The organism is Mycobacterium sp. smrl_JER01, assembly GCF_048513595.2.
Taxonomy (GTDB): domain Bacteria; phylum Actinomycetota; class Actinomycetes; order Mycobacteriales; family Mycobacteriaceae; genus Mycobacterium.
This window is the reverse complement of the sequence record NZ_JBLXXK020000001.1, coordinates 5,254,889-5,369,458: the sequence shown is the minus strand read 5'-3', so window position 1 is coordinate 5,369,458 and position 114,570 is coordinate 5,254,889. Positions and strand designations below refer to the sequence as shown.

Genomic DNA, 114,570 nt, shown 5'->3' with positions numbered 1-114,570 from the left:
TGCACCCGGGTGAAATCCAGCTGCAGTGCTGCCGCCAACGTGCGCACCAGCAGTGTTTTCGCGACGCCCGGGACGCCTTCGAGGAGCACGTGCCCGCGGCACAGCAGGGCGACGACGAGTCCGCTGACGACGGCGTCCTGACCGACGACGACTTTGGCGATCTCGGCGCGCAGCGCCATCAACGCGTTACGAGCGCCCTCGTGCGGGTTGGGCTGTGTCACGACTGTGCGACCTGCCTTTCGATGTCGTCAAGTGCGCGTGCCAGGTTCACCAGATCGTCGTCGGTGGCCGGGCTCGGCCCGTACAGAGTATGGGCGACGCTCTGGGAGTCGAGGCCGGACCGGGCGGCGACGGCCTGGATGACGGATTGCGGCGGAGCGCTCGCGGTGAGGCCGATCCTGGGCAACAGGCGTTGCCGGGCCGAGATGCGCAGCGAGTCCGCGGCGACATCCCGGCTGCGGCGGGATCGGTACAGCCGCCCCCGTCCCTCGACCGTTTCGGAGGCCCGCACCACCACCGGAAGCCGTTCGGCCACGAGCGGTCCGACCCGGCGGCCCTTCCACAACGCCAGCAGCGCCACCGCCAACACCAGCTGCAGCACCATCCAGTTGACCTGTGCCGGAATCAGATCGGTGAACGATGCGGCGCCGTCGGAGTCGCCACCCTCGCTGCGCTGCGGGGCGTACCAGATGACCCGGGGATGGGAGCCGGTGAGGTTCATCGCAAGCGCGGCGTTGCCCTCGGAGGCCAGCTGGGAGTTCATCACGAACCGCTCACTGCCCACCACGGTGATCGTGCGTCCGTCGGCGCTGTAGCGGGCCAGCACGCCGTCATAGCAACGGGTCACCGGCGTCGATCCGGTGGCCTCGTAAGTCTCGGCGGGACCGAACTGGACGGTGCCGGCGCGCTCGGCTTCCCGCATGTCGCAGTCCGGCGCGAGGCCGCCGAACTCGGTGGTCATGCCGCGCCGGAGTTCGGGGGCGAGTGCCTCGCGGGTCTTGCCGAGCGGGGCGATCAGCAGCCGATCGCCGGGAAGGGTGGACAGCCGGTCCAGCAGGTCGTCGTCGAACAGGTGGTAGGTCTGCGCGGCCACCAGCAGGGTGTCCTCGCGTGCGGCGATCTCCACGTCGCGGATCGAGGCGGCCTCCACGACGGTGATACCAGATTCCCGCAGCAACGTCACCAGCGCGTGCACGCCGTCGGACGACGTGGAGGTCGGGTCCAGATGGCCGCCGGGACGCGGCGCGGTCAACCAGGTGGTCAGCGCTGCGACCGCGACCACCGCGGCGAGCCCGAGCAGCACCCAGCGCAACCCGCGCCACCTCTGGGTGAGGGTCTCCCCGACAGCGGTGCTCACCGAACCTCGGCCCACGGCTGCTGGGCCGACTCCGCACGTGTGGCGGTCGTCTGCGATGACGTCTGGCTGCCGAGCCGGTCGTCGAGTGAGGCGATCATCCGGTATTGCGGTTCGGTCGCGGGTCGCTCCCCGTAGGTGACGTCGTTGAAGATCTCAGCGGCAGTGCGCAGCTCGGCGGCAAGCCCGGGCAGCGCGCGGCCCGCGGCGCCGGCGAGTTCGGTCGCGGTGCGTCCCGGCACCGGGTCGAGGACACCGTTCTCCTCCAGTTGCCGGGCGACCGCGCGCAGTCGGTGCCGCACCGCCGGGGCCCAATCGCCCGATGCGGCATACCTTTCGGCGGTGGCACGGTGCTCGGCGGCACTGAGCAGGTGGGCACCGAACAAGGTCGGCGCCGCGCGGCGGTCGGTGTGCATCGCCCGCCGGGCGACCCGGATCGCGACCACCACCGCGACGACGAGCAATACCAGCAGCACGGCCACGGTGTACCAGCCGCCGGGAAACCTCGACGCCGACGCCGTCAGTCGGTACAGCAGCTCCTCGATCCAGTCCAGCAGCATGTCCATCGCCGACGGTTTGGGATAGATGGCTTTGCCGAGTTCGCTGCGGGCCGCTTCCTGGGCCGCCTCGCGGTCGATGTCTATCGTCGACACGTCACCGGGCGCCGGTCAGCCAGAGATCGTCGGTGGAATCGGCCGGCGCGTGCGGCCCGGCCGCCGCGCCGGTCTGCAGCACAAGGTCGAATGCCTCCGCACGGATTCGGCGGTCGGTGTACTGCAGCACCACCACGCCGGCGCTGAACGGACCCGTGATGATCTGCCCGACCGCGCCGCCGACCGAGAACAGCACCATCGCGATCATCGCGGCGGTGGTGGACGCCGACGCGGTCAGCGCCACCTGTCCGCCGATGCTGAACGGTATCGACACCGCGCCTGCGACGAACTGCGCCACGATCGCTGCCAGCAACCAGATCCCGAAGACCCGCCAGAAGTCGCTCTTGATCAGCCCGAACGACCGTTTGACCGAGGTCAGGATGTCGCGCCGTTCCAAGACGATGACCGCCGGGACGAAGGTCAGCATCACCAACAGCCAGATCGCCGCCAGGACGGACGCGACCACCAGTGGGGCGGCGATCAGAAACGCGGCGGGCCCGTCGACCACCGCCACCACCAACACCACCATCAGCAGCACCAGCCCGAACCACACGATGATGCCGAGCGTCTTGAGCACCGTGAAGCCGATCAGCGCCCACAGTCGGGGGCGCAATCGGCGCCATGCCTCTCCGATGGTGATTCCCGCGCCGAACACCGACCGGCCGATCACCACGGTGAGCAGTCCGCTGAGCAGGGTCGTCGACAGCGCCGTGGTGATGCCTGCGGCCAGGCTCGATGCCATCCAGCTGACCAGCACCTCGGTGGACGCCTGATCGCTGTCCAGCGATTCGGCGAACCGGCCGGTGAACGCGAACGGCCACAGCGACAGGACCAGGGCGATGAGCTGAGCGGCGACCACCACGATCGTCGTGAGACCCAGCGTGGCTTTGGGATTGGCGCGGATATAGGCCACCGCGCCGTTGAACATGTCGGACAGGCTCAGCGGGCGCAACGGGACGACACCGGGTTTGAGTGCCGGTGGAGGTCCGTACGGCGGGTAGCCCGGCGCACCGTATTTGGGAGTTCCGTATCCGGCCGGCCTGTAACTGGGAGTGCCGTATCCGGGGGGCCCGGAGCCGACTGACCCGTAACCGGGGCCTCCGTAGCCGTAACCCCCTGACCTGTGGCCGTGGGCTCCGTAATCGGGAGCCGGAGCACCGTAGCCGGGAGGGCTATAGCCGGGCGCACCGTAGCCGGCTGGCGGCCAGGTCGGCGGTGCCCCGTATCCGGCCATCGGCCCGCCCGCATACCCGGGACCGGGGTATCCGGGGTCCGGTGGCCCGGCAGGGCCGGGGCCGCCGGCTTGGTGGGTCATGATCACCATCCTGTCGATCACCGACAGAATTGACAACGTCGGCAGCCGCGGGACGGGTGGGTCGCATCGTTTTGCCCGGGCCGGCACGGGTACCCCTGCCGACATGACCCGTTTCGGCTACACCCTGATGACCGAGCAGAGCGGCCCCAAAGACCTTGTCAGCTACGCAGTATCAGCTGAACAGGTGGGTTTCGATTTCGAAGTGTCCAGCGACCACTACTTTCCGTGGCTGTCCGCCCAGGGCCACGCGCCGTACGCGTGGTCGGTCCTCGGCGCGGTGGCCCACGCCACCGAACGCGTCGAATTGATGACCTACGTCACGTGTCCGACCATGCGCTACCACCCGGCCATCGTCGCCCAGAAGGCCGCCACCCTGCAGTTGCTTGCCGACGGCCGCTTCACACTCGGCCTCGGCAGCGGGGAGAACCTCAACGAACATGTGGTCGGCAAAGGCTGGCCGACGGTCGCCCGCCGCCAGGACATGCTCCGCGAAGCCATTCAGATCATCCGCGAACTGCAGACCGGCGAGATGGTCGACTGGAAGGGTGAATACTTCGAGGTCGACTCCGCGCGGCTCTGGGACATTCCGGACGTGCCTGTCCCGATCGCGGCGGCGGTGTCGGGGGATCGGTCGGTGGAGAACTTCGCGCCGCTGGCCGACCATCTGATCGCCGTGGAACCCAATAAGGACCTGGTCGACGCCTGGCATCAGGCCCGGCGCGCCACCGGCCTGCCCGGTGACGTGCGGGTGATCGGCCAGATCCCGATCTCGTGGGACACCGACCGCGATGCCGCGATCGACCGCGCCCATGACCAGTTCCGCTGGTTCGCCGGGGGCTGGGCGGTCAACTCCGACCTGCCCACCACGGCGGGCTTCGACGGTGCCACGCAGTTCGTTCGCAAGGAGGACGTCGCCGAATCCATCCCGTGCGGTCCGGACCTGGATGCGATCGTCAACGCGGTGCGTGAATACTGGGAAGCGGGCTTCACCGACATCGCGATGGTGCAGGTCGGCGGCGAAAGCCAGGAAGCCTTCCTCAAGGAAGCAGCAGCGCCGCTGCTGGACAAGCTCCGTTCCGCATCGCAGTGAGAGGCTTGGGATGACCCGAGGTACAGGGATCTACGACGACGAAGAAGGTTCGGCCGCGTCGAAGTCCGTGGGCACCGTCAAGGACGCGGACCGCGACACCCCGGACGTCGACAAGGACGCCGACGAACCTACCGCTTAGCGTGTTGTTTCCAGTCGGTGCCAACTCCACCAGAACAGCAACGCGGCGAAGATCGACCCCGCCGCGGCCAGCCACTGCGCGCTGAGGAACAGCTGCCATTCGGCCGCTGAATCGATGTTCTGCTGGAGCGCTGCGAGCAGTGCGGTGGCGCCGAGCGCCGCGCTGACCGCCCCAACCACAGCGACGGCCGCGACGAACACCGTGCGCAGTGTGTAACGAGCGGCACTCGCAGTGGCCACCGCCCTAACCCGTCCGGTGCGGGCCCGTCCGTTTCGGGCGAGGAAATACGAAGCCGCACAGGCCACCCCGAGTGCGACCGCGTCCGCGGCGAGAGTATCCGACAGCCGGTGCCATCTGGCGATGACGGTGTAGGCGCCGATGCCGACCGCCCAGGTCAACGCGGCGAACATCGTCACGCCGCGGAACCGGTACGGCATCACGATCAACAGGGCGAACAGCACCGACATCGCTGCCGTGGTATGACCGCTGGGCAAGGTGTTGGACAAATACACCTCGCTGCCCGACACATCGGGCCGTTGCAGCACAAGATGTTTCAAGATTTGGGTGATGGCCTGGCTGCCGAGGATCACCGCCATCGCGGCGACGGCGAGCTCGACTTGGCGACGGAGCAGCCCGATGGCGCCGACCAGCACCGTCGCCGCGGCCAGCGACGTCACCGTGATGGTGTCGAGCAGCCTGCGAGCTGCGATGAATGCCCGCGGGTCCACCTGCCCGGCGCCGTGCAGGGCGGCGTTCTCGGCCACCTGGCCGGTGGCCGTGCGCACCGCGAGCCAGTAGACCGCGACGACGAACAGCGAGGCACAGATCAGCATCACCGTCCACCGGCGACGCGCACGCGCGAGCCGACGAGGTGTTTCGTCCAGGTGGTGAAGATCGGTCTGCACGGGTGCACGATCCTCTCATGCCCGTCAGCCCAGCGCGCGGCGGCGTCGCAGCCGCGCCTCCTCGTGCTGGGTGATGTTGGAGTTGTCCAGCACGATCGTCAGCATCACCGCGAAAAACCGTGCCGGGCTGAGCTCCTCGGGTACCAGATCGGTGCGCAGGGTCACCTCCGGCAGGGCGGCGAGCTGCGCGTCGACATCGGCCGTCGACTCCTTGTCGACCTCCTCGATGTCGACGTCGAACAGGTCCAGGACCGCCTCCTGTGGTTCCGGGGACCCGACCTCCGGGGGTGCGTCACCCTCCCACTCGGGCACCACCAACGCGCAGGCGTCGTAGGCGTCAGCCTCGCGCCCCAACTTGATCAACAGGTCGACGATCCAGTCGAACTGGCGCCGTTCCTCGGTGTAGGCGGTCGATCGCAACGAATACATGAAACCCAGCGCGGCCAACGGATGCCGCAGCGCAAGATTCTTGGCGTCGCCGTAGGACTCCTCGACACGGTTGGCGGCGTTCTTGCCGAACGACGAATCCATCCGTTTCGTCGAGATCAGCAACTCCGGACCCGTCTGCCAGGACGACATGATGACGTCGACCTGCTTGAAGTAGTTCTTCCCGGCGATATTCGCCGATGCGGCACCCACGCCGCCGGTGGCAGCCCCTTTGCTCAGCCGCGCCAGCAGGTCCTCACGTCCGGCGGCCTTGGGGACCGACCGCACGAAGGCCAGCACGTCGCGGTCGACCACCCTGGGCGCCTCGGCGCGCGGCCACACTGCGTCCGGGTCCAGACCCGCACGGCGCAATTCGTAGGCGACCCACACATCGAGCGCCAACGCAGGTACCCCCGAACGGCTTTCGGCGCCCAGCAAGATCGGCACCGCAAGCAGCTTGCGCAACGTGGCGTAGTCCGGCGCGAAGGTTCCGTCGGCCTTCCACGGGTTGACCGCTGTGAACGTCGACTGCTCGACGAGGGCGTCGAACAACGGCCACGCCAACGTCTTGGCGCTGGGTTTACCTGCCACCGTTGGCTTTCCCGCGGGTGACCCGGCGTGCGGTCAGGTCGGCATGATCGCGCCGGATCGCACGCAGCGCACGGTCGGACAGCGTCGCGGTGTCACGCAGCAGCGCTTCGTCGACCAGCGCAACCGCGTCCAGCAGTCGTCCCGCGCGCAGCAGTGCCGCCACCGCGGGCCGGACACGGCGGAGTTGATCGGCGTTGCTGCGCACCAGCTCCGGTGACGGCACCGGCAGGACATCGGCCTCCCGCGGTTCGATCTTGAGCATCCCCCCACCGTAGGCGCGGCCCACGGTCTCGGCGCCGAGCAGGGTCACCGAGTTCAACGACGCCAACGGCAACAGGTTCATCCCGTCGTGGCGCAGCTCGTCACGCAGATACACACCGTGCACCGAGTTGAGGTGGTGCGCGCGGGTGCGGTTACTGGTCAGGCGCGGGGTGTCGGCGTTCATATAGGTCAAGAACAGGTCGGCGGGCCGTAGATAAGGCACCCGCCACCAGGGTTTGCGGACCCGGCATTTATAGGCCAGGTGCACATCGAGGTCCTCCCCGGAGGCGATGTAGTGCCGCGCCGCGGGTGTGGGCTGCTCGGCCGGGCGGAACAGATAGGTCGACTGACCGGCCTCACCGAGGGCGTCCAATGCCGCTCGGGTCAGCGCCAGACCACGGAGGTGGCGGGAACCGGGCGGGGACAGCGGGATCACCTCGGACGGCGACAGCCCGAGCGCTTCGACCTTCGCCGGTGAGAGTGTGAAGAAACGGTTGCTGCCGGTCACCATCCCCAGCGTGGTGTCACCCCAGGTCTCGAGGAACGTGAACGCGTCGGTGCGCACCACCGACTCGAACGCCGACAACCCGGCCGCCGACATCAGCCCGGCCGACCACTTCGCGCCGTTGCCCGGCGGGCTCCAGCGCCGCGACCCCGGCAGCCGGGCGAGTCCGTCGGCATCGCGGACCTGCGACAGCTGCATGTGCTGGGCGCCCGTGCCACCCTCGGGTTGGTAGCCGTCGGCCAGCAGAAGCACGACCTCCTCCAGTACCCCCGGGAACACGCGCTCGTCGAACAACACCAGGCCGACCGCACTGAAGTGGTCCATCAGGTACTGGCGAACCCCCGCGGCGTAGTTGACGCTGAGCAACTCGGCGGGCAGGACGAGCCCGAGCCGCCCGCCGGGCCGCAGGTGCAGGGCCGAGTGCACGGTGAACGCCGCCCACGACGACGCCAGATTGGACAGTGTGACACCCGCGCGCAGGGCCGCCTGCCGGGCGCGGGCGCGCGACTCGCCGGTGAAATCTTGGTAGCGGACGTACGGGGGATTGCCGACGACCACGTCATAATTGCCGAACTCGTTGTGGGAGAAGAAGTCCCGCGTGTGGATCACGGCGTCGATGCCGTGTTTCCGCAGCCGGCGTTGGGACTGTCGGGCGGATTCGGCATGGATTTCGACGCCAACCAACGGCCCGGTGTGGCCCTCCCTGCGGCCGATCTCGTGCAGGAACACCGCCTCACCGCAGGACGGCTCGAGCACCGCGTGCTCAGGATGCCGCACCGCCCAGTCGGCCAGAAATCGGGCCACCGGCGGCGGCGTGAAGAACGCCCCGCGCGCCTTGCGGCGCGTGGCATCGTCTCCTTGGCCGCCTGCGAGCATGCGCATATCGTGCCGTAGCGCACCGACAGGACCACGCTGACCCGCCGACATCGCAGCTCGGCCGATGGTGACCCATGGCCCCGACGAGCCCCGGCGACCAGCGGATCGTCGGGACCTTCGGCCATGGTGGACGACACCCACCTGCGAATAACATGCGCATATCGGCATGAACAGTCCGCGACTGCGGGGCGTGCCGACCGGGACGAGGAGGTCAGCGATGGGACGCGATGTGGGGGACCGGTACCAGTGCGAGGAATGCGGCGCCACGCTGGTCTACGAGAAGGCCTGTCCGTGCCCGCCGGAACGGGAGCATGCGGAACTCTGTTGCGAGAAGCCGATGGTCCCCATCATCGCCGCGACGTGAGGTCGCGGTTCCGAACCAGCCCGCGAGCTCACCGGGGCGGGTCGCCGCGCCAACTGAAACTGTTGACGTACTTGCCCATATCCAGTGCCAGCTGCAGGTTGGCGGCCGAGGGCTTGCCGGACCCGAAATCCGGTCCGAAAGCGCGGTAGGGCCCGACTGCACCGGCGATCAGAGCCAGGTCGTTCTTCACGGCGACCATCACGATGACGCGCATCCGGCTGGAAGTGGCCATCGCACCTTGCGGCCACAGATCGGCGGCCAAGCCATAGCCGTGCTGGTAGCCGACCATGGTGTTGGGGATCTCGTAGGCCGTCGTGATGTCCGGGAAGGTCTCGTTCACCAGGTCCTCGGCCACCTCCCTGGGGCTGCGCCCGGCGGCGGGGCGACTGAACAACTGCATGGTGCCGCCGTCACCGGCCTGCAGCACCGCGGTGACCCCGTTGTCGTTCTTGCTGACCTGGTACGCAGCCCCTTCCACGGGGTAGGACACCGAGAATGCGCCGTCGGCTGAGGTGAATCGGGGGTTGATCTCCACCGCGCGGGTCATCGGCGGGCTGCCGCAGTCGGGTGGGCAGACATAGCGCGGCGCGGGCTTCGATATGACGCCGGAAATCCCGACGAGGCTGCCGGCGAGCACCACCAGAGCAAGGCCGACGACTGTGGCCACCTGCCGATAGGACGCGTTCTCGGGTTTGGTGACTTGGAACAGGCCCGACTGCAGCGAGTAACCGGGGATCAGGCCGACGGTGATGCCGCCGGTCGCGATGCTTGCCGCACTGCGGTCTGGCCGCTCGTCGCGGCGAATCTGCCGAGACCGCCGTGACGACGCCTGCATCGAGGCGCCGCATCGGCCGCAGAACGGCGCGTCGGGCACCACATGATTGCACTTGATGCACAGGATCGGATCCTCGATCTGCGGCTCGTCGTGCGCCTCATGCAGCAGGGCCAGATGCAGGCCGACCCGCAGTGCGAACAACGCGAGCCCGGTCAGTGTCAGATGTAGAGCCAACTGCAGCCATTGCGGGAAGCGGGCGACGTCGATCACACCCAGCCCGGCGTATACGGCGACCACCACCACCGCGATGACGACCAGAACACCCCGGACGAACACGCGGTGCGTGCCGGCCTTCGCCGGTGGCCTGGTGAACCACAGCGCGGTGCCGACCAGACCGCCTACCGCCGCCGCGGTCAGTGGCATCGCCACCCCGCGAATGCCTGCCTCGACCAGCAGCCCGTCCAGCGGCCGGGCCCGGTTGACCAATCCGGTGGTGAATTGAGGCGCCAGCCGCGTCAGGGTCGCTGCGGCGGTGAACGTCAAGGCACCCAGCGCCCCGATGGCGTAGCCGTCCAAGGACTCCCGCCTACCTCGCCACGACCACCGAGCCGCCAGCGCGGGCACCAACATCAGCAGCATGCTGCCCACCGGGACGCCGATCCCGTCGCGCAGAATCCTGCCACCGGCGATACCCGCGCCCAGCGGGACCCCGTACGCACGGGCCAGAGCCGCGCCGGTCAGCAACACCCAGCCGACGCCGAGCACGACCCCCAGCACGGTCGTCATCACCAGCGTCGCGCGCGGAATGTCGCGTGCCACATCGGATTCGTGCAGATACAGAGCGAACAGCAACGGTAGACCCAGCGAGGCGACCGCGATGAACGCTGCGGGCATTCGCAGCAAGGTCACCGCGACCAGAGCGGCGGCCAGCAGCCCCAGACCCATGAGGAACACCGCCCGCGATCGCGACGACAGATGCGGGAACAGGGAACTCGCCAGTGCCGGCGAGAGCAGACGCTGATCGGACGCCGCGCAGAACGCGCTGGCGCGCAGCCAGTGTGGGCCGTCGCCGGGTGCGTGATCGGCCAGCGGAACACCACACAGGCCGCAGTATTCGCCTGCGGGAACATCGATTTGGCACACCTGGCACTCCACCATGCCGGGAGCGCTCATCGGTACTGTCTCCTCTTCGCGCGGCGCATCAGGCCTGCACCTTCTGGGCGATCTCGATGTTGCGAACCAGATTGTCGATGTCGGGGGTGCCCAATCCGGTCACCAGGTCATAGCCGGGCCCGGCGTTGTCGACAGCGTTGCCGCCCAGGGTGACGTCACGGAAAGCGGGCAGCGGCGCCCCCTCGGCGATGCGGTAGAGCAGCGGGTTGATCTCGCCGATCAGGGTTCCGTTGCGCTCCAACAGATACTGGTTCATCAGCGCGGTCAGTCCGGCCCAGATCGGTGCCGACTGCGAGGTACCCCCACCGACGACGAACTGCCCGTTGATCACGATCTTCACCCCGGTGAACGGGTCGGCGACCGCGGCGATATCGGGTGTCATGCGCTTACCTGTTCTGCGGTCGGGCGCGACGTCGTCCGCCACGGCGCGCTGCCACGGCGGCAGGTCGAACAGCGTCGAAACGCCGCCACCGGTGCCCTGGGACAGCGGCACATCGAACCAGGTCTGTTCGGACACCCAGCGCCCGTCGGCGTCGGTGGACAGTGTCGTGCCGCCGACGCTGGTCATCTCGGGCAGGGATGCGACCGAGTCGAGGCCGATGTCGTCTGCGCTGGGCGGCGACGACCAGTCCTGCCCGCCCCGGCACTCCATGCCGGCCAGGTCACCGCTGGCGTTGAACGCGGTGGTGCCGTTGGACTGGGCGGTGCGCAGTGCCGATCGGACCGGAGCCAGGTCGGCTGCGGTGATGAGTTTGTCGCAGCCCCAACCGATCGAGAAGCTCCACACCGCGCCGGGGAACCGGCGGTCGGTCTCCTCCAGCATCTCGCCGATCTTGCGGTATCCGCCGCCACCCTCGACGGTCGGGCGAGCGTTCACCACCACCTTGCGGGCGTCAGGTGCAATGGCATGCGCCACTTGAAGATCCATCGACAGCTCACTGCGCGGCTCGCCGGGCGACCCGCCGACAACCTCCGGAATGAGCGGCGGCAGGCCGAACGTGGTGGTGAACAGATCGAGGTCAGACTGGTGGAAACCGTCGAAGGCGAAGATCACGATGGTGATTCCCTTGCCGGTGACGCCGCTGCGGGCCAGCTCGTCGGCGTTGTAACTGTTGAGCAAGGCGTCGGGCGCCAATCCGAGGTCGGGAACCTGCACCGGCACCGGGTCTGGCTGCGACATGTGATGTGGCGTGTAGCTGAGGATCCGACCCACCTCGGACACTTCGGCGCGCAGCGACTCGGGTACCTCGGGCTGGTGCGGAGAGGCGTAGAACAGTTGGCCCTGCCGGCCTCGATAGTCGCGCACCGAGACGTCGAACGCCTCGGCGACCGCCTCGGGAGCCCCTTCGACGATGGCCCAGTCGTCGCCGGGACGCCACCGAACCGACAACGATTGGGCTCTGGCCCAGTCGATCAGCGCGTCCGGCCGAGATGGGTCGGCGAGGCTGGCGGTGAGCTCGATGCTCGGCTCCTGCGCCGGCCCAAGGTCGGTCGACGCATCCAACAGAGATGCGAAGGGTCCTTCGATGAGCTTGTCATCGGCGGCGCCGCGCTCGCTGACCGACAAGCCGATTCCCGCCAGCACCACACCGGCGATGAACAATGCGGTCAGCGAGCGAAGGGTCGCCGTTGTCATGGGTCGGGCACGAGCTCAGGCGTGCCCGGACCGAGTCCGGGCACGCCTGGGTCACTGACCGTAGTCGTCGCGGCCCGGGTTGACCGTCTGCTGCGGCGCCGTGACCGGAGGAGTGAAGACCCCTGGGCCGCCGGGATCTGGGGCCTTCTCGGTCGGGCTCAGCGGCGGCTCGGTGGTGGTGGTGGTGGTCGTCGTCGGGGTGGTCTCTTCGGGCTCGTCGCCGCCACTGCCGCAGGCTGCGGTGAAGCCGATCATCGCCATGATGGCGCCACCGCCGATCACTAGCGACACGCGACGACCCAGCCGAGTTGATGACATTTGCGCTCCTTTTAGGTGAGTCCTGAAATTGTGACATCTCGGCCGAGCTTCGGCGACCCTAATACGCTCGCGGCGAACGACCAGGTCAGCTCAACGACCGACGGATCGCACCTGCGGCCGGTACCTCACCAGAGCCAACCCACTGAGCAGCGACACCACCGCGGTGAGCAGGAGGAGCTGGCCCACCGCGAGAACAGTCATCGCCATACCCGCCGCAGCCGGCGCCGCGACCGAGCTGACCGCTCCCACGACCAGACACCACGTGAATGCTGCGCCTGCATGGTCGGGAACCAGCTCGGCGGTCCAGATCGCGAGCACGGCCGACCCGACCATGTAACCCACGCCGAAGATGCACGCTGAGACGGCCGTCGTGGCCAGGGAGCCGCTGAACAAGCCGAGAAGCCCCGACGCCGCAGCCACCAGCACCAGACACAGCGCCGCGACGTTGCGGCTTCCCCATCGCTGTGCCGCGGACCCCGTCGCCACACCTGCCACGCCGGTAACCCCGATGGCCACGTACAGCGCCGGGACGGCTGCCGCCGGCAGATCTTCGCCGCTGAGCACGTCTGCCGCATAGGTGAAATAGAGGACCACGGCGGCGAAATACACCACCGAGTATGCAGCTGGAATCCGCAGTGCTCGTGCGATCGGGCGGACACCACGCCCTCCGCCGAGGCGGGGGACAGGACCGGTCGAAGGCACCAGGCGGAGATTCACGACGGCCGCGACCACGGCGGCGAGGGCTATGCCACCCCAGACCAGCCGCCACGAACCGAGCGCGGCGAGAACTCCCAGGCCGCCGAGCGCGACGAGTCCACCGCTGGTCCCGGTCGTGATGATGGCCAGCGCTCGCGGTCGCTGCGGACCGGGGACCGCCCGGGTCACGATGTCGGAGTAGGGAGCCCAGACCCAACCGGCCGCGCCGCCGGCGAGGACGGCTCCGACCGCCAGCAGCCACGGAGAATGCGCGACCGTCACGATCAGGGCTCCCGCCGCACCGCAGGCACCGCCCACCGTCGTCGGAGCGCGCGGCCCACTGCGGGAGGCGAGCGGGCCCGCGAGTAGCAAGCCGGCGAGGTACCCGGCGAACGTCGCGCTGGCGACGAGGCCGAGAACAAGATCCGACAGCCCCAATTCCTGCCGGATGTCGGGCAGGGTCAAACCATACGCGTACCGTGCCATGCCGAACGCGACCCCGACCACGGCCGCTCCGGCGACGCCGACCCGGACGCTCGCCGCGAGCGCCATGACAAACTCCCTCTTCTTTTCGCGTGCACCGGGGCCGCATCGTCGGCGTCGGTGTCGCCGTCTGGCCAGCGTGGCTTCCTCATCCGAGGTTACGTCCCGATCCACAGGGCGTGAGCGCGATCTGGTGGGCCAGCGCGTCCACAGCGCCGCCGCCGGACGAACACCGCGGGACTGTTCAGATCTCCAGGTAGACCTCGTATGCGGCGACAGCGCTGCCGCCGGCGGACACGGATCAGTCGGGCAGAGCACCTGAGGAACGACTGACACGCGGAGCATGTAAGGGTACCCTAACTCGGTATGACGATGACGAAAGCCGATGAGCTGCTGCGCATCCTGCGCGGAATGGTCGGCAACTTCCCATATCCCCACCAGGCCGCTTTCTTCCTCGACAATCCGGTACGCCGGATGCTCGAGAACCCGGGTGATGCCGTCGAGGCGATCGGGCTGCGCGGTGGCGAGCGCGTTCTCGAGCTGGGGCCGGGCCCCGGTTTCTTCAGTGTCGAGATCGCGCGACGGCTTACGACCGGGCACCTCGACCTGTTCGACCTGCAACCGGAAATGCTGGCGAAGGCCCGGCGCAAACTCACCCGCGCGGGCCACCACCGAATCGGTCTGCACACCGGCGATGCCGGATCCAGCCTGCCGTTCGGCGACGACACCTTCGATGTGGCGTTTCTGGCCGAGGTGATCGGCGAAGTTCCCGACAAAGCGGCGTGTGTGCGCTCGCTCAAGCGGGTCCTCAAGCCGGGCGGATTGTTGGTCTTCCACGAGGAATTCCCCGACCCCGACCGGCTCAGTGTCGACGAATTGCGACAGCTGGCCGAGCCCGCCGGATTCGTTTACGTCGACGCCGTGGGCAACCGATGGCGGGACACCGTGCGGTTCAGGGCGTGATTGTCGGTCTGAATAAGGAGAGTCACTCCGCAGTAAGAGTGCAAGTGCACCGAGGCAGGCAAGCCGCCGACGTCGATGTGATCGGGCGACGGATCGTTGACGGGAGATGAGCCTCGCGACGTCGTCATCGAGCGCGGGTCCCCAACGCCTATGCGCGAAAGGAGTCGCTGGCCAGGGCAGCGAAGCGCCGGGTAGCTGCCTCCCGCCTCACCTGGGGTCGGGACCCGAGTGCGCGCCCGGCCAGCAGCACCAGGACGAGGTCGTCAATGTGAAGTCTCTGCGACAGCGCACCGGCAGCCTGCGCGCGGCGTGCCAACGAAGTGAGTGCCTGCAGCGCGGCGTGGCGCGGCGTGGCGTGGCGTGGCGCGGCGTTGAGCTGCATAACCGGCGGGGCTCGGGATTGGCCGATATGAATGCGTCGATGAAAGCCCTGATTGCGACCAGTGAGCACGCTGATGTTCTCGATGATCGAACAGACCCGCGCACTGGTTCGCGGTCGGCGCAGCCGTCTCGACGATCTTTCCGCACGTCGGTAGAGCATGGCGGTCCGGCCCCAGCGCAGCGAGCGACTTCCACATGGTGACGTCGAGCCCGCGTTTGGCGAACGACTCACGCGCCACACAAGCACTCGTTCGCGGTTGTCTTGCGCGTCGGTTCACGGGGGCGGTGGCGGCTACAGCGAGATCGCAGTGGCGCGGTTTGCTGACATCGCAGCCATCCCGGGGCGACCTGTCATTCACAGACGCGGTCGCAGTGGGCGGTGCCGGCCCTGACGCCCACTTCGCCTTGGCCCACGCGTATCTCACGTCCGCTGATCCCGTGCCGGCAAGCTTCGATGTGATCATCGACATCGTGGGTGGCGCCAAAGCGCCGGAGTTCATCGACCGGCTCGCCCCGAACGGTCGGATGGTCATCGCCGGGATGGTGGCCGGTTCGGTGCCGGCAGACGTCGGATCGCGGCTCCTGTCGCGGTTCCAGCTGTCACGCTCGGTGGCGGCCTTCAGTGTCGATACCGCACCGGTCAGCGCGTCAGGACAGAGCAGTATGCCGCGCATTCGTCACCGCCCGCAGCGCCGTTGATTCGAGCGATCAGAACCGATTTCACGGGCGACGCACCCCTCGTTCGGGCCGGTTCGTCGCTTCGCGCTTGTCGACGACGATCTGACCGTCGAGGATCGTCACGGCGAGCTCTCGGAGGTTGACGATGTCGCGGGTGGGATCGGCGGTCAGCACGATCAGGTCGGCGCGTTTACCGGGGGCGACGGTGCCGAGATCCGGGCGGACGCACTGCCGGGCCGCGGCACTGGTGGCGGCGGTGAGAGACTGAGCCGGCGAGAGCCCGGCTGCGACCATCAGCTCCGCCTCCTGCAGTGTGTTGGCACCGAAAAGGCCACGACCACTGAAGGAATCGCTACCCAAGACGATGGTTACGCCGGCATCGGCAACCTTTCTGACGTTGTCCCGAGTATCCGGATGGAGCGCGTCGTTGAGCCATAGCGTCGGCGTGTAGGTGATGTCGCGTTCAAGCATGAGGTCGATCAGAGTGTGATCGGTGAGGGGCTCGACGGTGACACCGTGCTCGAGGCCGTCTGCGCCAGCCTCGACGGCCTCGCGTGCGGCAACCTGTTGGGTGGTGTGAACCGTCACCCTAAGGCCGCGCTCGTGCCCCGTTTCGATGCCGGCCCGAAGGATCTCCGACGGCAATCGCACAAGGTCGACGGAGGTCGGGAACGCCGGGTTATGCCAGATGTATTTCGGCGAGCCGGTGCATGCGCACGCACCTTCGGACAGCAATTTGATCGCATCGACCTTTCGGTCGGCCAAGTGGTGCACCAGGTCACGCATCTGCGCCGCGTTGCCCACTTCCGCGGTGAACCGCGCTCGGGCCCAAGGGTTATCGGCAAAGACGGTTGCGGCGGGGTGTCCATTGCGGCCAGTGATACCGCAGCCGGTCGCTACCAGCCGCGGACCTCGTAACGAACGCGCGGCAATCTGGGCGCGGGTATTCAGTATCCCTTCGGTCGGATCACCCACCGACTTGATCGTGGTAACCCCGTGCTGGAGGAAGAGCGCGAGCTTGAGGGGAATATCGGTCTCTTCAAAATTGCGCATCGACTCCTCGTCAGACACCGCGCCGACGTCGTAGAAGTGCAGATGCGTGTCGATCAGACCGGGGAGGATCCAGCCTTCGGCGGTGTGGACCTCCGTTCTGCCGCGCAGTGGTTGTGCTGACACAGCAGCAATCTGTCCACCATTGATTGCGATGTCGTACAGTCCCGGGAGCGATCGGTGCCCGTCGAAAACATGCGCGCGGCTGACTACGAGGTCGTGCAGTACGGAGTCGTGGGGGTCGGTCTTCGCCGTGGCCACAGGCGTCATCGGTGCTCCTTAGCGTAGTGCGCCGTACCGACGCACGACTATCAGGTTACTTTTAGTAACCAGATAATCAAGCCTTTGGCCTACATCTACCATGAGGCATGACCGAATCTCGGCCGCCGCTGCAGGCGTGCACGTACACCGAGGAGGTCTTCGGCATACTCGGCAAACGCTGGACGGGATTGCTCGTCGACTTACTTCTCCAACGTGCGGCGCGGTTCAACGAGTTGCACGCTGCGCTGCCTACGTTGTCCAAGCGCGTCTTGAGTGAGCGACTCTCCGAACTGCAGAGCATCGGCCTGGTCGAGCGTGACGTCGACCCCGGCCCCCCGATCACCGCAACCTATCGGCTCTCCGAACGCGGACAGGCACTCGGCCCCGCGATGGACGCGCTACGCGTATGGGGCGGAGCGCCGGTCGACAATCAGGGCCGCCCCGCGCCTCCCGAACATCGTCATTGATCTTGTGCCTCACAGCAAGAAGGGCCCCGGCCAGTTTGCCGGTCAGGGCTCTCTAGCTGCGATCACCCGAGTCGGGGTGGCGGGATTCGAACCCACGACCTCTTCGTCCCGAAACCACGTCACCGGGGGTTCGAGTGAGAAGGATGCGTTGGGTGCAGGGAATCCGAGGCGCTCAGATGCGGTGGAACCACTCAGATGCGGTGGAACCAATGGATGAGCGCCGTCCTGGTAGCCGAAGGCCAGACTGTCAACCTGGCTCGGATCTTCAGCACGCCGTACGACGGGACTCCCCCACTTTGGTTGACTGCCGTCCCGTGCGGATGCGTCCTTGCTGGAAGGATCAATCTCGTGCCGAAACCGTTTCCGGCCGAGTTGCGAGCTGACGTCACCGCCGTCGCCCGCAATGGCGGGCCCCGCTGCGTCAGATCGCGCAGGACTTCGGCATCTCGGAGGCCTGCCTGCATCGCTGCTCAAGATCGCCGACCGCAAGGACGGTGCTGGCAAGCCAGCGCCTGATCAAGCGGAGCTACCATCAACGCCGCCGGCAACACGCACTCGGGCGACGCACCCCCGACAGTGTTCGAACTGTCCGTACACCAGTCGCAACCGCGGCCTGAAATTCACACCCCGCGAGCCAACTGAACTCGGGCAGTCCCGTGGATGCTTTAGCCTCGATCCACTGATGAATTGGCTGGTCAGTGAGTGTCGGAACGAGGAAAGTGCCCCTTGAGCTGGGATGATTGGTGTTCTCTAGGCATCAATCAGACCGGTTCAGAAAGGCACTTCCAGTGCAAGTGTCCCATAGGTTCGCCGTGTCCTCGGCAGTGTTCGACGATGCCCATCTCGTGTCGTGCGCTGGGCTTGTGCCGGTGATGACCTTGGCGGAGCAGTGCGGACTGACGGCGCTGCTGGAACGCAAGGTTCGGTTCACCTGCGAGCGGATCAAATCTGGTGCGGCCAATCCGTCACCCAAGCTGAGCACGCTGATCGCCGGGATGTGCGCCGGTGCAGACAGCATCGATGACCTCGACATCGTGCGCTGCGGCGGGATGAAAACGCTCTTCGACAGTGTGTATGCGCCATCCACGATCGGAACTTTGCTGCGGGAGTTCACCTTCGGTCACGCTCGCCAACTCGATGGTGTGCTGGGAGAACACCTGGGCGCACTCTGCGAGCGAGTGCCACTGCTGCCCGGTGCTCACGAACGGGCATACATCGACATCGACTCGCTGCTGCGCCCGGTCTATGGTCACGCCAAACAGGGCGCTTCCTACGGACACACCAAGATCGCCGGGAAACAGATCTTGCGCAAAGGTCTCTCACCGTTGGTGACCACCCTGAGCACCGACCACGGCGCTCCGGTGATCACCGGAGCCCGACTGCGGGCCGGAAAGACCAACTCTGGCAAGGGCGCAGCGAGCATGATCGCTGCGGCCGTGGCGACCGCCCGCGGGGCCGGAGTCAGTGGCCAGATCCTGGTCCGCGGCGACTCCGCCTACGGCACCAGCACCGTGGCCGCGGCCGCCCGCCGCGCCGGAGCCCGGTTCTCGCTGGTGCTGAACAAAACAACAACCGTGGCTGCGGCGATCGAGTCGATCCCCGAGAACGCCTGGACCCCCGTGTCCTACCCGGGTGCGGTCCGCGACCCCGACACCGGTGTCTGGATCTCCGATGCCGAAGTCGCCGAAATCGGCTACACCGCCTTCAGTTCCACCGAAACCCCGATCACCGCCCGCCTGATCGTGCGCCGCGTCAAAGACGCCCGCTACCCCGACGCGTTGTTCCCGGTGTGGCGGTATCACCCGTTCTTCACCGACTCCGACGAACCCATCGATGCCGCTGATATCACTCACCGCCGCCACGCGATCATCGAGACCGTGTTCTCAGATCTGATCGACGGACCCCTGGCCCACATGCCCTCAGGACACTTCGCCGCGAACTCAGCATGGATCCTGTGCGCGGCTATCGCCCACAACCTGCTGCGCGCCGCCGGCGTACTCGCCGGAGGAACCCACGCGGTGGCCCGCGGGGCCACCTTGCGCCGCACAATCGTCAACGTCGCGGCCCGGCTGGCCCGGCCCCAACGCCGACCGATCTTGCACCTACCAACACATTGGCCGTGGACAGACCAGTGGCTGGCACTGTGGCGCAACACCATCGGCTACAGCCCACCAGCAGCCACCCCCGCCTGACCACCGCCGAGAGGCCCGACCAGAAAACCACAGGAAAAGCTGGACAGACCAGCGACTACCTCGTGCTCACACCCCTGCAGACCGAAAAACAGCCACAACAGACACATCAACCACTTCAGTCCACGGATCGAGGTTTAGTCTCACCACCAGCGAATACACTTCACCCTGGCCATTGACATATCGGGATAGCCCGACGCGCTGCCAGATCACACCCCTATCCGACACCGCCGACACCGAACGTGCCGCGTGCACCCATAGCTCACTCTCGTGAATTGGCGCTCTGTGACGCGGAATTGTGGCCGTCAAGACGACCGCGGCTACCCGACTTCGACATCAGAGGGCTGCCCGTAGACGGCGACCACCACGGTTCTGTCAATCCGATTCTCGGACCACACACCTATCTCCGTGTTCGCACAGTTGCGCATCGTGGTGAGGTAGCCAGGATTTGCGTACCACTGGTTGATGAGCTCTACTCCGCTGATTGCGAGCGCGGGGTTGATCGCGACGGTCTGCTCAACGGTGCCATGGTAACCGGCGGCGGTAGCGCGGTCTTGTGGCGAAGACCCGTCTGATCCCGCGTCTCCGTCGAGCCAGCGGTGGTTCAGCACATCGGCGGTATGCCACTGTGCTGCCAGTTGCAGCTGAGGGTTCACCTTTATCGCGGTGGGACAGCTTTCGCGATATTGAACGATGGTGACCATCTGAACGACAGCTTTGTTGAGCCTGCTGTTGTCGGCGTGGCTGCGCGGTGAGCCTGCCAATGCACCCACCAGTGCAAGCGCGACGAGCAGCGCCACTGGCCCGCTCGATCTGGTGAGGATCGATTGTGGGATGCTGGACGGCCGCATGGACTTTGACCTCTCGTGGTGATCAGAGGGGAGCGAAATCTGAGATGAGCCAGCTCCCGTCGACGTTGTCCAGGGTGACCTTGACACTGGACGCGGTCTCTGTGGGCGCGTCCTCTGCGACTGTCGTCGTTTGATTGACGAAGATCAGAACGACGGCGTGGTGAGCGGTCGCCGATATCGGAGCCGCTGCCGAAACGGTGGCGGTCGAGACGATGCGTTGCTGTATTGCCCCCGGTATGACGACATCGTCGGTCAGCGTGGTGAATGCGTCGCGAAAGCCGCCGGTGAGATTCTCGCGTGCCGCTACCAAATCGGTGCCGACCGAGTCAGGTCCATAAGTGAGCAGCGCGACCGTCCCTTCGCTGGCTGCGCGCACCGAATCGTTGGCTGCCGTGACTTCAGCCTGGGTGGAAATCACCTGCCATTTAAGGAATGCAGCGGCGATTGCCAGTACAAGAATTACGAGTGGCAGGACACCGAAAGTCAGCACATCGGTCAGAGAGCGTCGGGGTGGCCCCGCCTCGAAGTCTGCGATGGCTTCTACGCCGTCGCCAGTCGGCGGTGCCGCGTCTACGGGCTCGAAGCCGTCCCCTTCGGATAGACGAGCCTCCCGGCTAAGGAACGTACTGAACATTGGACACCTTCTCCGTCGAGCCTACGCGCTGAACGCTGATCCGCATCCGCCACAGCCTCGCCGGCGCCTCGATCCCCGCGAGCCACGTCTTCACCGATATCGCGACCAAGACATCAGCGTGGTCACCGTCGGCGGCTTCCAATCCCGCTTCGATCACCGTCCCTTCTGTCCTGGACTGGGCACGCTTGACAGCTTCGACGAAGTCTGCTGAGCGCCGGTCGAAGTCCTCGTGGAAGAGGCCGATCGACGATTGGAGGATTTTCGTCACCTCGGCGTCGGCATTGTCCGGGTTGATCGTCGTCAGCCTTACCGCACTGTCACGTCCGGCCGCCAGAAATTGAACCCGCTGGTTCTCCTCGCGTGTCGCGTCATAGGTCTGTATACCCAACCAGCCGACCAACACGGACAACGCCAGGAGGGCGGCCACCCCAAACGTCACTGCCACCCGCGCGATGTGTCGGGGAGAGCAGGCTCCCGGCGCACTGGCGGTTCCGCCCACTTCGACAACGGTTTTGGTATTGGGGGCGGTTTGCCCCTCGGCTTGTCCCGAGTGCATCGCGGCCGCGTCCATCGGCACTTCGGTGCTGGCCGCGGTGATGTTGCGGTCGTCTGTGTCCGCAGGGACTTCGGTCACGCTCTCCGCGGCCATACCGATCCCTTCTGGTCCATCATCTTCACGATCCGACGCGAGAGAGGCCGGCCTCTGCACCGGCGACCTCATCCGGGGATACATGTGAATTCTCTATCTGAGGCTTTGCTACATCTACTCGACGACCCTTCGTGAGGTGATGTGTCTCGTCAAGGTAGGTGTCTTCAAATGATGGAACCAGCGCGTCGGGTGGTACGGGTAGGCAACACAAATGCGTGCTAGCGGCTTGTGCTCACCATATGAAATGACGGCGATTGTTGCTTATCTCCGGCGGTGTTGGACTCTGCCCTAATGGTCACCGTAGTCCGTCACGGCAACAAACCACCGTTGCTCGAACTTGAGAGGAGCGGTTGGCAGTAATCATGGAAGCACTTGCCAAACAGATGCGTGCCGTCGGTGGGTTCTTTGCCACTGCGGTCGACACGGCGGTCGTCGCACCGCAACCGCCGTTCGCGTGGCGCGAGCTGATCTTCCAGATGTGGTTCGTCGCAAGAGTATCCATTGCGCCGACGATCATGCTGGCACTGCCGTTCACTGTGCTGTCGGTGTTTATCTTCAATATCCTGCTTGTGGAGTTCGGTGCTGCGGACTATTCCGGGGCGGGTGCTGCGTTCGGTGCCGTCACGCAGATCGGTCCCATGGTCACCGTCCTTGTGGTCGCCGGCGCCGCAGCTACCGCGATGTGCGCCGACCTGGGGGCGCGCACCATCCGGGAAGAACTCGACGCGATGCGGGTGATGGGAATCAACCCATTGCAGGCCCTGGTGGTACCCAGAGTCCTCGCTACGGTGGTCGTCGCCCTGTTGTTGAATTCAGTCGTCGCAGTGGTAGGCGTCGTCGGTGGCTTCTTCTTCTCGGTGTTCGTTCAGAATGTGACGCCTGGGGCCTTCGTCGCAAGTATGACGCTGTTTACGGGACTCCCCGAGATCATCATCTCGCTGGCCAAAGCGGCCCTGTTCGGTCTCGTGGCTGCGCTAATCGGTTGCTACAAAGGTATTTCCGTCGGTGGGGGGCCGGCCGGGGTGGGAACCGCGGTGAACGAGACAGTGGTGCTCTCATTCATGGCGCTGTTCGTCATCAACGTCATTGTGACGGCGGTCGGCGTGAAGGCGACGATGTGACCGGCAATGCTCCGAGCCCCCTGATGCCCCGGGTGCATCGCGCCGTCAAAGACTTCACTACGGGCTGGAACCGCATCGGGGTCCAAACCCAGTTCTATGGAACGGCGATCAAGTCGATCGGTGACGCCGTCCTGCATTATCGCGGTGAGATAGCCCGCCAGATAGCCCAGATGAGCCTAGGCGCCGGAGCGCTGGCTGTGGTCGGGGGCACCATCGTGATCGTCGGCTTCCTGACCCTGTCCACCGGTGCGCTCATCGCGGTCCAGGGTTACAACACGCTGGCAGGGGTGGGTGTGGAGGCGCTCACCGGTTTCACATCCGCATATCTCAACGTCCGAATCATCGGACCGCTGACCACGGGTATCGGCCTGGCGGCGACCATCGGGGCGGGCGCCACCGCACAACTGGGCGCCATGCGTATCGCCGAGGAGATCGACGCACTCGAGGTCATGGGAGTCCGTTCCATCGCATACCTGGCATCGACCAGACTGCTCGCAGGAATGATCGTCGTCATCCCGCTCTACTGCGTCGCCGTGCTGATGTCGTTCATCGCCGCCCGTGTCGGCACCACGTTCATCTACGGTCAATCGACAGGTGTATACGACCACTACTTCAAGACATTTCTGAACCCGATGGACCTCGTTTGGTCTTTCGTCCAGGCGCTTGCCATGGCTGTTGCGGTAATGGTCATCCACACCTATTACGGATTCACCGCAGCGGGCGGACCCGCAGGGGTGGGAGAAGCCGTAGGACGGGCAGTCCGCGCCTCGTTGATCGTCGTCGTGTTCGTCACCCTCGTCATCTCGTTGTCCGTCTACGGGCAGTCGGGCAACTTCAATCTTTCCGGATAAGTGACCGTGAATCCCAATGAATCACGCGTCCATCCCGCTTGGTGGACAGCCATCCTGATCCTCGTCCTCTTCATGGTCGCGGTGATGACCACCGCGTCGTTCAACGGCTGGTTCCGCTCACAGGTCCCCGTGACCCTGACCTCTGACCGCGCGGGGCTGGTCATGGATCCCGGCGGGAAGGTCAAGATGCGCGGACTGCTGGTGGGCCGCGTCGGAAAGGTCAGCCTCGATCAAGGTAAAGCGGTCCTGCATCTGGAAATCGACCCCAAGTACCTCCACTACATACCGGCGAACGTCGTCGCCGAGATCGACGCAGCGACAGCATTCGGTGCCAAGTACGTAGAACTCATCTACCCCGACGACCCATCCGTCGAGCGGCTCCGTGCCGGTCAGTCACTGCAGTCACGCAACGTCACCACTGAGGTCAACACGGTGTTCCAGAGCCTGGTCGCTCTCCTCGACAAGGTTGATCCGGCGAAGCTCAATTCGATTGTCTCTGCGATCGCCCAGGGCCTGCGCGGCCAGGGGACCGCCATCGGCGAGGCCACGACGGCGACCAACGAAGTACTGCTGGCACTCAACCCGCGTGCCGACACCATCCGAGCCGATTTCCGATCCCTGAAAGAATTCAGCGACGCGTATGGGCTCGCTGCCCAGGACATCCTCCAGACCCTTGATTCGCTCAGCACGACCGCGACGACGATCAGCGACCAGGAATCCTCACTGGACGCGTTGCTGGTCAACGTGATCGGCCTGGGAGACAGTGGCATCAGCCTCGTTGCGGCAAGCAAAGACGACTTCGTTCACACAGTCAACACGCTGGAACCGACGACAGCGGTGGTCAACAAGTACGACCCGATGCTGACCTGCCTGCTGGTTGGTGCAAAGTGGTTCATCGACAACGGTGGTGCCGAGTCCATGGGCGGCAACGGCTATTCGATCGAACTCGACGCCGCGCTGGCGTGGGGGCAGGACCCCTATCGCTACCCAGACCACGTACCGATCGTCGGCGCCAAGGGAGGGCCCGGCGGAAGACCCGGATGCGGATCACTGCCGGATGTCACCCAACAGTTTCCGGTGCGACAGCTCATCACGAACACTGGTTGGGGCACCGGCAACGACATCCGCACCAACCCTGGGGTGGGATTCCCGGGGTGGGCAAACTACTTCCCGGTGACGCGGGCCGTTCCCGAGCCACCGAGCATCCGTAACTTCAACGGCCCGGCGCCCGGTCCGATCCCGTACCCAGGTGCGCCGCCGTACGGAGCCCCGTTGTATGCACCGGACGGCACACCCTTGTATCCGGGACTCCCGCCCGCCCCGCCGCCCGGGGCTGCGCGCGAACCCGGGCCGACGCTGGGCTCTGAGCCTTTCGTACCCCCGATTCAGGCCCAGATGCAGCCGACACCGCTCCCGCATGCGCCGCCGGCGCCCCCCCAGCCATGACGTGCTCACCGCCAAGTAGACCCATCACAAGGAGGGCCTGATGAGGACCAGCCTCAGCGCAGTGGTCTGGCGACTCATGATATTCGCGACAGTCTGTCTACTCGGATTGTTCGTACTGGTGGCGGTTTTCGCCCAGCTGCGGTTCGGTCCCAAACACGAGTATGTCGCGGAGTTCACCAACATCGGGGGACTCAAGAAGGGCGACATCGTGCGAATCGCAGGCGTGGAAGTGGGCAAGGTAGCCGACATCGGCATCAGGTCCGATGCCTCGGTGGCAGTCGATTTCAACGTGGACAATACTGTGCAGCTCACGGAGACGAGTCGGGCGGTAATCCGATTCGACAATCTCTACGGCGATCGCTACCTGACACTGGAAGCTGGCGACGGCGGCGGTAAGCAACTACCACCGGGGTCGACCATTCCCGCATCGCACACCGCCCCGGCGCTGGATCTCGACACGTTGATCGGCGGCTTCCGCCCGCTCTTTCGTGCGCTTGATCCCGACCAGGTCAATGCGTTGTCTTCACAGCTGATACAAGCGTTCCAGGGGCAGGGTGACGCGATCGGATCGGTGCTGACGCAGTCGGCAGCACTGACCAACACGCTGGCCGATCGCGATGAGCTGATCGGGCAGCTGATCACCAACCTCAGCACGGTGCTCGGCACGCTCAGCGACAGCAACGAGGAGTTCGGGCGAGCCATCACCGATATCGCATCGACCACTGAGGTATTAGCAGAAAGACGAATGGATATCAGTAACTCCATCGCTTATGCGGACGACGCCGCGGCTAACATAGCCGACCTGTTGGCCCGCTCGCGTCCGGCGCTGCAGAAGGTCACGACCGAAACCGACCGCGTGGGAACGATCGTGCTCAACGAGCATGATTACTTCGACGACCTGCTCAATACGTTGCCAGACGCCTACAAGATGCTCGGCCGCCAGGGGCTGTACGGAGACTGGTTCGCGTTCTACATCTGCGAGGCGATCATCAAGGTCAACGGCAAGGGTGGCCAACCGGTTTACATCAAGGCTGCGGGCCAGACTTCGGGTAGGTGCACGCCGAAATGAAACCCATGAGCGAACGAAACCCCATCGCAGTCGGTGCGGTCGGTTGTTCTCTGGTCGCGGCAGCGCTGTTGGGTGCCCTCAACTACGACAAGCTGCCGCTCTTCGATAGAAGCCGCGATTATGCAGCGTATTTCGAGGATGCAGCCGGGCTACGGCCGGATTCGCCGGTCGAGGTATCCGGATTACGGGTCGGACAGGTTTCGAGAATCACGCTCGACGGCAACCAGGTGTTGGTGAACTTCCGTCTCGACGACGGCATTCAGGTCGGGGACCGCAGTGAAGCTGCGATCAAGACCAAAACCCTCCTCGGTGCGAAGTTCATCGAGATCACGCCGCGAGGCGAGGGCCATCAATCAGCTCCGATACCGATCGAGCGCACGACTTCCCCCTACCAGCTTGCCGACACGTTGGGTGACCTGTCGTTGACCATCAACGACCTCAACACAGAAGAACTCTCACAATCACTGTCCGCCCTGGCTGAGACCTTCTCGAATACGCCGCCGGATCTGAAGCTGGCGGTGCACGGCGTTTCACGTTTCGCGGACACACTCGCGCGGCGAGATGAGCAGCTACGTTCGCTGCTGGTCAATGTCAATGAGGTCTCGGGTGTGCTGTCTGAGCGCAGCGAGGAGATTGTCAGGATCATCAACAACGCCAACGCCTTCCTGACGCAGTTACGCACCGAGAGCCGGGCGCTCGATCAAATATCGGGCAACATATCTGCGATCAGCCAGCAGTTGCGTGGCTTCATCGATGACAACAGACAGACATTCAAACCCGCCTTGGACAAACTCAACGGTGTATTGACGATTCTCGACAACCGCAAGGCGAAGATCCAAGAGGCGGTGGTACGCCTCAATGCCTACTCGATGTCGCTCGGTGAGTCGGTTTCGTCCGGTCCGTTCTTCAAGGGCTACGTCGTGAACCTACCGCCAGGACAGTACATCCAGCCGTTTGTCGACGCTGCTTTCTCCGATCTGGGGATTGACCCGAATGTGCTCATGCCATCGCAGATCAACGATCCGCCAACCGGTCAGCCCGCAACGCCGGGGCTGCCGACACCTTATCCTCGGACCGGGCAGGGGGGCGAACCGCGAATGACGCTGCCCGACGCCATCACCGGAAAACCGGGAGACCCGCGCTATCCCTATCGAGAGCCGCTGCCCGCCCCTCCCCCAGGGGGACCGCCCCCTGGTCCGCCCGCAGGAGTGCAGGCGCCGCCCAAACACGACCCGGTGTCCGTTCCGGCACCGGGCGAGTCGCCCGCTGCGCCGCACCTGACGGGACGACAGTGATGACCAAACGCAGGTTGACGACCGGTCTCGCAGTGACATTCGTGTTGATCCTTGTCGCCGGCGGGGTCTTGCTCTTCAAAACCTTTGAAAGGGCGAATCGCATCTATGTCACTGCTTTCTTCGAGAACAGCACTGGCCTGTATCCCGGCGACGATATCCGCATCATGGGTGTGCGGGTCGGCGGAGTCGAAACTATCGAGGCCCAGCCTCAACAGGTCAAGATCACCTTCTGGGTGGACGACAAATACAAGGTGCCGGCCGACGCCAAAGCGGTGATTCTGTCTCCGTCGCTCGTATCGGCGCGTGCGATCCAGCTCGCACCCGCCTACACGGAAGGACCGCAGATGGAGAACGACGCAGTGATCCCCCAGACCCGCACGGCGGTTCCCGTTGAATGGGACGACCTGCGCGAACAACTCACCAAACTCGTCGAGGCGTTACAACCTGTCGAACCCGGTGAGGTGAGCACACTGGGTGCGTTCGTCAATACAGCGGCGGACAATCTCCGCGGCGAAGGCGCCAATATCCATAGCACCTTGGTCAAGCTGTCGCAGGCTTTCTCGGTGCTGGGTGACCATAGCGGTGACATGTTCGGTGCGATCAGGAACATCTCGCTGGTGGTGTCGGCGTTACAGGACAGTACTGACGTGATGCGAAATCTCAACCGAAACTTGGCCGCTACGACGGCGTTGCTCACAGACCAGCCTAATGAAGTGCGTCAGGCGCTAGTCGAAATGAATTCTGTCGCCGGCGAAGTGACCGGTTTCGTCGCTGAGAACCGGGAGCCGGTAGGTATCACCGCGGATAAGCTCGCCTCTATCAGCGGAGCACTTCAGGAGAGTCTTGGCGACCTGGAGCAGACGCTGCATCTCGCGCCGACCCAGTTGTCGAACTTCGTCAACATCTATCCGCCGGCTATCGGCGGATTTGCCGGTGCATTCAGCCTCAACAACTTCGCCAATCCGATCCAATTCCTCTGTGGAGCAATCGAAGCTGCGTCCCGTCTCGGCTCCGAGCAGGCGGCGAAACTATGTGTCCAGTACCTCGCGCCGATTGTGAAGAATCGGCAGTACAACTTTCCCCCGCTGGGCGTGAATCCCGTCGTCGGCGCCTATGCCCGGCCTAACGAGATCACCTACAGCGAGGACTGGATGCGGCCAGATTACGTCCCGCCCGGTCAGCCGTCCGCGGATAACGTTCCGATGCCTACGGAAACGCCGTCACAGACCCCGCCAACGCCCGACGGTGGACCTGCGCTGGCGGCCGAGGCCCCGGAAGTCGGGTCCACAGAACTCCAGGACATGATGGTGCCGGCTGGAGCCGGTTCATGACGATCTCCCGAACCGGCGCGGGCGTTGCAGTGCTGATCGCCACGGTGGTCTCCGCATCCGGTTGCGACTGGAGAGGCGCCAACTCCCTTCCGTTGCCAGGTACCAGGGGCGGACAGTCCGATTCATACACGATCCAGGCGCAACTGCCTGATATCGGTAACATTCAGCGAAATTCGAGGGTCCAGGTTGGTGATGTCAACGTGGGCACGGTCACCAAGATCGAGCGTGAAGGCTGGCATGCCCTGTTGACCATGACGATTGACGGTGATGTGAACCTGCCGGAGAACGTTACTGCCACCATCGGGCAGACCAGCCTGCTCGGCACACTTCACGTCGAGCTGGAAGACCCGAAGATGAGCCCGCCCAAGGGCAGGCTGCGCGACGGATCTTTGATCCCGCTGTCGTCCGGCCGTTCATATCCGACCACCGAACAGACGCTCGCGAGCGTCTCGCTGCTTCTCAATGGAGGGGGGATCGGTCAAATCCAAGACATCACAAAGTCGCTGAGTACGGCCTTCGCGGGACGCGAGGACGATATTCGAAGCCTGATACAGCAGCTGGATCAGTTCATCGGCAAAGTCAACGAGCAGACCGAGGATATTATCGGCGCCACCGAGAGCGTGAACAATCTGATGGGCCAGATCGCAGATCAGAAGCCGGTCGTCGACCAGGCATTGGACACCATCCCCCAGGCGCTGACGGTGCTTTCCGAGCAGCGCCACAATCTCGCCGAAGCGTTGGACAGGGTCGGGAAGCTGAGCGCACTTGCGACCGATTCAGTGGCACAGACCAAGGAGAATCTGATCAAGGAGTTCGAAGATCTCGCACCGGTTCTAGAGTCGCTGGCCAATGCCGGACCGGCCATGGTCCGGTCATTGAGCTTCCTGTCGACATTCCCCTTCGTGAAGGAGAACATCGGCAAATTCTTCCGTGGAGACTTCGTGAACCTCACCGGCATCTTTGATTTGACGCTCAGTCGGATCGACGCGGGCTTCTTCACCGGGACACGGTGGGAAGGCCACCTGACCGAATTGGAGATGCAATGGGGCCGTACGTTCGGCCAGATGCCCAGCCCCTATACCGCGGGCAACCCACTCATGGTGCCCTACAAGGTGGATCAGGGCCGCTGAGATGAGATTGTCGAGACAAGTGAGGCTCCAACTACTGGTTTTCACAGTGGTCTCGGTGATAGCGGGCACGGTGATGGCGGTCGGCTACATGGGATTGCCGAGCTTGCTGTTCGGCATCGGACGCTACTCGGTGGCAATGGAGCTTCCGGCCACGGGGGGGCTCTACAAATCGGGCAATGTGTCCTACCGCGGTCAGGAGGTAGGTCGGGTCGTCGATGTACGCATGACGGACACGGGTATCGAGGCGAAGCTATCACTGGACTCCAAGGTGGGCATCCCGGCCGATCTCGATGCCCATGTACACAGTCGTTCGGCCATCGGGGAGCAATATGTCGATCTGGTCCCGCGACCCGACGCCGGTGCGGCACTTCTGAAGGACGGTGACGTCATACCGCGGGATCGGACATCCGTACCTCCGGATATCGCAACGATTCTCGATGACACCAATCGCGGATTGAATGCTATACCGCGAGACAACCTCGAAACCGTGCTCGACGAGGGATCCGCCGCAGTCGGCGGACTGGGTTCCGACCTTGCCCGCCTGGTGACAGGCTCCACCACGTTGGCGATCGACGCCAGAGCTAGTCTAGATCCACTGACCAAGCTCATTGATCAGTCAGCGCCGATACTCGATACACAAGGCGAGACGGCGAACTCGATCGCCTCTTGGGCGGCGAACATGGCGAATCTCACTGAGCAGATCAAACAAGGCGACGCGGATGTCCGCGGCCTTCTCACTGACGCCCCAGATGCGGCAGCAGAAGCCCGACAGCTCTTCGACCGGTTGCAGCCCTCGCTGCCGATCATGCTGGCCAATCTGACAGGCGTGGCGGATGTCGCGCTGACCTACCACGCTGGAATCGAACAGGTTCTCGTCCTGTTGCCACAGGCCATCGCGATCCTGGACAGCTCACTGGTGCCCGACCTCGGCCTCAAGACGGCCTACAAGGGCCCCTTCGTGACATTCGACCTCAACCTCAACATCCCGCCGCCATGCATGACCGGGTATCTGCCCCCGAGTCAGCAACGTTCTCCAGCTTATGAAGACTACCCCGATCGCCCCCCCGGCGACCTGTACTGCCGAGTGCCCCAAGACTCACCGTTCAATGTCCGCGGAGCACGAAATCTGCCTTGCGCTACCAAGCCGGGCAAGCGCGCGCCCACCGCGGAGATGTGTAAGAGCGATGAGGTCTATGTGCCGCTCAACGATGGCTACAACTGGAAGGGCGACCCCAACGCGACGCTGTCGGGGCAGGACGTCCCTCAGGTGCGTCCGGGGTCATCGCCGCCGCCATCCTCGGCTGAACCAGCTCCCGCGCAGCCGGCCGCAACAACGGTGCCGAACGCCGAACTGATGAAGCCACCAATAGCATTCGCCGAGTACGACCCGGCGACAGGCAGTTACGTCGGCCCGGACGGTCAGCTATACACACAGTCGAACCTGGCCGATGACGGCAGGGGTCAGACGTGGCAGTCCATGCTCGTGCCCCCGGGGGCCGGCTGAGGAATACCGATCTGCCGCAAAAGTTGCGCAAGGTTGCTGCCGAGGCGGGCAGCGAAGGAGGAGACGCGAGCGTGAACAGTGAGTCAACGTCCAACCAGGCTAAACGGACCGCGGATGTCTTGGACTCCTTCATGGCATATCAGGAGGTTGGTGAGGGAGATCCGATCGTCTTTCTGCATGGCAATCCGATGAGCTCCTTCTTGTGGCGCAACATCATCCCGCATGTCCAAGACCTAGGGCGCTGTATTGCGCCCGATCTGATCGGCATGGGCGATTCCGGCCGTCTGGCGTCAGGCGACTATCGCTACGCGACTCACCGAGCATATCTGGAGTCGTTCTGTGAGGAGCTGGACATTCGTGAGCGTGTGGTGCTCGTTGGCCACGACTGGGGTGGAGCTCTCGGGTTTGACTGGGCGCAAAGCCATTCCGATTCGGTACGCGGCGTAGCCTATGGAGAAACTCTTGTGCACCCAACAGTCGGCGACGAGCCGGCAGAGCGCAGCGAACTCGTGAAGTTCTGCCGATCAGACGAGGGAGAGGAAGCCATCCTCTTCGGAGATTTCCTGCTAGACATTTTCCTCCGGCAAAGCACACTCCACCCGGTCGCCGCCGATGTGGAGCAGGAATACCGAAGGCCATGGCTGGAAGTTGGGGAGGGCCGTCGTCCTATGCTGACCTGGGTGCAGCAAGTGCCCACCTTCGGAGTTCCTGATGACGTCTATGGAGTTATCGATCGCTATGCCGCATGGATGGCATCCACATCCGTGCCCAAGCTGCTCATCGTCTCGACGGAGGGTCAGCTTGCCGGCAGTCATCTGGAATTTTGTAGAACCTGGCCCAATCAGTCAGAGATTACCGTCGAGGCAAAGCACTTCTTCCAGGAAGATTCTGCCCTGATGGTTGGCTCCGCGTTGCGGCGTTGGATACAGGGATTGGATTGATCCGATGCCTTCGCTGTGTGTGTGAGCCTGAAACAATCTGCAGGAAACAAGTTTTCAGATAGCGACTCCGACACGCGCTCAGCTTGACACGCCCGATAGCGACTCGTGATCCTGAACGCATCAAGGTGCCGGACAGCACTGCGCAGCCGGGCGGGGGTCAGTGGGCTTCCATTTCCCCTGAAATGAAAGGCGATTTCATGCCGAACGACGTCTTCGTGTACGACGCGCTACGCACCCCGCGCGGTAAGAACCGCGGTGGCGCGTTGCACGGTGTCAAGCCGGTCAGTCTCGTCACGGGACTGCTGCACGCACTGACGCGACGTAATCCTGCTCTTGATCCCAGCCGTATAGACGACATCGTACTGGGTTGTGTCACACCGCTGGGTGATCAAGGCGCAGATATTGCGAGGATCGCGGCCATCGCCGCCGGTTATCCCAACACGGTGGCCGGTGTGCAACTCAACCGATTCTGTGCATCGGGTCTGGAGGCGGTGAACGTCGCTGCCCAGAAGGTCGCCTCCGGGTGGGAATCGTTGGTGCTCGCTGGCGGCGTCGAGAGCATGTCCAGGGTCCCGATGGGAAGCGATGGGGGTGCCTGGGCAAATGACCCCGCGACCAACCTGAGCACCGGATTCGTTCCGCAGGGCGTCGGTGCCGACCTCATTGCCACCCTGGAGGGCTTCAGTCGGCACGATGTCGACGCCTACGCAGTTGAATCTCAGGCCAGGGCTGCAAAGGCTTGGGCGAACGGGTCCTTCGTACGGTCAGTGGTGCCGGTGCTCGACCGCAACGGTCTGACCATCCTGGATCGCGACGAACACCCGCGCCCCGGCACCACGGTGGAGATGTTGGGTAAGCTCAACCCGGCATTCGCCACACTGGGCAGCCAGGCAGGTTTTGATGCCGTGGCGCTGCAGAAATACCACTGGATCGAGAAGATCGACCACGTCCACACCGGGGGGAACAGCTCCGGAATCGTCGATGGTGCCGCGCTTGTCCTGGTGGGCAACGAGCGGATCGGTAGCGACCTGGGACTGCAGCCCCGTGCGCGTATCGTGGCCACGGCCGTCAGTGGTTCCGATCCCACAATCATGCTCACCGGTCCTACGCCGGCGACACAGAAGGCACTTCACCTTGCCGGCCTGGGTATGTCGGATATCGATCTGGTGGAGATCAATGAAGCGTTCGCCTCGGTGGTGCTGCGTTTCATGAAGGACCTCGGTGTGCCGCACGAAATCGTCAATGTCAATGGTGGCGCGATCGCGCTCGGGCATCCCCTGGGCGCGACGGGTGCGATGCTCGTCTCGACGCTGGTCGATGAACTAGAACGCCGCGACCAGCGGCGTGGACTCATCACACTCTGCGTTGGCGGCGGTATGGGAATTGCCACGATTGTTGAACGGGTCTGAAAGGAAAGACCATGACCAGCAACACTATTCAATGGACCGAGGACTCCGGAATCGTCATCTTGACGTTCGACGATCCCGCACAGGCCGTCAACACCATGAATCTCGCATACGTCACATCCTTCGGTGAGGCGCTCGGCCGACTGGCGGCGATGGGCGACACGCTGTCCGGAGTGGTCATTAGTTCTGGGAAGAAGACATTTTTTGCCGGTGGTGACCTTGGCGACCTGCTAGCGGCGACTCCGGCTGACAGCGCCGAGCTAAACGCCCTCACCACGACCATCAAGGGCCAGCTGCGCTCGCTCGAAACTCTCGGTGTACCGGTGGTCGCCGCCATCAACGGTACCGCTCTCGGTGGGGGGCTGGAGCTGGCGTTGGCCTGTCATCATCGGATTGCACTGGACAGTCCCGGGATCCGGATCGGGTTGCCCGAGGTCACACTCGGACTGCTGCCCGGTGCCGGCGGCATCGTGCGTACGGTCCGGATGCTCGGGCTCGACACCGCGCTGACCGAGGTGCTCCTGCCGGGTACCACTTACCGCCCGACAGACGCCCTCGCGCTCGGACTCGTCGACGAACTCGCCTCCACTGCCGAAGAACTGCACGTGAAGGCGCGTACCTGGATTGCCGCCAACCCGCAGGCACACCAAACCTGGGACGATGCCGATGCCATTCCCGGCGGCTGTGCGGATGACCCGGCCGTCCGCGCCGCCCTGCCCGCGCGGGCTGCCGTCCTGCGAGCCCACCACAAGGGTGCACCGATGCCGGCACCGGCCGCCATTCTGTCGGCAGCGGTCGAGAGCACTCAGGTTGATATCGACACTGCGCTGGCTATAGAGACGCGGTACTTCATCGAGCTGGCCACCGGGCAGATTTCTACCAACGTCATACAGGGAACCTTCTTCGACCGCCAGACCGTGCTCAGGGGCGCCAGCCGTCCCGACGGTATTCCCCAGCACAGGGCCGAGTCGGTGGCGGTCCTAGGTGCGGGGATGATGGGAGCCGGGATCGCTCTGTCGAGCGCGCTATCGGGTATGCGGGTGGTGCTCAAGGATGTTGATCTGGCACGTGCCGAGAGTGGAAAAGCGTACGCGGAGAGTTCACTCCGCAAGGAGATTGCCAAAGGTAGGCGCACGCAGACCGAGATCGACCAGATCCTCGACCGCATCACACCTACCACCGACGTCGCCGACCTGGCAGGTTGCGATCTGGTGATCGAGGCCGTGTTCGAAGACCCGGACCTGAAGGCCAAGGTCTTCGGCGAGATACTCGACGTGCTGGCACCGCATGCGGTCTTGGCTTCGAATACCTCGACGCTGCCGATCACCGGTCTAGCCCGAGCCATCGGCCGACCAACCGATTTCATCGGTATGCACTTCTTCTCACCGGTCCAGCGCATGGATCTTGTCGAGATCATCGTCGGTGAGCAGACCTGTGAGCAGACGCTGGCCAAGGCATTCGACATCGCTGTGCAGCTGGGTAAGACGCCGATCGTCGTCGGAGACGGTCGGGGGTTCTTCACCAGCCGAGTCATCCTGGCCCGATTGCTGGAGGCGGCCGCCATGCTCGGCGAAGGTATCGCGCCGGCATCGATCGAGCAGGCATCACTGCAGGCAGGATATCCGGTGGGCACCCTGGCTCTGATCGATGAGCTCACAGTGACATTGCCTCACACGATCTTCGGTCAGTTCCGCGCGGAGGCCCAGTCGAGCGGTACCGCGTTCGTCGATCACCCCGGCGATGCGGTACTGGCGACATTGATCGATGCGCAGCGCCCCGGCCGGGCTGCCGGCGCCGGGTTCTACGATTATGACGGTACGCGGAGGGTGGGACTGTGGAACGGGCTTGAGACGCACTTCGGGTCCGGTCAGCCTGTAGATGATCTGCAGGAACTCATCGACCGATTGCTGTTCGCAGAGGCATTGGACACTGCACGCTGCTTGGACAGCGGCCTGTTGCGCTCCATCGCCGACGCCAATGTCGGGTCCATGCTGGGCATCGGCTTTCCGGTGTGGACGGGTGGCGCGGCACAGTTCATCGCCGGCTACCCCGGTGGGCGCGCCGCGTTCGTCGCGCGCGCGAACGAGTTACAGGACAAGTTCGGCCCGCGCTTCACACCGCCGGAATCGCTGTGCTCCGGTGAGTTGCTGCTCACCGGAGCATGATGGACGTCACGCGAGGAGTGCACATGGCAGGACCTTTGCAGGGCTTGCGTGTCGTGGAACTTGCCGGGATTGGTCCCGGACCACACGCCGGGATGGTGCTCGGCGACCTCGGCGCAGATGTCGCGCGCATCGAACGCCCCGGGGGCAGCGTAGGGATCCCGCTCAACCCACGCGACGCTACGCTGCGCAACCGGCGGTCGGTGGTCGCGGATCTGAAAGGTGAGGAGGGGCGCCAGTTCGTGCTCGAATTGATAGCCCGCGCCGACGTTCTCATCGAGGGATTCCGCCCCGGCGTCACCGAACGTCTCGGTCTGGGGCCTGGGGAGTGCGCCAAGGTCAACGAGCAACTGGTCTACGCCCGGATGACCGGGTGGGGGCAGGACGGTCCCCGCGCAATGCAGGCCGGCCACGACATCAATTACATTTCGCTCAACGGTGTTCTACACGCGATCGGCCGACGCGGTGAGCGCCCGGTGCCCCCGCTCAATCTGGTCGGGGATTTCGGCGGGGGGTCGATGTTCCTGCTCGTGGGAATCCTCGCCGCGCTCTACGAACGCAATATCTCAGGTAAGGGACAGGTGGTCGACGCAGCCATGGTGGACGGGTCAAGCGTGCTGATCCAGGCGATGTGGAGTTTCCGGGCCAACGGCTTGTGGTCGGATGAACGCGGTACCAACCTGCTGGACGGCGGTGCCCCATACTACGACACCTATGAGTGTGCGGATGGCCGATATGTCGCCGTTGGGGCGATCGAGCCGAAGTTCTACCGGTCGCTCTTAGCGGGCCTGGATCTGGCCGACGCGGATCTGCCGGGCCAGAACGATGTCGAACGGTGGCCGGAGTTGCGCGCTCGACTTGCCGAGACATTCGCCGCTCGAGACCGTGACCACTGGGCCGGTGTGTTCGCCGCTGCAGATGCGTGTGTCACGCCCGTACTCTCCTTCGGAGAGGTTTTGACGGAACCGCACATTTTGGAGCGCAACACCTTTTACGACGACGAAGGTCAGCTGCAGCCAGCCCCCACGCCCCGGTTCTCCCGCAGTGCGACCGGTCCGCCGCGGCCGCCTCGTCGACGTGGCGCAGACACCGACTATGTCCTGCACGACTGGACATAGACCCGTCATCAGGTCGGCCGTCAGCGGTCGCCTGGAAAGGAACAGGGCAAGTGGAGATCAAAGATGCGGTAGCAGTCGTCACCGGGGGTGCATCCGGCCTTGGATTGGCCACCACGAAGCGGCTACTCGCTGCGGGCGCTCATGTAGTGGTGATCGACCTCAAGGGTGACGCGGTAGTGACCGGACTGGGTGAACGCGCCCGCTTCGTCGCCACCAATGTAACCGACGAGCGCGGTGTGTCCGATGCGCTCGACCTCGCGGAATCACTGGGTCCGGTGCGTATCAACGTCAACTGTGCCGGCATAGGCAATGCAATTAAGACGCTGAGCAAGAACGGGCCGTTCCCGCTGGGCGGCTTCCGCAAGGTGGTCGAGGTCAACCTGATCGGTACCTTCAATGTGCTGCGTTTGGCGGCTGAACGGATCGCGCGCACGATGCCGCTCGACGGCAGGAACTCAGCTGAACGCGGCGTGATCATCAATACTGCCTCGGCCGCCGCGTTCGACGGCCAAGTTGGACAGGCCGCCTACTCGGCGTCCAAAGCCGGCATTGTCGGTATGACTCTACCGATCGCACGAGACTTGTCGCGAGAGCTGATCCGTGTCGTGACCGTCGCGCCGGGCTTGTTCAGAACCCCCCTGCTGGGTTCGCTTCCCGAGGAAGCGCAGCAGTCACTCGGAGCCCAGGTCCCGCATCCCGCCAGGCTGGGTGACCCCGATGAATTCGCCGCTCTGGTAACCCATATCGTCGAGAACCCAATGCTCAACGGCGAGGTGATCCGCCTCGATGGTGCCATCCGCATGGCGCCCCGCTGAGGAGCGATGATGACTTCCTATGATATCGGTCTGCTGTTTCTACGGACAGTGCTCGGTTTCACCATGGCTGCGCACGGCTATGCCAAGTTCTTCAGCGGGGGCGGGATCCGGGGCACAGCAGGCTGGTTCGAGAGCATCGGCATGCGGCCTGGTATGTTTCACGCACGCGTCGCCGCAGCGACGGAGATGGTTGCGGGCATCGCGTTGGCAGTTGGCCTGCTGACGCCTTTTGCCGGAGCGGGATTCGTTGCTCTGATGGTGGTTGCCGCATGGTCCGTGCATCGGTGCAATGGATTCTTCATCGTGAAAGACGGATGGGAATACAACCTTGTCCTGGGGACTGCCGCTGTCGCGATAGCCACCCTCGGTGCGGGTCGTGTCAGCCTCGACTATTTCTTCTTTCACAGCACGAAAGCGGCCGAGTTCCTGCAGGGTTGGTGGGGGTTGGCCATTGCCGTGATCCTGGGCCTTTCCGGCGGTGTCGGACAAATGGCAGTCTTCTACCGCCCGGGCGCGAAGACTTGAGTTGATGTCGCAGCTTCTCTGCGTGCCGTCCCGGGTCAGACCGGCCTCTCGGGTTGGGTGAGGTAGATGAGTGGAAGGTTCCCTTTGGCCACCGCGGCGAGACGGTCGACGCCAGCGGTGTCGCGTGCCGACACGATATCGCCCGTCTTGAGATGTGTTGACGCGCCGTTGCTTGCGCGGATCTCGATGTGTCCGCTGAAGTGCCAGACGGTGCTTGCAGCAACGGGCGTAGGCGCAGGGCTGGTGTCATCGGGCACACCGTCCGACTTCACCGGTTGGTGCACGCCGTTTGGTGTTCAGCCAGCGTCCGCTGCACCGTGACGAGCAGTTCTTTGTCCGCTTCAGCCAGGACAGACGTCCGCGCCTGCAGCGACGCGATGATGTCCCTGAAGCGTTGGTCGAACTCGGGGCAGGTCAACCCGAAGAGAGGAAGGATCTCCTCCTGCGGCGGACCGCCAAACGGGGCCCACGACCGCACGTACTGAACGATATGTCGATCGAATGGATCCACTGCTGTTCCTGGTAGCTTGTGTTGGTTAGGTGCCGGGGAGCGAGCCGGTCCCGTTGTAGAGGGGGCTGCTCGTAAGGCAGGAGTGCAGATCGCTGGCGGTGACGATTTCAGCTTGCCGCGGCAGGATACGATCGAGCACGAGGTGGTGAAGGTCCCGGTCACGGTCGAGGACGCAATCGGACAGTACCAGCACCCGGTAGTCGCGGTCAGCGGCCTCACGAACCGTGGAGAGGATCGCACCGCTGGTGTGGGCGCCGGCAAGAATGAGTGTGGTGATACCGAGGTTCGTCAATCGCTCATCGAGATCCGTCGTGGAAAATGCGCCCAGGCGAGTCTTCCGCACCACGGTGTCCTCGGGATCAGTTGCCAGCCCGGGGTGTAGTCCCGTCGCCAGGGCGCCGTTCTGAAGGCGGCGTTCACGGGCTACTACGGAGAATTCCCGGCTTGTCGACGGCACGAAGCGATAATCCAGATCGTCGAATGCTGTACGGACAAAGCAGATATGGCCGCCATAACGGCGCACTACCCCGATCGCAGAGTTCACGTTGGAGATTAGTGACTCTGAATGATCAAGGGTGTCGGTAACTTCTGGCTCGAGATCAAGGGCGACGAGTGCGCATTGCGACGGTTCGATATGGCCGTTCGCCTCGGCCGATCCGGGCCGAAATTCCTTGGCTACTCGTTGCTGCCCGCGAATCCAGGCGAGCCGGTTCTGTGTGAGCGGCCACGGCGGGATATGCATCCGTCGCGGCCAGTTCCGCAGCACGGGACGATTGTGCATGTGACCCTCCTAGTGTATCGATATTGGGTGTCGGCCCCTGGTCTCATTGCACTGGGTGTGGCCGCCGACATGCAAGTGGCCATACTTCATATGGCGAATTGCGTCAACCTGGGGGATCCCGTTATTGATGGCGAAGAATGTTCAGCTGCTTCGCTTTTCGGTGACCAGCCTGAGTCCGGCGCGAAGCGATACTAGCGTGCAGTCCAACCGCCGTCGACCGCTAAGACCTGACCGGTGATGAAAGACCCGGCCTCACTGGCCAGCAAGAGCAGCGCGCCGGACAGTTCGCCGTCACGTCCGGCCCGTGCCATCGGTGTATTGCGGCGAATGTAAGAGCTGCCGGCGTCGTCATCAAGCAATTCCGCGGTGGCTTCACTGGGGAAGAAGCCGGGCGCCAACGCGTTGACACGAATCCCGTATCGAGCCCATTGGACCGCCAGTTCCCGGGTCAGGTTGATCAGCCCGCCTTTCGAGGCGCAATATGCGGCCTGGCGATTCGGTGCGGCCGCAACAAGTCCGAGGATGGAGGCCACGTTGATAACGCTGCCGCCGCCGCGCTCGATCATCCGCCGGCCTACGAGCTGCGTCAGCTGGAATGCGCCGACGAGGTTGACATCCATGACGTATCGGAAGTCGGACAGGTCCTCATCTTCGGCCCTTGCCGGGATGCTGGTACCGGCGTTGTTTACCAGGACGTCGATCGGGCCCACCCGCTCCTCGATCGCCCGGTGTAGGGCTACTGCTGAATCGCGGTCGGCGATATCGCAAGGCATGGCCACCAATTCGGGATGAACGGCACACAGCGATTCGAGCCGCTCCATCCGGCGGGCCGCGACGATTACTTTGGCGCCGGCTGCCTGCAAAGTGAGGGCAAACTGCACTCCCAGGCCGCTGGACGCGCCAGTCACCAGCGCGGTGCGTCCGCTGAGGTCGAAAATCTGACCGGGTGCCAGTCCGGCGGACTGCTCGGCATCCGAGGTGTCGGATGTCATCGTGTGGATGTTCACCTTTCAGTATCTGAGACCATGTCGATCCACGTCTGCACCGGCAACCCGGCGAGCGCGACCGCAGATTCGCCAGGCACACCAGCGAGGGCGGCGCGGCCCATGATCAGCGCGCGAGTAGCACAAGCCGCATCGTCTGCGGCGATGGCGAGCGCATCGGGGGAGTCGCTGAACGTGCCTCCTGGTAGGAATGCTGCATAGCCATGCGCGACAGCAGCGGCAGCTACCGCAAGGTTGCTCGCCTGGGTGCCGTTCACCCCAGGGATCTCGGATGCCGGAATGAGAAATGCTTCGACGAGGGGACGGACCGGTTCGGTCAACTTTGCGTTGCCGCCCAGGAACACGTCCTTGGTGTAGAGAACTGCGAACAGTGCTGGGTGCATCGCCGCGAACTCGACGTAGGCCCGTGCCGCACGTACGAGACGTTCAGTGGGATCAGTCTGGCCGTCGACGACCTTGGTGATGTGCTCGGCGAGAACCTCGCAGGATTTGATCGCGACCGCGGTCAGTAGATCCTCGCGATCGGTGAAGTGTCGATAGGGGGCGCCGGGACTGACCTCGAGTCGCCGACATGCCTCGGCGATCGAAAACGCCGCGACGCCATCTCGTGCGATGAGCTCGACCGACACCTCGATCAGGGCGTCGCGCAGATTCCCATGGTGGTACGAGCGCCGCTTGAGCGCTCCCGACTTCACGGGTTCCTGACTGGCCACACTTGCGATGTTAAGGGGTTTAACATTACCGCTGCAAGTCGTTGCGCGATGGCCGCGCAGGTGTCTTGCATCACATGTAAATGTCACTTACTATTCGCATGTAAGTAGCTGTTACATGTGGCACTGTAGGAGTTCCATCGATGGCTTCCCCTGAGAAGACACTGGTCAGGTCATTGCAGCGCGGTCTGCAAATCATCAATGTGGTCGCCGCGGAGGGCCCAATCCACGCAAAGCTGGTCGCGCGGACGGTGCAGCTGCCGCTGCCTACCGCCTATCACCTGCTGCGCACACTCGTACACGACGACTATCTCGTGCGGTTGGATGACGGCTCATACGTTCTCGGCGAGAGTTGCCGTGCAGTTGCCGCGCACGCGTCCGGCGCACGGGAGCTGCAATGCGTCGTCGGGTTGAACTAGCGGTATGCACCCCGAACCGGTCACATCGCCGACCCTGATTCAGAGTCTTCAGCGGGGGATGAAGCTGGTGGAGACGGTCACCCGGTGGGGCCCGCTGACCGCACGTGAACTGAGCACCCGAACCGGCATCATGCTGCCCACGACTTACCACCTCGTACGCACTCTGGTTCATGAGGGCTACCTGCGCCGCCTGGTCGACGGGCGCTACTCGCTGGGCTACCAGATGGCCTCCGTCAATCAGCTCGAGTTCCGGGCAAGGAGTCTCCGACTGATCCGAGAGGGGATCGCCGCCCTCGCCACCGAGATACGCGCCACGGTGAGCATCGGCGAGTTATGCGGCGACGACATCGTGGTGACCCAGTTCGTCACACACGCCTCCACGCCGAGGTTCGAATGCTGGCGAGGCATGACGATCCCTGGACATGCCACGGCCGTCGGCAAGGACATCCTGCGGCGGATGTCGTCGCCGCGACGAGCCGCCTACGTCGACAAGCACCCGTTCGAAGCCCGCACCACCCATACCGTCACGACAGTCGCGAGGCTCGAACATGACATCACCGACAATGCGGTCGCGCGCAGTGATCAAGAGTTCGCGTACGGAATATCCTGTATCGCAGTACCTTTAACCGGTGGTCAACGACTGATGGCGGTAGGTGCCGCCTTCCCGTCGAGTCGATCTCCACGACTCAGGGAACAGACGGAAGCTACCGCCGCCCAGATGGCGGCTCGGATATCCGACGCGATCGGTATCGGATTCGCCAACGCGTCTGACCCAGATAATCTGGATCAACGCCCGCGCGACGCATCACCGAATCGGTTTGACTCCACCGCTTGATCGCGCGCACCAGCCTGGTGGCTATCTGAAATGCACTCGCTTGTTGTTGCCATCGGCGCTGTATTCACTTGATACAGAGTGGCGATGGTGCCGGCTGCGCCGGAACGAGACAACTAGCAAAGGGCGGAAATACAGACCGATGTTGGACAAGATGGCCGGGATCGCGTCCGGAGTGGTGGAACTCCTTGCCAGCTGTGTCGAACGGCATCCGGACGCCACATTCCTGGATTTCTCCGGGGAGGTCCACAGCTATGCTGATGTCTGGGAGCGCGCGCGTGACCTCGCGGGAACATTACATGCTCTCGGTGTGCGCAAGGGACAAACCGTGCTCAGCTTGCAGGACACCCATATCGATGCTGTTGCATCATGGATCGGCGCCAATATGCTCGGCGCGGTCTGGGTGGGCACCAACACAGCCCTGCGCGGCGAGTTCCTCCGCCACGTTGTCACCGATACCGGGGCGGCCGTGGTGATAGCCGAACCCGATTTGGTGCAGCGGCTGGTAGCCATCGATGACCGCCTGTCTCATGTCGACATCGTCCTGAAGAGGGGAGCAGAACGATTCGATGGCATCAGCCGACTCCGGGTCGAACCGCTCGACGACTACCGAAACAGGACGGCACCCGCTCCGGTTGCCACCGAAGCGGACGACCTCATGTGCCTCACATACACGGGCGGGACGACAGGGCCGTCCAAGGGCTGCATGATCAGCCACGGCTACGCAATGAACATCGCCCGGCACGGACTCGTGCAGACGCAACGGCAGCCGGACGAACTCAACTGGAGCCCTTTGCCGATGTTCCATCTCAACGTGCTGTCCATGACGCTGATAGGAACCATGATGCTCGGGGGCAGCGCAGCGCTCGCGCAGCGGTTCTCGGCATCTGGGTTCTGGCCGGAGATCGAGCGAACCGGAGCACGCGTTGTCAACCTGATCGGGGGCCTACCCGCGATCGTCGCCCAGGGGCCGGATACACCCGAGATGAAGCGTTGCTACGGGCAGATCAGGATGGTGCACGCCGTGCCATTTCCAGAGCCGCTGCAACAGGTCTGGCGCGAACGGTTCGGAGTGAAGATACCTGGCGCCAAGGGGTACGGGATGACGGAAGTATTCCCGATCACCCTGCAAGCACCCGACGAATCGGCACCAGCGGAGTCTGCCGGCAAATTCAACGCCGACGACCTCGAAGTTCGCATCGTCGATGACCGAGACAACGATGTGGCACTCGGCGATGTGGGTGAGGTCATCTGCCGGCCGCGCCGGAACAACGTGATGTTCCAGGGCTATTGGCGTCGGCCGGAAGCAACCTTAGAGGCGATGCGGAACCTGTGGTTCCATACCGGGGACCTTGGCAGAGTCGATGCCGTGGGGCATTTCTACTTCGTCGATCGCAAGAACGACTACATGAGGCGTCGCGGCGAGAACATCTCCAGCCAAGAACTGGAAATCACGTATATGGGACACCCGGATATCGCTCAGGTCGCGGTGCATGCGGTCGCGTCCGAAGTCACCGAGGACGATGTGAAGGTCACGGCGGTGCTGCAGCCGCAATCCGCGCTGACACCAACCGAGCTGTTCGAATGGTCAAAAAGCCGGATTCCCTATTTCGCGCTGCCGCGCTACATCGAATTCCGGGCCGACCTACCGGTGAGTCCGCTGGGCCGGGTCCACAAGCACCTGCTCCGCGAGCAAGGATGTACTCCGACCACCTGGGACCGCGAACAGAGTGCGGTGTCATGGGAACGTCGATGAGCGCGAATCGGGTCACGGTACTGACCTCTTCGCGAGAGATGAACCGAGATCGATGCGCTATTATCGGCGTTGGGACAACGGATTTCAGCTTCAACTCGGGTCGTTCGACTCTGACCCTCGCCGCACAGGCCGGCATTCAGGCAATCACCGATGCAGGCCTGCAGCCGGCTGAGATCGACGGTATCGTGCGCTGCGAGATGGACGAGGTCCTGCATGCCGATCTCGCCGCAACGCTGGGGCTGTCGAACGTCAACTTCTGGGCGGCGGGAAGCTGGGCGGGGGCCGCGCCGTGCGGTATGGTCGGCCTCGCTGTCAGCGCCGTCTTATCGGGCCAGGCGAAGAACGTCCTGGTCTTCCGAGCGCTCAACGGCAGATCCGGCCGCAGATTTGGGCGAGACTGGACCAGCGGACGGACGGTCGGTGGCGCCGGTAGCTATCTCGAGTTCCTGTCACCTTATGGGTTGCAATCCCCGGGCATGGCCTATGCGCTCTTCGCACGCAAGCATATGGCCGATTACCGCACTACAAGCGAGCAACTCGGGCATATCGCCGTGACCTGTCACAGCCGAGCCAACGAGAATCCGACAGCGCAGCGATACGGCAATCCTCTGACGATGGAGAAGTACCTAGCCTCTCGAATGATTGCAGATCCTTTGCGGCGTTACGACTTCTGCTTGGAGACAGATGGGGCGGCCGCCGTGGTCGTGTCGTCAGTCGAGCGAGCCCGCGACACCGACAAGCCAACTATCTTGATCCGCGCGGTGGCACAGGGCGACGAAGCCGTTCCGCGTCAAGGCGGTTTGTGGGGCAATCTGCTGACCGGACCGCTCACTAACAGCAGCGCGGCCTTGGCACGACGGCTTTACCGCCTCGCGGGGTTGGGGCCGGAGGATATCGACGTCGCGCAGATCTACGACTGCTTCACCATCACCGTTCTGATGCAGCTTGAAGACTACGGATTCTGCAAGCGCGGCGAAGGTGGGCCGTTCGCCGCCAGTGGAGCTCTGGATCTCGACGGGTCGCTACCGATCAACACTTCGGGAGGCAACTTGGCGGACGGGTACATCCACGGACTCAGTCACATCGTCGAGGGGGTGCGCCAGCTGCGCGGAGAATCGACCGCGACAGTAGCCGGTGCGCAAACCTGCCTGGTCACCTCTGGTATGCCGGGCCCCGGAAGCAGTGCCCTCATCCTTCGCCGTGAATGACCACACGGAGCACCGCAAACAACTTCGGATGACTCGCTGAGGAGAACACCATGACGGAGGCGACCTACATACTGGGTGGCTGGCAGTCCGATTTTGCGGAGAAGGCGCCCGCCGGCGATATTTTCCCACTCATCGAATCTGCGGTGCTCGGCGCGCTCGATGACGCGCGGATGGACACAGACGCTGTCGATGTGATTCACGTCGGCAACTTCGCCGGAGAGATCTTCAACGGGCAGGGCCAACTCGGCGGCCTCGTGGCCGCCGTCGACCCGCACCTTGCTGGCAAACCGGCATCACGTCACGAAGCTGCCTGCGCATCGGGAAGCATGGCGACCTTGGCTGCGATGGCCGACATCGAGAGCGGACGATACGACGCCGCGTTGGTTGTTGGTGTGGAGGTGCTTCGCAATATCGGCGGGCAGGAGGCCGGGCGCAGGCTTGGCTGTGCAGCGTGGGCGGGCCGGGAGGTAGTCGACGAAGCGTTCCCATGGCCGGTGATGTTCGGACTTATCGCGGATGAATATGAACGGCGGTACGGCATCGACCACCGGCACCTAGGCCGCATCGCTGAGATTAACATTTCCAATGCGCGTCGGAATCCGCGGGCTCAGACTAGGGACTGGCAGCTGACCAGTGAATCGTTCTATGAAGACGACACCTTGAACCCCGTTGTCGCCGGCTGGCTGCGACGCCAGGACTGCAGTCGCATCACCGATGGATCGGCGGCGGTGATCCTTGCGTCGCAGGACTACGCAGCGAGGTGGGCACGGTATCACGGGGTTCCGCTGGACAGCCTGCCACGCATACTGGGGTGGGGGCACCGCACGGGGACCATGCTCTTGGACGACAAGTTCGCCGCGAGCGCGGAGGAAGAGTATGTATTCCCGCACCTACGTCGGGCAATCCTGGACGCCTACGGCCGGGCCGGCTGCAGCGGCCCGACCGAGCTGGACCTGGTCGAAACGCACGACTGCTTCTCGGTGTCGGAATATGCCGCGATCGACCACTTCGGTATCACACCCCCGGGCAAGTCGTGGCAGGCCATCGAGGAAGGTGTCATCGATCATGACGGAACTCTGCCGATCAACCCCAGCGGAGGTCTGCTCGGGCTCGGCCATCCAGTCGGCGCCACCGGAGTACGAATGTTGCTCGACGGTGCCCGACAGGTCACCGGCACGGCGGGTGAATATCAGGTGCCCAATGCCCGAAAGGCAGCGCTGCTCAACATCGGTGGATCCGCAACCACCGTGGCGGCCTTTGTCGTAGGCACGTGATCTCACGTTGGCGTAGAAACTCACCATCTGAAGACGAACCCATTGCCGAAATGAACCTGCAGAGGGAATCCTCAAACCATCGAATACATCTCGCCGACTACGCGTTTCAACTGGAGGAAATATGGCTGCTTCGACGTTGATTATCGATACTGACACCCACATCACCGAGCCACCCGACCTGTGGACCAGCAGGATGTCCAAGAAGCGTTGGGGCAACCTTGTTCCACAGGTCAAGTGGATCGAAGAACGCAAGGGCGAGTTTTGGTGCATGAACGATCAGCCCGTATTCACCGTGGGCACTTGCATCATGGTGCCGGGCGAGGATGGCAAGCCGATGCGCTCCCCGAGGTTTCCCGACTACGCCGATCGGTTCTCCTCGATGCATCCCTCGGCATTCGATGCCAAGGCGCGGTTGCAGGTCATGGACGACTACGGAATCCAAGCCGCCGCGCTGTTCCCCAACCTCGGGTTCGTCGGGCCAAACATCTTCGCCGCGGCCGGTCCCGATGCCCTTGATTTCCAGACAGCGGCGTTGCAGGCATACAACGACTTCCTGCTGGACTGGAGCTCCGTTGCCCCGGATCGCCTCCTTCCCCTGGCGTTGATTCCCTACTGGGATGTGAACGCCGCAGTCGCCGAGATCGAACGCTGCGCCGCCGCCGGCCACAAGGGACTAGTCTCGACGGGTAAACCGCACCAGCACGGGCAACCCCTGCTGGCCGACCGACATTGGGATCCGATGTGGGCTGCCGCGGAGGCCTCCGGACTGTCCATCAGCTTCCATGTCGGTGGTGGGGATCTGGGCACGCATATGAACGACGAGCGCACGAGGGTCGAGGGATGGCGCGCTACGCTTGCCCGACTCACGACCTCCTTCTTCCTGGAGAGCGGTATCACGTTGGCGGACCTGCTAATGTCGGGTGTACCGGCCCGGTATCCGAAGCTGCGGTTCGTCTCCGTAGAGAGTGCGATCGGCTGGATCCCATTTCTGCTGGAGGCCTTGGACTTCCACTTCAAGAAGTACCAACCGTGGCTCGAGCGGCCGGAGTTCGACAAGGACGGCATGCTGCCCAGCGACTACTTCCGCCGCCAGGTCTATGCGAACTACTGGTACGAGGATCTCCAGCCGTGGCATATCGACGCCATCGGCGAGGACAACCTGATGTTCGAGACTGACTATCCGCACCAAACGTGCTTGGACAAGGCCGAGATCGAGCATTCCATCGAGGTGGGGTTGAAGAGCGTCAGCGACGTGACGAAGGAGAAGATCCTGTGGCGGAACGCTGCTTCCCTGTTCAACATGGACGTCTCCAAGCTCGAGAAGCTCTCCTGATCCAGTGAGCAGGACGGCACCGTTGCCGGTGACCAATGACCCCGACACGGCAGGCTTCTGGCTCGCCGCGCAACGAGGTGAGGTGGCTGTCTGTGTCTGTGCCAATTGTGGTGCGATACTGCACTTGCCGCGGTCATACTGCCATACTTGCCGGTCGTGGACGACTGAATGGAGAGTGGTTGCACCGCGGGCCCGTTTAGTGTCTTGGACAGTGGCCGAACATCAGGTGCACGCCGCATTTCCGGTGCCGTACACGTTCGTCCTCGTTGAGCTCGATGAAGCCCCGGGAGTCCGCCTTGGAGGCTACATCGCAGGACGTCCGGGCCTGAGAGTGGATATACGCATGCGGGCACAGTTCGTGACGACGTCAGACGACGTCACACTTGTGAACTGGATACCCGACGACGGATCCATATCCGCCGATCAGTGATGCAACGCACCATCTGAACTAAAGCCCCTTACACCCGCACTTTGGCCGACCCAAACTGGTGGCGACCGTTTCGACGCTGAAATGCCAAATAGCTCGGCACAACTCGCTTCACACGAGTAGTAGTGACGCAGGAGCGGCACCTCTCAGCGTGGTCGATTCCCGACCGCAATCAACACCCTGATAATGGAGTAGATGACATGAGCAATGAGGCCGTCGTCCGCGCTTTCCTCAAAGGTATGGAACAGCCGCTGTCCAAGGTACCCGCACACCTGCGGGCGTCGATGACCGATGACGCGGAGTGGGGAAACTCGGGGTTTCCGCCCTGTGTGGGGATCGAGGACATCGTGTCCAAACACGAGATGAGCGGCGAGGTCTTCGGTGACTATGTACTGACCGCGGAGGTGCTTCACCTCGCCGAGGGGCCTGACGGCGTGGTGTTCACCGAACGCGTCGATGTCGGACGCACTCAGGAGGGTGAGGAGATCCTGACAGTCGAGGTGGTAGGGGTCTTTGAGGTGCGTGACGGCAAGATCGCAAGGTGGACAGACTACTTCGACCCACGCGGCCTGCTGGCAGGACTTTCGGAGCTGCCTGACGTGGAGGCCTACTTCACCGGCAAGAAGTAGTCAAGCACGAGTCCGTAGGGGGGACGCCCACGGTGATGCCGTCGGTAGCAGGACGGCATCATCGTGGGCGATAGGACTCTGCCCGTATACCGAAAAGCCCGCGTTAGTAAAGAGGATGGGAGATGGCAATGGCGCTTCTGTTGATCAACGGTGCACTGCGTGAGGCAGCCGACGGCCGAACCTTCCCGAATATCAATCCCGCGACTGAAGCGAAGATTGGGGTTGCGCCGGATGCAGGTCGCGACGACGCAGACGATGCGATCGCGGCCGCGCGACACGCCTTTGACAACACCACCTGGCCACAGGACCATCAGTTCCGCGCCCATTGTCTTCGGCAGCTCAGAGACGCGTTGTATACCGAACAGGAGAACTTGAGGCAGATCCTGGTGCAGGAAGCCGGCGTTCCGGTCGCGCTGACCCATTCGATCTGGCTCGACACCATTCTCGACGCAGTTTCCTTCTGGGCTGATCTGGCGACCAGCTATCCCTATGAAGCACAGATTTCGTCGCGCGCCACCCTGGCTGGCGTGACATCTCAACGCACGGTACTGCGCGAGCCCATCGGCGTCGTCACGGCGATAACGCCCTGGAACTACCCTCTGGCGTTGAACGTTTTCAAACTCGCGGCGGCATTGGCGGCCGGGTGTACAGTCATCCTCAAACCGGCGCCCGATACGCCCTGGAGTGGTACAGCATTGGGGCGCATCATCGCCGAGCGGACGGATATACCGCCCGGGGTCGTCAATGTCGTGACGGGAGCTGCGCCGCTACTCGGGGAAGTCTTGGTGCAGGATCCGCGGGTCGACATGATCACCTTCACCGGGTCGACCGGTGTCGGAAAGCGCATCATGGCTGCCGCCGCCGACAATGTCACACGGGTGTGCCTCGAACTGGGAGGCAAATCGGCGAACATCATCCTGGACGATGCCGATCTACCGTCGTTGGCCGCACAGATCGCCGGAGTATGCGCACATGCGGGTCAGGGGTGTGCTCTGACCACCCGGCTTCTGTTGCCGCGCAGTAGATACGACGAGGGTCTGGCGATCGCCCAGGCTGCATTCGAGTCGCTGCGCTGCGGCGATCCCTCCAACCCCGATGTGATCGTGGGTCCGGTGATGAACGCGACACAACGCGACAAGATCCTGCGGCTGATCGACAAGGGCAAGCAGGAAGCTCGTCTGGTCGTCGGGGGCGGCAAGCCCGACTACATGCCGATGGGGTTCTACGTCGAGCCGACGCTATTCGCCGACGTCAACCCCGATGCTGTCATCGCCCAGGAGGAGATCTTCGGTCCCGTTCTTGCGGTGATTCCCTACGAGACCGACGCCGATGCAGTGCGGATCGCCAACAACAGCGTGTTCGGATTGTCGGCGGCCGTGCACAGCGCGGATCTCGGTCGAGCCATGTCCGTCGCACGGAAGCTCCGCACCGGAACTGTGGGTATCAACGGTGCCGTCTGGCTGGCGGCCGACACTCCCTTCGGTGGATACAAGCAGAGCGGACTTGGTCGAGAGCTCGGTACCGACGGGTTTGGCGAGTTCCTCGAGACGAAATCTATTGCCACACCCGGGTGATACTCGACGGTCTCATTCTTGTGGGAGAGCGGAAGGACGCGCCATGCTTGGACTAATGCAGAATCGTGCGCTGGTGTTACCGAACATATTTCATCGCGCCGAGCAGTATTTCGGTCATAAGCCCGTCGCCGCGGCCACGGCCGGAGGAGTGGTGTCGACTACCACCATCGCAGATGTGTGTGGACAGGTGCGGCGGCTCGCGACCGCCTTTGACGCATTGGGTGTCGGCGATGACGCGCGGGTGGGAACCTTCTGCTGGAACACCGAACAGCATCTGGCCCTGTATTTCGCAGCCCCGTGCACCGGCCGGGTTCTGCACCCGGTCAACATCCGCTTGTTCACCGAACAGATCGTCTTCGTCGTGAACCATGCCCGAGACGAGGTCATCTTCGTCGACCGTTCGCTTCTCGCGGTGTTATGGCCGCTATCAGACCAACTGTCGACGGTGAAGTATTTCGTGGTCATCGACGATGGGTCTGTAGACAGTGTTCCCGAGGATCCACGAGTACTGCGGTACGAGCAGTTGCTATCAGACAACGAACCCTATGCTGGGGAATTCGTGGTTAGAGACGAGAACGAAGCAGCTGCAATGTGTTACACCTCCGGAACAACAGGTAATCCGAAGGGGGTTGTTTATTCACACCGGTCCATAGTGCTACAGGCACTGGCCACTCTCGCCGCCGATGTACTTGGGTTGTCCGAACGCGACATAGTGATGCCGATCGTTCCGATGTTCCACGTGAACTCCTGGGGCTTGCCTTACGCGGCGCTACTCACCGGGTCCAGCGTCGTTCTGCCGGGGCCGAATATGACGCCCAAGGCACTCGTGACACTCTTGGCCGATCACAAAGTCACCGTTACCGCCGCCGTGCCGACGATATGGATGGGCGTCGCACCACTGCTAGGTGACTACGACCTGTCCGCTCTGCGTCTTATTCTCAGCGGCGGCTCCGCCGTTCCCGTGGCGCTGTCGCAGCGCTACCTCCGTGCGATCGGGGTGCCGATCACCCAGATCTGGGGAATGACCGAGACCAGCCCGGTGGCCACGCTGTGCACACCGCGAACTCACCATGAAAACCTGAGCGAAGAGAAGCGGTTGCGCGTCCAGGCACGTCAGGGGCCGCCCGTACCTCTCGTCCGACTGCGGGTCTGCGATCCAGAAACCGGGGCAGAGGTTCCGTGGGATAACAGCAGCACCGGTGAAGTACAAGCCGCAGGACCGTGGATCGCCAGCGCGTACTACGAGACAACCGACCACGGGTCGTCCTTCACCGACGACGGCTGGCTTCGTACTGGAGATGTCGCGGTGTGCGACGAGTACGGGTCCCTGTTGCTGGTCGACCGAACGAAAGATCTCGTGAAGTCAGGCGGTGAGTGGATCAGCTCAGTGCAACTCGAAAACGAAATCATGTCGCATCCGAAGGTTTCCGAAGCCGCGGTGATCGCCATCCCGCATGAGCGATGGGTCGAACGGCCTTTGGCGTGCGTCGTGGTGAAGGCAGGGGAATCGTTGACCGCAGAAGAGGTCATCGAGCACCTGGAAACACGGGTGGCCAGGTGGTGGTTACCCGAGGCCGTGGAGTTCATCGACGCCGTTCCCAAGACAAGTGTCGGAAAGTTCAGCAAGAAGACTCTTCGGGCGCAGTTCGAGAACTACCGGCTCCCTGAGGGCGGTTCATCGGGCATGCGGTGATGCTGGGCACGGCAGACGACGCTCACCAGGCCGTCCTGTCTGCGTCCAATCAGATGTTGAACAACTCCTGGCGAGTTCGTTATAGCGCGGCGTACCGGAGAGAGAGCTAGAGCAATGAAGCGGTTGATCTTCGATATTGAGCATGAGCAGTTGCGGCAAACCGCCGCCCAATTCATCGCGCGGGAGGTCGCGCCGAACGCCGAGAAGTGGGAGCGCAACAAGATCGTCGACCGAGCTGCGTACGTCGCCGCGGCGAACTATGGCCTGATCGGATTCAACATGCCCGAAGAGTATGGGGGAGGCGGATCCGATGACTTCCGGTTCAATGCGGTGGTAGTCGAGGAACTCGCCAAGTTCGGTTTTCTCACGCCCGCATTGAGTGTTCACAACGACATCGTTGGACCGTACTTCAAGGATTTGGCGACCCCAGAACAGAAGCAACGCTGGCTGCCTGGCTTCGTCAGCGGTGAGCTCATCGGTGCTATCGCAATGAGTGAGCCGGGCGCCGGCAGTGACCTGGCCGGCATCCGCACCAGCGCCGTGCGCTCAGGTGAGGACTGGATCCTCAATGGCTCAAAGACGTTCATCTCCGCCGGTATCAACAGCGACCTCATCATTGTAGTCGCTCGTACCGAGCCCTCAGCCGGTCACAAAGGCCTGTCATTGCTGGTCGTGGAACGTGGGATGGCGGGATTTGAACGGGGGCGCAAGCTCGACAAGGTCGGCCAGCCCGCGCAGGACACTGCAGAGCTGATCTTCACCGATGTCCGCGTCCCCGGCAGCAATCTGCTCGGCGAACAGAACCGCGGCTTCTATCACCTCATGGCTAATCTTCCGTCCGAACGGTTGTCGATCGCGATTGCCGCGATCGCCGGCGCACGAGAGACCTTCCGCCAGACACTGCAGTATGCGAAGGATCGCAAGGCATTCGGGCAGAGCATTGGTAGTTTTCAGCACAACAGGTTTGTCCTCGCCGAGCTGGACACCGAGCTCGATATCGCAGAACAGTACGTCGACCGTTGCCTGCGAGCCGTACTGGACAAAGAATGCACAGCGGTCGACGCGGCCAAAGCCAAGTGGTGGTGCACGGAGCTGGCGAACCGCGTGGTCGATGCATGTTTGCAGTTGCATGGCGGATACGGGTACATGAACGAATACAAGGTTGCCAAAGACTTCGTCGATACCCGCGTTCAAACGATCTACGGCGGGACGACCGAGATCATGAAGGACCTCATCGGGCGCAGCATGGGATTGTGAATCGCGTCCTGCGATGAAGATTCGCGTCATCTGAATTTCAGACCGTGTTGAAACCGAGAAGGTCGAACTACTTTGAGATCAACACATCCAGACCTATATACACGTGCGGCACAAACAAATGGAGGGCCATCGTGATCTTTGACTTCGATCAGCATCTGTTCGAGTACCCGGAGATGTGGATGGATCATTGCGATCCCGACAAAAGGCACCTCGCACTGGAGCTTACGCGTGATGAGCTTGGCTACCCTTGGCTGTACTCAAGGACGACCAACCAGTTGATGTGGATCTATGCAAAGACAGTTCCGGAAGACGGATTTGTTTCATTCTTCGGCCCGTGGCAGAACTGGAAGGACCGGAAGGCCGCCGAGATCGACTATGTCGCAGACATGCCCATGTCGTGCACCAACGCGAAGGCGCGGGTCGAGCAGCTCAACGAGCTCGGTGTCGATAAGACGATTCTGTATCCGCACTTCGGTGCCGTTTGGGGACGCTACGTATACGACCGGCTGGATATCATCCGTGCGAACTTCACCGCCTGGAACCGCTGGGCGGTAGCCGTACGACAGGAGGGTGCCGGGCGTCTGGAGCCGACCGGGCACGTCACCCTCAGGGGCGGCGATCTGGGCTGGCTCGAGCGCGAACTCGCATACCTTGGCAAGAACGGAATCAAGGCTGCATTGGTTTCGTACGGTCTGGTCGACGGCCGCCGGATGTCTCACCCCGATCATGACAGGGCATGGAAGGCATTCGTAGACAACGGGATCGTACCGATCTTCCACATTCAGGATGCCGATGTGCGTGCGAGTTGCCTAGACGAAGGCTGGTTCGTAGACGCCGGTGATCCCTTGTTCACGGCCCTCGATATGACGTTCTCGCATCTTGGGGTCCAGATCGCTGCTGCAGATCTCATTCTCAACGGTGTGTTCGACAGGTTCCCGGATCTTAGATTCGCGACGGTCGAACTCACAGCAGGCTGGATCAATGGGCTCATCGGGATGAGCGCCGAAGGTATCCCAGGCAGCACCGGCAACGTCATCAACGGGCCCGGCCTGGATATTTCGTATCGTTACGAGGCGGTCGCACGGCGACATACCGTCGACCTGAAACGACAGCCCAGCGAGTACCTGCTCGACCACTTCCGCAGCACAGTCAATCCGATGGAGCCCCTCGCCAGCTACATCACCGAGGGAGGACTCGAGAACAACGTCATGTTCGGCAGTGACTGGCCGCACAGCGAGGGCTTCGCGCACCCGCTGACAACATTCGGTGCGGTACTTGACGACGTCACACCAGAACAGAAAGCGAAGTTCTACGGTGGTACGGCGGCTGAGCTTCTGGGCGTCTCCTGAGAGCCTGCGCTGCGCAGATAGAGATGCCGGGCGGCGCCTCCAGGGTCAACTGTCGATCTACATCTATGGCCCGTGCAGGCAGAGCTGGCTCGTCTGCATCGTCCCGACAGCAGCCGGCCGATGGCGGCTCTGCTGCACAAAGAACCGGAGTTGACTGATCCACTGTACCGCGCCTGTCCCTACGATTGACCATCACGTTCGTGGCCATCTGAGGAATGGGGCCATCTGAGGAACGGGGCGCCGCTGGGTGGTCGCCGGGCCTATTGCCGACGTCAGCCAGAACGATAGCCGATCACGGCGCGTCGACACGCGCACACGGCGAAGACTCTCCCGGTGCACGCTGCGCGGCATCGCGAGTCCAAACCGGGCTCCGAATCCGGAAATTCGTCTATACCGCCTGTCCAGCGTGCTTACCCGCGGGTTGCACGAGGATGACGATCGTGAGGGCTACGGCCAAAAGGCCCAATGTCGTCAGCGCCATTTGAAATACCGGACATTGTGACATGCCCACCCAATCAGGTTGATTCGAAACCAGTCAGCCAAACGTACCCAAGCTTTCTCGACGAGCTGCCAGGCGCGGCAATCCGGCAATCCAGAGTGAGGATTCAATACGATGACATCGACCGCAGAATCGAAGACGAACCCCGAATATCGAAGCAAGCAGCGACAGTTCGGAATTCCCGAGCGATACACGTCTGCTGAGTTCGCTCGCCTGGAAAGCCAGAAGATCTGGCCGAAGGTTTGGCAGGCGGCGTGCCGGGTAGAAGAAGTCGCAAAACCCGGCGATTACTGCGAGTACACGATTGCCGACGAGTCGATTCTGATCACACACACGAAGCAAGGCGAGATCAAGGCGCTGTTCAATGCCTGCCAGCACCGAGGAATGCAGCTGAAGCAGGGGCGAGGCACGTGTTCGGAGATCCGGTGTATCTCACACGCATGGTGTTGGAATCTCGACGGCTCCCTGAAGGAGATCGTCGATCCACAGGACTTCGACCCGACCGCAACCTCGGCGGAAGAACTGCGGCTGCCCGAATGCAAGGTCGAGGTGTGGGCGGGATTCGTCTTCATCAACATGGATCCCGATGCTGTGCCTCTGAGAGAGTACCTCGGTGAGGCGGCGCGACGGGTGGAGAACTTCGGCGTCCACAACATGGTGTGCACCCGCCTGCGGTCGACCGTGATCAAGGCGAACTGGAAGTTGTGCCACGAAGCTTTTGTTGAGACCTATCACGCGATCGGTACCCATCCGCAGTCGTTGAGGTACCTCGATGACACCGGGATGATTTTCGAGCAGTACGGCGACCATGGGATGCACCGCATCGCACCGGGGCATATGGGCAGACCGAGCGCCCGTCTTGATAGCGAGGACATAGACCGGCGCGATGTGTTGACAGCGCTGATGGGCGACCTTGCGGAGTTCGACTTCTACAACGACGAGGATATCGCCCAAGCGAATCAGCTCATCGAGACCGTCATGGAGCTCCCGGAAGAAGTGACTGTGGGATCATTCTTCGCTGGCCTTCGCCGTCAACAAGCAGATGCCGAAGGTGTGGACCTGAGTGCCTACAGCGATGCCGATCTCTTGGCGGGCGAGTTGTGGAACCTTTTTCCCAACTTGACGTTTCCCTGCAACGCCGGAAACGCGCTCACGTTGAGGTTTCGACCGAATGGACTCAATCACGAAGAGTGCCTTTTCGACGTCTTCTACTTGAAGCTGTTTCCAGAGGGGGCCGATATCCCACCGATGGAGTATGAGTTCTACCCAGACTGGCAGGAGACGAAGATCTGGGGGACCATCATGACCCAGGACTTCACCAACCTGCCCAAGTGGCAGAAGGGTGTGCATTCCCGGGGCTTCCGCGGCCCCGTCTGGGGACGGCCCGACGGCAATGTGAGCAATCTCCACCGCGTAATCTCCGAATACCTGGCTAAGTGACCGGGAATAAGCCCGCCACGAGCACAAAGACTCATTGCGTTGGCGTGGAGCCGCGTGGGATTGTTGTCGAAGTGAACGAGGGTGAAACCATCATGGCCGCCGCCGAGCGCAGTGGATATCGCTGGCCTACACTGTGCCACGGCGACGGTACGTGTTCCATCTGCTGGGTTGAAGTGACGGAAGGCGCTGAGCAGCTCTCGGCCATAGAGGACAACGAGCGTGAGACGCTGGAATTGTTGTCACCGCGACTGCGGGCTACGCGGACGGTTCGACTTGCATGCCAAGCCCGGGTCAATGGGGACGTGACGGTCCGTAAGCCAGGTGTCCGTCCGAACGAAGACAATGAATAAGGATCTGACACTACTTACTCCATGTCTGAAGTGCGCATCCCAAACGCTGCCTCCGGAGTGGTCTCCGTGGCCCGCTTGTGGGATGCACTGTGCGCCTGGCGTTGATCGTAGCCTTTCGAGTTAGACGCCAAGGGTGACAGCATGTTTTGTGAGTACGTTCGCGACTAATGCGGCGAGGTCACGGCAGATGTCGGCTTGCGGGTAGACGTGGGCCGTCACCGACTTAGGTGACCGGCTACAGCATCGCTCGAGTATATGAAATATCCGTCGTTGCAGTGGGTCCCGTGCATCACAACAGTGTACTGAGGTGACGACGCTGAGGAGAGTGGCTATGGACAGTGCGATGAAGATCGACCTCTATCGGATGATGTACCTGATCCGGGTTTACGAGGAGGCGATCCTCCGCGAGTATCACGCGGATAAGAAACCCAGCTTCGATATCGCCAAGGGCCAGATTCCGGGAGAAATGCATCTGTCGACCGGTCAGGAACCAGTCCCTGCCGGCTTCTACCCGCATCTTCGGCGGGACGACGCGGTGACCGGTCCACACCGTCCGCATGGCTGGGCGCTGGCCAAGGATGTGGACCTGGAGGGGATGACCGCCGAGATCTTCGGCCGAATCGACGGTCTCGGAAGGGGCCGGGGCGGCCATATGCACTTGTTCGACCAGGATGCGCACTTTTCGTGTTCCGGAATCATCGCCGAAGGCCTGCCGACAGCGGTGGGAATGGGAATGGTGTTCAAACGCCAAGGAACTGGTCGCGTGGCCTTTGCCGTGTGCGGCGAGGGTGCGGCAAACCAAGGCGCCTTCCATGAGTCGTTGAACCTCGCAGCTCTCTGGAACCTCCCGGTGGTCTTTGTGGTGGAGGACAACGGTTGGGGTGTCTCAGTCGCCAAGGCACAATCGACGTGTGTGGCATCCAATGCCGAACGGGCGGTCGCTTACGGAATCCCGGGTGTTCTGGTCAAGGACAATGACGTGGAGACAGTCTACGAGGTCGCCGGCGAAGCCGTCGACCGTGCGCGCACAGGCGGTGGCCCAACACTCATCGAAGTGGAGACGCTGCGTCTGTGGGGACATTTCGAGGGTGACCCGCAACTCTACCGACCGGATCTTGACGGGCTTGCCGCGCTGGATCCGGTACCGAATTACGAGCGCCGGCTGCGTGATTCGGGGGTACTCGACGACAGAACAGTCGAGGCCACCAGGGCCTGGGCGGTTGACCGGGTGGAAAGGGCGATTGCGTACGCAAAGCAGTCTCCGCAGCCCGATCCCGCAACGGCGTGCGATTACCAGTTCGTATAAAACACAGGGCAATCCAATAGGAAGCAATCATGACTACCAGTGCAGAAGCAACATCGCGTGCCACTCGGAAGCTAACAGTTTCCAAGGCCATCGTCGAAGCGATCTCGGCAGAAATGGACGACGATCCGACAGTTTTCGTGATGGGCGAGGACATCGGGAAGTTCGGCGGGGTGTGGGACGAGACTACCGGACTGCTCGAGAAGTACGGCGCGGACCGCGTCATTGACACTCCGATTTCGGAGACTGCCTTCATCGGTGCCGCAGTCGGAGCTGCGGTGGAAGGGATGCGTCCTATTGTCGACCTCATGTTCGTCGACTTCTTCGGTGTGTGCATGGACCAGATCTACAACCACATGGCCAAGATCCCATTCCTCTCAGGTGGGAATGTCAAAGTGCCCGTCGTTCTGATGGCCGGGGTGGGTGGAGGTTACTCGGACGGCGCTCAGCATTCACAGTGTCTGTGGGGCACCTTCGCGCATCTGCCCGGAATGAAGGTCGTCGTCCCCAGCTCACCGGAAGACGCCAAGGGCATGATGACTGCCGCGATTAGGGACGACAACCCGGTGGTCTACCTGTTTCACAAGGGCATCATGGGATTGTCGTGGATGTCCAAGTCGCGTCGGTCGATCGGACCGGTCCCGCGCGAGCCCTATGAGATCGAGCTGGGCAAGGCGAAGGTCGTTCGTTCCGGTGCCGACGTCTCGATCGTGACACTCTCGCTTTCGGTGCACCACGCACTGGATGTCGCCGACGGACTTGCCGAGCAAGGGATCGATTGCGAAGTTGTCGATCTCCGCAGCGTGGTCCCCCTGGATACCGAGACCATCATTGAGTCGGTCACGAAGACGGGTCGGCTGATCGTCGTCGACGAAGACTATGAATCCTTTGGCCTATCCGGTGAGATCATTGCCCGGGTCACGGAATGCAACCCATCGCTGTTCCGAGTGCCGCCCATCCGGGTCGCTGTTCCGGATGTTTCGCTGCCCTATGCACGTCCGCTCGAAACGGCAGTGCTGCCCACGCCCGAGCGTATTCGCTCGGCGATCATAGAGATGCTGAGGAAGTAGGAGAGATATGGCAGAGATCCTGTTCCCCGCGATGTCTGAGAACGATCCTGACGCCGAGGGTGTGGTATCGACGTGGTTCGTCGCCGAAGGCGACGTCGTTGAGGAAGGCGATCTTATCGCCGAGGTTGCGGTCGACAAGGCAGACATGGAGATCGTGGCGTCGCAGGCAGGGACCATCTCCTTGTTGGTCGCGGAAGACGAAGGCGTCAAACAGAATACGCCAATCGCCACCATCAACTGATCGTTGATGATCGATCCCAGCGGCCGAAAGCTACTTCGCCTGGAGGTTCGCAACGCCCAGAAGCCCATGGAGTCGAAACCAGCGTGGATCAAGATCCGGGCACGGACGGGCCCCGAGTACACAGACCTGAAAGCGTTGGTGCAACGTGAAGGCCTGCACACTGTGTGCGAGGAAGCCGGATGTCCGAACATCTTTGAATGCTGGGAGGACCGAGAGGCGACGTTCTTGATCGGCGGAGAACAGTGCACCCGCCGCTGCGACTTTTGCCAGATCGACACCGGTAGGCCCGCCCGGTTAGATCGTGACGAACCCCGTCGGGTCGCCGAAAGCGTTGCAGCGATGGGTCTGCGGTACTCGACCGTTACCGGCGTGGCCCGTGACGACCTACCCGATGGCGGGTCCTGGCTGTATGCAGAGACCGTGCGTAGGATCCGGGATCTGAATCCGAACACGGGCGTCGAGCTGTTGATACCGGACTTCAACGCCATCCCAGAGCAGCTCGACGAGGTCTTCGAGTCGCGGCCAGAAGTGCTTGCGCACAACCTTGAAACTGTTCCGCGGATCTTCAGACGTATCCGCCCTGCGTTCAGCTATGAGCGCAGCTTGGGTGTACTGACAGCCGCGCGGCGCGCCGGGCTAACCACGAAATCGAATCTGATCCTTGGGATGGGAGAGACACCGGCTGAAGTCAGGGCGGCACTGCAAGACCTGTTCGCCGCCGGCTGTGAAATCATCACCATCACCCAGTACCTGCGACCATCCGTTCGTCATCATCCCGTGGAGCGCTGGGTAGACCCGCAAGAGTTCAATGAGCATGCGACCTTTGCTGAAGAACTCGGATTTGCGGGCGTACTGGCAGGTCCGCTGGTGCGTTCATCGTACCGGGCGGGACGGCTGTACGCTCAGGCGCTAGAGCGGCGACCAGGGTCCCACGTCTGACGCCGAGATCGAGACGTTGCCTCCACGAAGGGTGATCAGGATAGCGACCGTCGCCTACCAGTATGTGGTCAATGCGAGCGTTTGCGTCCGATACACGGCGTGATTTGGTTGTGCTCCCGGGGCATCTGCGGCGCGCTCGCTTCATGGCGGTTGCCGCACCTAATCACCGGACGCTGCCGTCGGGCCTCTGGCTTCGAGAAGAACTCCGATGCCCCTACGGGGTACAGGACCGGATCTATGGCCCGCTCAGGGAGGGATGATTACGGGGCGGCGCCTTCGACATCCTGAGGCTGGTCGGGCAGCGGGCGGATCTCGCTTCGGTGGCGGGGAGCCGTGCCGGTGACGGCCTGATACCGCATCGCTTCGAACGCTTCATCCGCGAGCTTGGCGGCCCGGCCCGTCGGCCTGGTCAACCGCGACACAACGATGACAGCCGCTACCGCTAGGGGCAGAGCCACGATCGCGGGATTGACCAAGGGTATCGGTGCGCCAGGTCCGTGCACCGTTGGACTCAAGCCGATCATCACAACTGCGGAAAGCAGGCCGGCCAGAAGTCCGGTGGTCAGTCCAGCGGCAGTGACGTGCCGCGCGTAGATCGTGAACATGAGGGCCGGGAAATTGCTGCATGCTGCAAGGGCGATCGCCAAAGAAGCAAGGACAGCGATGTTCTGATCCCGCGCAGTGAGCGCTATGGCTGTAGCGATGGCGCCGGTCGCCAGCACGGTGAGCCGGGCGACCCGTAGCTCGGTGCGTGGCGAGGCGGTGCCTGACTTGATGACTTGACCGTAAATGTCGTGTGCCACCGCTCCGGTAGTGGCGATCACCATCCCAGCAAGTGAGGCCAGGATCGTCGATACGGCTACGGCAGAGACGAAGGCAAGTAGGGTCTCGCCGCCGAGGAGCTTGGCCAGCAGCGGAACTGCCAGATTTCCAGCGGGCGAGGGCTCCTTAATCGACTCGGCGCCGAGAAGTGCGGCGGCTGCATAGGCGATGACGGGGAAGGTCATCAGCAGAGCGCTGACGACCCATACGCAGGTGATGGCGGAGGTGCGCGCGGTCTGAGCATCCTTGACGGTCAGATAGCGGATCAGGACATGCGGAAGGCCGATTACGCCAAAGATCAAGCCAATCGAGAGCGAGATCTGGTCGATGCCCTGCACGACACCGCTGCGGACCGGCTCGACCAGCGCTCCTTCATCGATCTCGGATGCCGACGAGAACACCTGCAGCAGGCTCCAGCCGAATTTGGGCAGCAGCAACAGAATAAGCAGACTGACACATGTCAGCAGCATGATCGCCTTCACGATCTGGATCCAGGTCGCTGCCAGCATGCCGCCGACGAGTGCGTACAGCGAAGTCAAGACGGCAATAAGCAGGATGGAAGCCCAGTAGTCGATCCCGAACAACAACTTGACCAGCAGGCCGCCTGCGACATACTGCGCCACTATGTAGAGCACACTGATTGAAGCGGTACCCATTGCCAGTGCCGTCCGGATGGGGCGACCCGCGAATCGGACAGCAGCAACGTCGGCGAGTGTGAAGCGGCCGAGGTTTCGCAACGGCTCCGCCACTAGCAGCATGGCCAACACGAAGGCGATCGGTGCAAACGCGGCGAGGAATACATAATTGAACCCGGACAGCGCGATGGCGCCAATGGTGCCGAGGAACGTCGACGCCGATACAGCGTCACCGACTATCGCCAAACCGTTCTGACGCCCGCCGATGCGACCGCCGGCCACTAGGTGGTCGTCGACCGACTTGTTGCGTCGTCCCGCCCAGAACGTGATTCCGAGAGTGATCCCGATCAGGCTCAGGAACAGGACGATTCCGGTTGAGCTCATCTGTCCAGCCCATGTGACGCAGAGGCTTCATCTACGAACTTGCGCTCGATGGCACCGATCCGCTTCCGGTAGACGATGGTGACGATGACCGCGACGACGAACTGAGAGTACGTCACCACGTACGCCCAGGTGATTGCCCCGACAGCCGCCCCATCGAGAATCGACGTGAAGTTCACACAAATAACCGTGGCGAAGTAGTAGCCGAGCACCACAGCCACCAGGCTGAGCTGTAGGCGTTGTCGCCGTATGGCTGTCGCGCGGTACGCCGACTCCGGTGAGGTCGCATCAGTCATATCTGATCGTCCGTTCTCGAATATCGCCGGTCGCTAGCGGTTGAACTCACCTACGCACGTGGGTAAGCCGGAGGAGGCTCGGTGTCCCCGGGGCGTGGGCGGTGTCGTCGGTCCGGCGACGAACGCCGACCAGCAACCATGGGCAGAGGGACACAAATGACATTGATTCTTCGACTCGCACCGCGCCAGCAGGCGGATTTCAGATGGCGATGTGACGTCCGACAGAGGCACCCGGTCTTCTGAAACTTATCGCCTTGCAGAGCCGGTGCCCTCGGTGCTGAATGGGACCTGTGGACCGTCGTCCATGATCGATGGCATCGGTGAGTGCGTCGGCGTATAGCGGCCGAGGCATTCTCGCCGAGTAACGCCCACAATGCCAATGCAATGAGAAGTGCGAAGGGAAGGCACCGTATGGCGCGAGCCATCGAGACGGTATTCATGGTTGATCCTCTTCGATCCTCCCCGGTGGGTATCGATGAGGTGATTGGGCGAATCCTTGAAGAATCGGGCGTTGTCGCCTATGTCGCGATGACCGACGTTCTGGGCGCCGCGAGTTTTTTCGCCGCGCAGTTCGGCCCAGAGAGTCCGGCCGACGCTCCGGACGCCGGTTCATGGTTTGATCCCGGGATCGCGTTGGGTGTGACAGCCGCGCGTCACCCGAAACTCGGTGTCTTGTATGGGGGTATCCCAGCACTGCGGCACGGACCCGCTGAACTGTTTCGAGCGGGTCTGACCCTGGCGAGCCTGACGGAAGGAAAGCAACCTGCTGGATCGGTGTCGGTGAGCGCTACAACACGGTTCCCTTCGGGTATGGCCGTGCAGAAGGTCTGGGCCGCATAGAAGATCATTTCCGGCTCTACAAGCTGCTGTGGGAATCTGATGCCCCCTTCGACTTCGAAGGGAACCATTGGAAATACGAGCGTGCTTTCCTCGGCCACGAGCGCACGCACAGGCCCCAGTTCTGGGCACTTGGCGGCGGTCCGAAGCTGACCGAACTCGCGGCCAGCCATGCGGACGGTTGGATGACGGTGAATCCGGCGCCGGCACCAAGCCCGGAGGCGTACGCCAAGCGTGTCACGGCAGTGCGGGAGAACGTCGAGCGCGCAGGTCGAGACCCCCAGGGAGATCACAGAAGTCGTTCAGGCCTACGTGGACGCCGGCGCGACGCAGGTCGCACCCTTCGACCTGCTCGGTTCCTGGGGCGGCTCGGAGGTCACCCTCGACGTATGGACGTCTGATACGGTGCGGTGGCAGCTCGGGATGTTCTGCGAACTCAAGGGCCGCAAGGGGCCAGGAGCCTGATAAGGATGCCATCGCGCCGTCCGGCGGCGGGCATCGAAATTGATCGCGCCCACAGAGAGAGCCGCGCTCTCAGTGCGCAAGAAGCCGATTGGCGCGCGCCCTCGAGTCATCGTCGTCGAGCATGTGGACCAGCAACATCAGGTGAGGATGGTCGAGCGGTCGCAGCTTGACGACGCTGACTCGGATGGCGCCGACGTCTGGGTGTTCGATCGTCTTCACACGATCTTCGAAGCTCTGTACCTCATGGCGACCCCAGATGTCCCGGAAGAAGTCATTCGCTTCTGTGAGCCTGCCGATGATGCGGCTAAAGTGCGGATCGCCCGGATACTTGGCAGCTTCGGCTCGAAACCGTCCGACGGCGATCTGGGTTTCACCTTCCCAGTTGACCAGGTGGCGCCGTATCTCGGGGCACATGGCCTGGATCCACAACGCATTGCGATCCGCTTCCGGCAACGTGGACGGATCGACGAAGATGCGGGCGTAGGCACGGTTCCACGTGATCAAGTCGGTAGCGGGGAGCATGAGTTGAGCAGGGTTCGGCAACAGGCTGTCAACGAGGTCGACGAGGCTGTCGCCGAGGTGCGGCCGTCGGGGCTGAATTGCTTTCGGGGTTACGCCGGCGAGACGGCAGAGGTAGCTGTGCTCGCTATCGTCAAGCTGAAGTGCGCGAGCCAGGGCCTCAATGACTTGGGGGGTGGCTCGGATGTCACGGCCCTGCTCGAGCCACGTGTACCAGGTGACACTCATCGCCGCAGCATCGGCAACCTCATGTCGGCGTAAGCCCCTGACTCGGCGGCGGCCACGTCGGGGGATGCCGATGTCCTCCGGTTGCAAGGACTCTCGACGTACCCGAAGGAACTCCGCGAGTGCCTCACGTCGGGCCTCGTCCCCGGATGAGGTCGACCGGTTGTCGTCGTCGGCGGTGAACGTATCTCCCAGGACGGGCGCAGGTGTGTGTCGTAAGAGATCGCGCTGCGTTACCGCGACGTCGGAGGACAGCGTCTGCTGCCGTGGGACCCGACGCGCCGTGTCCCCGGTTGGGGCGTCATTGCCCATAGAGGAGCAAACTACACTGCACCGACTAGTTTGTTTTCAGTTTCGGCCGATGAACCCTTAAGGATGCGGAAATGACGACCCCCACCGGAGTGCGCCGGCGTGGACGCTCGCTGCAGAAGCGCCAGGCGATTCTCGAGGCTGCCCGGGCACTATTCAGCAGCGGCGGCTACGAGCTCACCAGCGTTGATGCCATCGCGGCAAGGGCCGGAGTATCCAAGCGAACGGTGTATGACCATTTCGGCGACAAGGAAGGCATTCACGCCGCCGTGTTGGAGGGTGTCACCGCGAAGCTCACGGTGACCGTCCAAGCCGCGTTGGAAGAGGAATTGGCGGTCGGCTGTGATCTGCGCGCGGGTCTGCTGGCGTTCGCTCGTCGCGTCGCTACCGAGGCGCTTCCTTCCTCGGATTACGCCGACTATCGGAATCTGACCACTCGTCGTCCACCCTCGCAACGGAATCCGCGGTCCGTCGAGAACGCGCCCGGCGAACTTTTCATGCTGCGTATGCAGGTGTTCGCCGATGAGGGGGTCATCAGGACCGAGAATCCGCGGCGCGCGGCCCAGCACTTCGTAGCGCTGACATTCCAACTGGCACTAGACACTTTGGATCCCACACAGACCGGCGAATGGGACGCAGTCGACAAGATCCTCGTCGATGGCGTCGATGTGTTCGTTCGCAGCTACACCTGACAGCACAGCGGTGCCCCCGCTCCTCGTCTGATGGAGCGGGGGCACCGCTGGTGGTGGTGCTTATCAGCTGTTGCTGTTGGTTGTCGTCGCGTCGGGCGGAACCGGAATCTGGAATGCGTTCAGTACCAGAGACGCACCTAGGTAGGTACCCGCGAGGTTGATGATGTCGATAATCCCTTGGTGCCCGAACGCCGCCTCGGCGGCGTGGTACAGCTCGCCGCTGACGGAATAGGTCGAAACGAGTTCTTGCACGAATCGGGCGGCGATGAGCTCTTTGTCGGTCAGGCCCGCGTCGATCGGGGCTTGTCCACTCGCCAACAGCGCAATCGCGTCCTGGGGAACGCTGTAGAGGCCCGCCACCAACTCATGCGCATAGATCTCGTACGCCGACCCCCACAGCCCGCCCACTGAAAGGATCACGATCTCCTTGACCTGCGGGGTGAGCGAGGCCGATGCGAAGGAATTGCCGACGCCGAAGAGCGCCTCACCGATTGTCGGGTTGTAGAGGTAGGCATTGAGCGGACCGATGAGCTGTCCCTCCGGGCTTACGAGCTGGATGCCGGTGGCCGCCTGTGTCGGAACGGCGATAGCCAACATCGCTTCGGCCAGCGCCACCTGTTGAGGGGTTGCGGTTGTCAGATCGAGCAGCGGCAACCGACCGCCCAGGCCATTGGGACCGTCCGCCGGGAACGGCGGGGGGTTGGGCGTTGGCAGCACACCGGGCCCCGCCGACTCTGGGCCCTGGATCTCAAGTGCGTTCAGCAACAACGACACTCCAAGGTAGGTACCCGTGACGTTGACCAGGTCGACGACACCCGTCAGCCCGAACGCATCTACCGCGGCCTCATAGAGTGCATCACTGACGCGGTAGGTCGAGGTGAGTTCTTGCACGAACTGAGCGGCAAGCAGGTCATCTCCGGCAAGCCCCACCGGGGCCTGTCCATTGGACAACGACTCAATCGCGTCCTGGGGAACTCCGTAGAGGGCGGCCACGAGCTTGTGGGCATACAGCTCGTATGCAGAACCCCACAGCCCGCCTGAGGCCAGGATCGCAATCTCTCGGATGGCGGGGGAAAGTGATGCCGATGCGAGGGTATTACCGACGCCGAAGAGCGCCTCACCGATTGTCGAGTTGTAGAGGTAGGCATTGAGCGGACCGATGAGCCGTCCATCTGCATCGAGCAGTTGGATGCCCGTGGCAGCCTGTGTCGGGATGGCGATTGCCAAGATCTGGTTGTACAGCGCCAGCTGTTCCGGGGTGGCCTTGTCCAGATCGAAGTACGGGAGCCGACCACCCAAGCCACCGGCGCCGCCGACTTCGCCATTTCTTCCCGTACTACTGCCTGCGCCGCTGACTCCAGACGCCCCGCGCCGGCCGAGTAGACCACCCGGACCGCCGCTGCCCCCGGCGCCCGCCACACCGGCGGCACCACCGAGACCCGCTGCGCCACCGACGGCACTGCTGTCGACGATGGAGCCGTTGGGCAGGGTGATAACTGTTGCACCGCCGGTGCCGCCATAGCCGCCGGCACCACCGAGACCAGCCGCGCCGCCGTTGCCGCCGGCACCACCGCGGCCAAACAAGAGCGCACCGTGACCGCCGGCACCACCCATACCGCCAGTTCCTCCGGCGCCGCCCCCACCGCCGGGGCCGCCGTTTTCTTCACTGTTCAGAGCCGCATCCACACCGTGAGCTCCGGCACCGCCGGCACCGCCGACACCGCCGGCACCGCCAGCACCGCCAGCACCGAACAGCAGCGCAGCGTGACCGCCGGCGCCACCGTTGCCGCCCGCGGTCCCTTCAGCGCCTCGACCACTGTTGACTCCGTTCGTGCCTGCGTGGCCGTTCACTCCGGCGCCGCCTGCGCCACCATCTCCACCCCGTCCGGCCAGCAGACCGGCGTTGCCACCCCTGCCGCCGGCAGCGCCAAGGCCGCCGGCGCCACCGATGCCGCCGTTGCCCCACAACAGTCCGCCGTTGCCGCCGTTGCCGCCGGCAACGCCTGCCAGGGTGCTCGACCAGCCGGCGCCACCGTTGCCCACCAACCAGCCACCACTGACGCCGTTGACCTGAGTCTCGGTGCCGTCGGCGCCGTTGCAGATCAGGCCGCAGCGACCGCCGAAGGCAAACAGCGAGTTGAGCGGCACGAACAGTCCGGTACCGACGGCTGACGAGGCGGGATTGGCAGGCGGGGTGTTGTCCATTTCCCGCACTGCTAGTGAGAGGGCGCCCGCCAGCTGTCCCACCGGAGCGGCAGGCGTGGGATTGTCGGTTGGGCGCACTCCTGTATCGGTGGCGTCGACACTCGGCGCCAGAACTGCGCGCTCTAGCCGCGCCGGGGTGCCATCGCTCAAATTCGACGAATCGGGTGTGTTCGCGGTGGACTCACCGGAGTGCTCGGCGCCGGCCGATGCGTCGGTCTGTTCACCGTCGGAGTCACCGGCGGCAATGTCAGAGTCACTTGCGGAGGCCACGGGTTTATCGTCGGCCTTTCGGCCGTTGTCACCGTGTCGGGTTGAAACTGTGGAGTCGTCTGGCTGCGGGAGCGCGCGGGACGAGCTGGTGTCGGAGCCCGAGCGTCTCGAGGATGCTGAGCTGCCCGGCTCAGCACCGGCATCTTCGTCCGGCCGGATCGACTCCGTGGTGTTGCGCTTCTGCGGCGGAGCCGTCGACTCAGCGGACCGGGGACCCGACCCTTCCGACGGAGATGCCGAAGTGCCTGATGATTCGGACCCGCTGTCTGAGGAGTCGGCGGACGCGACACCGTGGCCCGTCGTGATGGCGACGCCCAACCCGAAGGCGACTGCGCCTGCCCGGAGCCACTGAATACGCGCGTCATTGTGGGGTTGCAGACGCCTCTTGTTCGAGGAAGCCTTGCTAGTTCGACCCCCGACCAGAACTTTGGTTGTCGCTTCAGATGTTGTTTGTTCCCTTTTTTCTCCGCGGGAGGGTTGGTCTGTGTGGCTCGTGGGCCCGGGCGTGGTGGAAATGTCACTCAACTCCTCGTTAATTCGCCTAGTCATGGGAATTGTTGCGTCGGTCACAAACTGACAGGCCCGCTGTTTATAAGCGGGAGATCCGTGGACGGTCAATGAGTGCGCCCGGAGGTAGAGGGGTGCCATTTATACCCGTACACCGCCAGCATCCGAGCCGCTGCCGGTGCTGGCGAATCTCCGCTGATGCCCGTCGCTTATAAGGGCATCGCGAGTGCTCCTATAATTGCTGTCCGATATGGCAGCGTTGTACGTGCGATCGCGTCATCGGCGCGGAAACGCTGCTTTCACAATGGGTTTGATGGCGAACGTCGGAGCCGGAAAGCAACGCGCGAGCAGTCGAGGACGCTGCAGATTAAGTCGATGATCCCTGATGAGTTCACACATGCGTCCAGCGCGTGGAGATGACGCAGACACGAAGTCTATCGAGAGACAGTCCGCGCGCCTTGACATGTGGCGATGGGCATCACTGCCAAATGGCGGACCGTCGCCTGGATTCTTCGCCGCTCGGGTGTTGTTCGCCGTCGCTGAGGATGACGATGACAGCGTCATTGATTTTGACGACGTGTTTTCGGCGGTTGGTCGTCATGGTGACGGGGTGATCGGCGTGGTGACGGGATCGTGGGCATGGTGATGTCAGTGGCTCGTCACCGGTGGTGACGAGAAACGGCCCGAGGGGCGCCGGGCATCGGTGGATTACCGCCGCCGGTCGGGGCGCGGACAGCGGGGTCGTGACGTGGCTGGTTCAGCGGGGCGGTGCCAGGAGCCTGCCGCGGGTGTAGATGCCGATCAGTGTCCATGGCGACTCCGGGAAGCCGAACCGGTGGCGGTCCCAGTACGCGGCCGCGCACAGCGCCAGCAGGGCGTTACGAACGCCGTCAGCGCTGAACGCCAGCCCGCTGTACGCCTTGCGGTTGACCATGATCAGCCGAGACACGCCTTGTTGCCACATCCAGCGCAGATGATGCGGGGTTGCCCGGGCCAGCCAGCGCCGCACCGTAGCAGCGGGGCGGTCCAGTAACTCTGCGATACGCCTGTATCCGATCCCATTCGCCTTGTGCGACAGGGCTTCTCCGATGACTGCCGTGGTGTCGGCGCGCCGCGCCGTGAACGCGGCTGGCAAGACGATATGGGTGTTGTGACAGTCGGTGCAGCGCACCCGGCGCGGGCGCACCGTGACCGTGGTGCGCCCGTGGGAGCGGATCGTGCGCGTTCGGCCGTATCCCCACCGGATCAGCCGGCCGCGACACTGGGAGCAGATCATCGTGTCGGCGTCGAGGTACTCCTCGGCCAGCTCCGCGGTGCGGGCAACGATCACAGCATAGCCGGGTTGTCGTCATCGATCACCAGGGTTGCCTACCACACCGATCGGCGGGAGTGCTCAATTCGTGTTGGTCTCAACCGGTCTCGCCCGGCCGCCGTCACTGTCGTTGACGACCACCAGGTCGCCGTCACCGTGTCGCCCACCACGACCCCGGCCAACAGCTTCGAGCAGCGGCGGCCACGTTCGTCGTCGCGCTGACGGTGCCGATGAACCCCGCAAGACCAACCCCCGGTCGTCACCGCCGATGACGAATCCAATCCCCGTGGTCGTCATGAGCAGAGACGGTCAACAGGTGTGCCCTAGCTGAGTGACCGCGAGCCGCTGATCGGTGTGGTGACCAGAGCACTCAAAGCTACGACGCGCGGCTGTGAGCGTCGGAACTCCTCAAGTCATAGGTTGGCGTTCGTGGGAACGCTCGGCGCCCCCGCGGAACGTCTCTGATTGGTCTCGGGGAGTGGTCGTTCGAGGCTGAGGTTCTGCGCGCAGTTGGTGAAGTTCCACCACCGGCAACGCAGTGATGGGTTACCTCCTACCGGACCGCCAGGTTATCGGATGGGCGCTCAGCGAGGATCGCGAAGACCAGTCCACCTAGTAACGCCATATTCTTGCGAAACTGGGTCTCTTGGAGCTTGCGTTGCGTCGGGTCCTCAATATTCCAGAATGAGTGTCCGGCAAGTGTTGTCGGTACGAGGGAACCTGCTAATGCCAGTGCATTCAAACGCGGATACACACCGGCAGCTAGCAGTACACCGGCCACTGCCTGAAGGGCCCCGTTCGCGCGAACAATCGTCTCGTCATCAGCCGGTAGCGGCGCCACCTTTCGAATGGCGGCGAGCATTGGTCTGGCCATGTCGACACGCAGGCCGGGGGTCCTGGCTGCGTCGAACCCCAAAAGCGCGTAGCTCGCGCCGGTAAGACCACGAGCGAGAATTCGAGGTGCGTTCATGACATTCCGTCCTCTCCGCGTGAACTGAGCAGCAGCGGCAGCCGCCGTACCCAGTGCGAACCTACTCTGATGCACTATATGTGATAACACTTGCTGATTCTCTGTATGCGCGGCTGGGGGCGGTATCACGGCCGACTGTTCTCGGCGCGGGCATCGAGCGCTCGCAGGGCTATGTCCTCATTGAGCGCAAGATGATCGAAGATGGCTTGCGCCGCCAGGTCGGGTGTGCGCTGACGGAACGCCGTGATCAAGCTTTCGTGAGCCAGTGCGCGCCGTTCGTGTTCGTATGGGTCGACGTCCAGTAAGCCGAAGCCGATGCGTACATATCGCTCCGCCGCCCGCCACAGGCAGGTGAGAACCCGGATGTCCCACGCCGTCGCAGCCGGCTTCAGGAGCGCGAGGTGAAACTGCATATGGCTGTCATAGATCGCTTCCATGCTGGTACCTTCGTCGCCGAAACTCTCAGCTAAGACACTCAGCCGATCCAGGGCATTGACCGTCAGCAACAAGCAGGACCGTCGTGCCAACTCCGGCTCCAGTAAGCGCCTGAGCCGATAGATCGCCTGGAGGTCGTCGAGCTCGAGCGGAGCAACCTGCGCGCTTCGGCCGGGTCGTATGACGACCAAGCCTTCACTCTCGAGGCTTCTCAAAGCCTCCCGCACTGGAATGAAACTGACATCGAGCAGACTCGCGATCTCACGTAACGAGAACTCCTGCCCAGGCGCGAGGGACCCCGACAAAATCGCACGCCGGAGCTCGCTAGTCACCTGCGAAGCCACCGAGCGGGCCTCGATGGGGCGAACAATGTCCCTAGACAAAACACTCCTCTTGCATCGTTCTCACCGTTATATCTGACAACCCAGCCTAACGAGCCGCCGCCGCAAGCGCTGGGGATCCGTGAGATCGGCGAAGAAATGGACGTGACCGCCAGGATCTGCCGAATAATCCCCATCGACTAGTGGGCCAAAGGGATAACCACAAAGCTGTTGACGTTATAACAGTGCCTGCTAGCATGAGTTACGACACATCATGGTGGCTTGAGGCTCAGTGTCACAGTTGCAGAGCCACTTTTCAGGCATCGCATCAATCCACGCGCTCTGGAAGGAACTTCAGTGAGGATCGTCAACGCCGAGGGCCGCCTTGGGCTTGTTCGCGGCGACGGGTACATCGATGTGGAAGCGGCCAGCGGAGGACGCTTTGAAGCTGATGTCGCCGCCGTTTACTGTCGCTGGGACGAATTCGAGACGTGGGCAGCGTCGGTCGGCGATGTCGAGGTCAGGAAGCTCGACGCCTACAAGCTCGGTCCGCCGTCGCCACGACCTCGCCAAGTCTTCGCAATCGGTCTGAACTATCGAGATCACGCCGAGGAGGCTGGTCTCGAGGCGCCTACAGATTCCCTTGTGGTGTTCACCAAGTTCGCATCCTCGATCAGCGGCCCCAATGACGCCATCGTGCACCCAACCGGTTTAGTCGACTTCGAGACCGAACTAGTTGTAGTGATGAGCTCCCCAACGTATCGAGTCGATCAAGACCAAGCCTGGTCACACGTGGCCGGCCTTACTCTGGGGCAGGATATTTCGGAACGTGGTCTGCAGTTGCGGCCACCCTCACCGCAATTCAGCCTCGGGAAGTCCTTTCCTGGGTTTTCTCCGATAGGCCCGTGCCTGGTTACTCCCGATGAGTTCGTCGACCGCGACGACATCGAACTCGGTTGCTACGTAAATGGTGTGCAGATGCAGAAGAGCCACACGGCGAACATGGTCTTCTCTGTCGCAGCGATCATCGAGTACTTATCCGCCGTCTTGCCAATGTATCCCGGCGACGTGATCTTCACAGGAACACCGGCTGGCATCGGCTTCAGTCGCGTTCCGCAGTGTCTGCTGGAAGTCGGCGATGAACTCGTCACCTATGGAGTAGGCATCGGAGAGATGCAAACTCGATTTATCGAAGCCTCCACTGTCAATCGAAAGGTCTGCTCGCAAGACGCATTCAACCAGATCTGCTCCCCGTCAACCGCTGTAACAGGAGTGTGATGCTATGTCCGCCGCACCAAAACTGACCCATGTCGTCTTCCAGACAGGTCAGCCCGCAGAGATGCGTGATTGGTACTGCAAGGTGCTCGATGGCCATGTCGTGTACCAGGATAACTCGCTGTGTTTCATCACGTTTGACGACGAACATCACCGGGTCGCGTTGCTGACTCCAGACGTGGCGATGGTCCGCAAGCTACCCAACACCGCCTGTGCGCATCACACGGCGTACACCTTCGAGAACATTGACGACTTGCTCGACCGGTACATCATGTTGCGAGATCAGGGCGTGCTGCCGGCGGTTTGCATTGCGCATGGCGTTACCACCTCGATGTATTACAAGGATCCAGATGGGAACTTCGCCGAGCTGCAGATTGACAACTTCGAAAGCCCCGACGAAGCAACCGGCTACATGAACGGTCCGGAGTATGCGGCAGATTCCGTGGGTCCAGCTTTCGATCCAGAGGCGATGCTCGAGGCTCGGCGAAGCGGCGAATCGGCGGAAGGGTTGACCCAGCGTTCGTGGGCCCTCAAGTCAAACCTGCCCCATCCGATCCGCGTCCTCGCCGGCGGCTGACGTCGTGACCAATGAGACCACGTTGGACCTGGGAACGACCGGCCTGAAGAAGACGTGCTTACCATGCGATCTAGAGTTCTCTGCCGATACCCAGGTCGTCTACCGCAACGCCCTGTGGTCTTGTGAGGTAGTCAAGGGCTATGACGTTCCTGCCTGGTTCATGCTGCGGCTACGCAGGCATGCTGAAGGCTGGGACAGTCTCACTGACAGCGATGCCGCAAGTTTTGGTGCCGTGTCGCGACGGTTGGTCAGCGCCATTCGCCAAGTCACTGCAGCATCGACGGTCTACTTCTTGAGCTTCGGCGAGAACTATCCACATTTTCACTTCCTCCTGATAGCACCGCCGAGGGGCCTGGACCCGCAATTTCGGGGGGGGTTGCGTCCAGCAGCGTGGTGTACGAGTCGGACCTGATCAGCGGTACCGGCGTGTCGTAGCCGAATGATTGAGGGTCATCGCGTGATTCTTCGAGGGACCGTCCAAAGTCACTCGAGCAAAGGAATCAACGCGATGACCACTGCCCACAATATCGACCTGCCTGCCGTGCTGGCCGAACGACTCACCACCGCCCATCCCGACGTGCTGCGTGAGCTGCTGGCCACGTTCATCCACACCCTGATGGGTGCCGAAGCCGACGCACTGTGCGGTGCCGGCTACGGCCAGCGCAGCTCCGACCGGACGAACTCGCGCAACGGGTATCGTCACCGCGAGTTCGACACCCGTGCAGGCACATTGGATCTGGCGATTCCCAAGCTTCGGCAGGGCTCGTACTTCCCGGATTGGCTGCTGGAACGCCGTAAACGCGCCGAGCGGGCCCTGACCACGGTGGTGGCGACGTGTTACTTGCTCGGGGTCTCGACGCGGCGGATGGACAAGCTGGTGGAGACCCTGGGCATCACCAGCTTGTCGAAGTCGCAGGTGTCGGTGATGGCCAAGGAACTCGACACCGCCGTCGAGGCCTTCCGGACCCGCCCGCTCGATGCCGGCCCGTACACGTTCGTCGCCGCTGACGCGCTGGTCCTCAAGGTCCGAGAAGGCGGCCGAGTGGTCAACGTGCACGCCCTGATCGCGACCGGCGTCAACGCCGAGGGCCACCGCGAGATCCTGGGCATCGACGTCACCACCGCCGAGGACGGGGCCGGCTGGCTGACGTTCTGGCGGTCGCTGACCGCCCGAGGCCTCTCCGGGGTCAAACTGGTCACCAGCGACGCTCATGCCGGGCTGGTGGCCGCGATCGGCGCCACGCTGCCCGGGGCAGCCTGGCAGCGCTGCCGCACCCACTACACGACGAACCTGATGGCGATCACCCCGAAATCGTCGTGGCCGTGGGTCCGCACCTTGTTGCACTCGGTGTTCGACCAGCCCGATGCGGAATCAGTTGCGGCGCAATATGATCGGATCGTCGATGCACTTTCCGATAAGCTACCCACGGTCGCCGATCACCTGGAGGAGGCGCGGCCAGATCTGTTGGCGTTCACCGCGTTCCCCAAGCAGATCTGGCGCCAAATCTGGTCGAACAACCCCCAGGAACGGCTCAATCGGGAAATCCGCCGCCGGACCGACGTCGTGGGCATCTTCCCCGACCGCAACGCCCTCATTCGCCTCGTCGGGGCCGTGCTGGCCGAACAACACGACGAATGGGCCGAATCCCGCCGCTACCTCGGCCTCGACGTTCTCAGCAAATCACGTACCGTCAACGACACCCCAAAAGAACAGGAGGCCAACCCGGCGGCACTGACCGCCTGAACCATCACCTCGAAGAATCACACGACGACGTCGTACACCACGTCCGTGGACTTGACCTCGGGGGGCCAACCTCCTCGCTCGACGGGAGGGTATGCGGAACTGGCGAGACTCTCTCGTTGTAGCACAACTGGTTCGCAGCGCGCTGACCACATCGACCGGGGACGACGTGGAGCCGACACAAACCGACGGTTGCGGTTGTTAGTTGATGCGACGCTTCGGGCTGGAGCCGGTATCGAGGGCGATCATGAGAATGGCGGTGTGGAGGATCAGATCGGTTGGCTTCGCGGCAACCGCTGCGTACCCGTATCCAGAACCGGCACTGGCTCCTGCCAGCTGCTCGCACATGTGCAACGACTGGTAAGCACCCCTGACAACCGATCGTTGACAATCGCTGTTCGGCGGTCGGGTCTGGTCGGCCAACGCGATACGAACCGTTCGAGGCTGGCTCAAGCGGCTCTGCGGAGCAGGGCATCGATGGACCGGCGAAGTTCGTCAAGGTCTACCTGCTCGGTGATCAAGCCGCAGGCCACGGGTTCGCCAGCACGCAGAATGCCCAACAGCAGATGCTCGGAGTCGATCACAGAGGCTTTGTACGCTAACGCTTCTCGCAGCCCAAGCTCAAGCACCTTCTTCGTTGTTTTGGCGAACGGCAGTGTGCCACGTCGGACACGTCGCCCCGAGCTGGTCAGCGCATTGTCGAACGAACCGGCACCGAAAGCGCGGTTGACCCGGTCCCGCGCCGCCGGAAGGTCGATACCGAGAATTCGCAGGGCATCAGCGTCATCATCAAAGGACGGCTCACTCGTGCCAGCACTTAACCTTTCGCGCACAGCATTGGCGCTCAGGCCTAAGGCGGCAAGTTCAGCCGAGAGTTGCCGGCTCGTGCTCTGCAATACCCCCGCCAGAAGGTGTTGCGGCTCTATTGCGTTGGCTCCGAGTTCTTTTGCTTCTTCCTGAGCGAGGACGACAGCGACTCTGGCGTGACGGCCGAAACGTTCGAACATGGATCATTTCCTCCGGTTGTATTTCTGGTGGACTGCCTGGCGACTGACCCCGAGCACGTCGGCGATGGCCTGCCAGCTCCAACCTTGGGCGCGGGCATTGGCAACGTGGACAGCCTCCAATCGCTCCTGGAGTCGTTGCAACGCCCGGACCGCGCGCAGGCCCATTGCGGGGTCCGCACTGTCAACCGCTTCGGCCACCGCACGAAGATCTGTCATGCCGTCAACTTACATTGACACCTTTTTCGCGTCAACAAAGATTGACAGTCGGAAATCTGCGGATTGGCCCCAGCGCAGCGAGAGCCTTCGCACTCGGATAGATGGCGACCTCGACGGTGACGACGAAAAGGCCCCGACCAGATTTCCCGGTCAGGGCCTTCTACCTGCGATCACACGAGTCGGGGTGGCGGGATTCGAACCCACGACCTCTTCGTCCCGAACGAAGCACGCTACCAAGCTGCGCCACACCCCGAGTGAAGCCACGACAGCGTATCGCACCGGGCACCGTCGAAGCCAAACGCCTATTTGTGACCCGACACACCGTGGGATGGATCCGGGGTGTCAGTGGCGTTATGCACACTGACAGAGACAGACCGACGGAACGGAGCGGGACATGACCGGGTTGGGCGCATCGATCTACCTGGGATTCTTCTTGCTGGCCGCGCTCTGGCTGTTCCTGACCTCCGACGGCCCGCTCACCGCGCGGCCCGAGGATCAGAGCCAGCGTCCGGACCGCTCGAATTCGGCCAATACCCCCGCCGATTCCGCCGGTCCGATGCCGTGGCTGGTCAGCCACTCGTCGCAGAAGTAGGTGTCCGCGTAGCGATCCCCGCTGTCGGCGAGCAGCGTCACCACCGAGCCGGTGCAGCCCTCGGCGACCATCTCGGCCAGTAGCGCGAACGCACCCCAGATGTTGGTGCCGGTGGACGGTCCCACCCGTCGTCCCAGAACCCGACTGACATGATGCGCCGCAGCCACCGAGGCGCTGTCGGGAACCACCACCATCCGGTCCACCACACCGGGCAGAAACGATGGCTCGACCCGTGGACGACCGATCCCCTCGATCCGCGACGAGACACCGGTCACCACATCGGGGTCCCCGCTCTGATACGAGGGGAAGAACGCGGAGTTCTCCGGATCCACGACGCACAGCCGGGTGGGGTGGCGACGGTAGCGGATGTAGCGGCCGATGGTCGCGCTGGTGCCGCCCGTGCCCGCGCCGACCACGATCCATTCCGGCACCGGATGGGTCTCCTGACCCATCTGCTCGAAGATCGATTCGGCGATGTTGTTGTTGCCGCGCCAGTCCGTCGCGCGCTCGGCGTTGGTGAACTGGTCGAGATAGTGCCCACCGGTCTCCTCGGCCAGCCGCTGCGCCTCGTCGTACACCTGCGCCGCTTGGGCGACGAAATGGCAACGCCCACCCTGTGCCTCGATCAGCGCGATCTTCGACGTGCTCGTCGAGGCCGGCATCACCGCGATGAACGGTAATCCCAGCATGTCCGCGAAATACGCTTCAGAGACCGCCGTCGAACCCGATGACGCCTCGATGACGGTGGTGTCCTCGCCGATCCAGCCGTTGCACAACGCGTAGAGGAACAACGACCGGGCCAGTCGGTGCTTCAGGCTGCCGGTGATGTGGGTGGTCTCGTCCTTCAGATACAGCGCCACATCGCCTGACCAGGCCGCCGGCAGGGGATACCGAAGCAGATGCGTGTCAGCGCTGCGGTGTGCGTCGGCCTCGATCAGCCGGACGGCGTCGTCCACCCATGCCCGCGACTGCCGGCGACACGGACCCGACGGGGTCACCGCGCAGAAACGGTCGGACTCGAATGCCCGGCCCTCGACCCCGCGTCGGAACCACCCGTCGGTGCCGCCACCAACGTCAGCAGCGTCGCCTCCGGGCGGCAGCAGAACCGCAGCGGAGCGAACGGCGACGTGCCGATACCGGCCGACACGTGCAACTGGGTACGGGCGCCCCAGCGGGACGGTCCCTTGGCCCGGGAACGGTCCAACTCGCAGTTCGTCACGATCGCCCCGTAGAACGGCAGGCACAGCTGACCGCCGTGGGTATGGCCGGCCATCACCAGCTGGTAGCCGTCGGCGGCGAACCGATCCAGCACACGCGGTTCCGGCGAGTGCGTCAGGCCCAGCGTCAGGTTCGCCGTGGGGCTCGCCGGCCCGGCGATGGTGTCATAGCGGTCCCGGGAAAGATGCGGATCGTCGACGCCGGCGGCGGCGATGTGCAGCCCGGCCACCTCGAACTCCCGACGCGTGTGCGTCATGTCCAACCAGCCGCGTTCGGTGAATGCCGCACGCAGGTCCTGCCAGGGCAGCGGCTCGCCGTGGATCCGGTGGCCGGGATTGGTCAGGTAATTGGCGGGGTTCTTCAACCGCGGGGCGAAATAGTCGTTGCTGCCGAAAATGAACACCCCGGGTACCGACAGCAGGTCACCGAGCGCCTGCACGACGGCCGGCACCGCCTTGGGATGAGCCAGGTTGTCGCCGGTGTTGACGACCAGATCGGGCTCCCAGCCGGCCAACTCGCGCAGCCACGCCTGCTTGCGCCGCTGCGTCGGACGCATGTGGATGTCGCTGATATGCAGCACCTTCAGCGGAGACGATCCGGGGGAGAGCACCGGCATCGTCGCTTCGCGCACGACGAACGCGTTGCGCTCGATCAACGCCGCGTACCCGATGCCGGCGACGAGCGTCCCGACCGAAGCGGCGGCGGTGGTCTTGAGGATCGAAGCGGGCGAACCAGAAGGCACAGCAGGCATTCGCCCAGACTATCGCTATCGGCGCTGCGCTACAGGTTCCGCGGTCAGCCCGGTGGTGGCGGGGGTGGCGGCGGACCCAGCACCGGCACCGTGATCGGCGGCAGTCCGGGGATCTGGATCACCGTTTCGCCGACCGGCGGTGGCGGCCCGCCCGGTGGTGGAGCGCCCGGCGGTGGCGGCGGCGGCGCGGGTGCGATCCCGTTGGAGACCTGAATGGTGATGATCGACCCGGGAACGGTCTGACCGCTCGGTGAGGTCCCCACCACGGCGCCGTAGGGGGAGGTGCTGTTCACCGACGACGTCTGGTCGGCGACCTGGAATCCGGCCTCGCGCAGGCGCTGGCGTGCGGTGTCCTGGTTCATCCCCGCCACGCTGGGCACACGCGAACTGGGCGCACCCTCGACGTAGCGCGGATCGGTCGGCGGCAACGTGACATCGCCGAAAGCGGTGGCGATCGGATCCATCGCGGCGAACCAGGTGCGGGCCGGCTCATTGCCGCCGAACAGGTTTCCCGAGCCGCACTGCCGCAGCGGGAACGAGCACAGTTCCGTCGGCGCCGGCGAATCGTCATAGATGTAGTTGGCCGCGGCGTACTGGTTGGTGAAACCCAGGAACGCCGACGAGCGGTTGGCCTCGGTGGTGCCGGTCTTGCCCGACATCGGAAGGCTCCAGCCCACCGAACCTGCCGCCCCCGCCGCGGTGCCCGCGCCGGTGTCGTCCTTGCTCATCGCCACCGCCAGTGTGTTGGCCAACCCCTCGGGCACCACCTGCTCGCAGGTCTCGGTCGTCACCGACACCGGCTCCCCGTAGCGGTCGAACACTTCCGCGATCGGGTTGGGCGGACACCACATACCGCCGGAGGCCAGGGTCGCGGCCACGTTGGACAGCTCCAGGGCGTTCACCTCGATGGGTCCCAGCGTGAACGACCCGATGTTCTGGCGTTTGACGAAGTCAGCGAGGCTCTCGTTGCTCTCCGGGTCGTAATCGCGTGCCGTACCGGGCAGCGCGTAGGACCGCAGGCCCAGACGCACCGCCATGTCCACCGTCCGTTGCACCCCGACCTGGGCGATCAGTTTCGCGAACGCGGTGTTCGGGGAGGTCGCCAACGCGTCGGTGACGTTCATGGTGCCGCGGTAGTTGCCCGCGTTTTGCACACACCACGTCGCCGGGGGACAGCCCCGCGCGCCACCGCTGCCCAGGCCCTTGGCCTCGAAGCGCGAGGGAGAGTCCAGCTGGGCGTTGATACCCATGCCCATTTCCATCGCCGCGGCCGTCGTGAAGATCTTGAACACCGAACCCGCACCATTGCCCACCAGGGAGAACGGCTGCGGCTGCATGGTTTCGCCGGCATCGAGGTTCAGTCCGTAGGTGCGGTTGCTGGCCATTGCCAGCACCGGATGGGCCTCCTTGCCCGGACGAATCACGCTCATCACGCTGGCGACGCCGGGCAGATCGGGGCTCGCATACTGATTGATCGCGCTTTTCACCGTCGCCTGCACCTCGGGATCCAGCGTCGTGCGGATCATGTAGCCGCCTTTGGCGACCTGGTCCTTGCTGATCCCGGCGCGGGCCAGATAGTCGAGCACGTAATCGCAGAAAAACGCTCGATCACCGGCCGCGATGCATCCTCGCGGCAGCTCCTTGGGCTGCGGCAACACCCCCAGTGGCTGCTGCATCGCCGCGCGCAGCTCCTCGGCGTACTCGGGCAGGTTGTCGATCATGGTGTCCAGGACGACGTTGCGGCGCGCCAACGCCCCGTCGGGATTGGTGTACGGGTTCAGCGTGCTGGTGGACTGCACCATGCCCGCGAGCAGTGCGGCCTGCTGCCAATTCAGCTCGGAGGCGTTGACGCCGAAATAGGTCTGGGCGGCGTCCTGCACCCCGAACGCGTTGTTCCCGAACGAGACCAGGTTCAGGTACCGCGTCAGGATCTCCGGCTTGGTGAACGTCTTGTCCAGTGTCAGCGCCATCCGGATCTCGCGCAGCTTGCGGGCCGGCGTGGTTTCGATCGCGGCGCGCTTCTCGGCGTCCGTCTGCGCGATCACCAACAGCTGGTAGTTCTTCACGTACTGCTGTTCGATCGTCGAGCCGCCGCGGGTGTCGAGGTTGCCGGACAAGTAGCCCGAAAGCCCCGTCAGGGTGCCCTGCCAGTCCACGCCATTGTGGTCGGCAAACCTTTTGTCCTCGATCGAGACGATCGCCAGTTTCATCGTGTTGGCGATCTGATCGCTGGGCACCTCGAAGCGCCGTTGGTTATAGAGCCACGCGATGATGTTGCCGTCGGCATCGGTCATCGTGGACACCTGCGGGACTTCGCCCTCGACCAGCTGGGCCGAGCCGTTGGCAACCACATCCGAGGCGCGGTTGGACATCAGGCCGAAGCCACCGACCACCGGGAACATCAGCCCGGCCGCCACCACGCTGGCGAGTAGGACGCACCAGGCGAGCTTGATGACCGTCACCGCACGCGGCGGCCGGCCCGAGGGGTCCTCCGGCATGCGTACAGAGTAGCGACGACTTACCGCCGTCCGTGTCTCGAGCAGCGTGGACACGGTCGTGACAGGCCGTGTCAACTGCCGGGCTCGGGCACTGTACCCGGCTGACGGCACGGTCGTCCCAAAAAAGTGGTCACGGATGTATTGCGCAGAACCGCCCTGACCACCTAAGTTGAGCTGACAGTGCGATGCAGGTCACACCTCTGGGTCGCAATGTGGCGTAGATCGCACTAGTGATCGACGCGAGGGTAAACAGTCGTCTGCGTTGTCGGGGCGCGGCCAGAACGATAAGGGGATCGCTGGTGTCATCAATCAAGCCCGCGGCTCGCAAGACCACCGTGGATCCGTCTACCCAGTCCATTCTGCACGGCGCGGAGGCCGAAGCCCGTATTGCGTGGGTTTCGCAGGCCCGGTGTCGCCAGGCTGATCCGGACGAACTGTTCGTGCGCGGCGCCGCGCAGCGCAAAGCCGCGGTCATCTGCCGCCATTGCCCCGTGATCGCCGAATGCGGCGCCGATGCCCTGGACAACCGCGTCGAGTTCGGCGTCTGGGGGGGCATGACCGAGCGGCAGCGTCGCGCGCTTCTCAAGCAGCACCCCGACGTTGTTTCCTGGGCCGACTTCTTTGCCGCTCAGCGCAAACATCGCACCGCCGGCTAAGCCGAGCGGCGACGCCGCTGTGTGGTGGTGCGAGCGGCTATGCCGCTGGACGCCCACCGGTGATCTGATCCGCAATCGCCCGCAGCGCTTCCAGATCGGACACGTCGAACGGAAGTGACGGGACCCCGACGATCGCCACGGTCGGATTGGCGCCGGTGAATCGCGACAACAGCCGAACTTCCCGTTTGGCGGTCGAGGCGCGGTCAGCATGGATGCGCAGTGCGGCCGCCGCGACTGATTCCGGATCGGTCTCGGACAGCATCTCTGCCGCGTCGGCGGCTTTCTCCGCGTGCAGCTCGCACAGCGTCGGATGGGTGCGGTTCAGGATCAGGCCCGCCAGCGGCATGTTCTCGCTGGAGAGCCGGTCGACGAAGAACGACGCCTCCCGTAGTGCGTCCGGTTCGGCGGCCGACACCACCACGAATTGGGTGCCCCGGCGCTTCAACAGCTCATAGGTGCGGTCCGCCTTTTCCCGAAAGCCGCCGAAGGTCGCGTCCAGGGACTGCACGAAAGCCGCTGCGTCCGAAAGCATCTGGGACCCAAGAATGGTTGACATGCCCTTCATTGCCAATCCCACCGCGCCGGTGACCAGTCGGCCGATGCCGCGCCCGGGCGCGAGCAGCATCCGCCACAGCCGGCTGTCCATGAAGCTGCCCAGCCGTTTCGGCGCATCGAGGAAGTCCAGCGCATTGCGCGACGGTGGGGTGTCCACGACGACGAGGTCCCATTTGTCTTCTGCCAGAAGCTGTCCCAGCTTCTCCATGGCCATGTATTCCTGCGTGCCGGCAAGTGAGGTGGCCACGGTCTGATAGAACTGGTTGTCCAGGATGGCGTCCGCCCGATCCGGCCCCGAATACTGCACCACCATCTCGTCGAACGTGCGCCGCATGTCGAGCATCATCGCGTGCAATTCACCGGTCACCTCGGGTGCCAGCGGCACCCGCTGCGGGGTGTTGCCGAGATCGCGGATACCCAACGCCTGCGCCAGTCGCTTGGCGGGATCGATGGTGAGCACGACGACGGTGCGGCCGTATTCGGCGGCACGCAACGCCATCGCGGCGGCCGTGGTGGTCTTGCCGACTCCGCCGGCGCCACAGCAGACCACCACCCGGTTGGAGGTGTCACGCAGGATCGAGGCCATGTCGAGGACCGGTGGGGTGTGGCTCATCGTGTCTCTCCCGCTCACCGCACGCCCTGCAGGGCGAGCTCTTCGGCCAGTTCGTAGAGGCTCCCGAGGTCGACCCCTTCGGGGAGCGCCGGGAGGTCGAGCCGCGGAACGTCGAGTTCGGCGAGCTGCTCGGCGCTCTCGTTGCGCGCCGCAATCCGGGTGGCGTGTTGGATCGTCTCGGTGAGCAGTCCGGCGAAGTCCGCCTCGGACAGCGTGACTCCCGCAGCGCTCAGACCCGCCCGCACCGCGTCGGCGTCGATGACCCCTTCGGCCGCCTTGGCCAGATCGTCCGGCGTCAGATAGGCGGGGATGTTGCGGTTGACGATCACGCTGCCGATCGGCAGACCCATCTCCCTCAGCTCGTCGATCGCCTCCAGAGTTTCCTGCACCGGCAGTGCCTCCAGCAGCGTCACCAAATGGATAGCGGTCAGGTCGGAGTGCAGCAGCTTGACCACCCCCTCGGCCTGGGAGTGCACCGGACCGCCTTTGGCCAGGTCGGAGACTGCTTTGGTGACATCGAGAAAACGTGCGATGCGGCCGGTCGGAGGCGAGTCGACGACGACCGCGTCGTAGCTGTGGCCCTTGCCTTTGATGTCCTTCGCCGACCTGTCCTGTTTCTCATTGCGGGCAACGATCTCCTTGATCTTGCCGGTCAGCAGCACGTCACGCAGACCAGGAGCGATCGTCGTCGCGAATTCCACAGCGCCGATCCGGCGCATCGCCCGTCCGGCCAGCCCCAGGTTGTAGAACATGTCCAGGTACTCCAGGAACGCGGCCTCGGTGTCGATCGCCAGGGCGTTGACCTGCCCGCCGCGTTCGGCGGTCGCGATCTTGACTTCCTCATACGGCAACGGCGGCACATCGAAAAGCTGCGCAATGCCTTGGCGCCCTTCGACTTCCACCAACAGCACCCGGCGGCCGCCGGCTGCCAGCGCCAACGCCAACGAGGCGGCGATCGTCGACTTGCCCGTCCCGCCCTTTCCGGTGACGAAGTGCAGCCGTGCTTTGGTCAGGCGCGAGGGCCAGCCGGGCTGCTTGGTGCCCTCAGGTCCGAGAGACCCGGAAGACCCGGAAGGCGTAGGAGACGTGGTAGCCACCCAAGCATGCTAGCCAAGTCAGGATCGATCCCGGATAAGCTCAGCCGCATGAGCGAACCGACCCGCTGGGAGTACGCGACCATTCCACTTTTGGTGCATGCCACCAAACAGATCCTCGATCAATGGGGGGAGGACGGCTGGGAGTTGGTGTCGGTGTTGCCCAACCCGACCGGGGAACAGCACGTCGCCTACCTCAAGCGGCCCAAGTGAGCGCCTGGTCGGCGCGGCTGGACGAGCTCGGCATCGCACTGCCCGAAGTTGTCGCCCCGCTGGCGGCGTATGTGCCCGCAGTGCGCACCGGCAACCTGGTTTACACCGCCGGGCAATTACCTATCGCCAACGGTGAGCTGGCCGCGACCGGCAAGGTCGGCGCGGAGGTTTCCGCCGAGGACGCGCAGCACCTGGCCCGCCGGTGCGCGCTCAATGCGCTGGCCGCCATCGACTCGCTGGTCGGTATCGATTCGGTGGTCAAAGTGGTCAAGGTGGTCGGGTTCGTGGCGTCGGCGCCCGGATTCGACGGTCAACCCGGCGTGATCAACGGTGCCTCGGAGCTGTTCGGCGAAGTGTTCGGCGATGCCGGGGCGCACGCACGATCGGCGGTCGGGGTCTCCGAATTGCCGCGCAACGCTCCGGTGGAAGTGGAAGTGATCGTCGAGGTCGCGTGAGCGACGATCGGACGGAGGTCGCGTGAGCGACGATCGGACGGAGGTCTCTTAGTGGAGCACCCCGCGTACGGTCTGCTGCGGCCCGTCACCGACACCGCAGCGATGTTGTTGTGCGAGAACCCAGGGCTGATGACGTTGGAAGGCACCAACACCTGGGTGCTGCGCGGGCCCGGCAGCGACGAGATGGTCGTCGTCGACCCCGGCCCCGACGACAAGGACGAGCACATCGAGCGGCTCGCCGCGCTCGGCCCGATCCCGCTGGTGCTCATCAGCCATCGGCACACCGACCACACCGGCGGCATCGACCGGATCGTGGACCTGACCGGCGCGGTCGTACGCTCGGTGGGCAGCGGATTCCAGCGCGGCCTGGGCGGACCCCTGACCGACGGTGAGGTGATCGACGCTGCCGGTCTGAAGATCACCGTGCTGGCAACACCGGGGCACACCGCCGACTCGGTGTCGTTCTTGCTCGACGATGCCGTGCTGACTGCCGACACCGTGCTGGGCCGCGGCACCACCGTCATCGACAACGAGGACGGCGATCTCGGTGACTACCTGGAGTCGTTGCGGCGTCTGGGTGGGCTCGGGCACCGCAGCGTGCTGCCCGGCCACGGACCCGAACTCGAGGACATCGTCGCTGCCAGCCGCGCCTACCTCGCGCACCGCGAGGAACGCCTCGAGCAGGTCCGCGGCGCTCTGCGTGAACTGGGCGAGGACGCCACTGCCCGGCAGGTTGTTGAGCACGCCTACACCGACGTCGACGAAAAGCTGTGGGACGCGGCCGAGTGGTCAGTGCAGGCCCAGCTGAATCACCTGCGCAGTAGGTAAACGCCCGTTACTGCGCTCCGGGGTGGGATGCTCGCGCGTTACCGCGCTCGGAGTGGGATGCTCGCGCGCTACCGCGCTCGGCGCGCCAGTCGCTCAGAGTCGCTGATCAAAACGCTCTTACCCTCCAAGCGAATCCAGCCACGATGGGCGAAGTCGGCGAGCGCCTTGTTGACCGTTTCCCGGGACGCACCGACCAACTGGGCGATCTCCTCCTGGGTGAGGTCGTGCGTCACGCGCAGAGCGCCACCCTCCTGCGTACCGAAACGCTGCGCCAGCTGCAGAAGCTGTTTGGCGACCCGGCCGGGGACGTCGGTGAAGATGAGGTCGGCGAGGTTGTTGTTGGTACGACGCAGACGACGCGCCAGCACACGCAGCAGCTGCTCGGCGATCTCCGGGCGATCGGCGATCCAGGCCCGCAGGGCTTCGCGGTCCATCGACACCGCGCGCACCTCGGTGATGGTGGTCGCGCTCGACGTGCGGGGGCCCGGATCGAAAATCGACAACTCGCCGAACATGTCCGACGGTCCCATGATCGTGAGGAGGTTCTCCCTACCATCCGGCGACCGGCGCCCGATCTTCACCTTGCCGGAGATGATGATGTACAGGCGGTCGCCGGGCTCACCCTCGGCGAACACGGTGTGTCCGCGGGGGAAGTCGACGGGCTGCAGCTGCTTGGTCAGCGCGGAAACGGCGCTGGGTTCCACCCCCTGGAAGATTCCGGCCCTGGCCAGGATCTCGTCCACGTTGCCCCTCTTAATGCGTTCGGTTATCAGACATGCGCAAGCCGACCTCTGAAGATCGTCAGATCAGTCTAGAGGTACGCCCCTTCGTGACCAGCTCACGCTACACACGATCGGCATGTCGGGTCTGGCGAAACTCAGTATTCGCCAGCCGGTGGACGTACTGGCGGGTCGGCAAACCCGGCACGGAGACTACTTCGAGGAATCCGTCGGTGGGCGTGTCCCGCGCCCGCACAGGTGAACCGGTCGTCGGCAGCGCATGCTCGGTGTCGTTTCGAACGCGGTTGGCGGCGCCGCTGGCCTCGGCTTGTTGGAGATACTCGTCGACGTCGTCACTCGAGTACGTGGCATCGCGAAGACCCGCCTCAACGCGCTCCAGACCGAAGGTCGCCATCATCAGCAACCCCGGGATCAGCGCCACGAGCAACCACGACACAAGGCGAAGTAAACACGGCGAAGGTCTCAGCGGGATCACAAAAAGTCCACGTTAAGAACCTATCCATCAGCGGGCGCGTCGCCCGCCGTCAGTACGCTGGCGTGGTGAGTGTGAAACCGGCCGGCACCGCCTCGCGCAGGAAGACGAGCCGCACGTGGGACAAGGAAACCCACCTGGGGCTGGTGCGCCGGGCCCGAAGGATGAACCGAGCACTGGCTCAGGCGTTTCCACACGTGTACTGCGAGCTGGACTTCACCGACCCACTTGAGCTCACCGTGGCGACCATCCTGTCCGCGCAGAGCACCGACAAACGCGTCAACCTCACCACCCCGGCTCTGTTCAAGAAGTACCGAACAGCCCTGGACTACGCCCGGGCCGACCGCGCCGAACTCGAAGAACTGATCCGTCCCACCGGGTTCTACCGCAACAAGGCCAACTCGCTGATCGGCTTGGGGCAGGCGTTGGTGGAGCGCTTCGACGGGCAGGTGCCCAGCACGCTCGAAGAACTCGTCACATTGCCCGGAGTCGGACGCAAGACCGCCAACGTGATCCTCGGCAACGCCTTCGACATCCCCGGGATCACCGTCGACACCCACTTCGGCAGGCTGGTCCGGCGGTGGCGCTGGACGGCCGAGGAGGATCCGGTCAAGGTCGAACACATCGTCGGTGAACTGATCGAGCGCCGCGAATGGACCCTGCTCAGCCACCGGGTGATCTTCCACGGCCGGCGGGTCTGCCACGCCCGCAAACCGGCCTGCGGCGTGTGTGTGCTTGCCAGGGACTGCCCGTCCTACGGCACCGGCCCCACCGATCCGTTGATCGCCGCGCCGCTGGTCAAGGGGCCCGAGACCGAGCACCTGCTCGCGCTCGCGGGACTGTAGGCGTCCTGCGTTGTCCGTGAGCACATCCGCGCGCTGGAGCATCGTGGCGTTGGTGATCGTCGTCGCGCTCGGCGTCGCGCTGTGGACCGAACTCGGGGCCGAGGACGCCGAACCCCGAACCCCGCGTGACACCCCGTCGGCGCGCGATCGGCGCGACGCCGACACCCCGGCGGCGCTCGCCGGTCTCCGTGCGCGCGCCGACCTCGAGCCCTGCCCAGCTGCCGGTGCCGGCGCCGGGCCCGACGCGCTGCGCGGCATCGTGCTCGAATGTGCCGGCGACGGAAGCCGGGTCGCTGTTGCCGAAGCGCTCGCCGACCGAACCGTCGTTCTGAATTTGTGGGCCTACTGGTGCGGGCCATGCGCAGACGAGCTGCCCGCGATGGCCGAGTATCAACGCCGCGCCGGCCCGGCGGTGACCGTCCTGACGGTGCACCAGGACGAGAACGAGAGCGCGGCGTTGGTGCGCTTGACCGAGCTCGGTGTGCACCTGCCGACGCTGCAGGACGGGCGCCGCACGATCGCCGCAGCGCTGCGGGTACCGAATGTGATGCCGGCCACGGTGGTGCTGCGTGCAGACGGTAGCGTGGCCGAAATCCTGCCACGGTCGTTCGCGACCGCCGACGAAATCGCCGCAGCGGTCGACCCGAAGATTGGAGTGGCGTGAGCTGGGACAGCCGAGGGGATGAACTGACTCCGTCGGCCGCACCGCCGTGGCTCTCCCCGCTGGTCAGCGAGCCCGGTGCGGTCAAAAACGCGTACCGCCGCAAGGTTCCCGCCGAGGTGCTGGCAGCGCTGTCGGCGGCGAGCACGACGGCGGCGGTGACGGGATCGCGCCGCGACGCCGCGGTGCTGGTGCTGTTCTCCGGTCCCGCCGACGGGGCTCCCGGGACCCTGCCCGACGACAGCGATCTGCTGGTCACGGTCCGGGCCTCCACGCTGCGCCACCACGCGGGGCAGGCCGCCTTTCCCGGCGGTGCCGCCGATCCCGGGGACCGCAGCCCGGTGCACACCGCGTTGCGCGAGGCCACCGAGGAGACCGGCATCGATCCCGGTCGGCTGCGGCCGTTGGCCACGCTGGACAAGATGTTCATCCCGCCGTCCGGGTTTCACGTCGTGCCGGTGCTGGCGTACTCGCCCGATCCGGGTCCGGTGGCTGTTGTCGACGAGTCCGAGACCGCGCTGGTGGCCCGTGTCCCGGTGCGCGCCTTCGTCAACCCCGAGAACCGGATCATGGTGTATCGCAAGGAGAACACCCGCCGCTCGGTCGGACCGGCGTTCCTGCTCAACGAGATGATGGTGTGGGGTTTCACCGCTCAGGTGATCGCGGCGATGCTGGAGGTCGCGGGTTGGGCGGTGCCGTGGGAAAGCGACGACGTGTACGAACTCGACGAGGCAATGGCGTTACTGGACGCCCAGGGCAGTTACGGTGATGCGCAACGATGAACTCGTCACAGTGGCTCGATATCAGCATCCTGGCGTTGGCACTCATCGCAGCCATCTCCGGCTGGCGATCAGGCGCGCCGGGCTCCCTGCTGGCCTTGGTGGGCGTGGCGCTGGGCGCCGCGGCCGGGATCCTGCTCGCCCCACACGTCGTCGACCACGTCAGCGGTCCCCGCACCAAACTGTTCGTCACCCTGTTCCTGATCCTGGCGCTGGTCGTCATCGGTGAGATCGCGGGGGTGGTACTGGGCAGAGCGGTCCGCGGCGCCATCCGCAGCCCGGGTCTGCGGATCGCCGACTCGGTCGTCGGGGTCGCCCTGCAACTGGTGCTCGTGTTGACCGCAGCCTGGCTGCTCGGCACCGCGCTGGTGTCCTCCCCACAGCCCAATCTGGCCGCCGCCGTGCAGGGTTCGAGGGTGATCGCCGAAGTCGACTCGGTCGCCCCGAGCTGGTTGCGGTCGGTGCCGAACCGGCTCTCGGCGCTGTGGGAGACGGCCGGTCTGCACGATGTGCTCAGACCGTTCGGTCCGACCCCGGTCGCCGAGATCGATCCGCCCGACATGTCGCTGGCGACGTCGCCCGTGGTCAACACCACCCGGTCCAGCGTGGTCAAGGTTCGTGGCGTAGCGCAGAGCTGCCAGAAAGTTCTGGAGGGCACCGGCTTTGTCGTCGCCCCCAATCGGGTGATGTCCAACGCCCATGTGGTGGCCGGCTCCGACAGCGTCACCGTCGAGGTGGATGGTGAAACCTACGACGCGGGCGTGGTCTCCTATGACCCCGACGCCGACATCTCCATCCTCGACGTCCCCAACCTGCCGTCGGCGCCGCTGCAGTTCGTCGACGAGCTGTCCCAGCCGGGCACCGACGGCATCGTGATGGGCTATCCGGGCGGCGGCGAATTCCTGGCCACCCCGGCTCGGGTCCGCGAGGTCATCGAGCTCAACGGTCCCGACATCTACCGTTCCACCACCGTCACCCGTGAGGTCTACACCATCAGAGGCACTGTACGCCAAGGCAATTCGGGCGGTCCGATGATCAACAGGCAGGGCAAGGTGCTCGGCGTGGTGTTCGGCGCGGCCGTCGACGACGTCGACACCGGCTTCGTGCTCACCGCCGACGAGGTGGCCAGGCAGATGGCCAAGGTCGGCAACGTCGAACGCGTACCGACCGGGACCTGTATCACCGCCGGTTAGGCATACACCTGGTTCAGGAAGCGCCGCAGCTGCTCGTTGACCGCCGCGGGTGCCTCCTCGTGACCGAAATGCCCGGCGCCGTCGATCGACACATACCGTCCGTGCGGCGCATAACGCTGCGTCCGGTACACCGGGTCGGCGAGCACATACGGGTCGGCGTCGCCACGCAGGTGCAACACCGGGACCGCCAACGGCCGCTTCATCGACCGCATGAAACGGCGGCCCTCGCCGCGGAGCTGACTGCGCACCGCCCAACGCTGATATTCCAGCGCAGAGTGCGCCGCCGACGGGATCTGGATGGCGCGGCGCAGATGGTCGATCGTTTCCGCGAAGTCTTCGCCGGCCTGCCACGCGGCACTGGAGCGGCTCCGCACCAGCCGTTCGAGCTCGGCGCCGTTGTGCCGGGTCAACGCCCGCTCCGGCCACCACGGGAGCTGATAGCGCATCATCGACGGCATCAGCGCCCTGCCCTGGTCCCGGCGGGTCAACGTCGACGCCCGTAAGGCCGCTGGATGGGGGGAACTGACGACAGCGATCGCGCGCACCACCCGCGGATGCAGCACCGAGGTCGCCCAGCAGACCAGCCCCCCGTCGGCGTGCCCGACCAGCGTCGCCGTGCTGTGCCCGAGGGCGCGAACCAGGCCGGCCGTATCGCCGGCCAACGTCCAACCGTCGTATCCGCGCGGCGGTTTGTCGCTGCCGCCGTAACCGCGCAGGTCCACTGCCACCACCCGGGCACCGGTCAGACCGGTGAGCTGGTGGCGCCACGACCACCAGAACGAGCCGAAACCGTGCAGCAGGATGACCAGGGGCCGGTCGGTCAGGGGCCTCGACCGATCGTCGGCGCCGGCCTCCCGTTCGGCCTCCACCACGTGGAAGCGAATCCCGTTGGCGTGCACATCCAGGTGCCGCCACGGCCCGCCGATGCGTACCACCGACGGATCGGGCGGACCCATTACCAGCCTGAGGGGTCTTTTTGCGTTGCCGGTGGATTGTCGGCGGTCGCGACGGCCTTCTTGTCCGGGCCCGGGGCGAATGCCTCGGGGATCTCCTTGACCGATTCGATGGTCTTCTGCGGTCCCCGGATGCGGCGCACCTTGAGATAACCGAACAGGGCCAGCACGGCGGTCACCACCACCATGATCCCGAACACGATCAGGAATGCCGCCCAGCGCCACAGCCAGGTATCGAGCAGTTCGGCGACGAAGAAGAAGAAGAAGAACGTCGAGTAGAACAGCACGACCAGCGCCAGGATGAAGAAGACGCTGCCGGTCAGACCTTTTTTGACGTCACGCGTGATCTCCGCCTTGGCGAGCTCGACCTCGGCCCGCACCAGCGTCGACACCTGCGCCGTCGCGTCCTTGACCAGATCCCCGATCGACGGGTCCGGCTTCGGCGCGTGTGGGTCGACCAGCGGTATCGACGTCACGGTGTTCGGCACGCCGTTTCTGCGATCGCTCACGCGGGGCTTCCTTCCGGCCACTGTTCTCGGTCGCGTTCATGTTGCCACGTGGCGTCCCACGAAACGATTCCGGCCGAGGATAGACTGCCCGAGTTCCTTGGTAAGACGGGTCGGGCACCTCGATTGGGGATTGACAGTTGAACATCAGCGGCCGCTTTCTGCCGGTCCGCGCGGCGCTCCTGGCCCTCACCGCTCTGCTGACGCTCGCGATCGTCCCCGCCCACGCCGCGACCCCGGTGCCGCTGGGCGGGGGCTCCGGACTCGTGGTCAACGGCGAGACACTGTGCACGCTGACCGCTATCGGCACCGACAACCAGGGCAGCCTGATCGGATTCACCTCCGCGCACTGCGGAGGTCCCGGCGCGGTCGTCGCGTCGGAGAAGGATCCGGGGGCGGGAACTGTCGGCACCATGGTGGCGGGCAACGACACGCTCGATTACGCGGTGATCAGGTTCGATCCCGCCAAGGTCGCACCGGTCAACACGGTGAACGGATTCCGCATCGACGGGCTCGGGCCGGATCCCCGGTTCGGCGACGTGGCCTGCAAGCTGGGGCGCACCACGGGCTACTCGTGCGGTGTCACCTGGGGGCCGGGGGAGCAGCCCGGCACCATCCTCAACCAGGTGTGCGGGGGGCCCGGCGACTCGGGTGGACCCGTCACCGTCAACAACCGACTGGTCGGAATGCTCCATGGCGCCTTCTCCGAGGACCTGCCGACGTGTGTCCTGAAGTACATCCCGCTGCACACCCCGGCGGTGACCATGTCGTTCAACACCCAGTTGGCCGACATCACCGCCAAGGGCAGGCCCGGCTCCGGGTTCACTCCGATCGGTTCTTGAGCGGCCGGCCTTTCACACCTGCTGCCAAAGTGCGCTCCCGGTAGTCGCGCGGACGGCGGACCTACCGGGAGTGCACCCTCGTGATTGCGATGCCTAGTTAGTGCGATGTCTACTTGCTGGCGCGGATCGCTTCGAAGACGCTGGGATCGAGCAGCGTCGAGGTGTCGCCGAGTTCGCGGCCCTCGGCCACGTCGCGCAGCAGACGGCGCATGATCTTGCCGCTGCGGGTCTTGGGCAGCTCGGGCACCACGTGGATTTCACGGGGCTTGGCGATCGGGGAGATCTCGCGGGCCACCTCGGCGCGCAGCTCGTCGACCATGTTGGCCTCCCCGCCGTGGGCACTGGACTTGAGGATGACGAAGGCGCAGATGGCCTGACCGGTGTGCTCGTCGGTGGCCCCGACGACCGCGGCCTCGGCGACACCGGAGTGGCCGACGAGCGCTGATTCCACCTCGGCGGTGGAGATGCGGTGGCCGGAGATGTTCATGACGTCGTCGATGCGGCCCAGCACCCAGATCTCGCCGTCGCTGCCGTACCGGGCGCCGTCGCCGGCGAAGTACCAACCCTGCTCGGCGAAGCGTGACCAGTAGGTCTCCTTGAACCGCTCCTCGTCACCCCAGATGCCGCGCAGCATGGCCGGCCAGGGCTTGTCGAGCACCAGATAGCCGGTGACGTGCTCACCGTAATCGGGGGAGGGCTCGAGCTCGTTGCCGTCGTCGTCGACGATCTTGGCCGAGATGCCGGGCAGCGCACGCATCGCCGAACCCGGTTTGCAGTGGGTGACGCCGGGCAGCGGAGAGATCATGATCGCGCCGGTCTCGGTCTGCCACCAGGTGTCCACGATCGGCGTCTTGTCCCCGCCGAACGCCATCCGATACCAGCGCCACGCCTCGGGGTTGATCGGTTCGCCCACCGAACCGAGCAGCCGCAGGCTGGACAGGTCGTGCTCGGCGGGGAGCTGGCGGCCCCACTTCATGAACGTGCGTACCAGCGTCGGCGCGGTGTAATAGATTGTCACGCCGTACTTTTCGATCACCTGGTAGTGGCGGTGCTCGTCCGGGGAGGCCGGCGTGCCCTCGTAGACGACCTGGGTGGCGCCGTTGGACAGCGGCCCGTACACGATGTAGGTGTGCCCGGTGACCCAGCCGATGTCGGCGGTGCACCAATACACGTCGGTCTCGGGCTTGATGTCGAACACGTTGTAATGCGAGTACGAGGCCTGAGTCAGGTAGCCGCCCGAGGTGTGCATGATGCCCTTGGGCTTGCCGGTGGTGCCCGAGGTGTACAGCAGGAACAGTGGCTGCTCGGAGTCGAACGCCTCCGGGGTGTGCTCAGTGGAAGCCTTCGGGACCACCTCGTCCCACCACAGGTCGCGTCCCTCGGTCCACGGGGTGTCGATGCCGGTGCGGCGGACCACCACGACGTGCTCGACCGGGCCGTCGTCGCCGAGGCCGTCGACCGCCTCGTCGACGGCCGTCTTCAGCGACACCGCGGACCCGCGCCGGTACTGGCCGTCGGTGGTGACCACGAGCTTGGCCTGGGCGTCGTCGATGCGCGCCTTGAGCGCCGACGCGGAGAACCCGGCGAACACGACGCTGTGCATCGCGCCCAGGCGCGCGCACGCCAGCATCGCGACAATCGCCTCGGGCACCATCGGCATGTAGATCGCGACCCGGTCGCCGGCCTGCAGGCCGAGATCGGCGAAGGCGTTCGCTGCCTGGGACACCTCGTCTTTGAGCTGCGCGTAGGTGATGTCGCGGGCGTCGCCGACCGGCTCACCCTCCCAGTGGATGGCGACCCGGTCGCCGTTGCCCGCCTCGACATGGCGGTCGACGCAGTTGTAGGCGACGTTGAGCTTGCCACCGACGAACCACTTGGCGAACGGCGCACCGGACCAGTCGAGTACCTCGGTGAACGGGGTGTCCCAGCTCAGCCGCTCGGCCTGCGTGGCCCAGAAAGCCAGCCGGTCGGCCTCGGCTTCGTCGTAGAGCGCCGCGGTCGCGTTGGCGTTCTCGGTGAACTCGGGGGCCGGAGGGTAGGACGTGATGGCGTCCAGATGCGTCTCGGTCATGTTTGTGAGGGTAGTCACCCAACGTTGCATTGACGTTGGCAACTCACAGTACGGGCTGCGGACGGCGGTTTGGGCGCGACGAGCGTTGCGGCGAGCGCGCCCACTGGTCGACTACCGTGTCGGGGCGTGACCGGTGGTACCTCGTGATGAGCCAGGCTGCGGGCGATCCGCTGGCGCCGTTGACGACGCTACCCGGTGTGGCGCAGGCCGGCGAGGACGCCCGCGACGCGCTCGGCCGGGCGCACAGGCATCGCGCCAATCTGCGCGGCTGGCCGCAGAACGCGGCCGAGGCGTCACTGCGCGCCGCGCGTGCATCTTCGGTACTCGACGGGGGGCCGCTGCAGTTCGACGGCACCGACGAGCGCGACCCGGTGCTTGCCGGGGCGCTTCGTGTGGCCGAAGCGCTCGAGGGTGGCGAGGGCGCGCTGGTCGGGGTGTGGCGGCGAGCGCCGCTGCAGGCGATCGCCAGGTTGCATGCGCTGGCGGCTGCCGACCTGGTCGACGACGATGTGCTGGGGCGACCGCGGGAAGGGGCCGGGCGGCGACTGGAGCTGTTGGCCGATCTCGCGACCGGAGGAACGCGGGTGCCGGCAATGATCCTGGCCGCAGTCGCCCACGGCGAGCTGTTGACCCTGGAACCGTTCGGCGTCGCCGACGGCATGGTCGCACGCGCGGTGTCACGGTTGATCACCATCGCCAGTGGGCTCGATCCGCACGGCCTCGGTGTCCCGGAGGTGCATTGGATGCGTCGCTCCGGCGACTACCGCGCCGCCGCTCGGGGTTTCGCGTCGGGCACTCCCGCCGGACTTGCCGCATGGCTGGTGCTCAGCAGCGAGGCGCTGCATGCCGGAGCCCGAGAAGCGCTGTCCATCGCACAGGGCGGGTCGTCCTAGAACGGATCGGCCGAGCGCCTCGCACGACATCGCACGCGCACACCGCACGGACACCGCCAGCAACGCGAAGCGGGCGGCGATCCGATCAGCCTCACGGCCAAATCAGCTCACCGCCCGCCAACACGGGTCGCCGGATACCAAGCGTGCGTATCGGGTTGCGTGGGTGGCCTCGGCGTCCTTGCGATCCGCTACCACCGCAGCCCCACCCAAAGGGCTGTCTTGGCTGTCCGATCTTCGCAATCACGCAGGCCCGCAACGCTTTTACCTTTTTCGCGGTATGTGCTCCGCGTGGGTTCCGGGACCCGTGCTGGGAGCCGAGGTCGGGAGATCGAGCCTTCTCTTCCGGCTCGACCTTGGCCTCACCCGGCTTCCGTGCTTCCTTTGTACTACGTGACCACAGTCACATCAAGGGCCAATTGCTCACGATCCCGGATCGTTACTGACCCAGGGCCAGCAATCACGTCGGCTACCGGGCGGTAGGAACTCAGAACGCGAACTCAGAACGCGAACCGCCGCAGCAGCGAGTAGGTCAGCGCCCCTGCGGCCAGGGCGCTGACGCCGACCGCGGCGGTGGTTGCGACGGCGGCACCCGACGGTGCAGCCGGCAGCCGGTCGCGCAACGACACCGGTTTGGAGAACGTGCGGACCGGCCAGCCCCGCGCGGCCGCCTCTTTGCGCAACGCCCGATCCGGGTTGACCACCGTCGGATGTCCGACCGTCTCCAACATCGGTAGGTCGGTGATCGAGTCGGAGTAGGCGTAGCAATGCTCGAGGGCGTAACCCTCCTGCTCGGCCAGGGCTCGGATGGCCTCGACCTTCCCCTCGCCGTAGCAGTAGAAAGCGATCTCGCCGGTGTACTTGCCGTCCTCGACGACCATGCGCGTCGCCATCGCGTGGGTGGCGCCCAACGCCCGCGCGATCGGAGCGACGATCTCCTCGCCAGAGGCGGAAACCACCACGACGTCGCGGCCGCACAGCTTGTGGTCGGCGATGAGTTCGGCCGCCTCAGCGAACACCAGTGGGTCCACGATGTCGTGCAGAGTTTCCCCAACGATCGCCTTGATCTGCTCGACATCCCACCCGGTGCACATGTTGGTGATGTAGGAGCGCATGCGATCCATCTGTTCGTGGTCGGCCCCCGACATAAGGAACAGGAATTGCGCATAGGTCGACTTCAGAACGGCGCGGCGATTGATTAGCCCTTGGCTGAAGAACGGTTTGCTGAAAGCTAATGTGCTGGATTTCGCGATGACGGTTTTGTCGAGATCGAAGAAGGCTGCGGTGCGGATTCGGTGGTCCGGCGGCGGCGGCGTTGTCGGCGCCTGGCTACCCCCGACCGCCGGGTCGGATGAGGTCACACCGTCAGCATAAGCGTGCGCCGCGTGACAGATCGCCGGCGATCGTACAAATTGGCAGTTCACGACACCTGTCTGCAACTGCATCTTTCCTGGTCCCCGGCGAAGTTGTTCCCATTTCGATACTTGCGCTGGTGCTGTCTCGCGTGTGTATAGTTGTCATTACTCGGCTTATGCCGGGTGTGCATCAGCCCGACCCCCCGGGGCTGATACACGACGACCTCCGCCTCCTCCCCCCCTGGCGGGGGTCGTCCCTTTTGTGGGGAGTTTCGCAAAGCGGATAGATCACCTGCGGATAAAAAGTTGCGGAACGCTGTTTTCGCCGAATCGCGGGCAGACACTCCACAACCCCGAGTTGATCCCCAGATCGTTGCCGGCACCCTGGTGAGCATGCCGACGGGACCCCATGCTCGGGTTCATGACGGTCACCGAGACAATCCTCGTTCTGGTCGACGACCGAACGCTCGGCACGGATATCGACCGGGTCGTCGCAGCTGCCGGCGTGACGGTCGTCCGGGCCACCGACCCCTCCAGCCACCGCGTATGGACCAGCGCCGCGGCGATCCTCCTCGACACCGACGCCGCGCGCCGGTGCGCGGCCCGTAGTCTGCCGCGCCGTGCCCGTGTGGTCCTGATCAGCCATGACGCCCCGACCGCCAACGACTGGGAAGCGGCCGTCGCCGTCGGTGCCCAGCACATCGTGACCCTGCCCGCCGGAGATCGCGATCTGATGGCGGTACTCGCCGACGCTGCGGACGCAGCGCGACACACCGGCGCCCGCGGCCCCGTCGTCGCGGTGCTGGCAGGCAGAGGAGGGGGTGGTGCTTCGATCTTCGCGACCGCGTTGGCCAGATCGGCGACGGCGGCGCTGCTCATCGACGGCGACCCGTGGGGCGGCGGTCTGGATCTGGTGCTGGGCACCGAGACCGATCCCGGCCTGCGGTGGCCAGACCTTTCGCTGGCAGATGGGAGGGTCGGATTTTCGGCCCTGTACGACGCCCTGCCGAGGCGTCAGGGCGTCAGCGTGCTCTCCGGCAGCCGCGTGTTGTCTGAGCACGATCCCAGCAACGACATCGACCCGGCGCCGCTGGCCGCCGTGATCGAGGCGGGCAGTCGCGCCGGGGTGACGGTGGTGTGTGACGTCGCCAGAAGACCTGCGCCCGCCAGCGAGCTGGCGGTGGCATCGGCCGATCTGGTGGTGCTGGTCACTCCCGCGGATGTGCGGTCGTGCTCGGCTGCCGCGGCAACGGCGCGATGGGTGCTCGCCGGCAACCCCAATGCCGGAGTCGTGGTGCGTGGACCGTCGCCCGGGGGATTGCGAGCCTGCGATGTGGCGCGGATCGTGGCTCTGCCGGTGCTTGCCTCGATGCGGCCCCAGCCCGGTATCGACGCCGCGCTGGAACGAGGTGGCCTGCGCGTGCAACCCCGATCGCCGCTCGCGCGCGCCGCGCGCGAGGTGCTGGCTGTGCTGAGTCGGAATCCGCAGTTCGAGCCGACGGTGGAGGTCGCGGCGTGAGCTCGCCGTTGATCGACCGCGTGCGGGAACGCCTCGCGGCGCAGTCGTCGCCGCTGCGGGCCAGTGTGGTAGCCGCGGCGATCCGCGCCGAATCGGGCGGAGTGCTCGGCGACGCCGAGGTGCTGGCCAATCTCCGGGAGCTCCAGACCGAACTCGTCGGAGCCGGGGTCTTGGACCCACTGCTGTCCGCCCCCGGCGTCACCGACGTTCTGGTGACCGCGCCCGACGCGGTATGGGTCGACGACGGCGACGGTTTGCGGCGGGTTCCGGTACGTTTCGCTGACGACGCGGCGGTGCGACGGCTCGCCCAGCGGCTGGCGCTGTCCGCGGGACGCCGGCTCGACGAAGCCCAACCGTGGGTTGACGGAAACCTCAGCGGACTGACCGACGGGACACCGGGCGGTCCCGTCAGCGTTCGGCTACACGCCGTACTGCCACCCGTCGCCGCCGGCGGGACGTGTCTGTCGCTGCGCGTGCTGCGCCCGGCCAATCAGAATCTCGACACCCTCATCGGCGTCGGGGCCATCGAGGCGGACGCCGCTGAACTGCTGCGCGACGTCATCTCCGCGCGCCTGGCGTTCGTGGTGTCCGGGGGGACGGGCGCGGGCAAGACGACTCTGCTGGCCGCGATGCTCGCCGCGGTACCTGGCAGCGAACGGATTGTGTGCGTCGAGGACGCCGCCGAACTTGCGCCGCAGCATCCCCACCTGGTGAAACTGGTCGCACGGTGCGCGAACGTCGAGGGCGCCGGTGAGGTGACGGTCCGTGACCTCGTCCGGCAGGCACTGCGGATGCGACCGGACCGCATCGTGGTCGGCGAGGTTCGCGGCGCGGAGGTCGTCGATCTGCTGACCGCGCTCAACACCGGGCACGACGGTGGCGCGGGCACGATCCACGCGAACAATCCCGCCGAGGTCCCGGCTCGGTTCGAGGCGCTGGCAGCGCTCGGCGGTCTGGACCGCTATGCACTGCACAGCCAACTCGCGGCCGCGATCTTATCTGTAACGGGAATTGCTATGTGTAAGACAGTTACCGATTGGGGTTTTGAGGGCGAGGATCACCGAGTGACACATTGTTATCGGTAACGGTGTAACCGGCGTGACGGCGGTTTGGCGGGCTGCTGTGCGATTCGATGATGTGGCTCGATCAGCTGTTGTTGGCGGTGCCATTGCCGCGTAGGCGGTGGATCTCGCCGTGAGCGGCCGCGAGCTGCTGGTTGAGTTCCTTGATTTCGGCTTTGAGAGCGGCGATGTCGTTGTCGTATTGGCGCTTCTGTGTCCGCAGTTGTTGGCGCAGAGCGGCATCCACCGAGGATCCGCGGATGGGCGCCTCGGATTCGGTTGCGGCGATCGTTGGCCGTGGTATCGCGGAGGCGGCGCGGATTTCGTCGAAGAGGTCGGTGTGGTTGTAGATCGTTTTGCGGGCGACCCCTGCGTGGCGGGCGACTGCGTTGGGGTTGATCGTCATTCCGGCGCGTTGCATCTCGCGTAGCGCTTTTCTGATCTTGCGGCGGGCGTCGTTGCGGCTTTTGGCGCTGGCTTTTCTGAGGCCGGCGGTGGAGCGGGCAGCGGTCATTGAGCCGTGGTGCGGGGTTGCTGGGCCTTATCGAGGGCGGACTGATGGGCGCCACGGGTTTGGATCTGTAGCAGCGGCAGGCGCTTTCCCACCCCGGTGCCGGCTCCGGATACCGCCTCTTCGTCTCCGGTAGCCGACAGGCGTTCGATGATCGCTTCCAACGATCGCAGTTCACGGCGTCGTTCGATCACCCAGATGTTGTCCTCACCGAGTTCGCGTCCGCTTCGTCGGCGATACTGGTCACGGCGGGCGGCCAGCAGCGCTTCGGTCGCGGCGTGCTGCTGACGCAGCTCATCGAGGTGGGTGGCGTCGGTGGCGAAGTGACCGCAGCCCAAACAGGCATTGCCCTTGTCGCACTGTTTGAGCGGCGGCAGCAGGCAGACACCGTTGGGCAGGATCCGGTCGGTGCGGGCACCGAGCTGCGTCATCTCATAGATGTCGCTGGGGCTGATGGAGATATCGGTGCCGTGGGCACCGATCTTCTTGTGCTTGAGGAACTCTGCTTCGGCGGTGGCAGCCAGGGTGGCTGCGTAGCGAGCGGTCATCTCAGGGCTCTTGTGACCGAGGTAGCGCTGCACGACGTGGAACGGGACACCGTCGTTGAGCAGTTCGGTGGCCCGGGTGTGGCGCAACCGATGGGTTTGGGTGAAGCGCAGTGGTCGCCCGGCGCTGTCGGTGAGGTCGTGGCAGTCGTCGAGCTTGGCCAGCGATGTGCGGTAGGTGTTGTAGGAACGGGGCTGCTGGCCGCGGTGCTGATTCTTCACGCCGAGGAACAGGTATCGGGGCGCCAGGTCGGGGTATGTCGTCTTCAGCCAGCTCTGCTGCTCGGTGACGATATCGACGATGGCTTGCTCCACGAGGATGGTGGGAATGACGTCGTCGACTTTGGTCTGCTGGTAGCGCAGCCGGGCCACGAACGTGTCTGGATCGGCGTCGGTGGGGCGTTCCTGGCCCGGGATGGCTTGCAACGGATCATGGTCGAGCATCAGGATTTCCGAGGCCCGGCGCCCGGTCAGGGCCTGTAGCAGCCAGATCCGGGCAGCCTGGGGGTCACCGAGGCCGGCGGCAATGGTGATCGTGCCGTCGGCTTTGGTCAGCACCACTTTGTGCCCGGCGGGGGCCGCCAGGACGTCGAGATAGGTGAGCATGCGCTGCAGGTCTGCGGTGGCATACCAGGTGAGTTCACGTTCGCGGCGGCGCTGTTTGGGCGCGTGCAGTGGTGACCACAGCGCGGTGTGGGTCAGCGTGATATCGCGCCAGCGGGGGTTGGCCGTCGCGGTCGCCGCGTCGGCGGCATTGTCGTGCATGAATGTGTAGAACGCTTGGGTTTGGGCTTGCAGGGTGGCCACGGTATCCGGGGTGAGGCGCTCAGACTGGGTGGCCGCGGCTGGGGACCGCAGGTACTCGAGATAGTCGAGGAACACTGTGCGCAGCTGATCAGGATCGGTGCTGATCAGCGGATCATCATGATGGCCGTGGTCACGGGCGAACCGGCCGAGTTGCGAGCCCAAGTTGCGGGCCCGGTCGGCGGCCGAGGACCAGACCAGCAGGTCGTAGGTCAACGCGCTGCGCAGCCAGAACCGCAGCCCTTCGCGTAGCCACGCCGGTTCGATATCGCGCAGCCGCACGGCGGTGTCGTGGCGGGGTTCGTGGTCGCGGCGCGGGATGCGCGGGTCGGTGCGCAGATCCCAGATGTCGTGTTCCCACCACGGGGTATCGGTGCAGCGTACCGATACCCACAGGTGCAGATGCTCGATGACGTGGCGGATGTTGCGCCGCGATCCCGCCGAGGGTAGCCGCATGTTGCGGCGCTGAAAGGTCAAGACCGCCTGGCGGAGCACGGCGTTGGGGTCCAGGTCGGCGATGCTAACCGGTGCCCTTCCGGTGCGGGTGCGGTGTTCGTCGATCGCGGCCGGCAGGGTGCGGGTCAGCCAGGCCAGCAGGGAGGGTTCGATCTTGCGTAGCTGCTGGTCCCAGCACGTCCAGACCCACCAGGCGATCTCGTCGCCGAACCGAGCAGGGGCGTCCGGGGCGAAATCGTGCGCGGCTCCGGCGCGGTGTGCTTGCAGGTAGAACTGGTTGCGCAGAAACACCTGATCGAACGGAGCACTGTAGATCGCATAGACCGGTCGGTGCCACGGCGGGGGGACTTGGGCCCACTGGATCGCCCATGACCCCGCCGCGGGGGCGGGGGCCAGCGTGGGTGCGGGCGGGTCAGTCGGTGTGGTCATGGTGCAGCCCTTTCCAGCCAGCGACGTAGCTGCGCCATTGCGCCAGGGTGCGCATCTCGGCGTCCTCGGTGACCCATCCGTAGGTCGAGAGCGTGGTCTGGATATCGGCGTGGCCCAGGCGGCGCATCACCACGTGCGGCGGGGCCCCGGAAAGCAGCAGCGCGGTGGCATGGGTGTGGCGCAGCCAGTGCGGTGACCACCGGTCGGGTAACAGCCCGCCGGCACGTTTGGTCACCGAATCGATTTTGGCGTAGACGGTTTCGGCACGCATGGGCCGGAAACGCTGCCCGTGGGTGAGATTGACGAAGACGAAGTGAGTGTCCAGGTCGGGCACTTCCAGATCGGCGCCCTGGTCGACCAGATGCCACACGTAGGCCGAATACAGCGCCTCCAAGTCGTCACCGATGTAGATACGCCGGGCCAGCAGCGTCTTGCCGCGGGCCCCGCGCGGATGATCTTGACGGGAGGCCACGTCGATGAACGGTGTCCCACCGGCACCGATATGAAAATCGTGGTGCCGCAACGATAGCGCTTCACCCAGGCGCATCCCAGTCTCGGCGAGCACCGCGAACAACAGCCGGTCCCGCAGCCCCGAGGGCGGCCCCGACCAGTCCTGTCCGGTCTGGGTGGCACAGCCATCGAGGATCGCAGCCACTTGGGTGGGCAGCAGCACCGGAGTGGCGGACTTGTTTCCGCTGCGCACCGTGTAGATGGGCCGGTCCTTGGAGCGCGGTGCGCCGACCCCGGCCAGCATCGGGATATACCGTGACCGTGATCGCTTGCCGTGGCTGGTGAACAGCCGCTGATACGGGCCTGCCAGCCCATGGGCATCAGCGTGGTAGCGGTAGAACGCCAGCACCGCCGCGGCCCGCAGCTGGGTGCTCGCCGTGCCCAGCCACACCTCGGGGGCCCCGATCCGGGCGGTCCCCGGCAGGTCCCCGGTGCGCAGGTAGGCCAGAAACTGCCCGAACAAGCTCGTACTGATGTCCTGCCAGTCGGTGCCGGTGTGTTCCAGCACCGTCCACCACGCCGCCAGGCCCGCCGCATACGCCTTCACCGTGTTCGGCGAGGACCCGTCATCGCGCAGGAACTGCAGGTACTCCTCGGCCGCCTCGATCGGCAGGTGATCAGGGCCCAGCACGGTGTAGGTGTCCGGGGCATCGGTCAGCGCGATCCGTTGTGTCCGTGCCATCCCCGATCCGCCCCCGCAATCCCGTGCTAGGCCTGCCGGCGAGGCCGGCGCAGCTGCACCACCGTGTCCCCGCGGTCCAGGATCGCCTCGTCATCGAGCACCGCCGAAGCGGTTTCCGGGGCCGCGGCAACCCTGGCGGGGGCCTCACGCTGGCCGGCCAGGATGTCGGCCAACAAGTCTGTGGGATAGATCAGGTCGTGGGCGGCCAAAGCCTCCACGCTGACCGAGCCATAGCATTCCTCCATCCACCGGCGCAGCAGCCGAGGCCGCTCCGGGGTGCGGGCATTCCAGCCCGGTTCGGTCTTGCCCCAGGTGTGCCCGGTCTCGGAGTTGATCCGCGTGTAGAGCTGACGCTGCAACGTATCGGCCCGGACCTCATCAATCAGCTTCGACTCACGAAGATGAATAATCAACGCCCCCAGCGAAATCCGCCACCTCACCTTCGCATCGACCAGATCGCTGAGCGTGGGAACCGGCGGCACCTCCCGGGCCAGCACTTCGGCCGGCGCCAACAACTCCGAGGCGAACCGGGAGGCTTCGCGCTCCTGGTCATCGCTGACATCGCCATAACGGTGCAACAACAAATGCCCGATCTCATGGGCGACCGTCCAGCGGGTGCGCTCCCAAGAATCCAACGCCCGCAACAACACCAGCGGCCGTTCCCGATACTCCCCGGTCCGCGCCGAGCACCCCAGATGCTTCTCGGTCAACAACCCGGCCGGCCCGTCCTCATCGGTGTCCCAGTCCACCACGCCGGTGGAGCGTGAGTGCTTCATCCGCATGACCACCGGCACCCCGGCCGCTTCCAGCTCGTAGGTCAGCGACTTGATCGGCACCCCGGGTGCCACCCCCAGCCAGCGCCGGGCCTGCGCGGCCGCGGTCACCACATCGGTGCCCGCCGGCAATGGCTCCAGTAGCACCGGGGGCAGCTTGGCCACCGCATTGAGCTGCCCGAGCAGATCACCGACGACGTTGGCGAACACCGCCAGGTACTCCTTCTCGGTGACCGTGGTGGACTTGGGCGCCCGGAACAGCAAATCCCGCGCCGTCACCCGCGACGCCGGGGCGGTCGTGAAAAACGTTGGTGGGAAACGCAACAACGCTGTGAGCCGATCGAAATCGGCGGACTGCAGGGCCGCGGTCTCGGACTGCTCCAACCGCGTCTGGCGCGGAGAGCGCCAACCCAGATGATCCATCACCGCGGTGCCTGACAGACGCCGCAACACCCGGGCCTGGCGGACCCGTGTGCCGAACACCTCTACCGACGCCATCACCGACCACCTCGTCCCCACACGCGCCCGGCCGGTACCAGCTCATCGTCTACGCCTCGGCTTCCCCGGTCTCGGGAGCATTCCCCGGCAAGAACTTCTTGAAGTCGTCGTGCACTTCCTCGTCGTCCTCGGCCACGATCTGCTGCTCGGCAACGGTCTTCGGCCGAATCGCCAGCGGCAACGGCTCGAACCCCAGGATCCGCTCCTCGTTGGTGTCCAGATCGGCCACCACCGCCAAGATGGCACCACCCACCGACAACCGGCCCGGGGTCTCCCACCAGTACACAATCAGCTCGTAATCGTCGCCGATCCCCGCCGGACCAAACACCCGCTGGTCCACGGGCTCGCCGGCGTCGAGCGACATCTGCTTGCCCGGCTTGGACTTGGGCATCGACTGCGGGGGTAACGCGCCGATATCGGCGGCTCGTTGCGGGCTGATGTGGCGCACCCGAGCCCACGCCATCCCCGCATCGCCGATGCGCACCGACGAACTCGGTCCTGTGGACATCCGCAACGTCGACCCCGGCCCGCATGAGGCGCCCTTTGGCGCTAGTGGCGGCGCCGGGGCCTTCGCGCTCTGCGCGTCGATGCCGTTCATCGCCAGCACGTGACTGCGTACGTCCTGGCACAACGTCCCGCCCTGAATCTGCATCGGGTTGGGAAATACCGGATACCACCGCGCCAGCGACGCATCGAACGCCACGCCAATCTCGCCGAGCAGCCTCGCCAACGCCAGACGATGCAGGGCCACGAGCTGTCTCGCCAGCTCCACCGGAACCACCATGGCGGAAATACTGCACGGTTTTTCCTACACCCTTACGGAGGCGCGCCGTGCGCCGGGTCGACAATTCTGCGTTGCTTAGCATGTTGCAAGTATACATGTGTAAATGGTTCTGAACTGCCGATATGATGCGTGTCGCGCCCTACTCTGGCCCTGGGGCGAGTTGCGCGCATGCCGCTCCGCGTCCCGACGACTCGAATGGCCCCCATCGGTCCGCGTGGGTCGGAGGGCGTGTTCCTTCACTGTGGCCACAGTGAAGATAGTGACGCATGGGACGTTAGTTGCCCGGGAGCTGGCTACGTGTGTCGTGGTAGCGGTGCGAGGCAAGGCGTCGGCGATGAGTTCAAGCGGTGCCGTCAGGATCTCGACCGCTACGACGTCGCCTGGAAGGTGCGACGGTCAGACGACCTCGGAGCCATCCCTCTAATGAGGACCACGTTCAGGTCGTTGCAAGTCCGTCTGTTTTAAAGAAACGAGAGTGATCACAGCCTGTCTCGGCTGCCGGGTAGGGTCACCTCCGCGCCTTGCGTGTACGCCCGCAGTTGCACGGTCGCTACCCGGTTGAAAAATCGATGGGTGAGGCCGCTTGGCGTGGCGACCGATTCGACGACGAACCGCTCTTAAGGTCTCTCACGCCGTCCCACAAGGCGACGGCTGCGCCCGAGCACGATCACCAGATGCATAAAAGTCCACTAGATCAGCTTGAAGGAACGTACAGTCGTCGGCCCACCACCGCCGAGGCGAACGTCGCGACCATCGGCAGCATCGTGGGTCACCGAGTTCCTCGACCGCTGCACACTGTAGGCCTCGGTGTCGGGGGCTAGCCGGATCGAATGGTGATGGGGCGGTGTGGCCACCAGCTGGCCTCGCGGAGCAGGACGGCGATGGCGGGGACGGTGAGCGTGCGCACGATGAAGGTGTCCAGCAGCAGGCCGCAGCCGATGATGAATCCGGCTTGGATCATGATGGCGATGGAGCCGACCATCAGCCCGAACATGCTGACCGCGAAGATGATGCCAGCTGAGGTGATCACCGATCCGGTGGTGGCCACGGTGCGAAGGACCCCGACGCGGAAGTTACGGGTGGATTCCTCCTTGAGTCGCGACACCAGCAGCATGTTGTAGTCCGCGCCCACGGCGACCAGGACGATGAACGCCAGTAGTGGTACGGGCCAGGCGATTTCGTAGCCTAGTCCCCATTGGAAGACCAGCACCCCGATGCCCAGCGATGCGGCGTAGTTGAGCACCACGGTGCCCAGCAGGTAGAGCGGGGCGAGCAGTGCGCGCAGCAGCAACACCAGGATCAGACCCACGACGAGGAGGGTGGAGGCGGCCAGCTGGATGAAGTCGGCGGTCAGCAGGCGCTGAATGTCGGAGTTGACCGCCGGGAATCCGGCAACCGAGATTCGTGCCTCCGCCAGCGAGGTGTTGGGCCGGGCGCCCTCGGCGACGGCGACCATTTCGTGGGACAAGTTCACGGCGGCCGCGCTGTAGGGGTCGTTGCTGGATTCAATGAGGAACCGGGCGGTCTTGCCGTCACGGGAGAGGAATTGTTTGGCGACGTCAGCGAACTGTCGATTCTCGAAGGCGTCGGGAGGCAGGAAGAAGCCGCTGGCGGAGTCGGAGCCGGTGCTGGCGCGCGCCGAGTTCTGCAGCTGGGTGGCGATCTGGCTCATCCCGCTGAGCATCTCGATGTTGCTGTCAGCCAGGGTGTGCACACCGGTGGCCAGAGCTTGGGCGCCGGAGGCGAGTTGGCTGATGCCGTCTTGGAGTCGGCGGATGTTACCGGCCAGGTCGGCGGGGTCACCGAGTGCGCCGAACGCGTTGTCCAGCGAGGTGACCGCGGTCTGGAAGCTGGCCACGGTGTCGGCCACGGATGCGTTCTCGCCGAGGTGATCGCCGAGCCCGGCGACCTGGGTGAAGAACCCGGCGTTGCGCAGCGTCGCGAGGACTTGGACTTGGTCACGGAGTTGGGCGCACTGCGGTGTGGTCGCGCACCACGGCGAGGTGTTCAGGGCGCCCACCAGGGGGTCGATGGTGGCGATGGCGCCGTCGGCCTGCTCGGCGAGGGGGCGCAGCCCCGGACCAGAACGCAGCGCCCGGTCGACCGCCGGTGCGGTGGCCGAGAGTTGGTTCAGTAGCGGCCGGAACTGGTCCACCTGTTGTCCGGCGGTCTGGGCCTGGTCGAGGATTCCCGTCAGTGGGGTCAGGGCGGTCCGCAGGGTGGTATCGAGTTGGGCGAGGCCGCCGGCGAGTTGGTCGGCGCCGCCGGTGAGCTTGGCCAGGTCGTCCTTGCGGGCGTTGCCGTCGTCCACCGCGCTGGCCATCTTGTCGCCGATTTGTCCGTTCTGCCAGCCCAGTTGGGCCTGTTCCAGGCGGGCTCCCGTGGGGCGGGTGACCCCGGACACCTTGGACACGCCGGGGATCTGCGCGATGCGCGAGGCCATCTCGTCGAGGTCGGCCAGTCCCATGCCGGTGCGCATGTCGGTCGGAGACTCCACGAGGAGGAATTCGGAGATGACGATGTCCTTGCGGAAGTGCCGGTCCAACAGCTGATAGCCCTCGTTACTGGCGGTGGTGTCGGGTTGTCCTTTGCGGTCGTCGTAGCTCAACGTGATCGTCATGGCGACCGCTGAGAGTGCCAGCAGGATGGCCAAGCTGACGAGCAGCAGTGGCACCGGTTTGCGCACCACCGCCACGGCCACCGAGTTCCAGTAACGCCGGGTGCGGTCGGACTTGGGTTCGCCGATACCGCGTTTCGCGGCCAGCGACAGCACCGGTGGCAACAGTGTCACGGTGGCGGCGAATCCGACCAGGACGGCTACCGCGCAGGCCGGTCCCATCCCGGCGAACACGCTCAAGTTGGCGAACACCATGGCGGCGAACGCCAACGCGACCGTGGCGGCCGAGGCCAGGATGACGCGGCCGATGCTGGCGGTGGCGTGTTCCACCGCCTGATCGGGGGCGACCTGCGCCCGGCGTTGTTCGTGGTAGCGGCTGATCAGGAAGACGGTGTAATCGGTGCCGGCGCCCAGCAGGATCGCCGTCATGAAGGCCACGGTGAACTGCGACACGGGCATACCCAGCTCGCCGAGTGCGGAGAGCAGTCCGCGCCCCACGGCCAGGCTGATGCCGATCACCAGCAGGGGCAACAGCGCGGTGAACACCGACCGGTAGACGATGAGCAGGATCAGCGCGATCAGCCCCGCGGTGGCGATGGAGATGAACAGCAGATCGTGTTCGGCCTCGGCGATCTGGTCGCTGAACGTCGACGGCGGCCCGGTGACCTTCGCCGTCGTCGACGAGCCGTCGAAGGCCTCGGCGACGATGGCGCGGACCGCGGTGACCGACTCGGCGGCCGCAGGGTCACCGAGCGTGCCGGCCACCCCGACCGGCAGATACCAGGCCTTGCCGTCCTCGCTGAGCGCCTGAGCGGCGGTCACCGGATCAGCCAGCAGGTCCTGAACGAGAAGCACGTGCTCGGTGTCGGCCCGCAGCCGCGACACCAGGTCGGTATAGCGTTGCCGCGCCGACGGCGTCATGCCCGACTGGTCCTCCATCGCCACAAACAACATGGTCTTGGAGCCCTGCTCGCCGAAGGCCTCGCTCATCCGGTCGAGGGTCTGGAAGGACCCGACATCCTGCGGGATCAGCTGCACCGACTGCTTCTGCACCACCGTTTCCAGTTGCGGGAACAGCAGGGCCAGAATCACCGCCAGTCCAACCCAGGCGCCGATCACCAACGCCTTGTGCCGCACAGTGAAACGAGCCAACGCGCCGAGACGCTCGCTGTATTCGCCGGAGGTCTTGGCAGCCGAAATGGCGCGTTCGCGCAACCGAGTAGCGGCGTCGTCGTTGTGCGCGTCCGCTTCGTTGCCGTCGACGCTCAAGGGCGCACCGCAGGGCGGTCGGCAACCAGGTCATTCTCGGGCACATCATGGCGCACGACGCGGACCCGGCCACCGGGTAGACAGGCCATGTAACCGTGGCGTTTGCCGTACAGCTCCCACGACGTGAAGCACTCATCGGGAGCCACCGTGACGCCGTAGCCGTTGGAGAACTCGACACGCAGGGTGCCGTCATCGTCGCAGCTGGCAAGCGTGCACACGCTACCGGCGAAATTCAGCAACGGACGCTGATGATCCGGCACGTCATTCGGATCGACGATCACGTCTTCGGCCGGATACGCCCCCACCGGGGGCAGTGACAACCTCAGTGGCCGTGTGACGACCAACTCGTTGTAGTCCTCGAGATTGAGCACCAAACCGCCGACCAAGCTGACGCGCTGGACCTCGCAGGCTTCGATCCACTGGGTGATCATCAGACCTCTCTCGCCGAGCAACGGCAACGATACTATCAGTATCGGTACGCTACCGATAGTATCGTTCTCGTAACATCGCTTCGAAATGCGTTCTGCACGGCTACTCCTTGTCGCTGACGACCAACGCGACGCTGCGCTCCAGTCGGAGCGCGACGTCCTCGGCGGACATGCTGTGCCGGACCCAGGCGATTAGGCTGGCCAACCAGATATCACTGACCAGGGCGGCCAGCCTGTGATGTCTTGGGTTCGGTTCCCCGCCAGCGATTGCCAGCCCAATCAGGTGCTCGATGACCCCTGCCGCGCGGTCCACCTCCGCGCTTGCGCTGTCATCGGCGAACACGAATGCGCGGGTCACGGCCTCGGTCAGCGCAGGCCGAGCGCGCCATTCCTGACACAGGCGAGTGTTCAACTGCGCCAAACGTATTCGTGATGTTTCCGCTGTGGCGGTCCAGTCTCGTTCAGCGCCAATACGTTCGAATTCACGCGCCAGGACGGCTACCAGTACGTGCGGCTTCGACGGGAAGAAGCGGTAGAGGGTGCCGACCGCGATCCCTGCGCTATCGGCAACTGCGCGCATCTTCACCGCGTCGTATCCGCCACTGGAAGCGATCGTCGCGGTGCAGTCAAGGATGATCTCTCGCTTACGGAGCGCCTCGGCGAAGCGATCTTCTTTGATCGATTCGGCTGTCGTCATCGGCGGTCCTCGGCCTCTCGCGGGGCGGGCCAGTCGAGGGTGCGGCGCACGCCGACGCGACCAGCCACGATTATGGGACGCGCAGTATCGCTACGCTACCGTTGGTACCATAACCTGATGCGAGTCGGAACGGCCATACAATTCAGTCGACGGATACGGCGTTGAGCGAAGACGCATCGCCCGACGACGACGCCGATCCACGCCGCGCGCGGTCACGAACCCGTCTGCTCGACGCCGCGGCTCATCTGCTCAGCACGGGCGGGGTCGAGGCGGTCACGATCGACGCTGTCACCAAGGCCTCGAAGGTCGCGCGAACCACCCTCTACCGCCATTTCAACAGTTCCTCCCATCTTCTCGCTGCCACCTTCGAGCGACTCCTGCCCCAGGTCACCCCACCGCCTCCCCGCTCAGTTCCTCTGCGAGAGCAGCTGATCGAACTGCTCAGCCGTCAGGCATCGCTCTTCGCCGACGCGCCCCTTCACCTCACCACCCTGGCCTGGCTATCCCTGGGGCCTACGCCCAGCAGTGGGGACGAGGCCGGCCACACCAACACACTGCGAACGAAGGTCGTCGACCAATACCGACAGCCGTTCGACGCCATCCTCCAGAGCCCCCAAACGCGCGACGAGCTTGACGACTTCGACATCGAACTCGCTATGTGCCAACTCGTCGGACCACTCGCGTTCGCACGCATGACCGGACTCCACACCATGAGCCGGCACCACTGCGAACACATCGTCGATGACTTCCTCAAAGCACATCGACGCGTGCGCCCCGGAGGCCAGTCAGCCTCAGCCCGCGATTCCTCACCAAAGTAGACAGATCAACGCAGACGCCAGGCCGTGATTTTCGCGCCTGGCGACTGTGAGTTGTAGCGGCGGCAATCTATCCGTCTCGTTTCTAGAGAAAGAGACAGCCAATCGGCGACCAGCCCTCCGGTCCATCGCCCCAGATCGAGGGCGCGTCAGGGAGCGTCTCGTTTCTTGTCTCACAGCGATTGTCCCGAATCTCCGACGTCAGTTGGGCAATGAGACAGCACGCAGCGCCACCAGCGCCGTCGGTTACATGTACACCAAGGAACAGCCGCGTCCTCCGCGGCTTACACATGTCTTCAACGGATCGAACTGCTCAAACATCCCGATCAGCGCGGCCCGTTACAGATAATCTGCGCAGGTGGTGCTGCACGTCACGCGTGATCGCACCGGGCGGCGCCGCCTCGGTGAGGTGGGCGTGCTGCAGCGCGGCCACGACGGCACCGTCAGCGTGCTGACCAGCTGGCACCGAGACACCGGGGCCGGACCCGGCGCCGGCAGGCTTCGCGAGCTGGTGCGTAGCCGGAGCAGGACATGACGGCGGCCGCGCTGGCTCTGGCCGCCGCCGTGCTTGTCACCCCAACCGGGGCGTGCCGACGAACGCAGTTGTTTCCGGCGTCCCGGATCCCGCCACGGCAGCTCCCGATGCCGGTCTTGGCGATTCCTGCCTGTCTCGCGGCGGTAGTGGTCTTGACGCCGTCGGCGGTCGCGGCGCTCGGCCTGCTGGCGGTGACGCTGCTCACCCGCCGTCGCGCGGCCAGGCGGAGACGCGATCTCGGTGCCGAGGCGGTTGATCTGCAGGGCGCGCTCGACGTGCTGATCGGCGAACTACGGATCGGCGCGCACCCTGTCGCGGCGATGACAGCTGCCGCGCAGGAGTCGAGCGGACGGGTCGCCGACTCGCTGAGTGTCGTCGCCGCCCGGGCCCGGCTCGGCGCCGACGTCGCGGCCGGCCTGCACGCCGAGGGGCACCGCTCGTCGATGCCGTGGCACTGGGAGAGGCTGGCCGTCTGTTGGCAGCTCGCCCAGAACCAAGGGCTGGCCGTCGCCACGCTCATGCATGCAGCACAGCGCGACATCACCGAGCGTGAACGCTTCCGGGGCCGTGTCGAAGCCGGGTTGGCGGGCGCACGTGCCACCGCGGCGATCCTGGCCGGACTGCCGCTGCTCGGTGTACTGCTCGGCCACGCGATCGGCGCGGACCCGATCGGCTTCCTGTTCGCCGGCGGTGGGGGCGGCTGGTTGCTCGTCGTCGGCGCGGTCTTCGTCTGCGGTGGCCTGTTGTGGTCCGACCGGATCACCGCGGGAGTAGTGAAATGATCTGGTCAGCACTACTTCTCGCCGCGGCAGCACTCATGAGCCCCCAATTGTCGGCAGCGAGGGTCAAGCGGCGGCTTCGACCCTCGGGCGATACGCGACACCATCCCCGGACCGACGATGTGCTGGCGGTCGCTGCCAGTCTCGAAGTGTTCGCCGCCTGTCTACGGTCGGGTATGGCGGTGTCGGCCGCCGCGTCGGCAGTGGCGGATTCGGCGCCTGCGGGGCTGGCCGCATTGCTGCGCCGGGCCTCCGATCTCATTGCACTCGGTGCCGATCCCGCTCGCGCGTGGGTGAATCACGGTGCTACCGAGGACGATCACCTACAGGCGTTGCTGCGGATGGCGCGCCGTTCGGCGGCGTCGGGCACCGCGCTCGCGCGCGGCGTCGAGGAGTTGGCCACGCAACTGCGCGGGGAAGCCGGTGATGCGGCAGGCGCCAAGGCCGAGCGCGCCTCGGTGCTGATGGCCGGCCCGCTGGGCCTGTGTTACCTCCCGGCATTTCTGTGTCTGGGGATCATTCCCGTCGTCGCCGGGCTGGCCGGCGATGTCCTGCAGTCGGGAGTGCTGTGATCAACGATGAAGGAGAAGCATGATGAGAGAACGTCTTCGGGAATTCCGCGTTCGGATCTGGTTGCTCGCACTCGCCGACGACGGCATGTCGACCGTGGAATACGCCATCGGGACGATCGCTGCCGCGGCATTCGGCGCAATCCTCTACACGGTCGTCACCGGGGACTCCATCGTCACCGCGCTGACCAACATCATCAGCAGGGCGCTGAACACCAACATCTGAATGGCGAGTCCGGAATGGCCACCGCGGAAGCGGCTTTCGCCATCACGGCATTGGTGGCCATTCTGGTCGTCTGCGTGGCCGGACTCGCTGCGCTGTCGGCGCAGGTGCGTTGTATCGATGCGGCAAGGGAGGCCGCGCGGCTGGCGGCTCGGGGGGACGATGCCTCCGCCACCCAGGTGGCTCAGCGGATCGCACCGGCGCAATCGGTCGTCGCCGTGCGCCGCGACGGAGACTTCGTGGTCGCCACGGTCACTGCGGCGTCGGTGCTGCC

The 114,570-nt window shown here is 64.5% G+C and carries 111 protein-coding genes, 1 tRNA gene and 2 pseudogenes (2 of these 114 only partly in view); 65 read left to right on the top strand and 49 right to left on the bottom strand.

From position 1 onward, the window contains the following. The 4 genes in view from ACNUDN_RS25250 to ACNUDN_RS25235 are tightly spaced (at most 38 nt apart) and all read right to left on the bottom strand, a layout consistent with a single transcriptional unit that may run on beyond the window. On the bottom strand, positions 1–179 hold the start of the coding sequence (locus ACNUDN_RS25250; protein WP_419125304.1) for an AAA family ATPase. 742 nt of this gene lie to the left of the window's left edge; 179 of the gene's 921 nt are visible here — the first part of the coding sequence; its start codon is at positions 177–179; its stop codon lies beyond the left edge, outside the window. A 38-nt stretch (positions 180–217) separates the two neighbouring features. Further along, entirely contained in the window at positions 218–1,357 is a 1,140-nt protein-coding gene (locus ACNUDN_RS25245; protein WP_419124441.1) for a DUF4350 domain-containing protein, read from the bottom strand. After that, positions 1,354–2,007: a DUF4129 domain-containing protein gene (locus ACNUDN_RS25240; protein WP_419124440.1), complete on the bottom strand. Its 654-nt coding sequence runs from the start codon at positions 2,005–2,007 to the stop codon at positions 1,354–1,356. The genes ACNUDN_RS25245 and ACNUDN_RS25240 overlap by 4 nt, the downstream gene beginning before the upstream one ends. Position 2,008: 1 nt before the next feature. Further along, positions 2,009–3,322, bottom strand: coding sequence for a hypothetical protein (locus tag ACNUDN_RS25235; protein ID WP_419124439.1), 1,314 nt, complete (start codon positions 3,320–3,322; stop codon positions 2,009–2,011). Positions 3,323–3,425: 103 nt separating this feature from the next. Between ACNUDN_RS25235 and ACNUDN_RS25230 the strand changes: the two genes are divergently transcribed. Both ACNUDN_RS25230 and ACNUDN_RS25225 read left to right on the top strand, forming a co-directional pair. Further along, the gene (locus ACNUDN_RS25230) at positions 3,426–4,412 is read left to right on the top strand and encodes an LLM class F420-dependent oxidoreductase (protein ID WP_419124438.1); all 987 of its coding nucleotides are present in this window, start codon (positions 3,426–3,428) and stop codon (positions 4,410–4,412) included. A gap of 10 nt (positions 4,413–4,422) precedes the next feature. Then, a complete protein-coding gene (locus ACNUDN_RS25225) occupies positions 4,423–4,551 on the top strand; it encodes a hypothetical protein (protein ID WP_419124437.1) in 129 nt (42 codons plus the stop codon). On the opposite strand, the gene ACNUDN_RS25220 is transcribed toward ACNUDN_RS25225, so the two are convergent. The 3 genes from ACNUDN_RS25220 to ACNUDN_RS25210 are packed head-to-tail and all read right to left on the bottom strand — an operon-like array spanning position 4,548 to position 8,115. Next, positions 4,548–5,456 carry a phosphatase PAP2 family protein gene (locus tag ACNUDN_RS25220; protein ID WP_419124436.1) on the bottom strand — a complete coding sequence of 303 codons (909 nt, stop codon included), beginning with the start codon at positions 5,454–5,456 and terminating at the stop codon, positions 4,548–4,550. The two genes, ACNUDN_RS25225 and ACNUDN_RS25220, sit on opposite strands and share 4 nt — an antisense overlap. Before the next feature lie 24 nt (positions 5,457–5,480). Beyond that, a complete protein-coding gene (locus ACNUDN_RS25215) occupies positions 5,481–6,473 on the bottom strand; it encodes a hypothetical protein (protein ID WP_419124435.1) in 993 nt (330 codons plus the stop codon). Continuing rightward, positions 6,463–8,115 (bottom strand): HsdM family class I SAM-dependent methyltransferase, encoded by a 1,653-nt coding sequence (locus ACNUDN_RS25210; RefSeq protein ID WP_419124434.1) that lies wholly within the window; start codon positions 8,113–8,115, stop codon positions 6,463–6,465. The genes ACNUDN_RS25215 and ACNUDN_RS25210 overlap by 11 nt, the downstream gene beginning before the upstream one ends. A gap of 217 nt (positions 8,116–8,332) precedes the next feature. On the opposite strand from ACNUDN_RS25210, the gene ACNUDN_RS25205 reads away from it, so the two are divergent. After that, on the top strand, positions 8,333–8,479 hold the full coding sequence (locus ACNUDN_RS25205; RefSeq protein ID WP_419124433.1) for a hypothetical protein: 147 nt from the start codon (positions 8,333–8,335) through the stop codon (positions 8,477–8,479). A 28-nt stretch (positions 8,480–8,507) separates the two neighbouring features. Here the strand turns inward: ACNUDN_RS25205 and ACNUDN_RS25200 are convergent, their stop codons facing one another. The 4 genes from ACNUDN_RS25200 to ACNUDN_RS25185 form a co-directional block, all read right to left on the bottom strand. Continuing rightward, positions 8,508–10,427, bottom strand: a complete 1,920-nt coding sequence (locus ACNUDN_RS25200) for a zinc ribbon domain-containing protein (RefSeq protein WP_419124432.1) — start codon at positions 10,425–10,427, stop codon at positions 8,508–8,510. Between the two features lie 28 nt (positions 10,428–10,455). Then, positions 10,456–12,063, bottom strand: coding sequence for a S53 family peptidase (locus ACNUDN_RS25195; protein ID WP_419124431.1), 1,608 nt, complete (start codon positions 12,061–12,063; stop codon positions 10,456–10,458). A 51-nt stretch (positions 12,064–12,114) separates the two neighbouring features. After that, a complete protein-coding gene (locus tag ACNUDN_RS25190) occupies positions 12,115–12,381 on the bottom strand; it encodes a hypothetical protein (RefSeq protein ID WP_419124430.1) in 267 nt (88 codons plus the stop codon). A gap of 90 nt (positions 12,382–12,471) precedes the next feature. Further along, complete coding sequence (locus tag ACNUDN_RS25185; protein WP_419124429.1) at positions 12,472–13,629, bottom strand: MFS transporter; 1,158 nt, start codon at positions 13,627–13,629, stop codon at positions 12,472–12,474. Positions 13,630–13,926: 297 nt separating this feature from the next. On the opposite strand from ACNUDN_RS25185, the gene ACNUDN_RS25180 reads away from it, so the two are divergent. Both ACNUDN_RS25180 and ACNUDN_RS25175 read left to right on the top strand, forming a co-directional pair. After that, a complete protein-coding gene (locus tag ACNUDN_RS25180) occupies positions 13,927–14,523 on the top strand; it encodes a class I SAM-dependent methyltransferase (protein ID WP_419124428.1) in 597 nt (198 codons plus the stop codon). A gap of 819 nt (positions 14,524–15,342) precedes the next feature. After that, positions 15,343–15,603: a hypothetical protein gene (locus ACNUDN_RS25175; RefSeq protein ID WP_419124427.1), complete on the top strand. Its 261-nt coding sequence runs from the start codon at positions 15,343–15,345 to the stop codon at positions 15,601–15,603. Positions 15,604–15,624: 21 nt separating this feature from the next. Here ACNUDN_RS25175 and ACNUDN_RS25170 read toward each other — a convergent pair whose 3' ends face one another. After that, positions 15,625–16,902, bottom strand: coding sequence for an amidohydrolase family protein (locus ACNUDN_RS25170; RefSeq protein ID WP_419124426.1), 1,278 nt, complete (start codon positions 16,900–16,902; stop codon positions 15,625–15,627). A gap of 98 nt (positions 16,903–17,000) precedes the next feature. Between ACNUDN_RS25170 and ACNUDN_RS25165 the strand changes: the two genes are divergently transcribed. From ACNUDN_RS25165 to ACNUDN_RS25155, 3 genes and pseudogenes are all read left to right on the top strand, one after another. Further along, positions 17,001–17,360, top strand: coding sequence for a winged helix-turn-helix transcriptional regulator (locus tag ACNUDN_RS25165; protein WP_419124425.1), 360 nt, complete (start codon positions 17,001–17,003; stop codon positions 17,358–17,360). Positions 17,361–17,708: 348 nt separating this feature from the next. Then, positions 17,709–17,934, top strand: a pseudogene (locus ACNUDN_RS25160) (transposase); the annotation flags it as partial. A 214-nt stretch (positions 17,935–18,148) separates the two neighbouring features. Continuing rightward, positions 18,149–19,552: an IS1380 family transposase gene (locus tag ACNUDN_RS25155; protein WP_419120488.1), complete on the top strand. Its 1,404-nt coding sequence runs from the start codon at positions 18,149–18,151 to the stop codon at positions 19,550–19,552. Between the two features lie 317 nt (positions 19,553–19,869). Here ACNUDN_RS25155 and ACNUDN_RS25150 read toward each other — a convergent pair whose 3' ends face one another. From ACNUDN_RS25150 to ACNUDN_RS25140, 3 genes are read right to left on the bottom strand one after another with little or no spacing between them, the layout of a single operon-like run. Further along, the gene (locus tag ACNUDN_RS25150) at positions 19,870–20,400 is read right to left on the bottom strand and encodes a CAP domain-containing protein (RefSeq protein ID WP_419124424.1); all 531 of its coding nucleotides are present in this window, start codon (positions 20,398–20,400) and stop codon (positions 19,870–19,872) included. 22 nt (positions 20,401–20,422) lie between these two features. After that, on the bottom strand, positions 20,423–21,034 hold the full coding sequence (locus ACNUDN_RS25145) for an Rv1363c family protein (RefSeq protein WP_419124423.1): 612 nt from the start codon (positions 21,032–21,034) through the stop codon (positions 20,423–20,425). Then, entirely contained in the window at positions 21,015–21,605 is a 591-nt protein-coding gene (locus ACNUDN_RS25140) for an Rv1363c family protein (protein ID WP_419124422.1), read from the bottom strand. Before ACNUDN_RS25140 ends, ACNUDN_RS25145 begins: the two co-directional genes overlap by 20 nt. Before the next feature lie 440 nt (positions 21,606–22,045). Between ACNUDN_RS25140 and ACNUDN_RS25135 the strand changes: the two genes are divergently transcribed. The 14 genes from ACNUDN_RS25135 to ACNUDN_RS25070 all read left to right on the top strand — a co-directional run bounded on the left by ACNUDN_RS25135 (position 22,046) and on the right by ACNUDN_RS25070 (position 38,397). Next, entirely contained in the window at positions 22,046–22,804 is a 759-nt protein-coding gene (locus ACNUDN_RS25135; protein ID WP_419124421.1) for an MlaE family ABC transporter permease, read from the top strand. Then, the gene (locus ACNUDN_RS25130) at positions 22,801–23,655 is read left to right on the top strand and encodes an ABC transporter permease (protein ID WP_419124420.1); all 855 of its coding nucleotides are present in this window, start codon (positions 22,801–22,803) and stop codon (positions 23,653–23,655) included. The genes ACNUDN_RS25135 and ACNUDN_RS25130 overlap by 4 nt, the downstream gene beginning before the upstream one ends. A gap of 6 nt (positions 23,656–23,661) precedes the next feature. After that, positions 23,662–25,101 (top strand): MCE family protein, encoded by a 1,440-nt coding sequence (locus tag ACNUDN_RS25125; protein WP_419124419.1) that lies wholly within the window; start codon positions 23,662–23,664, stop codon positions 25,099–25,101. A gap of 40 nt (positions 25,102–25,141) precedes the next feature. Then, positions 25,142–26,170, top strand: coding sequence for a virulence factor Mce family protein (locus tag ACNUDN_RS25120; protein ID WP_419124418.1), 1,029 nt, complete (start codon positions 25,142–25,144; stop codon positions 26,168–26,170). Next, complete coding sequence (locus ACNUDN_RS25115) at positions 26,167–27,465, top strand: MCE family protein (RefSeq protein ID WP_419125303.1); 1,299 nt, start codon at positions 26,167–26,169, stop codon at positions 27,463–27,465. Before ACNUDN_RS25120 ends, ACNUDN_RS25115 begins: the two co-directional genes overlap by 4 nt. After that, positions 27,465–28,796 (top strand): MCE family protein, encoded by a 1,332-nt coding sequence (locus ACNUDN_RS25110; RefSeq protein ID WP_419124417.1) that lies wholly within the window; start codon positions 27,465–27,467, stop codon positions 28,794–28,796. Before ACNUDN_RS25115 ends, ACNUDN_RS25110 begins: the two co-directional genes overlap by 1 nt. Then, positions 28,793–29,926, top strand: a complete 1,134-nt coding sequence (locus ACNUDN_RS25105; RefSeq protein ID WP_419124416.1) for a virulence factor Mce family protein — start codon at positions 28,793–28,795, stop codon at positions 29,924–29,926. Before ACNUDN_RS25110 ends, ACNUDN_RS25105 begins: the two co-directional genes overlap by 4 nt. Position 29,927: 1 nt before the next feature. Continuing rightward, positions 29,928–31,430 carry an MCE family protein gene (locus ACNUDN_RS25100; protein WP_419124415.1) on the top strand — a complete coding sequence of 501 codons (1,503 nt, stop codon included), beginning with the start codon at positions 29,928–29,930 and terminating at the stop codon, positions 31,428–31,430. Then, complete coding sequence (locus tag ACNUDN_RS25095) at positions 31,394–32,371, top strand: haloalkane dehalogenase (RefSeq protein ID WP_419124414.1); 978 nt, start codon at positions 31,394–31,396, stop codon at positions 32,369–32,371. The genes ACNUDN_RS25100 and ACNUDN_RS25095 overlap by 37 nt, the downstream gene beginning before the upstream one ends. Positions 32,372–32,568: 197 nt before the next feature. Continuing rightward, complete coding sequence (locus ACNUDN_RS25090; RefSeq protein ID WP_419124413.1) at positions 32,569–33,780, top strand: acetyl-CoA C-acetyltransferase; 1,212 nt, start codon at positions 32,569–32,571, stop codon at positions 33,778–33,780. 11 nt (positions 33,781–33,791) lie between these two features. Continuing rightward, positions 33,792–35,942 (top strand): 3-hydroxyacyl-CoA dehydrogenase NAD-binding domain-containing protein, encoded by a 2,151-nt coding sequence (locus tag ACNUDN_RS25085; protein ID WP_419124412.1) that lies wholly within the window; start codon positions 33,792–33,794, stop codon positions 35,940–35,942. A 23-nt stretch (positions 35,943–35,965) separates the two neighbouring features. After that, a complete protein-coding gene (locus ACNUDN_RS25080; RefSeq protein ID WP_419124411.1) occupies positions 35,966–37,057 on the top strand; it encodes a CaiB/BaiF CoA transferase family protein in 1,092 nt (363 codons plus the stop codon). Between the two features lie 50 nt (positions 37,058–37,107). After that, a complete protein-coding gene (locus ACNUDN_RS25075; RefSeq protein ID WP_419124410.1) occupies positions 37,108–37,872 on the top strand; it encodes a 3-hydroxyacyl-CoA dehydrogenase in 765 nt (254 codons plus the stop codon). Positions 37,873–37,881: 9 nt separating this feature from the next. Beyond that, on the top strand, positions 37,882–38,397 hold the full coding sequence (locus tag ACNUDN_RS25070; RefSeq protein ID WP_419124409.1) for a DoxX family protein: 516 nt from the start codon (positions 37,882–37,884) through the stop codon (positions 38,395–38,397). A gap of 35 nt (positions 38,398–38,432) precedes the next feature. Here the strand turns inward: ACNUDN_RS25070 and ACNUDN_RS25065 are convergent, their stop codons facing one another. From ACNUDN_RS25065 to ACNUDN_RS25045, 5 genes are all read right to left on the bottom strand, one after another. Then, positions 38,433–38,654 (bottom strand): hypothetical protein, encoded by a 222-nt coding sequence (locus tag ACNUDN_RS25065; protein WP_419124408.1) that lies wholly within the window; start codon positions 38,652–38,654, stop codon positions 38,433–38,435. An 11-nt stretch (positions 38,655–38,665) separates the two neighbouring features. Continuing rightward, the gene (locus tag ACNUDN_RS25060; protein WP_419124407.1) at positions 38,666–38,875 is read right to left on the bottom strand and encodes a hypothetical protein; all 210 of its coding nucleotides are present in this window, start codon (positions 38,873–38,875) and stop codon (positions 38,666–38,668) included. Positions 38,876–38,933: 58 nt separating this feature from the next. Beyond that, on the bottom strand, positions 38,934–39,689 hold the full coding sequence (locus ACNUDN_RS25055; RefSeq protein WP_419124406.1) for a cysteine hydrolase family protein: 756 nt from the start codon (positions 39,687–39,689) through the stop codon (positions 38,934–38,936). A gap of 191 nt (positions 39,690–39,880) precedes the next feature. After that, positions 39,881–40,681, bottom strand: a complete 801-nt coding sequence (locus ACNUDN_RS25050) for an SDR family oxidoreductase (protein ID WP_419124405.1) — start codon at positions 40,679–40,681, stop codon at positions 39,881–39,883. 11 nt (positions 40,682–40,692) lie between these two features. Further along, positions 40,693–41,406, bottom strand: a complete 714-nt coding sequence (locus tag ACNUDN_RS25045) for a TetR/AcrR family transcriptional regulator (protein WP_419124404.1) — start codon at positions 41,404–41,406, stop codon at positions 40,693–40,695. Positions 41,407–41,546: 140 nt separating this feature from the next. Here ACNUDN_RS25045 and ACNUDN_RS25040 point away from each other — a divergent pair, with 140 nt between their 5' ends. From ACNUDN_RS25040 to lipA, 18 genes are all read left to right on the top strand, one after another. Continuing rightward, a complete protein-coding gene (locus ACNUDN_RS25040; RefSeq protein ID WP_419124403.1) occupies positions 41,547–41,822 on the top strand; it encodes a helix-turn-helix domain-containing protein in 276 nt (91 codons plus the stop codon). 4 nt (positions 41,823–41,826) lie between these two features. After that, a complete protein-coding gene (locus ACNUDN_RS25035) occupies positions 41,827–42,657 on the top strand; it encodes an IclR family transcriptional regulator (protein WP_419124402.1) in 831 nt (276 codons plus the stop codon). A gap of 151 nt (positions 42,658–42,808) precedes the next feature. Further along, complete coding sequence (locus tag ACNUDN_RS25030) at positions 42,809–44,410, top strand: AMP-binding protein (RefSeq protein ID WP_419124401.1); 1,602 nt, start codon at positions 42,809–42,811, stop codon at positions 44,408–44,410. After that, on the top strand, positions 44,395–45,618 hold the full coding sequence (locus tag ACNUDN_RS25025; RefSeq protein ID WP_419124400.1) for a thiolase C-terminal domain-containing protein: 1,224 nt from the start codon (positions 44,395–44,397) through the stop codon (positions 45,616–45,618). The genes ACNUDN_RS25030 and ACNUDN_RS25025 overlap by 16 nt, the downstream gene beginning before the upstream one ends. Positions 45,619–45,668: 50 nt before the next feature. Beyond that, entirely contained in the window at positions 45,669–46,892 is a 1,224-nt protein-coding gene (locus tag ACNUDN_RS25020) for an acetyl-CoA acetyltransferase (RefSeq protein WP_419124399.1), read from the top strand. Positions 46,893–47,013: 121 nt separating this feature from the next. Continuing rightward, positions 47,014–48,225 (top strand): amidohydrolase family protein, encoded by a 1,212-nt coding sequence (locus ACNUDN_RS25015; RefSeq protein ID WP_431960845.1) that lies wholly within the window; start codon positions 47,014–47,016, stop codon positions 48,223–48,225. Between the two features lie 4 nt (positions 48,226–48,229). Further along, positions 48,230–48,655: a Zn-ribbon domain-containing OB-fold protein gene (locus ACNUDN_RS25010; RefSeq protein WP_419124396.1), complete on the top strand. Its 426-nt coding sequence runs from the start codon at positions 48,230–48,232 to the stop codon at positions 48,653–48,655. 197 nt (positions 48,656–48,852) lie between these two features. Further along, positions 48,853–49,281, top strand: coding sequence for a limonene-1,2-epoxide hydrolase family protein (locus ACNUDN_RS25005; protein WP_419124395.1), 429 nt, complete (start codon positions 48,853–48,855; stop codon positions 49,279–49,281). A gap of 128 nt (positions 49,282–49,409) precedes the next feature. Continuing rightward, the gene (locus ACNUDN_RS25000; protein WP_419125302.1) at positions 49,410–50,855 is read left to right on the top strand and encodes an aldehyde dehydrogenase family protein; all 1,446 of its coding nucleotides are present in this window, start codon (positions 49,410–49,412) and stop codon (positions 50,853–50,855) included. A gap of 43 nt (positions 50,856–50,898) precedes the next feature. Beyond that, the gene (locus tag ACNUDN_RS24995) at positions 50,899–52,548 is read left to right on the top strand and encodes a long-chain fatty acid--CoA ligase (RefSeq protein ID WP_419125301.1); all 1,650 of its coding nucleotides are present in this window, start codon (positions 50,899–50,901) and stop codon (positions 52,546–52,548) included. A 114-nt stretch (positions 52,549–52,662) separates the two neighbouring features. Beyond that, positions 52,663–53,805 carry an acyl-CoA dehydrogenase family protein gene (locus ACNUDN_RS24990; protein ID WP_419124394.1) on the top strand — a complete coding sequence of 381 codons (1,143 nt, stop codon included), beginning with the start codon at positions 52,663–52,665 and terminating at the stop codon, positions 53,803–53,805. A 131-nt stretch (positions 53,806–53,936) separates the two neighbouring features. After that, positions 53,937–55,154 (top strand): amidohydrolase family protein, encoded by a 1,218-nt coding sequence (locus ACNUDN_RS24985; RefSeq protein ID WP_419124393.1) that lies wholly within the window; start codon positions 53,937–53,939, stop codon positions 55,152–55,154. 613 nt (positions 55,155–55,767) lie between these two features. Beyond that, on the top strand, positions 55,768–57,093 hold the full coding sequence (locus ACNUDN_RS24980; protein WP_419124392.1) for an aromatic ring-hydroxylating oxygenase subunit alpha: 1,326 nt from the start codon (positions 55,768–55,770) through the stop codon (positions 57,091–57,093). Then, positions 57,090–57,443, top strand: coding sequence for a 2Fe-2S iron-sulfur cluster-binding protein (locus ACNUDN_RS24975; RefSeq protein WP_419124391.1), 354 nt, complete (start codon positions 57,090–57,092; stop codon positions 57,441–57,443). The genes ACNUDN_RS24980 and ACNUDN_RS24975 overlap by 4 nt, the downstream gene beginning before the upstream one ends. A 343-nt stretch (positions 57,444–57,786) precedes the next feature. Beyond that, positions 57,787–58,749 (top strand): thiamine pyrophosphate-dependent dehydrogenase E1 component subunit alpha, encoded by a 963-nt coding sequence (locus tag ACNUDN_RS24970; protein ID WP_419124390.1) that lies wholly within the window; start codon positions 57,787–57,789, stop codon positions 58,747–58,749. Positions 58,750–58,778: 29 nt separating this feature from the next. Further along, entirely contained in the window at positions 58,779–59,816 is a 1,038-nt protein-coding gene (locus ACNUDN_RS24965; protein WP_419124389.1) for an alpha-ketoacid dehydrogenase subunit beta, read from the top strand. A 7-nt stretch (positions 59,817–59,823) separates the two neighbouring features. Continuing rightward, entirely contained in the window at positions 59,824–60,057 is a 234-nt protein-coding gene (locus tag ACNUDN_RS24960; protein ID WP_419124388.1) for a biotin/lipoyl-containing protein, read from the top strand. Between the two features lie 6 nt (positions 60,058–60,063). Then, complete coding sequence (gene lipA / locus ACNUDN_RS24955) at positions 60,064–60,996, top strand: lipoyl synthase (protein WP_419124387.1); 933 nt, start codon at positions 60,064–60,066, stop codon at positions 60,994–60,996. A gap of 260 nt (positions 60,997–61,256) precedes the next feature. On the opposite strand, the gene ACNUDN_RS24950 is transcribed toward lipA, so the two are convergent. Both ACNUDN_RS24950 and ACNUDN_RS24945 read right to left on the bottom strand, forming a co-directional pair. Beyond that, positions 61,257–62,837 (bottom strand): solute symporter family protein, encoded by a 1,581-nt coding sequence (locus tag ACNUDN_RS24950; protein WP_419124386.1) that lies wholly within the window; start codon positions 62,835–62,837, stop codon positions 61,257–61,259. Next, positions 62,834–63,130: a DUF485 domain-containing protein gene (locus ACNUDN_RS24945; RefSeq protein ID WP_419124385.1), complete on the bottom strand. Its 297-nt coding sequence runs from the start codon at positions 63,128–63,130 to the stop codon at positions 62,834–62,836. Before ACNUDN_RS24945 ends, ACNUDN_RS24950 begins: the two co-directional genes overlap by 4 nt. A gap of 411 nt (positions 63,131–63,541) precedes the next feature. Between ACNUDN_RS24945 and ACNUDN_RS24940 the strand changes: the two genes are divergently transcribed. The 3 genes and pseudogenes from ACNUDN_RS24940 to ACNUDN_RS24930 all read left to right on the top strand — a co-directional run bounded on the left by ACNUDN_RS24940 (position 63,542) and on the right by ACNUDN_RS24930 (position 64,432). Next, positions 63,542–63,970, top strand: a complete 429-nt coding sequence (locus tag ACNUDN_RS24940) for a hypothetical protein (protein WP_419124384.1) — start codon at positions 63,542–63,544, stop codon at positions 63,968–63,970. After that, a pseudogene (locus tag ACNUDN_RS24935) lies at positions 63,901–64,191 on the top strand (LLM class flavin-dependent oxidoreductase); the annotation flags it as partial. The gene ACNUDN_RS24940 and the pseudogene ACNUDN_RS24935, both read left to right, overlap by 70 nt. A 10-nt stretch (positions 64,192–64,201) precedes the next feature. After that, positions 64,202–64,432, top strand: coding sequence for a hypothetical protein (locus ACNUDN_RS24930; protein WP_419124383.1), 231 nt, complete (start codon positions 64,202–64,204; stop codon positions 64,430–64,432). A 69-nt stretch (positions 64,433–64,501) separates the two neighbouring features. Here ACNUDN_RS24930 and ACNUDN_RS24925 read toward each other — a convergent pair whose 3' ends face one another. Next, positions 64,502–65,488 (bottom strand): helix-turn-helix transcriptional regulator, encoded by a 987-nt coding sequence (locus tag ACNUDN_RS24925; RefSeq protein ID WP_419124382.1) that lies wholly within the window; start codon positions 65,486–65,488, stop codon positions 64,502–64,504. 71 nt (positions 65,489–65,559) lie between these two features. Here ACNUDN_RS24925 and ACNUDN_RS24920 point away from each other — a divergent pair, with 71 nt between their 5' ends. Beyond that, on the top strand, positions 65,560–66,177 hold the full coding sequence (locus ACNUDN_RS24920) for a TetR/AcrR family transcriptional regulator (protein ID WP_419124381.1): 618 nt from the start codon (positions 65,560–65,562) through the stop codon (positions 66,175–66,177). A 63-nt stretch (positions 66,178–66,240) separates the two neighbouring features. Here the strand turns inward: ACNUDN_RS24920 and ACNUDN_RS24915 are convergent, their stop codons facing one another. From ACNUDN_RS24915 to ACNUDN_RS24900, 4 genes are all read right to left on the bottom strand, one after another. Beyond that, positions 66,241–68,652 carry a carboxymuconolactone decarboxylase family protein gene (locus ACNUDN_RS24915; RefSeq protein WP_419124380.1) on the bottom strand — a complete coding sequence of 804 codons (2,412 nt, stop codon included), beginning with the start codon at positions 68,650–68,652 and terminating at the stop codon, positions 66,241–66,243. A gap of 1,264 nt (positions 68,653–69,916) precedes the next feature. Next, positions 69,917–70,489, bottom strand: coding sequence for a DUF6431 domain-containing protein (locus ACNUDN_RS24910; RefSeq protein ID WP_419124378.1), 573 nt, complete (start codon positions 70,487–70,489; stop codon positions 69,917–69,919). Positions 70,490–71,024: 535 nt separating this feature from the next. Next, complete coding sequence (locus ACNUDN_RS24905) at positions 71,025–71,441, bottom strand: DoxX family protein (RefSeq protein WP_419124377.1); 417 nt, start codon at positions 71,439–71,441, stop codon at positions 71,025–71,027. A 125-nt stretch (positions 71,442–71,566) separates the two neighbouring features. Further along, a complete protein-coding gene (locus ACNUDN_RS24900; RefSeq protein ID WP_419124376.1) occupies positions 71,567–72,220 on the bottom strand; it encodes a GntR family transcriptional regulator in 654 nt (217 codons plus the stop codon). Between the two features lie 333 nt (positions 72,221–72,553). Between ACNUDN_RS24900 and ACNUDN_RS24895 the strand changes: the two genes are divergently transcribed. From ACNUDN_RS24895 to ACNUDN_RS24885, 3 genes are all read left to right on the top strand, one after another. After that, entirely contained in the window at positions 72,554–73,474 is a 921-nt protein-coding gene (locus ACNUDN_RS24895) for a fumarylacetoacetate hydrolase family protein (protein WP_419124375.1), read from the top strand. A 4-nt stretch (positions 73,475–73,478) separates the two neighbouring features. Then, positions 73,479–74,048: a VOC family protein gene (locus tag ACNUDN_RS24890; RefSeq protein ID WP_419124374.1), complete on the top strand. Its 570-nt coding sequence runs from the start codon at positions 73,479–73,481 to the stop codon at positions 74,046–74,048. Between the two features lie 508 nt (positions 74,049–74,556). Continuing rightward, positions 74,557–75,792, top strand: coding sequence for an IS256 family transposase (locus ACNUDN_RS24885; protein WP_419122949.1), 1,236 nt, complete (start codon positions 74,557–74,559; stop codon positions 75,790–75,792). 446 nt (positions 75,793–76,238) lie between these two features. On the opposite strand, the gene ACNUDN_RS24880 is transcribed toward ACNUDN_RS24885, so the two are convergent. From ACNUDN_RS24880 to ponA2, 6 genes are all read right to left on the bottom strand, one after another. Continuing rightward, positions 76,239–76,796, bottom strand: coding sequence for a Clp protease N-terminal domain-containing protein (locus tag ACNUDN_RS24880; RefSeq protein ID WP_419124373.1), 558 nt, complete (start codon positions 76,794–76,796; stop codon positions 76,239–76,241). A gap of 3 nt (positions 76,797–76,799) precedes the next feature. Continuing rightward, complete coding sequence (locus ACNUDN_RS24875; RefSeq protein WP_419124372.1) at positions 76,800–77,012, bottom strand: helix-turn-helix domain-containing protein; 213 nt, start codon at positions 77,010–77,012, stop codon at positions 76,800–76,802. Positions 77,013–77,191: 179 nt separating this feature from the next. After that, positions 77,192–77,265: transfer RNA gene (locus ACNUDN_RS24870), tRNA-Pro, on the bottom strand. A gap of 242 nt (positions 77,266–77,507) precedes the next feature. Then, positions 77,508–78,602, bottom strand: a complete 1,095-nt coding sequence (gene cds1, locus ACNUDN_RS24865) for an L-cysteine desulfhydrase Cds1 (protein ID WP_419124371.1) — start codon at positions 78,600–78,602, stop codon at positions 77,508–77,510. Further along, a complete protein-coding gene (locus ACNUDN_RS24860) occupies positions 78,599–79,573 on the bottom strand; it encodes a metallophosphoesterase (RefSeq protein WP_419124370.1) in 975 nt (324 codons plus the stop codon). Before ACNUDN_RS24860 ends, cds1 begins: the two co-directional genes overlap by 4 nt. A gap of 44 nt (positions 79,574–79,617) precedes the next feature. After that, a complete protein-coding gene (ponA2, locus tag ACNUDN_RS24855; protein ID WP_419124369.1) occupies positions 79,618–82,071 on the bottom strand; it encodes a transglycosylase/D,D-transpeptidase PonA2 in 2,454 nt (817 codons plus the stop codon). Between the two features lie 299 nt (positions 82,072–82,370). Here ponA2 and ACNUDN_RS24850 point away from each other — a divergent pair, with 299 nt between their 5' ends. Further along, positions 82,371–82,727, top strand: a complete 357-nt coding sequence (locus ACNUDN_RS24850; RefSeq protein ID WP_419124368.1) for a WhiB family transcriptional regulator — start codon at positions 82,371–82,373, stop codon at positions 82,725–82,727. A 37-nt stretch (positions 82,728–82,764) separates the two neighbouring features. On the opposite strand, the gene bagB is transcribed toward ACNUDN_RS24850, so the two are convergent. Further along, positions 82,765–83,895 carry an ATPase BagB gene (gene bagB, locus ACNUDN_RS24845; protein WP_419124367.1) on the bottom strand — a complete coding sequence of 377 codons (1,131 nt, stop codon included), beginning with the start codon at positions 83,893–83,895 and terminating at the stop codon, positions 82,765–82,767. 14 nt (positions 83,896–83,909) lie between these two features. Then, the gene (bagA, locus tag ACNUDN_RS24840; RefSeq protein WP_419124366.1) at positions 83,910–84,992 is read right to left on the bottom strand and encodes an ATPase BagA; all 1,083 of its coding nucleotides are present in this window, start codon (positions 84,990–84,992) and stop codon (positions 83,910–83,912) included. A gap of 48 nt (positions 84,993–85,040) precedes the next feature. Between bagA and sp36 the strand changes: the two genes are divergently transcribed. The 3 genes from sp36 to ACNUDN_RS24825 are packed head-to-tail and all read left to right on the top strand — an operon-like array spanning position 85,041 to position 86,485. Beyond that, positions 85,041–85,202 (top strand): Sp36 family protein, encoded by a 162-nt coding sequence (gene sp36 / locus ACNUDN_RS24835; protein ID WP_419124365.1) that lies wholly within the window; start codon positions 85,041–85,043, stop codon positions 85,200–85,202. Then, on the top strand, positions 85,199–85,657 hold the full coding sequence (locus tag ACNUDN_RS24830; protein WP_419124364.1) for a RidA family protein: 459 nt from the start codon (positions 85,199–85,201) through the stop codon (positions 85,655–85,657). The genes sp36 and ACNUDN_RS24830 overlap by 4 nt, the downstream gene beginning before the upstream one ends. A 51-nt stretch (positions 85,658–85,708) precedes the next feature. Continuing rightward, positions 85,709–86,485 (top strand): MBL fold metallo-hydrolase, encoded by a 777-nt coding sequence (locus ACNUDN_RS24825; protein WP_419124363.1) that lies wholly within the window; start codon positions 85,709–85,711, stop codon positions 86,483–86,485. Between the two features lie 68 nt (positions 86,486–86,553). Here ACNUDN_RS24825 and crp read toward each other — a convergent pair whose 3' ends face one another. Together crp and ACNUDN_RS24815 are read right to left on the bottom strand one after the other, a co-directional pair. After that, positions 86,554–87,228, bottom strand: a complete 675-nt coding sequence (gene crp, locus ACNUDN_RS24820; RefSeq protein ID WP_003931718.1) for a cAMP-activated global transcriptional regulator CRP — start codon at positions 87,226–87,228, stop codon at positions 86,554–86,556. A gap of 100 nt (positions 87,229–87,328) precedes the next feature. Next, positions 87,329–87,661: a hypothetical protein gene (locus tag ACNUDN_RS24815; protein ID WP_419124362.1), complete on the bottom strand. Its 333-nt coding sequence runs from the start codon at positions 87,659–87,661 to the stop codon at positions 87,329–87,331. Between the two features lie 200 nt (positions 87,662–87,861). Here ACNUDN_RS24815 and nth point away from each other — a divergent pair, with 200 nt between their 5' ends. From nth to marP, 4 genes are read left to right on the top strand one after another with little or no spacing between them, the layout of a single operon-like run. Continuing rightward, entirely contained in the window at positions 87,862–88,542 is a 681-nt protein-coding gene (gene nth / locus ACNUDN_RS24810) for an endonuclease III (RefSeq protein ID WP_419125300.1), read from the top strand. A gap of 16 nt (positions 88,543–88,558) precedes the next feature. Then, complete coding sequence (locus ACNUDN_RS24805; protein ID WP_419124361.1) at positions 88,559–89,206, top strand: TlpA family protein disulfide reductase; 648 nt, start codon at positions 88,559–88,561, stop codon at positions 89,204–89,206. Further along, entirely contained in the window at positions 89,203–89,985 is a 783-nt protein-coding gene (locus ACNUDN_RS24800; RefSeq protein WP_419124360.1) for an NUDIX hydrolase, read from the top strand. Before ACNUDN_RS24805 ends, ACNUDN_RS24800 begins: the two co-directional genes overlap by 4 nt. Beyond that, a complete protein-coding gene (gene marP / locus ACNUDN_RS24795) occupies positions 89,982–91,175 on the top strand; it encodes an acid resistance serine protease MarP (protein WP_419124359.1) in 1,194 nt (397 codons plus the stop codon). The genes ACNUDN_RS24800 and marP overlap by 4 nt, the downstream gene beginning before the upstream one ends. Here marP and ACNUDN_RS24790 read toward each other — a convergent pair. Further along, a complete protein-coding gene (locus ACNUDN_RS24790) occupies positions 91,172–92,131 on the bottom strand; it encodes an alpha/beta fold hydrolase (RefSeq protein WP_419124358.1) in 960 nt (319 codons plus the stop codon). The two genes, marP and ACNUDN_RS24790, sit on opposite strands and share 4 nt — an antisense overlap. After that, positions 92,131–92,637, bottom strand: a complete 507-nt coding sequence (locus ACNUDN_RS24785) for a phage holin family protein (protein ID WP_419124357.1) — start codon at positions 92,635–92,637, stop codon at positions 92,131–92,133. The genes ACNUDN_RS24790 and ACNUDN_RS24785 overlap by 1 nt, the downstream gene beginning before the upstream one ends. Positions 92,638–92,774: 137 nt before the next feature. Here ACNUDN_RS24785 and ACNUDN_RS24780 point away from each other — a divergent pair, with 137 nt between their 5' ends. Next, complete coding sequence (locus ACNUDN_RS24780) at positions 92,775–93,476, top strand: S1 family peptidase (protein ID WP_498450168.1); 702 nt, start codon at positions 92,775–92,777, stop codon at positions 93,474–93,476. Between the two features lie 109 nt (positions 93,477–93,585). On the opposite strand, the gene acs is transcribed toward ACNUDN_RS24780, so the two are convergent. Beyond that, a complete protein-coding gene (gene acs / locus ACNUDN_RS24775; RefSeq protein ID WP_419124356.1) occupies positions 93,586–95,547 on the bottom strand; it encodes an acetate--CoA ligase in 1,962 nt (653 codons plus the stop codon). Positions 95,548–95,693: 146 nt separating this feature from the next. On the opposite strand from acs, the gene ACNUDN_RS24770 reads away from it, so the two are divergent. Next, a complete protein-coding gene (locus ACNUDN_RS24770; RefSeq protein ID WP_419124355.1) occupies positions 95,694–96,440 on the top strand; it encodes a Fic family protein in 747 nt (248 codons plus the stop codon). Between the two features lie 497 nt (positions 96,441–96,937). On the opposite strand, the gene ACNUDN_RS24765 is transcribed toward ACNUDN_RS24770, so the two are convergent. Continuing rightward, on the bottom strand, positions 96,938–97,729 hold the full coding sequence (locus tag ACNUDN_RS24765) for an HAD-IB family hydrolase (protein WP_419125298.1): 792 nt from the start codon (positions 97,727–97,729) through the stop codon (positions 96,938–96,940). Positions 97,730–98,213: 484 nt separating this feature from the next. Between ACNUDN_RS24765 and ssd the strand changes: the two genes are divergently transcribed. Together ssd and ACNUDN_RS24755 are read left to right on the top strand one after the other, a co-directional pair. Beyond that, positions 98,214–99,311, top strand: a complete 1,098-nt coding sequence (ssd, locus tag ACNUDN_RS24760; protein WP_419124354.1) for a septum site-determining protein Ssd — start codon at positions 98,214–98,216, stop codon at positions 99,309–99,311. Further along, the gene (locus ACNUDN_RS24755; RefSeq protein WP_419124353.1) at positions 99,308–100,396 is read left to right on the top strand and encodes a TadA family conjugal transfer-associated ATPase; all 1,089 of its coding nucleotides are present in this window, start codon (positions 99,308–99,310) and stop codon (positions 100,394–100,396) included. Before ssd ends, ACNUDN_RS24755 begins: the two co-directional genes overlap by 4 nt. Before the next feature lie 61 nt (positions 100,397–100,457). On the opposite strand, the gene ACNUDN_RS24750 is transcribed toward ACNUDN_RS24755, so the two are convergent. The 8 genes from ACNUDN_RS24750 to ACNUDN_RS24715 form a co-directional block, all read right to left on the bottom strand. Then, positions 100,458–100,886: a DUF6262 family protein gene (locus ACNUDN_RS24750; RefSeq protein ID WP_419124352.1), complete on the bottom strand. Its 429-nt coding sequence runs from the start codon at positions 100,884–100,886 to the stop codon at positions 100,458–100,460. Further along, the gene (locus ACNUDN_RS24745) at positions 100,883–103,117 is read right to left on the bottom strand and encodes a tyrosine-type recombinase/integrase (protein WP_419125408.1); all 2,235 of its coding nucleotides are present in this window, start codon (positions 103,115–103,117) and stop codon (positions 100,883–100,885) included. Before ACNUDN_RS24745 ends, ACNUDN_RS24750 begins: the two co-directional genes overlap by 4 nt. Next, on the bottom strand, positions 103,101–104,309 hold the full coding sequence (locus ACNUDN_RS24740; RefSeq protein ID WP_419124351.1) for a tyrosine-type recombinase/integrase: 1,209 nt from the start codon (positions 104,307–104,309) through the stop codon (positions 103,101–103,103). The genes ACNUDN_RS24745 and ACNUDN_RS24740 overlap by 17 nt, the downstream gene beginning before the upstream one ends. A gap of 26 nt (positions 104,310–104,335) precedes the next feature. Next, positions 104,336–105,580: an ImmA/IrrE family metallo-endopeptidase gene (locus ACNUDN_RS24735; protein WP_419124350.1), complete on the bottom strand. Its 1,245-nt coding sequence runs from the start codon at positions 105,578–105,580 to the stop codon at positions 104,336–104,338. Positions 105,581–105,629: 49 nt separating this feature from the next. Further along, complete coding sequence (locus ACNUDN_RS24730) at positions 105,630–106,364, bottom strand: hypothetical protein (protein WP_419124349.1); 735 nt, start codon at positions 106,362–106,364, stop codon at positions 105,630–105,632. Positions 106,365–107,181: 817 nt separating this feature from the next. Continuing rightward, positions 107,182–110,196, bottom strand: coding sequence for an MMPL/RND family transporter (locus ACNUDN_RS24725; protein ID WP_419125297.1), 3,015 nt, complete (start codon positions 110,194–110,196; stop codon positions 107,182–107,184). 50 nt (positions 110,197–110,246) lie between these two features. Further along, positions 110,247–110,681: a DUF6188 family protein gene (locus ACNUDN_RS24720; protein ID WP_419124348.1), complete on the bottom strand. Its 435-nt coding sequence runs from the start codon at positions 110,679–110,681 to the stop codon at positions 110,247–110,249. Between the two features lie 100 nt (positions 110,682–110,781). Beyond that, the gene (locus ACNUDN_RS24715) at positions 110,782–111,375 is read right to left on the bottom strand and encodes a TetR/AcrR family transcriptional regulator (RefSeq protein ID WP_419124347.1); all 594 of its coding nucleotides are present in this window, start codon (positions 111,373–111,375) and stop codon (positions 110,782–110,784) included. Positions 111,376–111,536: 161 nt separating this feature from the next. On the opposite strand from ACNUDN_RS24715, the gene ACNUDN_RS24710 reads away from it, so the two are divergent. The 6 genes from ACNUDN_RS24710 to ACNUDN_RS24685 all read left to right on the top strand — a co-directional run. Next, positions 111,537–112,193 carry a TetR/AcrR family transcriptional regulator gene (locus tag ACNUDN_RS24710; protein WP_419124346.1) on the top strand — a complete coding sequence of 219 codons (657 nt, stop codon included), beginning with the start codon at positions 111,537–111,539 and terminating at the stop codon, positions 112,191–112,193. A 355-nt stretch (positions 112,194–112,548) separates the two neighbouring features. Continuing rightward, entirely contained in the window at positions 112,549–112,725 is a 177-nt protein-coding gene (locus ACNUDN_RS24705; protein ID WP_419124345.1) for a conjugal transfer protein TrbB, read from the top strand. Continuing rightward, positions 112,722–113,507, top strand: coding sequence for a type II secretion system F family protein (locus ACNUDN_RS24700; RefSeq protein WP_419124344.1), 786 nt, complete (start codon positions 112,722–112,724; stop codon positions 113,505–113,507). The genes ACNUDN_RS24705 and ACNUDN_RS24700 overlap by 4 nt, the downstream gene beginning before the upstream one ends. Then, positions 113,504–114,076 (top strand): type II secretion system F family protein, encoded by a 573-nt coding sequence (locus tag ACNUDN_RS24695; RefSeq protein WP_419124343.1) that lies wholly within the window; start codon positions 113,504–113,506, stop codon positions 114,074–114,076. The genes ACNUDN_RS24700 and ACNUDN_RS24695 overlap by 4 nt, the downstream gene beginning before the upstream one ends. 19 nt (positions 114,077–114,095) lie before the next feature. After that, complete coding sequence (locus tag ACNUDN_RS24690) at positions 114,096–114,299, top strand: DUF4244 domain-containing protein (protein WP_419124342.1); 204 nt, start codon at positions 114,096–114,098, stop codon at positions 114,297–114,299. A 14-nt stretch (positions 114,300–114,313) separates the two neighbouring features. Beyond that, positions 114,314–114,570, top strand: the 5' portion of a protein-coding gene (locus ACNUDN_RS24685; RefSeq protein ID WP_419124341.1) for a TadE family type IV pilus minor pilin. It continues 55 nt past the right edge of the window; 257 of the gene's 312 nt are visible here — the first part of the coding sequence; its start codon is at positions 114,314–114,316; its stop codon lies off the right edge, out of view.

Bases quoted from the DNA above. Each gene is read 5' to 3' on its own strand.
- ACNUDN_RS25235 (WP_419124439.1), bottom strand. From the start codon at position 3,322: ATGACCCACCAAGCCGGCGGCCCCGGCCCTGCCGGGCCACCGGACCCC.
- ACNUDN_RS25230 (WP_419124438.1), top strand. From the start codon at position 3,426: ATGACCCGTTTCGGCTACACCCTGATGACCGAGCAGAGCGGCCCCAAA.
- ACNUDN_RS25225 (WP_419124437.1), top strand. From the start codon at position 4,423: ATGACCCGAGGTACAGGGATCTACGACGACGAAGAAGGTTCGGCCGCG.
- ACNUDN_RS25210 (WP_419124434.1), bottom strand. From the start codon at position 8,115: ATGCTCGCAGGCGGCCAAGGAGACGATGCCACGCGCCGCAAGGCGCGC.
- ACNUDN_RS25205 (WP_419124433.1), top strand. From the start codon at position 8,333: ATGGGACGCGATGTGGGGGACCGGTACCAGTGCGAGGAATGCGGCGCC.
- ACNUDN_RS25200 (WP_419124432.1), bottom strand. From the start codon at position 10,427: ATGAGCGCTCCCGGCATGGTGGAGTGCCAGGTGTGCCAAATCGATGTT.
- ACNUDN_RS25195 (WP_419124431.1), bottom strand. From the start codon at position 12,063: ATGACAACGGCGACCCTTCGCTCGCTGACCGCATTGTTCATCGCCGGT.
- ACNUDN_RS25190 (WP_419124430.1), bottom strand. From the start codon at position 12,381: ATGTCATCAACTCGGCTGGGTCGTCGCGTGTCGCTAGTGATCGGCGGT.
- ACNUDN_RS25185 (WP_419124429.1), bottom strand. From the start codon at position 13,629: ATGGCGCTCGCGGCGAGCGTCCGGGTCGGCGTCGCCGGAGCGGCCGTG.
- ACNUDN_RS25180 (WP_419124428.1), top strand. From the start codon at position 13,927: ATGACGATGACGAAAGCCGATGAGCTGCTGCGCATCCTGCGCGGAATG.
- ACNUDN_RS25170 (WP_419124426.1), bottom strand. From the start codon at position 16,902: ATGACGCCTGTGGCCACGGCGAAGACCGACCCCCACGACTCCGTACTG.
- ACNUDN_RS25165 (WP_419124425.1), top strand. From the start codon at position 17,001: ATGACCGAATCTCGGCCGCCGCTGCAGGCGTGCACGTACACCGAGGAG.
- ACNUDN_RS25150 (WP_419124424.1), bottom strand. From the start codon at position 20,400: ATGCGGCCGTCCAGCATCCCACAATCGATCCTCACCAGATCGAGCGGG.
- ACNUDN_RS25145 (WP_419124423.1), bottom strand. From the start codon at position 21,034: ATGTTCAGTACGTTCCTTAGCCGGGAGGCTCGTCTATCCGAAGGGGAC.
- ACNUDN_RS25140 (WP_419124422.1), bottom strand. From the start codon at position 21,605: ATGGACGCGGCCGCGATGCACTCGGGACAAGCCGAGGGGCAAACCGCC.
- ACNUDN_RS25135 (WP_419124421.1), top strand. From the start codon at position 22,046: ATGGAAGCACTTGCCAAACAGATGCGTGCCGTCGGTGGGTTCTTTGCC.
- ACNUDN_RS25120 (WP_419124418.1), top strand. From the start codon at position 25,142: ATGAGGACCAGCCTCAGCGCAGTGGTCTGGCGACTCATGATATTCGCG.
- ACNUDN_RS25115 (WP_419125303.1), top strand. From the start codon at position 26,167: ATGAAACCCATGAGCGAACGAAACCCCATCGCAGTCGGTGCGGTCGGT.
- ACNUDN_RS25110 (WP_419124417.1), top strand. From the start codon at position 27,465: ATGACCAAACGCAGGTTGACGACCGGTCTCGCAGTGACATTCGTGTTG.
- ACNUDN_RS25105 (WP_419124416.1), top strand. From the start codon at position 28,793: ATGACGATCTCCCGAACCGGCGCGGGCGTTGCAGTGCTGATCGCCACG.
- ACNUDN_RS25100 (WP_419124415.1), top strand. From the start codon at position 29,928: ATGAGATTGTCGAGACAAGTGAGGCTCCAACTACTGGTTTTCACAGTG.
- ACNUDN_RS25090 (WP_419124413.1), top strand. From the start codon at position 32,569: ATGCCGAACGACGTCTTCGTGTACGACGCGCTACGCACCCCGCGCGGT.
- ACNUDN_RS25085 (WP_419124412.1), top strand. From the start codon at position 33,792: ATGACCAGCAACACTATTCAATGGACCGAGGACTCCGGAATCGTCATC.
- ACNUDN_RS25080 (WP_419124411.1), top strand. From the start codon at position 35,966: ATGGCAGGACCTTTGCAGGGCTTGCGTGTCGTGGAACTTGCCGGGATT.
- ACNUDN_RS25070 (WP_419124409.1), top strand. From the start codon at position 37,882: ATGACTTCCTATGATATCGGTCTGCTGTTTCTACGGACAGTGCTCGGT.
- ACNUDN_RS25055 (WP_419124406.1), bottom strand. From the start codon at position 39,689: ATGCACAATCGTCCCGTGCTGCGGAACTGGCCGCGACGGATGCATATC.
- ACNUDN_RS25050 (WP_419124405.1), bottom strand. From the start codon at position 40,681: ATGACATCCGACACCTCGGATGCCGAGCAGTCCGCCGGACTGGCACCC.
- ACNUDN_RS25040 (WP_419124403.1), top strand. From the start codon at position 41,547: ATGGCTTCCCCTGAGAAGACACTGGTCAGGTCATTGCAGCGCGGTCTG.
- ACNUDN_RS25035 (WP_419124402.1), top strand. From the start codon at position 41,827: ATGCACCCCGAACCGGTCACATCGCCGACCCTGATTCAGAGTCTTCAG.
- ACNUDN_RS25030 (WP_419124401.1), top strand. From the start codon at position 42,809: ATGGCCGGGATCGCGTCCGGAGTGGTGGAACTCCTTGCCAGCTGTGTC.
- ACNUDN_RS25025 (WP_419124400.1), top strand. From the start codon at position 44,395: ATGGGAACGTCGATGAGCGCGAATCGGGTCACGGTACTGACCTCTTCG.
- ACNUDN_RS25020 (WP_419124399.1), top strand. From the start codon at position 45,669: ATGACGGAGGCGACCTACATACTGGGTGGCTGGCAGTCCGATTTTGCG.
- ACNUDN_RS25015 (WP_431960845.1), top strand. From the start codon at position 47,014: ATGGCTGCTTCGACGTTGATTATCGATACTGACACCCACATCACCGAG.
- ACNUDN_RS25005 (WP_419124395.1), top strand. From the start codon at position 48,853: ATGAGCAATGAGGCCGTCGTCCGCGCTTTCCTCAAAGGTATGGAACAG.
- ACNUDN_RS25000 (WP_419125302.1), top strand. From the start codon at position 49,410: ATGGCGCTTCTGTTGATCAACGGTGCACTGCGTGAGGCAGCCGACGGC.
- ACNUDN_RS24995 (WP_419125301.1), top strand. From the start codon at position 50,899: ATGCTTGGACTAATGCAGAATCGTGCGCTGGTGTTACCGAACATATTT.
- ACNUDN_RS24990 (WP_419124394.1), top strand. From the start codon at position 52,663: ATGAAGCGGTTGATCTTCGATATTGAGCATGAGCAGTTGCGGCAAACC.
- ACNUDN_RS24980 (WP_419124392.1), top strand. From the start codon at position 55,768: ATGACATCGACCGCAGAATCGAAGACGAACCCCGAATATCGAAGCAAG.
- ACNUDN_RS24970 (WP_419124390.1), top strand. From the start codon at position 57,787: ATGAAGATCGACCTCTATCGGATGATGTACCTGATCCGGGTTTACGAG.
- ACNUDN_RS24965 (WP_419124389.1), top strand. From the start codon at position 58,779: ATGACTACCAGTGCAGAAGCAACATCGCGTGCCACTCGGAAGCTAACA.
- ACNUDN_RS24960 (WP_419124388.1), top strand. From the start codon at position 59,824: ATGGCAGAGATCCTGTTCCCCGCGATGTCTGAGAACGATCCTGACGCC.
- lipA (WP_419124387.1), top strand. From the start codon at position 60,064: ATGATCGATCCCAGCGGCCGAAAGCTACTTCGCCTGGAGGTTCGCAAC.
- ACNUDN_RS24950 (WP_419124386.1), bottom strand. From the start codon at position 62,837: ATGAGCTCAACCGGAATCGTCCTGTTCCTGAGCCTGATCGGGATCACT.
- ACNUDN_RS24945 (WP_419124385.1), bottom strand. From the start codon at position 63,130: ATGACTGATGCGACCTCACCGGAGTCGGCGTACCGCGCGACAGCCATA.
- ACNUDN_RS24940 (WP_419124384.1), top strand. From the start codon at position 63,542: ATGGCGCGAGCCATCGAGACGGTATTCATGGTTGATCCTCTTCGATCC.
- ACNUDN_RS24925 (WP_419124382.1), bottom strand. From the start codon at position 65,488: ATGGGCAATGACGCCCCAACCGGGGACACGGCGCGTCGGGTCCCACGG.
- ACNUDN_RS24920 (WP_419124381.1), top strand. From the start codon at position 65,560: ATGACGACCCCCACCGGAGTGCGCCGGCGTGGACGCTCGCTGCAGAAG.
- ACNUDN_RS24905 (WP_419124377.1), bottom strand. From the start codon at position 71,441: ATGAACGCACCTCGAATTCTCGCTCGTGGTCTTACCGGCGCGAGCTAC.
- ACNUDN_RS24890 (WP_419124374.1), top strand. From the start codon at position 73,479: ATGTCCGCCGCACCAAAACTGACCCATGTCGTCTTCCAGACAGGTCAG.
- ACNUDN_RS24885 (WP_419122949.1), top strand. From the start codon at position 74,557: ATGACCACTGCCCACAATATCGACCTGCCTGCCGTGCTGGCCGAACGA.
- ACNUDN_RS24880 (WP_419124373.1), bottom strand. From the start codon at position 76,796: ATGTTCGAACGTTTCGGCCGTCACGCCAGAGTCGCTGTCGTCCTCGCT.
- ACNUDN_RS24875 (WP_419124372.1), bottom strand. From the start codon at position 77,012: ATGACAGATCTTCGTGCGGTGGCCGAAGCGGTTGACAGTGCGGACCCC.
- ACNUDN_RS24860 (WP_419124370.1), bottom strand. From the start codon at position 79,573: ATGCCTGCTGTGCCTTCTGGTTCGCCCGCTTCGATCCTCAAGACCACC.
- ponA2 (WP_419124369.1), bottom strand. From the start codon at position 82,071: ATGCCGGAGGACCCCTCGGGCCGGCCGCCGCGTGCGGTGACGGTCATC.
- bagB (WP_419124367.1), bottom strand. From the start codon at position 83,895: ATGAGCCACACCCCACCGGTCCTCGACATGGCCTCGATCCTGCGTGAC.
- sp36 (WP_419124365.1), top strand. From the start codon at position 85,041: ATGAGCGAACCGACCCGCTGGGAGTACGCGACCATTCCACTTTTGGTG.
- nth (WP_419125300.1), top strand. From the start codon at position 87,862: ATGAACCGAGCACTGGCTCAGGCGTTTCCACACGTGTACTGCGAGCTG.
- marP (WP_419124359.1), top strand. From the start codon at position 89,982: ATGAACTCGTCACAGTGGCTCGATATCAGCATCCTGGCGTTGGCACTC.
- ACNUDN_RS24790 (WP_419124358.1), bottom strand. From the start codon at position 92,131: ATGGGTCCGCCCGATCCGTCGGTGGTACGCATCGGCGGGCCGTGGCGG.
- acs (WP_419124356.1), bottom strand. From the start codon at position 95,547: ATGACCGAGACGCATCTGGACGCCATCACGTCCTACCCTCCGGCCCCC.
- ACNUDN_RS24770 (WP_419124355.1), top strand. From the start codon at position 95,694: ATGAGCCAGGCTGCGGGCGATCCGCTGGCGCCGTTGACGACGCTACCC.
- ssd (WP_419124354.1), top strand. From the start codon at position 98,214: ATGACGGTCACCGAGACAATCCTCGTTCTGGTCGACGACCGAACGCTC.
- ACNUDN_RS24750 (WP_419124352.1), bottom strand. From the start codon at position 100,886: ATGACCGCTGCCCGCTCCACCGCCGGCCTCAGAAAAGCCAGCGCCAAA.
- ACNUDN_RS24745 (WP_419125408.1), bottom strand. From the start codon at position 103,117: ATGACCACACCGACTGACCCGCCCGCACCCACGCTGGCCCCCGCCCCC.
- ACNUDN_RS24740 (WP_419124351.1), bottom strand. From the start codon at position 104,309: ATGGCACGGACACAACGGATCGCGCTGACCGATGCCCCGGACACCTAC.
- ACNUDN_RS24735 (WP_419124350.1), bottom strand. From the start codon at position 105,580: ATGGCGTCGGTAGAGGTGTTCGGCACACGGGTCCGCCAGGCCCGGGTG.
- ACNUDN_RS24730 (WP_419124349.1), bottom strand. From the start codon at position 106,364: ATGGTGGTTCCGGTGGAGCTGGCGAGACAGCTCGTGGCCCTGCATCGT.
- ACNUDN_RS24720 (WP_419124348.1), bottom strand. From the start codon at position 110,681: ATGATCACCCAGTGGATCGAAGCCTGCGAGGTCCAGCGCGTCAGCTTG.
- ACNUDN_RS24715 (WP_419124347.1), bottom strand. From the start codon at position 111,375: ATGACGACAGCCGAATCGATCAAAGAAGATCGCTTCGCCGAGGCGCTC.
- ACNUDN_RS24700 (WP_419124344.1), top strand. From the start codon at position 112,722: ATGACGGCGGCCGCGCTGGCTCTGGCCGCCGCCGTGCTTGTCACCCCA.
- ACNUDN_RS24695 (WP_419124343.1), top strand. From the start codon at position 113,504: ATGATCTGGTCAGCACTACTTCTCGCCGCGGCAGCACTCATGAGCCCC.
- ACNUDN_RS24690 (WP_419124342.1), top strand. From the start codon at position 114,096: ATGATGAGAGAACGTCTTCGGGAATTCCGCGTTCGGATCTGGTTGCTC.